This window comes from Sulfurimonas sp. NW9 (genome assembly GCF_051132275.1).
Lineage (GTDB): Bacteria > Campylobacterota > Campylobacteria > Campylobacterales > Sulfurimonadaceae > Sulfurimonas > Sulfurimonas hydrogeniphila.
In genome coordinates this window covers 57,125-168,690 of the sequence record NZ_CP093236.1, presented here as the reverse complement: position 1 = coordinate 168,690, position 111,566 = coordinate 57,125, and the positions used below count along the sequence as shown (strand labels likewise).

The 111,566-nt window shown below is 39.1% G+C and carries 130 protein-coding genes, 6 tRNA genes and 8 pseudogenes (2 of these 144 running past the window's edge); 67 read left to right on the top strand and 77 right to left on the bottom strand.

Features of this window, described 5'->3' with window-relative positions; all coding sequences use genetic code 11:
* Nucleotides 1-653, bottom strand: partial view of a pseudouridine synthase gene (locus tag MLC44_RS01030; protein ID WP_188109992.1) — the 5' portion only. It extends 145 nt beyond the left edge of the window; only the first 653 of its 798 coding nucleotides appear in the window; the start codon lies at nt 651-653; its stop codon lies beyond the left edge, outside the window.
* A gap of 2 nt (nt 654-655) precedes the next feature.
* Nucleotides 656-1,618, bottom strand: a complete 963-nt coding sequence (locus MLC44_RS01025; RefSeq protein ID WP_418640927.1) for a KpsF/GutQ family sugar-phosphate isomerase — start codon at nt 1,616-1,618, stop codon at nt 656-658.
* A 68-nt stretch (nt 1,619-1,686) separates the two neighbouring features.
* Between MLC44_RS01025 and MLC44_RS01020 the strand changes: the two genes are divergently transcribed.
* The 3 genes from MLC44_RS01020 (at nt 1,687) to MLC44_RS01010 (ending at nt 4,899) form a co-directional block, all read left to right on the top strand.
* Nucleotides 1,687-2,421: an ATP-binding protein gene (locus tag MLC44_RS01020; RefSeq protein ID WP_151901280.1), complete on the top strand. Its 735-nt coding sequence runs from the start codon at nt 1,687-1,689 to the stop codon at nt 2,419-2,421.
* 2 nt (nt 2,422-2,423) lie between these two features.
* Nucleotides 2,424-3,824 carry an NAD(P)H-hydrate dehydratase gene (locus tag MLC44_RS01015; RefSeq protein ID WP_434658074.1) on the top strand — a complete coding sequence of 467 codons (1,401 nt, stop codon included), beginning with the start codon at nt 2,424-2,426 and terminating at the stop codon, nt 3,822-3,824.
* Between the two features lie 295 nt (nt 3,825-4,119).
* Nucleotides 4,120-4,899: a thiazole synthase gene (locus tag MLC44_RS01010; protein WP_346389172.1), complete on the top strand. Its 780-nt coding sequence runs from the start codon at nt 4,120-4,122 to the stop codon at nt 4,897-4,899.
* Nucleotides 4,900-5,048: 149 nt separating this feature from the next.
* Here MLC44_RS01010 and MLC44_RS01005 read toward each other — a convergent pair whose 3' ends face one another.
* Nucleotides 5,049-5,330 (bottom strand): hypothetical protein, encoded by a 282-nt coding sequence (locus MLC44_RS01005; RefSeq protein WP_230973273.1) that lies wholly within the window; start codon nt 5,328-5,330, stop codon nt 5,049-5,051.
* On the bottom strand, nt 5,327-6,664 hold the full coding sequence (locus MLC44_RS01000) for a sodium-dependent transporter (RefSeq protein ID WP_151901283.1): 1,338 nt from the start codon (nt 6,662-6,664) through the stop codon (nt 5,327-5,329). Before MLC44_RS01000 ends, MLC44_RS01005 begins: the two co-directional genes overlap by 4 nt.
* A gap of 147 nt (nt 6,665-6,811) precedes the next feature.
* Here MLC44_RS01000 and MLC44_RS00995 point away from each other — a divergent pair.
* The 5 genes from MLC44_RS00995 (at nt 6,812) to MLC44_RS00975 (ending at nt 7,338) form a co-directional block, all read left to right on the top strand.
* A tRNA-Pro gene (locus tag MLC44_RS00995) sits at nt 6,812-6,889 on the top strand.
* A gap of 37 nt (nt 6,890-6,926) precedes the next feature.
* Nucleotides 6,927-7,003, top strand: a tRNA-His gene (locus MLC44_RS00990).
* A 41-nt stretch (nt 7,004-7,044) separates the two neighbouring features.
* Nucleotides 7,045-7,121, top strand: a tRNA-Arg gene (locus MLC44_RS00985).
* Between the two features lie 5 nt (nt 7,122-7,126).
* Nucleotides 7,127-7,203 (top strand) — tRNA-Arg (locus MLC44_RS00980).
* Between the two features lie 50 nt (nt 7,204-7,253).
* Nucleotides 7,254-7,338: transfer RNA gene (locus MLC44_RS00975), tRNA-Leu, on the top strand.
* Nucleotides 7,339-7,430: 92 nt separating this feature from the next.
* Here MLC44_RS00975 and MLC44_RS00970 read toward each other — a convergent pair.
* Both MLC44_RS00970 and MLC44_RS00965 read right to left on the bottom strand, forming a co-directional pair.
* Nucleotides 7,431-8,372 (bottom strand): nucleotidyl transferase AbiEii/AbiGii toxin family protein, encoded by a 942-nt coding sequence (locus MLC44_RS00970; protein WP_346389161.1) that lies wholly within the window; start codon nt 8,370-8,372, stop codon nt 7,431-7,433.
* On the bottom strand, nt 8,365-9,126 hold the full coding sequence (locus MLC44_RS00965; RefSeq protein WP_434658071.1) for a type IV toxin-antitoxin system AbiEi family antitoxin domain-containing protein: 762 nt from the start codon (nt 9,124-9,126) through the stop codon (nt 8,365-8,367). The genes MLC44_RS00970 and MLC44_RS00965 overlap by 8 nt, the downstream gene beginning before the upstream one ends.
* 594 nt (nt 9,127-9,720) lie before the next feature.
* On the opposite strand from MLC44_RS00965, the gene MLC44_RS00960 reads away from it, so the two are divergent.
* Nucleotides 9,721-9,930 (top strand): hypothetical protein, encoded by a 210-nt coding sequence (locus MLC44_RS00960; protein ID WP_151901299.1) that lies wholly within the window; start codon nt 9,721-9,723, stop codon nt 9,928-9,930.
* A 146-nt stretch (nt 9,931-10,076) separates the two neighbouring features.
* Here MLC44_RS00960 and MLC44_RS00955 read toward each other — a convergent pair whose 3' ends face one another.
* Entirely contained in the window at nt 10,077-10,490 is a 414-nt protein-coding gene (locus tag MLC44_RS00955) for an RrF2 family transcriptional regulator (protein WP_151901302.1), read from the bottom strand.
* Nucleotides 10,491-10,624: 134 nt separating this feature from the next.
* On the opposite strand from MLC44_RS00955, the gene MLC44_RS00950 reads away from it, so the two are divergent.
* Nucleotides 10,625-11,059: a globin domain-containing protein gene (locus tag MLC44_RS00950; RefSeq protein ID WP_151901303.1), complete on the top strand. Its 435-nt coding sequence runs from the start codon at nt 10,625-10,627 to the stop codon at nt 11,057-11,059.
* 19 nt (nt 11,060-11,078) lie between these two features.
* On the opposite strand, the gene MLC44_RS00945 is transcribed toward MLC44_RS00950, so the two are convergent.
* From MLC44_RS00945 to MLC44_RS00935, 3 genes are read right to left on the bottom strand one after another with little or no spacing between them, the layout of a single operon-like run.
* Nucleotides 11,079-11,780: an SIR2 family NAD-dependent protein deacylase gene (locus MLC44_RS00945; protein ID WP_434658069.1), complete on the bottom strand. Its 702-nt coding sequence runs from the start codon at nt 11,778-11,780 to the stop codon at nt 11,079-11,081.
* Nucleotides 11,768-13,015 carry a sugar MFS transporter gene (locus MLC44_RS00940; RefSeq protein WP_434658067.1) on the bottom strand — a complete coding sequence of 416 codons (1,248 nt, stop codon included), beginning with the start codon at nt 13,013-13,015 and terminating at the stop codon, nt 11,768-11,770. Before MLC44_RS00940 ends, MLC44_RS00945 begins: the two co-directional genes overlap by 13 nt.
* Nucleotides 13,008-13,835 (bottom strand): HAD-IIB family hydrolase, encoded by an 828-nt coding sequence (locus tag MLC44_RS00935; protein ID WP_434658065.1) that lies wholly within the window; start codon nt 13,833-13,835, stop codon nt 13,008-13,010. The genes MLC44_RS00940 and MLC44_RS00935 overlap by 8 nt, the downstream gene beginning before the upstream one ends.
* 69 nt (nt 13,836-13,904) lie before the next feature.
* Between MLC44_RS00935 and MLC44_RS00930 the strand changes: the two genes are divergently transcribed.
* Nucleotides 13,905-14,612 carry an SDR family oxidoreductase gene (locus tag MLC44_RS00930; protein WP_434658062.1) on the top strand — a complete coding sequence of 236 codons (708 nt, stop codon included), beginning with the start codon at nt 13,905-13,907 and terminating at the stop codon, nt 14,610-14,612.
* Here MLC44_RS00930 and MLC44_RS00925 read toward each other — a convergent pair.
* Both MLC44_RS00925 and fliS read right to left on the bottom strand, forming a co-directional pair.
* A complete protein-coding gene (locus tag MLC44_RS00925; RefSeq protein WP_434658060.1) occupies nt 14,602-14,793 on the bottom strand; it encodes a hypothetical protein in 192 nt (63 codons plus the stop codon). The genes MLC44_RS00930 and MLC44_RS00925 overlap by 11 nt on opposite strands.
* Nucleotides 14,794-14,842: 49 nt before the next feature.
* Nucleotides 14,843-15,217, bottom strand: a complete 375-nt coding sequence (gene fliS, locus MLC44_RS00920) for a flagellar export chaperone FliS (protein ID WP_434658058.1) — start codon at nt 15,215-15,217, stop codon at nt 14,843-14,845.
* A gap of 152 nt (nt 15,218-15,369) precedes the next feature.
* Here fliS and fliD point away from each other — a divergent pair, with 152 nt between their 5' ends.
* Nucleotides 15,370-16,764, top strand: a complete 1,395-nt coding sequence (fliD, locus tag MLC44_RS00915) for a flagellar filament capping protein FliD (RefSeq protein ID WP_434658055.1) — start codon at nt 15,370-15,372, stop codon at nt 16,762-16,764.
* Here the strand turns inward: fliD and MLC44_RS00910 are convergent.
* The 7 genes from MLC44_RS00910 to MLC44_RS00880 are packed head-to-tail and all read right to left on the bottom strand — an operon-like array spanning nt 16,761 to nt 23,543.
* On the bottom strand, nt 16,761-17,450 hold the full coding sequence (locus MLC44_RS00910) for a cytidylyltransferase domain-containing protein (RefSeq protein ID WP_434658052.1): 690 nt from the start codon (nt 17,448-17,450) through the stop codon (nt 16,761-16,763). The genes fliD and MLC44_RS00910 overlap by 4 nt on opposite strands.
* A complete protein-coding gene (locus MLC44_RS00905) occupies nt 17,450-18,496 on the bottom strand; it encodes a nucleotidyltransferase family protein (RefSeq protein WP_434658050.1) in 1,047 nt (348 codons plus the stop codon). Before MLC44_RS00905 ends, MLC44_RS00910 begins: the two co-directional genes overlap by 1 nt.
* Nucleotides 18,493-19,656 carry a UDP-N-acetylglucosamine 2-epimerase gene (neuC, locus tag MLC44_RS00900; RefSeq protein WP_434658047.1) on the bottom strand — a complete coding sequence of 388 codons (1,164 nt, stop codon included), beginning with the start codon at nt 19,654-19,656 and terminating at the stop codon, nt 18,493-18,495. Before neuC ends, MLC44_RS00905 begins: the two co-directional genes overlap by 4 nt.
* Nucleotides 19,653-20,651 carry an N-acetylneuraminate synthase gene (neuB, locus tag MLC44_RS00895; protein ID WP_151901326.1) on the bottom strand — a complete coding sequence of 333 codons (999 nt, stop codon included), beginning with the start codon at nt 20,649-20,651 and terminating at the stop codon, nt 19,653-19,655. The genes neuC and neuB overlap by 4 nt, the downstream gene beginning before the upstream one ends.
* A complete protein-coding gene (locus MLC44_RS00890; RefSeq protein WP_434658044.1) occupies nt 20,648-21,223 on the bottom strand; it encodes an acetyltransferase in 576 nt (191 codons plus the stop codon). The genes neuB and MLC44_RS00890 overlap by 4 nt, the downstream gene beginning before the upstream one ends.
* Entirely contained in the window at nt 21,220-22,356 is a 1,137-nt protein-coding gene (locus MLC44_RS00885; protein WP_434658042.1) for a LegC family aminotransferase, read from the bottom strand. The genes MLC44_RS00890 and MLC44_RS00885 overlap by 4 nt, the downstream gene beginning before the upstream one ends.
* Complete coding sequence (locus MLC44_RS00880; protein WP_151901329.1) at nt 22,356-23,543, bottom strand: UDP-N-acetylglucosamine 4,6-dehydratase; 1,188 nt, start codon at nt 23,541-23,543, stop codon at nt 22,356-22,358. Before MLC44_RS00880 ends, MLC44_RS00885 begins: the two co-directional genes overlap by 1 nt.
* 74 nt (nt 23,544-23,617) lie before the next feature.
* On the opposite strand from MLC44_RS00880, the gene MLC44_RS00875 reads away from it, so the two are divergent.
* Nucleotides 23,618-25,630, top strand: a complete 2,013-nt coding sequence (locus MLC44_RS00875; protein WP_434658039.1) for a 6-hydroxymethylpterin diphosphokinase MptE-like protein — start codon at nt 23,618-23,620, stop codon at nt 25,628-25,630.
* A 20-nt stretch (nt 25,631-25,650) separates the two neighbouring features.
* On the opposite strand, the gene MLC44_RS00870 is transcribed toward MLC44_RS00875, so the two are convergent.
* The gene (locus tag MLC44_RS00870; protein WP_434658036.1) at nt 25,651-26,868 is read right to left on the bottom strand and encodes a flagellin; all 1,218 of its coding nucleotides are present in this window, start codon (nt 26,866-26,868) and stop codon (nt 25,651-25,653) included.
* A gap of 218 nt (nt 26,869-27,086) precedes the next feature.
* Between MLC44_RS00870 and MLC44_RS00865 the strand changes: the two are divergent.
* The 7 genes and pseudogenes from MLC44_RS00865 to MLC44_RS00835 all read left to right on the top strand — a co-directional run.
* Nucleotides 27,087-29,069, top strand: a pseudogene (locus tag MLC44_RS00865) (DNA topoisomerase); the annotation flags it as partial.
* Nucleotides 29,070-29,104: 35 nt separating this feature from the next.
* Complete coding sequence (locus tag MLC44_RS00860; RefSeq protein WP_434658899.1) at nt 29,105-29,317, top strand: topoisomerase DNA-binding C4 zinc finger domain-containing protein; 213 nt, start codon at nt 29,105-29,107, stop codon at nt 29,315-29,317.
* A gap of 110 nt (nt 29,318-29,427) precedes the next feature.
* A complete protein-coding gene (locus tag MLC44_RS00855; RefSeq protein WP_434658033.1) occupies nt 29,428-29,955 on the top strand; it encodes a metallophosphoesterase family protein in 528 nt (175 codons plus the stop codon).
* A pseudogene (locus tag MLC44_RS00850) lies at nt 29,948-30,792 on the top strand (biotin synthase). Before MLC44_RS00855 ends, MLC44_RS00850 begins: the two are co-directional and overlap by 8 nt.
* Before the next feature lie 52 nt (nt 30,793-30,844).
* Complete coding sequence (locus tag MLC44_RS00845) at nt 30,845-31,204, top strand: cation:proton antiporter domain-containing protein (RefSeq protein ID WP_434658031.1); 360 nt, start codon at nt 30,845-30,847, stop codon at nt 31,202-31,204.
* Nucleotides 31,205-31,259: 55 nt separating this feature from the next.
* Nucleotides 31,260-31,841, top strand: coding sequence for a cation:proton antiporter domain-containing protein (locus tag MLC44_RS00840; protein ID WP_434658028.1), 582 nt, complete (start codon nt 31,260-31,262; stop codon nt 31,839-31,841).
* Nucleotides 31,832-31,999 (top strand): hypothetical protein, encoded by a 168-nt coding sequence (locus tag MLC44_RS00835; RefSeq protein ID WP_434658026.1) that lies wholly within the window; start codon nt 31,832-31,834, stop codon nt 31,997-31,999. The genes MLC44_RS00840 and MLC44_RS00835 overlap by 10 nt, the downstream gene beginning before the upstream one ends.
* Here MLC44_RS00835 and MLC44_RS00830 read toward each other — a convergent pair.
* The 6 genes from MLC44_RS00830 to MLC44_RS00805 are packed head-to-tail and all read right to left on the bottom strand — an operon-like array spanning nt 31,996 to nt 34,381.
* Nucleotides 31,996-32,394, bottom strand: coding sequence for an FAD-dependent oxidoreductase (locus MLC44_RS00830; protein ID WP_434658024.1), 399 nt, complete (start codon nt 32,392-32,394; stop codon nt 31,996-31,998). The two genes, MLC44_RS00835 and MLC44_RS00830, sit on opposite strands and share 4 nt — an antisense overlap.
* On the bottom strand, nt 32,301-32,507 hold the full coding sequence (locus MLC44_RS00825; protein ID WP_434658898.1) for a hypothetical protein: 207 nt from the start codon (nt 32,505-32,507) through the stop codon (nt 32,301-32,303). The genes MLC44_RS00830 and MLC44_RS00825 overlap by 94 nt, the downstream gene beginning before the upstream one ends.
* Nucleotides 32,435-32,950, bottom strand: coding sequence for an NAD(P)-binding domain-containing protein (locus MLC44_RS00820; RefSeq protein ID WP_434658022.1), 516 nt, complete (start codon nt 32,948-32,950; stop codon nt 32,435-32,437). The genes MLC44_RS00825 and MLC44_RS00820 overlap by 73 nt, the downstream gene beginning before the upstream one ends.
* A 41-nt stretch (nt 32,951-32,991) precedes the next feature.
* On the bottom strand, nt 32,992-33,519 hold the full coding sequence (msrA, locus tag MLC44_RS00815) for a peptide-methionine (S)-S-oxide reductase MsrA (protein WP_434658020.1): 528 nt from the start codon (nt 33,517-33,519) through the stop codon (nt 32,992-32,994).
* On the bottom strand, nt 33,516-33,851 hold the full coding sequence (locus MLC44_RS00810; RefSeq protein ID WP_434658017.1) for a ketopantoate reductase family protein: 336 nt from the start codon (nt 33,849-33,851) through the stop codon (nt 33,516-33,518). Before MLC44_RS00810 ends, msrA begins: the two co-directional genes overlap by 4 nt.
* Nucleotides 33,809-34,381 carry a ketopantoate reductase family protein gene (locus tag MLC44_RS00805; RefSeq protein WP_434658014.1) on the bottom strand — a complete coding sequence of 191 codons (573 nt, stop codon included), beginning with the start codon at nt 34,379-34,381 and terminating at the stop codon, nt 33,809-33,811. Before MLC44_RS00805 ends, MLC44_RS00810 begins: the two co-directional genes overlap by 43 nt.
* A 304-nt stretch (nt 34,382-34,685) precedes the next feature.
* On the opposite strand from MLC44_RS00805, the gene MLC44_RS00800 reads away from it, so the two are divergent.
* From MLC44_RS00800 to MLC44_RS00770, 7 genes are all read left to right on the top strand, one after another.
* Entirely contained in the window at nt 34,686-35,267 is a 582-nt protein-coding gene (locus MLC44_RS00800) for a class I SAM-dependent methyltransferase (protein WP_346389135.1), read from the top strand.
* Nucleotides 35,267-35,875: a hypothetical protein gene (locus tag MLC44_RS00795; RefSeq protein ID WP_434658012.1), complete on the top strand. Its 609-nt coding sequence runs from the start codon at nt 35,267-35,269 to the stop codon at nt 35,873-35,875. The genes MLC44_RS00800 and MLC44_RS00795 overlap by 1 nt, the downstream gene beginning before the upstream one ends.
* A 64-nt stretch (nt 35,876-35,939) precedes the next feature.
* Nucleotides 35,940-36,683, top strand: a complete 744-nt coding sequence (locus MLC44_RS00790) for an asparagine synthase C-terminal domain-containing protein (protein ID WP_434658010.1) — start codon at nt 35,940-35,942, stop codon at nt 36,681-36,683.
* Nucleotides 36,684-36,693: 10 nt separating this feature from the next.
* Entirely contained in the window at nt 36,694-37,059 is a 366-nt protein-coding gene (locus MLC44_RS00785; protein WP_434658007.1) for an asparagine synthase-related protein, read from the top strand.
* Between the two features lie 168 nt (nt 37,060-37,227).
* On the top strand, nt 37,228-38,439 hold the full coding sequence (locus MLC44_RS00780; RefSeq protein WP_434658004.1) for a dicarboxylate/amino acid:cation symporter: 1,212 nt from the start codon (nt 37,228-37,230) through the stop codon (nt 38,437-38,439).
* Nucleotides 38,417-39,289 (top strand): DMT family transporter, encoded by an 873-nt coding sequence (locus MLC44_RS00775; protein WP_151901346.1) that lies wholly within the window; start codon nt 38,417-38,419, stop codon nt 39,287-39,289. The genes MLC44_RS00780 and MLC44_RS00775 overlap by 23 nt, the downstream gene beginning before the upstream one ends.
* 90 nt (nt 39,290-39,379) lie before the next feature.
* On the top strand, nt 39,380-40,561 hold the full coding sequence (locus MLC44_RS00770; protein WP_418640907.1) for an NAD(P)/FAD-dependent oxidoreductase: 1,182 nt from the start codon (nt 39,380-39,382) through the stop codon (nt 40,559-40,561).
* Between the two features lie 32 nt (nt 40,562-40,593).
* Here the strand turns inward: MLC44_RS00770 and MLC44_RS00765 are convergent, their stop codons facing one another.
* The 10 genes from MLC44_RS00765 to MLC44_RS00720 all read right to left on the bottom strand — a co-directional run bounded on the left by MLC44_RS00765 (nt 40,594) and on the right by MLC44_RS00720 (nt 47,720).
* Nucleotides 40,594-41,241, bottom strand: coding sequence for a CBS domain-containing protein (locus MLC44_RS00765; RefSeq protein ID WP_434658000.1), 648 nt, complete (start codon nt 41,239-41,241; stop codon nt 40,594-40,596).
* A complete protein-coding gene (locus tag MLC44_RS00760; RefSeq protein ID WP_434657997.1) occupies nt 41,160-41,633 on the bottom strand; it encodes a CNNM domain-containing protein in 474 nt (157 codons plus the stop codon). Before MLC44_RS00760 ends, MLC44_RS00765 begins: the two co-directional genes overlap by 82 nt.
* A 14-nt stretch (nt 41,634-41,647) precedes the next feature.
* On the bottom strand, nt 41,648-42,976 hold the full coding sequence (mgtE, locus tag MLC44_RS00755) for a magnesium transporter (RefSeq protein WP_151901349.1): 1,329 nt from the start codon (nt 42,974-42,976) through the stop codon (nt 41,648-41,650).
* 19 nt (nt 42,977-42,995) lie between these two features.
* Nucleotides 42,996-43,739: a DUF481 domain-containing protein gene (locus MLC44_RS00750; protein WP_346389131.1), complete on the bottom strand. Its 744-nt coding sequence runs from the start codon at nt 43,737-43,739 to the stop codon at nt 42,996-42,998.
* 15 nt (nt 43,740-43,754) lie between these two features.
* Nucleotides 43,755-44,405, bottom strand: a complete 651-nt coding sequence (locus MLC44_RS00745) for an AMIN domain-containing protein (RefSeq protein WP_434657993.1) — start codon at nt 44,403-44,405, stop codon at nt 43,755-43,757.
* Nucleotides 44,406-44,451: 46 nt separating this feature from the next.
* Nucleotides 44,452-44,730, bottom strand: a complete 279-nt coding sequence (locus MLC44_RS00740; protein WP_151901352.1) for a hypothetical protein — start codon at nt 44,728-44,730, stop codon at nt 44,452-44,454.
* Nucleotides 44,731-44,737: 7 nt separating this feature from the next.
* Nucleotides 44,738-46,003, bottom strand: coding sequence for a phosphopyruvate hydratase (gene eno, locus MLC44_RS00735; RefSeq protein ID WP_434657990.1), 1,266 nt, complete (start codon nt 46,001-46,003; stop codon nt 44,738-44,740).
* 42 nt (nt 46,004-46,045) lie between these two features.
* Nucleotides 46,046-47,083 carry a recombinase RecA gene (recA, locus tag MLC44_RS00730; protein ID WP_151901354.1) on the bottom strand — a complete coding sequence of 346 codons (1,038 nt, stop codon included), beginning with the start codon at nt 47,081-47,083 and terminating at the stop codon, nt 46,046-46,048.
* Nucleotides 47,084-47,242: 159 nt separating this feature from the next.
* Entirely contained in the window at nt 47,243-47,581 is a 339-nt protein-coding gene (locus MLC44_RS00725; protein WP_434657987.1) for a hypothetical protein, read from the bottom strand.
* The gene (locus MLC44_RS00720) at nt 47,544-47,720 is read right to left on the bottom strand and encodes a hypothetical protein (protein WP_434657984.1); all 177 of its coding nucleotides are present in this window, start codon (nt 47,718-47,720) and stop codon (nt 47,544-47,546) included. The genes MLC44_RS00725 and MLC44_RS00720 overlap by 38 nt, the downstream gene beginning before the upstream one ends.
* Nucleotides 47,721-47,823: 103 nt before the next feature.
* Here MLC44_RS00720 and MLC44_RS00715 point away from each other — a divergent pair.
* From MLC44_RS00715 to MLC44_RS00705, 3 genes and pseudogenes are all read left to right on the top strand, one after another.
* Nucleotides 47,824-48,686: pseudogene (locus tag MLC44_RS00715) on the top strand (menaquinone biosynthesis family protein).
* Entirely contained in the window at nt 48,687-48,953 is a 267-nt protein-coding gene (gene fliQ, locus MLC44_RS00710) for a flagellar biosynthesis protein FliQ (RefSeq protein ID WP_151901357.1), read from the top strand. It abuts the pseudogene before it with no gap.
* Between the two features lie 43 nt (nt 48,954-48,996).
* On the top strand, nt 48,997-49,752 hold the full coding sequence (locus MLC44_RS00705; protein WP_434658897.1) for a UDP-N-acetylmuramate dehydrogenase: 756 nt from the start codon (nt 48,997-48,999) through the stop codon (nt 49,750-49,752).
* Nucleotides 49,753-49,996: 244 nt separating this feature from the next.
* Here MLC44_RS00705 and MLC44_RS00700 read toward each other — a convergent pair whose 3' ends face one another.
* From MLC44_RS00700 to MLC44_RS00665, 8 genes and pseudogenes are all read right to left on the bottom strand, one after another.
* Nucleotides 49,997-50,749, bottom strand: coding sequence for a TIGR04219 family outer membrane beta-barrel protein (locus MLC44_RS00700; protein WP_434657981.1), 753 nt, complete (start codon nt 50,747-50,749; stop codon nt 49,997-49,999).
* 183 nt (nt 50,750-50,932) lie between these two features.
* Nucleotides 50,933-51,439: a thiol peroxidase gene (gene tpx, locus MLC44_RS00695; protein WP_151901360.1), complete on the bottom strand. Its 507-nt coding sequence runs from the start codon at nt 51,437-51,439 to the stop codon at nt 50,933-50,935.
* Nucleotides 51,440-51,566: 127 nt separating this feature from the next.
* Nucleotides 51,567-52,544, bottom strand: a complete 978-nt coding sequence (tsaD, locus tag MLC44_RS00690) for a tRNA (adenosine(37)-N6)-threonylcarbamoyltransferase complex transferase subunit TsaD (RefSeq protein ID WP_434657978.1) — start codon at nt 52,542-52,544, stop codon at nt 51,567-51,569.
* Nucleotides 52,535-53,613 (bottom strand): annotated as a pseudogene (gene dxr, locus MLC44_RS00685) (1-deoxy-D-xylulose-5-phosphate reductoisomerase). Before dxr ends, tsaD begins: the two are co-directional and overlap by 10 nt.
* Nucleotides 53,614-54,370: pseudogene (locus MLC44_RS00680) on the bottom strand (phosphatidate cytidylyltransferase). It lies immediately after the preceding pseudogene.
* 42 nt (nt 54,371-54,412) lie between these two features.
* Complete coding sequence (locus MLC44_RS00675) at nt 54,413-54,733, bottom strand: hypothetical protein (protein WP_151901364.1); 321 nt, start codon at nt 54,731-54,733, stop codon at nt 54,413-54,415.
* A 223-nt stretch (nt 54,734-54,956) separates the two neighbouring features.
* A complete protein-coding gene (locus tag MLC44_RS00670; protein ID WP_434658896.1) occupies nt 54,957-56,006 on the bottom strand; it encodes an NFACT RNA binding domain-containing protein in 1,050 nt (349 codons plus the stop codon).
* Nucleotides 55,952-56,284: a hypothetical protein gene (locus MLC44_RS00665; RefSeq protein WP_434657976.1), complete on the bottom strand. Its 333-nt coding sequence runs from the start codon at nt 56,282-56,284 to the stop codon at nt 55,952-55,954. Before MLC44_RS00665 ends, MLC44_RS00670 begins: the two co-directional genes overlap by 55 nt.
* 79 nt (nt 56,285-56,363) lie before the next feature.
* Here MLC44_RS00665 and MLC44_RS00660 point away from each other — a divergent pair, with 79 nt between their 5' ends.
* Entirely contained in the window at nt 56,364-57,035 is a 672-nt protein-coding gene (locus MLC44_RS00660) for a precorrin-2 C(20)-methyltransferase (RefSeq protein ID WP_151901366.1), read from the top strand.
* Here the strand turns inward: MLC44_RS00660 and MLC44_RS00655 are convergent.
* From MLC44_RS00655 to MLC44_RS00625, 7 genes are read right to left on the bottom strand one after another with little or no spacing between them, the layout of a single operon-like run.
* Nucleotides 57,032-57,832: a precorrin-3B C(17)-methyltransferase gene (locus MLC44_RS00655; protein WP_151901367.1), complete on the bottom strand. Its 801-nt coding sequence runs from the start codon at nt 57,830-57,832 to the stop codon at nt 57,032-57,034. The two genes, MLC44_RS00660 and MLC44_RS00655, sit on opposite strands and share 4 nt — an antisense overlap.
* A 19-nt stretch (nt 57,833-57,851) precedes the next feature.
* The gene (locus MLC44_RS00650) at nt 57,852-58,901 is read right to left on the bottom strand and encodes a cobalt-precorrin 5A hydrolase (RefSeq protein WP_346389121.1); all 1,050 of its coding nucleotides are present in this window, start codon (nt 58,899-58,901) and stop codon (nt 57,852-57,854) included.
* Nucleotides 58,898-59,647 (bottom strand): cobalt-precorrin-4/precorrin-4 C(11)-methyltransferase, encoded by a 750-nt coding sequence (locus MLC44_RS00645; protein WP_434657973.1) that lies wholly within the window; start codon nt 59,645-59,647, stop codon nt 58,898-58,900. The genes MLC44_RS00650 and MLC44_RS00645 overlap by 4 nt, the downstream gene beginning before the upstream one ends.
* A complete protein-coding gene (gene cbiT / locus MLC44_RS00640; RefSeq protein ID WP_434657971.1) occupies nt 59,640-60,809 on the bottom strand; it encodes a precorrin-6Y C5,15-methyltransferase (decarboxylating) subunit CbiT in 1,170 nt (389 codons plus the stop codon). Before cbiT ends, MLC44_RS00645 begins: the two co-directional genes overlap by 8 nt.
* Nucleotides 60,803-61,894, bottom strand: coding sequence for a cobalt-precorrin-5B (C(1))-methyltransferase CbiD (gene cbiD, locus MLC44_RS00635; protein ID WP_151901371.1), 1,092 nt, complete (start codon nt 61,892-61,894; stop codon nt 60,803-60,805). The genes cbiT and cbiD overlap by 7 nt, the downstream gene beginning before the upstream one ends.
* A gap of 6 nt (nt 61,895-61,900) precedes the next feature.
* A complete protein-coding gene (locus MLC44_RS00630; protein ID WP_151901372.1) occupies nt 61,901-62,410 on the bottom strand; it encodes a (2Fe-2S) ferredoxin domain-containing protein in 510 nt (169 codons plus the stop codon).
* On the bottom strand, nt 62,400-63,113 hold the full coding sequence (locus MLC44_RS00625) for a precorrin-8X methylmutase (protein WP_151901373.1): 714 nt from the start codon (nt 63,111-63,113) through the stop codon (nt 62,400-62,402). The genes MLC44_RS00630 and MLC44_RS00625 overlap by 11 nt, the downstream gene beginning before the upstream one ends.
* 49 nt (nt 63,114-63,162) lie before the next feature.
* Here MLC44_RS00625 and bluB point away from each other — a divergent pair, with 49 nt between their 5' ends.
* The gene (gene bluB, locus MLC44_RS00620; protein ID WP_151901374.1) at nt 63,163-63,789 is read left to right on the top strand and encodes a 5,6-dimethylbenzimidazole synthase; all 627 of its coding nucleotides are present in this window, start codon (nt 63,163-63,165) and stop codon (nt 63,787-63,789) included.
* Here the strand turns inward: bluB and MLC44_RS00615 are convergent.
* Entirely contained in the window at nt 63,773-65,029 is a 1,257-nt protein-coding gene (locus tag MLC44_RS00615) for a cobyrinate a,c-diamide synthase (RefSeq protein ID WP_151901375.1), read from the bottom strand. The two genes, bluB and MLC44_RS00615, sit on opposite strands and share 17 nt — an antisense overlap.
* A 41-nt stretch (nt 65,030-65,070) precedes the next feature.
* On the opposite strand from MLC44_RS00615, the gene MLC44_RS00610 reads away from it, so the two are divergent.
* Nucleotides 65,071-65,907 carry a sirohydrochlorin cobaltochelatase gene (locus MLC44_RS00610; RefSeq protein ID WP_151901376.1) on the top strand — a complete coding sequence of 279 codons (837 nt, stop codon included), beginning with the start codon at nt 65,071-65,073 and terminating at the stop codon, nt 65,905-65,907.
* Nucleotides 65,908-65,921: 14 nt separating this feature from the next.
* Here MLC44_RS00610 and MLC44_RS00605 read toward each other — a convergent pair whose 3' ends face one another.
* A complete protein-coding gene (locus tag MLC44_RS00605; RefSeq protein WP_151901377.1) occupies nt 65,922-66,599 on the bottom strand; it encodes an energy-coupling factor ABC transporter permease in 678 nt (225 codons plus the stop codon).
* A gap of 62 nt (nt 66,600-66,661) precedes the next feature.
* Here MLC44_RS00605 and MLC44_RS00600 point away from each other — a divergent pair, with 62 nt between their 5' ends.
* The gene (locus MLC44_RS00600) at nt 66,662-67,087 is read left to right on the top strand and encodes a hypothetical protein (RefSeq protein WP_151901378.1); all 426 of its coding nucleotides are present in this window, start codon (nt 66,662-66,664) and stop codon (nt 67,085-67,087) included.
* Complete coding sequence (locus tag MLC44_RS00595) at nt 67,088-67,888, top strand: phosphotransferase (RefSeq protein ID WP_151901379.1); 801 nt, start codon at nt 67,088-67,090, stop codon at nt 67,886-67,888.
* Nucleotides 67,889-67,959: 71 nt separating this feature from the next.
* Here the strand turns inward: MLC44_RS00595 and MLC44_RS00590 are convergent, their stop codons facing one another.
* From MLC44_RS00590 to MLC44_RS00560, 7 genes and pseudogenes are all read right to left on the bottom strand, one after another.
* Complete coding sequence (locus MLC44_RS00590) at nt 67,960-68,202, bottom strand: DUF2442 domain-containing protein (protein ID WP_151901380.1); 243 nt, start codon at nt 68,200-68,202, stop codon at nt 67,960-67,962.
* Nucleotides 68,203-68,211: 9 nt separating this feature from the next.
* Nucleotides 68,212-68,463 (bottom strand): annotated as a pseudogene (locus tag MLC44_RS00585) (DUF4160 domain-containing protein).
* 77 nt (nt 68,464-68,540) lie between these two features.
* Complete coding sequence (locus tag MLC44_RS00580) at nt 68,541-68,867, bottom strand: Rap1a/Tai family immunity protein (RefSeq protein WP_151901381.1); 327 nt, start codon at nt 68,865-68,867, stop codon at nt 68,541-68,543.
* 84 nt (nt 68,868-68,951) lie between these two features.
* Complete coding sequence (locus tag MLC44_RS00575; protein ID WP_434657965.1) at nt 68,952-69,947, bottom strand: 5'-nucleotidase; 996 nt, start codon at nt 69,945-69,947, stop codon at nt 68,952-68,954.
* Nucleotides 69,948-70,199: 252 nt separating this feature from the next.
* Nucleotides 70,200-70,883, bottom strand: coding sequence for a hypothetical protein (locus tag MLC44_RS00570; RefSeq protein ID WP_151901383.1), 684 nt, complete (start codon nt 70,881-70,883; stop codon nt 70,200-70,202).
* A 12-nt stretch (nt 70,884-70,895) separates the two neighbouring features.
* Nucleotides 70,896-71,123, bottom strand: coding sequence for an HTH-like domain-containing protein (locus tag MLC44_RS00565; RefSeq protein WP_223176105.1), 228 nt, complete (start codon nt 71,121-71,123; stop codon nt 70,896-70,898).
* Nucleotides 71,124-71,205: 82 nt separating this feature from the next.
* A complete protein-coding gene (locus tag MLC44_RS00560; protein WP_151901384.1) occupies nt 71,206-72,201 on the bottom strand; it encodes a hypothetical protein in 996 nt (331 codons plus the stop codon).
* 339 nt (nt 72,202-72,540) lie between these two features.
* Here MLC44_RS00560 and MLC44_RS00555 point away from each other — a divergent pair, with 339 nt between their 5' ends.
* The 14 genes from MLC44_RS00555 (at nt 72,541) to MLC44_RS00490 (ending at nt 82,145) form a co-directional block, all read left to right on the top strand.
* Nucleotides 72,541-73,551, top strand: a complete 1,011-nt coding sequence (locus MLC44_RS00555) for an aminotransferase class I/II-fold pyridoxal phosphate-dependent enzyme (RefSeq protein WP_434657962.1) — start codon at nt 72,541-72,543, stop codon at nt 73,549-73,551.
* Nucleotides 73,548-73,979 (top strand): thioredoxin family protein, encoded by a 432-nt coding sequence (locus tag MLC44_RS00550; protein ID WP_188109997.1) that lies wholly within the window; start codon nt 73,548-73,550, stop codon nt 73,977-73,979. The genes MLC44_RS00555 and MLC44_RS00550 overlap by 4 nt, the downstream gene beginning before the upstream one ends.
* 3 nt (nt 73,980-73,982) lie before the next feature.
* Nucleotides 73,983-75,275, top strand: coding sequence for a cobyric acid synthase (locus tag MLC44_RS00545; RefSeq protein WP_434657959.1), 1,293 nt, complete (start codon nt 73,983-73,985; stop codon nt 75,273-75,275).
* Nucleotides 75,220-75,375, top strand: a complete 156-nt coding sequence (locus MLC44_RS00540; protein WP_434657956.1) for a hypothetical protein — start codon at nt 75,220-75,222, stop codon at nt 75,373-75,375. Before MLC44_RS00545 ends, MLC44_RS00540 begins: the two co-directional genes overlap by 56 nt.
* On the top strand, nt 75,365-76,210 hold the full coding sequence (gene cbiB, locus MLC44_RS00535; RefSeq protein WP_434657954.1) for an adenosylcobinamide-phosphate synthase CbiB: 846 nt from the start codon (nt 75,365-75,367) through the stop codon (nt 76,208-76,210). Before MLC44_RS00540 ends, cbiB begins: the two co-directional genes overlap by 11 nt.
* Before the next feature lie 39 nt (nt 76,211-76,249).
* On the top strand, nt 76,250-76,564 hold the full coding sequence (locus tag MLC44_RS00530) for a helix-turn-helix domain-containing protein (protein WP_434657951.1): 315 nt from the start codon (nt 76,250-76,252) through the stop codon (nt 76,562-76,564).
* Nucleotides 76,561-77,124, top strand: coding sequence for an AraC family transcriptional regulator (locus tag MLC44_RS00525; protein WP_434657949.1), 564 nt, complete (start codon nt 76,561-76,563; stop codon nt 77,122-77,124). Before MLC44_RS00530 ends, MLC44_RS00525 begins: the two co-directional genes overlap by 4 nt.
* Before the next feature lie 254 nt (nt 77,125-77,378).
* Complete coding sequence (locus tag MLC44_RS00520; protein WP_434637201.1) at nt 77,379-78,836, top strand: NADP-dependent isocitrate dehydrogenase; 1,458 nt, start codon at nt 77,379-77,381, stop codon at nt 78,834-78,836.
* A gap of 136 nt (nt 78,837-78,972) precedes the next feature.
* The gene (locus MLC44_RS00515; RefSeq protein ID WP_434657946.1) at nt 78,973-79,950 is read left to right on the top strand and encodes a sodium-dependent bicarbonate transport family permease; all 978 of its coding nucleotides are present in this window, start codon (nt 78,973-78,975) and stop codon (nt 79,948-79,950) included.
* 3 nt (nt 79,951-79,953) lie between these two features.
* Nucleotides 79,954-80,232, top strand: a complete 279-nt coding sequence (locus MLC44_RS00510) for a P-II family nitrogen regulator (RefSeq protein WP_151901391.1) — start codon at nt 79,954-79,956, stop codon at nt 80,230-80,232.
* A 29-nt stretch (nt 80,233-80,261) separates the two neighbouring features.
* Entirely contained in the window at nt 80,262-80,528 is a 267-nt protein-coding gene (locus tag MLC44_RS00505; protein ID WP_434657943.1) for a twin-arginine translocation signal domain-containing protein, read from the top strand.
* Complete coding sequence (locus MLC44_RS00500; RefSeq protein WP_434657940.1) at nt 80,525-81,103, top strand: metallophosphoesterase family protein; 579 nt, start codon at nt 80,525-80,527, stop codon at nt 81,101-81,103. Before MLC44_RS00505 ends, MLC44_RS00500 begins: the two co-directional genes overlap by 4 nt.
* A 60-nt stretch (nt 81,104-81,163) precedes the next feature.
* Nucleotides 81,164-81,877, top strand: a complete 714-nt coding sequence (locus tag MLC44_RS00495; RefSeq protein WP_418640878.1) for a carbonic anhydrase — start codon at nt 81,164-81,166, stop codon at nt 81,875-81,877.
* A 58-nt stretch (nt 81,878-81,935) separates the two neighbouring features.
* Nucleotides 81,936-82,145: a hypothetical protein gene (locus MLC44_RS00490; protein ID WP_151901394.1), complete on the top strand. Its 210-nt coding sequence runs from the start codon at nt 81,936-81,938 to the stop codon at nt 82,143-82,145.
* A 55-nt stretch (nt 82,146-82,200) separates the two neighbouring features.
* Here MLC44_RS00490 and MLC44_RS00485 read toward each other — a convergent pair whose 3' ends face one another.
* A complete protein-coding gene (locus MLC44_RS00485) occupies nt 82,201-82,947 on the bottom strand; it encodes a complement resistance protein TraT (protein WP_346389110.1) in 747 nt (248 codons plus the stop codon).
* A gap of 125 nt (nt 82,948-83,072) precedes the next feature.
* Here MLC44_RS00485 and MLC44_RS00480 point away from each other — a divergent pair, with 125 nt between their 5' ends.
* The 3 genes from MLC44_RS00480 to MLC44_RS00470 all read left to right on the top strand — a co-directional run bounded on the left by MLC44_RS00480 (nt 83,073) and on the right by MLC44_RS00470 (nt 85,776).
* Complete coding sequence (locus tag MLC44_RS00480) at nt 83,073-83,432, top strand: hypothetical protein (RefSeq protein WP_434657937.1); 360 nt, start codon at nt 83,073-83,075, stop codon at nt 83,430-83,432.
* A gap of 138 nt (nt 83,433-83,570) precedes the next feature.
* Nucleotides 83,571-84,128, top strand: a complete 558-nt coding sequence (locus tag MLC44_RS00475) for a hypothetical protein (protein WP_434657934.1) — start codon at nt 83,571-83,573, stop codon at nt 84,126-84,128.
* A 58-nt stretch (nt 84,129-84,186) separates the two neighbouring features.
* A complete protein-coding gene (locus MLC44_RS00470) occupies nt 84,187-85,776 on the top strand; it encodes a methyl-accepting chemotaxis protein (protein ID WP_434657931.1) in 1,590 nt (529 codons plus the stop codon).
* A 12-nt stretch (nt 85,777-85,788) separates the two neighbouring features.
* On the opposite strand, the gene MLC44_RS00465 is transcribed toward MLC44_RS00470, so the two are convergent.
* A complete protein-coding gene (locus tag MLC44_RS00465; RefSeq protein ID WP_434657928.1) occupies nt 85,789-88,584 on the bottom strand; it encodes an SUV3 C-terminal domain-containing protein in 2,796 nt (931 codons plus the stop codon).
* Between the two features lie 334 nt (nt 88,585-88,918).
* Between MLC44_RS00465 and MLC44_RS00460 the strand changes: the two genes are divergently transcribed.
* A complete protein-coding gene (locus MLC44_RS00460; protein ID WP_434657925.1) occupies nt 88,919-89,239 on the top strand; it encodes a hypothetical protein in 321 nt (106 codons plus the stop codon).
* Nucleotides 89,223-89,546 (top strand): DUF309 domain-containing protein, encoded by a 324-nt coding sequence (locus tag MLC44_RS00455; RefSeq protein WP_346389106.1) that lies wholly within the window; start codon nt 89,223-89,225, stop codon nt 89,544-89,546. Before MLC44_RS00460 ends, MLC44_RS00455 begins: the two co-directional genes overlap by 17 nt.
* Before the next feature lie 209 nt (nt 89,547-89,755).
* Here the strand turns inward: MLC44_RS00455 and MLC44_RS00450 are convergent, their stop codons facing one another.
* On the bottom strand, nt 89,756-90,820 hold the full coding sequence (locus MLC44_RS00450; RefSeq protein WP_434657922.1) for an MFS transporter: 1,065 nt from the start codon (nt 90,818-90,820) through the stop codon (nt 89,756-89,758).
* A 145-nt stretch (nt 90,821-90,965) separates the two neighbouring features.
* On the opposite strand from MLC44_RS00450, the gene MLC44_RS00445 reads away from it, so the two are divergent.
* From MLC44_RS00445 to MLC44_RS00425, 5 genes are all read left to right on the top strand, one after another.
* On the top strand, nt 90,966-91,451 hold the full coding sequence (locus MLC44_RS00445) for a PAS domain-containing protein (protein ID WP_418640872.1): 486 nt from the start codon (nt 90,966-90,968) through the stop codon (nt 91,449-91,451).
* Nucleotides 91,420-92,763, top strand: coding sequence for a methyl-accepting chemotaxis protein (locus tag MLC44_RS00440; protein ID WP_434657919.1), 1,344 nt, complete (start codon nt 91,420-91,422; stop codon nt 92,761-92,763). Before MLC44_RS00445 ends, MLC44_RS00440 begins: the two co-directional genes overlap by 32 nt.
* 268 nt (nt 92,764-93,031) lie before the next feature.
* Nucleotides 93,032-93,355: a nucleotidyltransferase domain-containing protein gene (locus MLC44_RS00435; RefSeq protein WP_434657916.1), complete on the top strand. Its 324-nt coding sequence runs from the start codon at nt 93,032-93,034 to the stop codon at nt 93,353-93,355.
* Nucleotides 93,345-93,731: a HEPN domain-containing protein gene (locus MLC44_RS00430; RefSeq protein ID WP_151901401.1), complete on the top strand. Its 387-nt coding sequence runs from the start codon at nt 93,345-93,347 to the stop codon at nt 93,729-93,731. The genes MLC44_RS00435 and MLC44_RS00430 overlap by 11 nt, the downstream gene beginning before the upstream one ends.
* Before the next feature lie 3 nt (nt 93,732-93,734).
* Entirely contained in the window at nt 93,735-95,246 is a 1,512-nt protein-coding gene (locus MLC44_RS00425; protein WP_434657913.1) for a DUF4080 domain-containing protein, read from the top strand.
* Between the two features lie 279 nt (nt 95,247-95,525).
* Here the strand turns inward: MLC44_RS00425 and MLC44_RS00420 are convergent, their stop codons facing one another.
* Nucleotides 95,526-97,022: an HD domain-containing phosphohydrolase gene (locus tag MLC44_RS00420; RefSeq protein ID WP_434657909.1), complete on the bottom strand. Its 1,497-nt coding sequence runs from the start codon at nt 97,020-97,022 to the stop codon at nt 95,526-95,528.
* 72 nt (nt 97,023-97,094) lie between these two features.
* On the opposite strand from MLC44_RS00420, the gene MLC44_RS00415 reads away from it, so the two are divergent.
* The 3 genes and pseudogenes from MLC44_RS00415 (at nt 97,095) to MLC44_RS00405 (ending at nt 102,549) form a co-directional block, all read left to right on the top strand.
* Nucleotides 97,095-101,420 (top strand): PAS domain S-box protein, encoded by a 4,326-nt coding sequence (locus MLC44_RS00415; RefSeq protein WP_434657906.1) that lies wholly within the window; start codon nt 97,095-97,097, stop codon nt 101,418-101,420.
* A 194-nt stretch (nt 101,421-101,614) separates the two neighbouring features.
* Nucleotides 101,615-102,186 (top strand): annotated as a pseudogene (locus MLC44_RS00410) (methyl-accepting chemotaxis protein); the annotation flags it as partial.
* Nucleotides 102,178-102,549 carry a CZB domain-containing protein gene (locus tag MLC44_RS00405; protein ID WP_434658895.1) on the top strand — a complete coding sequence of 124 codons (372 nt, stop codon included), beginning with the start codon at nt 102,178-102,180 and terminating at the stop codon, nt 102,547-102,549. The pseudogene MLC44_RS00410 and the gene MLC44_RS00405, both read left to right, overlap by 9 nt.
* Here the strand turns inward: MLC44_RS00405 and MLC44_RS00400 are convergent.
* The 7 genes and pseudogenes from MLC44_RS00400 to MLC44_RS00370 all read right to left on the bottom strand — a co-directional run bounded on the left by MLC44_RS00400 (nt 102,465) and on the right by MLC44_RS00370 (nt 106,817).
* Complete coding sequence (locus MLC44_RS00400) at nt 102,465-102,824, bottom strand: hypothetical protein (protein ID WP_434657903.1); 360 nt, start codon at nt 102,822-102,824, stop codon at nt 102,465-102,467. The genes MLC44_RS00405 and MLC44_RS00400 overlap by 85 nt on opposite strands.
* Before the next feature lie 19 nt (nt 102,825-102,843).
* A complete protein-coding gene (locus MLC44_RS00395; protein WP_434657901.1) occupies nt 102,844-102,993 on the bottom strand; it encodes a hypothetical protein in 150 nt (49 codons plus the stop codon).
* 14 nt (nt 102,994-103,007) lie between these two features.
* Nucleotides 103,008-103,439, bottom strand: coding sequence for a methyltransferase family protein (locus MLC44_RS00390; protein ID WP_434657899.1), 432 nt, complete (start codon nt 103,437-103,439; stop codon nt 103,008-103,010).
* Nucleotides 103,429-104,199, bottom strand: coding sequence for a metal ABC transporter permease (locus MLC44_RS00385; RefSeq protein ID WP_434657896.1), 771 nt, complete (start codon nt 104,197-104,199; stop codon nt 103,429-103,431). The genes MLC44_RS00390 and MLC44_RS00385 overlap by 11 nt, the downstream gene beginning before the upstream one ends.
* Nucleotides 104,190-105,073 (bottom strand): annotated as a pseudogene (locus MLC44_RS00380) (metal ABC transporter substrate-binding protein). Before MLC44_RS00380 ends, MLC44_RS00385 begins: the two are co-directional and overlap by 10 nt.
* Before the next feature lie 9 nt (nt 105,074-105,082).
* A complete protein-coding gene (locus MLC44_RS00375; RefSeq protein ID WP_346389095.1) occupies nt 105,083-106,327 on the bottom strand; it encodes a hypothetical protein in 1,245 nt (414 codons plus the stop codon).
* Nucleotides 106,328-106,541: 214 nt separating this feature from the next.
* Complete coding sequence (locus tag MLC44_RS00370; protein ID WP_151901411.1) at nt 106,542-106,817, bottom strand: hypothetical protein; 276 nt, start codon at nt 106,815-106,817, stop codon at nt 106,542-106,544.
* Between the two features lie 105 nt (nt 106,818-106,922).
* Between MLC44_RS00370 and MLC44_RS00365 the strand changes: the two genes are divergently transcribed.
* Together MLC44_RS00365 and MLC44_RS00360 are read left to right on the top strand one after the other, a co-directional pair.
* Nucleotides 106,923-107,045, top strand: a complete 123-nt coding sequence (locus MLC44_RS00365; protein ID WP_434657892.1) for a hypothetical protein — start codon at nt 106,923-106,925, stop codon at nt 107,043-107,045.
* Nucleotides 107,023-107,334: a winged helix-turn-helix domain-containing protein gene (locus MLC44_RS00360; protein ID WP_434658894.1), complete on the top strand. Its 312-nt coding sequence runs from the start codon at nt 107,023-107,025 to the stop codon at nt 107,332-107,334. The genes MLC44_RS00365 and MLC44_RS00360 overlap by 23 nt, the downstream gene beginning before the upstream one ends.
* Before the next feature lie 19 nt (nt 107,335-107,353).
* Here MLC44_RS00360 and MLC44_RS00355 read toward each other — a convergent pair.
* The 5 genes from MLC44_RS00355 to cobU all read right to left on the bottom strand — a co-directional run bounded on the left by MLC44_RS00355 (nt 107,354) and on the right by cobU (nt 109,246).
* Nucleotides 107,354-107,441: transfer RNA gene (locus MLC44_RS00355), tRNA-Ser, on the bottom strand.
* Nucleotides 107,442-107,470: 29 nt separating this feature from the next.
* A complete protein-coding gene (locus MLC44_RS00350; protein WP_434657889.1) occupies nt 107,471-108,034 on the bottom strand; it encodes a histidine phosphatase family protein in 564 nt (187 codons plus the stop codon).
* Nucleotides 108,031-108,555 carry an adenosylcobinamide-GDP ribazoletransferase gene (locus MLC44_RS00345; RefSeq protein ID WP_434658893.1) on the bottom strand — a complete coding sequence of 175 codons (525 nt, stop codon included), beginning with the start codon at nt 108,553-108,555 and terminating at the stop codon, nt 108,031-108,033. Before MLC44_RS00345 ends, MLC44_RS00350 begins: the two co-directional genes overlap by 4 nt.
* On the bottom strand, nt 108,531-108,755 hold the full coding sequence (locus MLC44_RS00340) for a hypothetical protein (RefSeq protein ID WP_434657887.1): 225 nt from the start codon (nt 108,753-108,755) through the stop codon (nt 108,531-108,533). Before MLC44_RS00340 ends, MLC44_RS00345 begins: the two co-directional genes overlap by 25 nt.
* Nucleotides 108,752-109,246, bottom strand: a complete 495-nt coding sequence (gene cobU, locus MLC44_RS00335; protein WP_346389093.1) for a bifunctional adenosylcobinamide kinase/adenosylcobinamide-phosphate guanylyltransferase — start codon at nt 109,244-109,246, stop codon at nt 108,752-108,754. The genes MLC44_RS00340 and cobU overlap by 4 nt, the downstream gene beginning before the upstream one ends.
* 150 nt (nt 109,247-109,396) lie before the next feature.
* Here cobU and MLC44_RS00330 point away from each other — a divergent pair, with 150 nt between their 5' ends.
* The 3 genes from MLC44_RS00330 to MLC44_RS00320 are packed head-to-tail and all read left to right on the top strand — an operon-like array spanning nt 109,397 to nt 111,320.
* Complete coding sequence (locus MLC44_RS00330; RefSeq protein ID WP_434657885.1) at nt 109,397-110,335, top strand: DUF1538 family protein; 939 nt, start codon at nt 109,397-109,399, stop codon at nt 110,333-110,335.
* An 11-nt stretch (nt 110,336-110,346) separates the two neighbouring features.
* Entirely contained in the window at nt 110,347-111,087 is a 741-nt protein-coding gene (locus tag MLC44_RS00325) for a DUF1538 domain-containing protein (protein WP_434657882.1), read from the top strand.
* A 5-nt stretch (nt 111,088-111,092) separates the two neighbouring features.
* Nucleotides 111,093-111,320: a hypothetical protein gene (locus MLC44_RS00320; protein WP_434657879.1), complete on the top strand. Its 228-nt coding sequence runs from the start codon at nt 111,093-111,095 to the stop codon at nt 111,318-111,320.
* Between the two features lie 135 nt (nt 111,321-111,455).
* On the opposite strand, the gene MLC44_RS00315 is transcribed toward MLC44_RS00320, so the two are convergent.
* On the bottom strand, nt 111,456-111,566 hold the end of the coding sequence (locus tag MLC44_RS00315; RefSeq protein WP_434580723.1) for a chloride channel protein. The gene runs 1,263 nt beyond the window's last position; the window shows 111 of its 1,374 coding nt (coding positions 1,264-1,374); its start codon lies beyond the right edge, outside the window — the gene reads right to left on this strand; the stop codon is at nt 111,456-111,458.

Below are 111,566 nucleotides of genomic sequence, written 5' to 3'. Positions count from 1 at the left end.
ACACGTTTGAGATCAGCCACTTCTGCGCCAAAGTGTGCAAAAAAGCGGCGAAGTTCACGGTTTTTCCCCTCTTTTAGCGCTACTTTGAGGATGGAGTAGTTGGGCTGATTCTTTTGAATCTTATAGCCTATAAAAGGTTTTATGTCCATTGAGATAATTTTGGAATGCGAATGCGCTCCGGCACTTGCATCATCCAGATAGATCCCGTTGAGCATGGCATCCTCCATATCCGGAGTCACCATCCCTTTGATTTTAATCTTGTAAATTCTCTCAAGATCTGACTCCATCAGCGCCGTCGCTACATGGGAGGCATCTGTCAGAAGCAGCAGTCCTTCACTTGCAAAGTCAAGCCGGCCGACAGGAATGAAATGTTTGAACTCTTTGCTTAAAGAGTCGTATATTGTCCGCCTGCCTTTTGGGTCATTTTTGGTTACAAGCTCGCCTTTTGGTTTGTTATACACAATCACCGTGTATTTTTCCTGAGGAGAAACCTGTTTTCCGCTGATATAGACAATATCCACACCCTCTTGTATCTGTGTTGCAGGATTCGTTTCTATCTCTCCGTTTACACGCACATAACCGTCCTGGACAGCTTTGTCAGCCTCTCGTCTTGAGTAGGTTGAATAGTGTGCAATATATTTGTTTAGTCTCATTATTATGAAATTCCTTTTTCTATGAGCGTATGAATATGAAGTACGCCCTGTATCTTTTTGTCCTTGTCTGTTACAACCAGAAGCTGGATTTTTTTCTCTTCTATTAAAACAAGTGCATCACTCGCAAGCATCTCTTCATCATCTATACTCATAGGATCAGATGTGGCATATTTAAGCACATCATCTTCAAGTGAAAAGTCATCTCTTAAAAGTGCCCGGCGGACATCGCCGTCACTCATAAGTGCTGCAAGCTTTCCTGCATTATCGGTTATCAAAACAGTTCCGAGCCTGCCTTCGCTTATTTTCAAAATAGCATCTTTTACTTTTGCATCTTTTGAAACTACAGGCAGATCATCACTTTTCATCAGATTTTTCACTTTAATAAAAAGTTTTTTTCCCAAAGCGCCGCCGGGATGAAAAGAAGCAAAATCACTCTTTTTAAAATCTCTGGCCTTCATCAGAGCCACAGCCAGGGCATCACCGAGTGCAAGCGTCAGTGTTGTCGAGCTTGTCGGTGCGATATTGAGAGGACAGGCCTCTTTTTCAACAACAACCTGAATGACTACATCACTGTACTGTCCAAGCGTTGAGTGTTTGTCCCGTGTCATGCCTATAAGCGGTATGCCAAAACGTTTGATATGCGGCAAAATAGAACTGAGTTCTTCGCTTTCGCCTGAATAACTGATAGCAATAACAACATCATTTTTGTCTATCATACCAAGATCGCCATGCAGTGCTTCTGTTGGATGCAGAAAAAAGCTCGGTGTTCCTGTCGAGGCAAAGGTAGCCGCCATTTTTGCACCGATAAGTCCGCTTTTTCCAACACCGCTCACAACAAGTTTGCCTTTGCATGCAAGTATGATTTCTACAGCTTTGTTAAAGGCATCATCAATGTTTTTTGCCGCATTGAGCAGGGTATTTGCTTCGATATTTAATGTTTCCTGTGCAATTGTTTTATAATTCATAGTCTAATTATACCTTTTTTATCATCAAGAAGATATAATACTAAAAATATGATTTTTAAGGACATGCTATGAGAAATGTTATTGGTAGATATTTGGATACTATTGATGCTTTAAGATTAGAAAACAGAATGCTCACACACAATACATTGATTTTGGGTGAAGAGGGTGCGGGCAAGACAAACCTGGCCTGCAAAATAAGGAATTTTGTCATTGACAATAATGTACCCACGCTCTATATGGACTTTGCAGATTCCCATGAGGATGATGTTGAGCTCAGATACAAAGATGAGCACTTTAACTATATTCGTTTTGAAGAGAGCGAAGCGTTTGATGAGGCTTTTGCTGCACTTGTAGCTGAAAAAAAGCATATCTATATGGCTGTCAATCCTAACTTTTTTGCCACAAAAAGAGAGAAGAAAAGCAAACTTTCAAAAGTAATTTCCCAGCAGGAACTTTTGGACAACTATTACTATTTTTTCCATGATATTGAAAACCTCAACGGATTTTATACAAAATTTGAAGATTTTTTACTCTATATGCTCAGTTTCACAAATCTTCAAAAACAGGGCTTTACATTTTTGGCACAGCCGCATCCGACTTTTGAGAACCCGCATCTCAAACTGTTGTTTTCCTTTCTTTATGTAGGAAAATGTTCCAATGCCAACTATTTCAATACAGCCATTTTAAAAACACTGAAAAAAAACCACTTTTACTACCAATACAGAACTGCCTACCCTACACTGCTCTTTAACGATATAAAAAGCAGTATGGTAAAAATAGACGAGTATGTTCCTGAAGTCTGATTATGCAAAAGATATTTGAAGAGGTTGCCCCGCTTGATCAAAGATGCTACCAAGAGTTCTTTTTAAGCGAAGATATTTTAATGGAACATGCCGCAAACGGCATGGCCTCCTATATAAGAGCCAACTTCTCAAACGAAGAGAAAATCCTCATAGTCACAGGAAGCGGCAACAACGGAGCAGACGGAATCGCTTTGGCACGGCTTTTGCATGGTGAGTATGATGTCTGCCTTTTGTATGCCAGAGACCCAAAGTCCCAAATGGCTTTGCTACAGGAAAAAAGAGCCAAGGCTTTACATGTAAAGCAGATAAAAGAATTTCAGGAGTGTGATATCCTTGTTGATGCCATTGTCGGCACAGGCTTCAGTGGAGAATTTTCTGCAGAAATTGCAAACCTTTTACATGTAATGAACACAGTCAAGGCTTTTAAAATTGCCTGTGATGTGCCAAGCGGGCTTACAAAAAGCGGTGCCTGTGCAAAAACAACCTTTTGTGCAGATGTGACGCTGACAATGGGGGCTTTAAAAAAAGCACTCTTTTTGGACGAAGCAAAAGAGCAGACAGGAAAGATTGAAGTTCTGGATTTGGGAGTTACAAGAAAACTCTATGAAACACAGACAAACTGGCAGCTTCTGGATCTGTGTGATTTACAACTTCCGACAAGAGAAGAAAAAAATACCCATAAAGGCAGTTTTGGCCATTTAAGCCTGCTTTGCGGTGAAAAACCGGGAGCTTCCATCATGAGTGCTCTGGGTGCTCTTAGATTTGGTGCAGGGCTTGTTACCCTTGTCGGATATGAAAATCATCAGATGTTGCATATTCCGCATTCCCTCATGTATGCCCATGCTCTGCCGGCTAATACAACTGCAATTGCCTGCGGTATGGGACTGGGAACAGAATTCAGTGATGCTGAACTTAAAGAGCTGCTAAATAACGATCTTCCTCTTCTGGTGGATGCGGACCTGTTTGCGATGCCTCTTGTTTTGGAAATTTTAGAGCGTAAAAATATTGTGCTCACACCGCATCCAAAAGAATTTGTATCACTTTTAAAACTCACAGAACTTGCCGACATCACTGTAGGGGAACTGCAAAAAAAACGATTTTTCTATGTGGAACTCTTTTGCAAAGCCTATCCGGATGCAACCCTTCTCTTAAAGGGGGCAAATGTTATTATCGGTGCAGGAGATGCGTTTTTCATAAACCCTCACGGCAGTGCCAAACTTGCCAAAGCAGGAAGCGGCGATGTACTCAGCGGACTCATAGGCTCTTTGCTGGCACAGGGAAAAACCCCACTCGATGCTGCAATACACGGATCTCTTGCACACACAAAACTGGCACAAAACTACTCCGGTGCTGATTTTTCTCTTACACCGGAGAATTTGATACAGGGAATTGGGAATTTATAAGATTGCTTATGTTATAAATCGTATAATTTCTCTTATAAGCTTTTTTCGGAACCCGGACTTCAGTCTCAATTCCATTAAGTTAAACAGTTTTTCGGAACCCATACTTTAATGCGGGCTTTATATCTTTAAAGACAAAGGCCCAGGTTCCAGAAAAACATCAGGTTTTTTCTTAACTTAATGGCACTCAGACTAAAGTCTAAGCTGAGTGTCTTTAAGAAACTTGCTTCCGAAAAATATCATACTCTTTACTCCACAGCATTGTGAAGGGAATACAACAAAAAAGGACAGATAAAAAATGGATAACAAATTAAAAATCGGAAAATATGAACTCGGTTCAAGACTTATTGTCGGAAGCGGGAAATATGACTCTTTTGAAACAACAAAAGAAGCAACACTTGCCAGCGGAAGCGAACTGATCACCGTTGCGGTCAGACGTCTTAATATTACAGATCCTGACAAGGAAAATCTGCGTGATACTTTTGCCGGAACAAATGTAAAGTTTCTGCCAAACTCCGCGGGATGTGTGACTGCCGAAGAAGCAATTACGACATTTCGTTTGACACGCGAGGCTACGGGTATTGATCTGATCAAACTTGAAGTCATCGGCGATACGCAAAAAACACTCTACCCTGATGTGCTTGAAACCATAAAAGCCTGTGAAGTTCTTGCAAAAGAAGGTTTTACAATCATGGCATACACTTCGGATGATCCGATTATGGCAAAGCGTCTTGAAGATGCCGGAGCAGATGCGGTTATGCCTCTTGCCGCCCCTATCGGAAGCGGCCTGGGTATTCAAAACCCATACAATATTGTATTTATCCGCGATGCGATAAAAGTACCGGTAATTGTGGATGCAGGCATCGGCTGTGCCAGTGATGCTGCCTATGCGATGGAACTTGGTGCTGACGGTGTTTTGACAAACACAGCCATAGCCCAGGCACAGAACCCTATGGTAATGGCAGAGGCTATGAAGCATGCCGTACAGGCGGGAAGAATGAGCTACCTTGCAGGAAGAATTCCAAAACGCCCTTATGCAACCGCATCATCTCCGGTAGACGGTATGATACAGTTTTAGTCCCGTAAAAGAACAAAGTTCTTTTACTTTGCTTTTAGCGGTGGAGCGGGTGTTTGTAATCTGACGGATTGGCTGCCTTGTACACCAGTCCGCCTACTGCCAAAAGCAAAACAACTGCGATAATAATATTTTTTACCATAAAAACCTCCTTATTTAATATCAAATTTTTCAGAAAGATGTGTCATCAAAAGAAGTTTTCCCATTCCCTCAAAAAATTTTTCAATTCCCATCTCTTTTGCAACTACCGCTTTTTTCAAAGCACTCAAAAATACCAGCCGTGACTCTTCTGATGCCTGCATATACGTTTCTATAATATAGATAAAACTCAAAGAGTGTACTTTGCCGTTCACATCAAAATCTATAGCAGAGACCGGATTTATTCCCTCCTTTTCCAAGATTTTTATACACTCGTCTTTAATTTTGTCCATCATATAATCCCCATTAGTGAAAGCATCACCACAAACATGGCGACAGGCGTAATATAGCGAAGAGAAAAGTACCATGGACCAAAGGCCCATTTTAACTGTGGTTTCATTGTTGCTTCCACTTCCGAACGCGGCATGACATAACCGACGAAAATCGCCATCAAAAGCCCGCCAAGAGGCAACATAATCGCAGCAGTCACATAGTCAACCCAGTCAAAAAAGTTTTTGCTGCCCCATGTCAGATACTCTTTTGCACCGTCTATGTTTGAGAGAATGGCAAAAATACCGAAAAACCAGAAAAATGTCCCCACAGAAAGAGTCGACTTGAGACGATTCCAGCCAAATCGGTCTATAAAATACTGTACCATAGGCTCAACAAGAGAAACAGAAGATGTCAATCCTGCAAAGGCCAAAGCAATAAAAAACAAAATGGCAAAAATATTTCCGATGATGCCCATCTCATAAAATGCAGCCGGCAAAGAGATAAAGACAAGCCCCGGACCTTTTGCAGGACCCGAACCGTACTGGTACAAAAAGGTAAAAAGCATCAGTCCCGCGACTATGGCTATTGTCGTATCCAAAAAGACAACCCAAAAAGCGCTCTTGACAATATTTGCATTTTTTTCAAGTGATGCCGCATAGGTCATAATGGCACCCATCCCAAGACTCAATGTAAAAAAAGCATGCCCGACAGCGACCACAAAGGCTTCCGAGGTAATCTTGGACCAGTCAGGAGAGAACATAAAGGTGACCGCTTTTGAAAAACCGTCCAGTGTAACTGCATACGCAAACATCGAAGCCAAAATAATCATCAGTGCCGGCATCAAAAACATATTGAGCTTTTCTATACCGCCTTTTAAACCCTTGTGCAGGACATAGGTAATCATAACAAAGGAAAGCGTATGGTAGAAAAACTGTGTCCAGAAATCAGCATGAAGCATCTTTGTAAAGGTTGTTTCTGCTTCGGCAACCGTCGAGGGAAGATAGGTCAGCGAGGTAACTATATAGTTGAATATCCATCCGATGACTACAGAATAGAATATCATGATAAAAAGACCTGCCAGCCCCTGAAAACCGGCAAATTTCCATAAGTTTTTATGTTTTGGTGCCAACACTTCAAAAGAGGTCACGGTATCACGTCTGCCAAGATACCCGATGAGCATTTCCGCTGTCATAATGGAAAAGCCGATAAGCAGTACCGTGATGAGATAAACAAGGACAAAAGCTCCGCCGCCATACTCTCCTGTAATATAAGGAAATTTCCAAATATTTCCAAGTCCTACAGCACTGCCTGCTGCTGCCATTATAAAACCAATCCGACTAAATCTAGCTATTTTCATGCGTAACTTTCTGTATTGAAGTAGTCTAATTATACTAAAAAAATCATTTTTTAAAAAGAATTCCAAAATACTATTGACATTTTGAATCAAATTAACTATAATTTCGCCTCATTAATCAGCATAACTGCTTGTTTAATGTGTGCAGGTCGGGGTGTAGCTCAGTATGGTTAGAGTACCTGGTTTGGGACCAGGGGGCCGAAGGTTCGAGTCCTTTCACCCCGACCACTTTAAATTTTTACTTTATATTTTATATAACAATATGGTGGGATTAGCTCAGCTGGTTAGAGCACTGGTTTGTGGTGCCGGGGGTCGCGGGTTCGAATCCCGTATCCCACCCCATGAAAAAATATAAAAAATTAAATAATATAACAAATGTAGTAGCGTCCGTGGCTCAACTGGATAGAGTTTCGGATTTCGGCTCCGAGGGTTATAGGTTCGAATCCTATCGGGCGTACCATTTTAGCCTCCTTAGCTCAGCTGGATAGAGCAACGCCCTTCTAAGGCGTAGGCCACACGTTCGAATCGTGTAGGGGGTACCACTAAATTTTTTATATTATTTTGTCAGAAGTGACGTTAAAAACTTATCCACGCGGATGTGGTGAAATTGGTAGACACGCCAGACTTAGGATCTGGTGCCGCAAGGTGTGAAGGTTCAAGTCCTTTCATCCGCACCATTTGAAGGCACAGCGTGCTCTCAGAGACTTTCTTTCTTAACAAAATCACTTAATTTTTTTACTAGGGTATCAATAAAGGGTATCACTCTACTTTATTCTATACTGTTTTTATTTTTTAGTACCAAACTACGTTCCAACTTTTCAAAAGCTTCTAAACGTTTCACTTTATCCATTTTCTCAAGATTAAGCATTTTCCACTTTACCGATGGAAGCTGGTCAATATTCTCGAACGGCAATAGATTCCAAGCAGGATCCCCTTTTTTGAACCCAAGCAAAAATGCTTTATGTCTCTCTGTTAATTTCTGGTGCAGGAGCTTGATCAGTTCTTCTCTTGTATCTGTCAAAATCTCTAACTCTATGGATTCTGTGGTCATACCCACAAATTGTTCTTCAAAAGTATGGCTAATGTCTATGAGGTTTGGCTGTAGCAGTTTGGATATGGGTTGACTGGAGCTGATAAGATAAACCATAAACACCTCCATAAGAGAATCACTGATGCCTTCATTGTCAAGCAATCCTCTTACATCAAAAAAGTCTCTTGGATGCTGACGGTCAAGTGCAGCACATATTTTACCGGCATAGAGATCATCATGATGTACTACCAATGTTTCTGCAAATCCAAATGCTTCTTCTACTTTTGGACTTACCATTTGAACAGTCGATTCTTTTACTGTTCCTCTCATGACAGGTGATGTCTCTATCTTAATACGCACACCATCTTTTTCAACTTGCAGCTTAGAGAGTGTTCCGTCTCCTCTTTGTTCTAGTCGGTATACTTTTGAACCTCTAAGACTCTTTTCAATGTCCTGTGCAATTCGTTCAAGTGACTCTGCAATATGCTTTAGACTGCTTGTTCTGTCTTCAATGGGCAGATACATCAAGTCAATGTCTACAGAGAGTCTGGGCATATCTCTGACGAACATATTGATAGCTGTCCCACCTTTAAGTGCAAAACATTCTTCATTGTTGATATATGGTAGTGCTTCTAAAAGTAGTTGCACCTGTTTATAGTAAATATTTGAACTGTCAAGCATTAAATTCCTTTGGTACTGTAATCATATAGGTTTTATTATAATTTCCATCTTTTACTATCTGTAATTTTCCTGCTCCTAGATCCAACGTTTTACTGATGTGTTTAGCCCAGGGAAAGCTATAGTAGTTTGCAAAGAAGAGGAACAGTCGTTTTACTTTTCTATTGCTACAGTTTTGCAGTAACTCATTGAGTAGCCGTGGACTCAATGTAGTTAAGGATTCAAATATCTCTGACACAAACTTAAAAGTGATGCCTTTGTCATCCACCTGATAGAGAAGCTCAAGTATGGCTCTTTCTGCTGAAGATATGGTTATCTGCCAGTTTCGTATAGAGGTACTTTGCTTCTTTAATCCCAGGTCTCCAAAGAGAGGCTTTTTATGAAAGGTGAATGAAGGAGATTCTATTTGTCTGATCCAGGCGGGAGGTGTCTTCTCTCCATATAGAGTGATGGTTTTCTCTCCCCCTATAGGTAAATAGTGTGCATATCCCAATATATTCAGTGAAGAAAGTCCACCCACATGAAAAGGCAGTTCTGCAAGTTTCTGGAGTCCCAGTACAGCTCCCTGCCATTCATGTATGGATGCAGGTCTTATATAGGCTCCATTCCCAAGTTTGGTCAGCCATCCATTTTTAACGTACTTGTAGACTAGCTGTGATGAATAGCCATTAGCCGTGAACCACGCACTTGGTGCTACAACACTTTCGGGTAACAATTGATATAGTTGTTTTAATTTTAACTCTTTTTCTAAACTCATAGTTTATATTCTAGCATATTTTAGAACCAACTAGTATAAAATAGTTCTAAATATTTAAAATAAATAAACTATAGGTATATATATTCATGTATTTTGGAACTAAAAGGAGTTTTTGAGGTATATATAAACGAGACAGATATAGCTTATACCTGTCATCATATCTCTCGTTGCCCACAACAACTTCAATCTATCTTTTGTCATTGTTGTGTGTAAATAAATTGGAGGCACAAATGCCATGGAAAGAATTAGCTTCAATCGCAGTCTCTATTCTCGTACTCGTTATAGAACAGAGTACAAAAAAGAAATAGTAGACTCCCCACACCCACAATGGTTAAAATGGTGGATCATCAAAACAGTGTCAACGGCGGAGTTAAATTCTGCAGTTGACATATGCCATTAAACGAGAGGTTGTCACTAATAGAAAAGTTCCTTATGACATTTTTGTTAAAAGTAATATAGACTCTTTTCACACAGTTATTAGTATAAAACAGCAATATAATGGTAAAATTACATTAAATTATTTAGACAAAAGAGATGATACCCTTTACAAAGATATTGACTCAGATACATTAATAGAAAAATTAGGAGGTTATTTTGATATTAAGTGAAGAACAAATAAAACAAGCTATTCATAGAATCAATGAGCTCCAAAGAGAAACTATTGAAAAAGCTGATAAAATTCAAGGTTCAAAAGAGTATGTTGAAGAACAAATGAAATTATTTAAAGAGGCAGAAGAGTATAGAAAAAAACTCAATGCAATCAAACAACAGCAAAGAATAATTTCTGAACAGTTTGCCAGTTAAAATCTGGTGCCAAATGAGTACCATTCCCTACCAAAAAATGGCACTCATTTTCAAAAACTAAAAAAAAATTCAAAGCCTGTATTTATGGTATTTGAAGGGGTTGTCCCCAGTTTCCTTTCATCCGCACCACTTAATTATTTATTCTTTTAAATTTTCGTTTCTTTGTCCTTTGCAAGAGAAGCTAAAGAAGTTGTCTGCAGCATATTTTCAATATTTGTCTTGGGTTCAACCCATTGCGAATGCAGGGCACAGGGATTTGACGCGTCACACATTTCAAAACCCAAAATACACCGGTCAAATTCCAACGGTTCACCTATTGCTTCAAGAATATCACATAAAAATATTTGCTCAGAATCCTTTGCCAGGTTAAAACCTCCGTTGCGTCCTTTTGAGGCATGTACCAAACCCTGTTTTTCAAGTTGGGTCATAAGTTTCGTAAGGTATTTATAAGGAAGCTCCAACTCTTTATGCAAAAAAGAGACTGAATGTGCCTTATTTGGGTAACGGTCCAGGTAGGACAAAGCGCGAATAGCATATTCAGTTGTTTTAGAAAAGTGCATAAAATACCTCGAAAAATTGAGTTTATTGATTGTAACTTATAAATCATAACAGATTGCTTTTTAGTTAAACAACAATATACCACTTTAAGGTAGCATATATATAATTCCGCATAAATTAAATTAAGGAATATCCTATGAGCTTATCTCAAGAGACAGTAACAGCTGTTAAAAAAACAATCCCGTCAGTCGGAAAAAATGCCGAAAAAATAACAACACGTATGTATGAAATACTTTTCAGCAAATACCCTGAAACAAAACCTTTGTTTGCAAATGCACAAGGTGATCAGCATAAAAAACTCGCAGGTGCTATTGCAGCTTTTGCCGCAAATATTGACAATCTTGGCGCTTTATCTGCAGCAGTTGAAAAAATGGCAAATACACATGTACTGACAAAAGTAAAGCCGGAACACTATCCTATGGTTGCCGATGCTTTAATCACCGCTATGGGCGATGTTTTAGGTGATGATTTCACTGATGAATACAAACAGGCATGGATCGAAGCATATACATTTTTGGCCAATATTTTAATGCAACGCGAAAAAGAGCTTTACAGCCAACAAAATAGTTAAATTAACCTTAGGTTCAAACCTAGGGTTTTAAAAACTCTTCTACATCATTTACAATTTCATCAATTGCCACAGTCGCTTTTTTATACAGCACTTTTGAATACAATTCATCATTTATTGCACTGCTTTTTTCTAAATTATTGAGTATGGAATATCTGATATTTCCCTGCAAAAAAGCATCTGTATTGATAACATTGCCGCTTGTTCCTATAACAACCAACATTTCACAGTCTTGCAGTTCATTGTACAGATCCTGGTATTTCGGAGCCTGTTCTGCAAAAAAGACAATATTCGGGCGTAGTTTATTTGAACATTGAGGACAGTTCTCATATGCTTCACGTAATTTCCTATAGCCTATATTATCTGTAAAACCGCAGCTTTCACACCTGACTTCCGGTAAAAACCCATGCAAATGTAAAACATCTCTGCAGCCTGCACGTTCAAACATATCATCAACATTTTGCGTGATCACGGCTATTTCATTTGGATATTTTTCCTTTATTTTACTTATTTCACTGTGTGCTTTGTTTGGTTTTTTATCTTTTATCTCTTCTCTTCGTTTGTCATAAAACCCTATCGTAGCCTCATAATTCCAGTCCAGGCAACCGGCATAACAGATCTCTTCAATTTTGTAATTTTCCCAAAGTCCGCCGCTGTCCCGAAATGTTGAAATTCCACTCTCCGCACTCACTCCTGCGCCGCTGAATATTATTACTTTTGCCATGATTTCCTCCAACCTGTCATTTTATGCCATTGTAATCCATACATCAGAATCACTGCATAACAAATAATGCCTATCAGATAAGACATCTGCATATCCTGGGTCAGTTGTGCCACTTTTCCAAAAACAAGCGGTACAACTGCTCCGCCTGCTATTGCCATAATGAGTAATGCACTTCCTTTGGCTGTGTGCTTGCCCAAATTTTTTAATGCCAAAGGCCAGATTGTCGGCCAGACAAGGGCATTTGCCAAACCTAGCATTGCCACAAAAGCCACGCTGTCAGGAAGGCCCGTTATAATGTGTGACTCAGTCGTAGAGCTAAAGGCCACTCCAAACAAAAAAACAATACCAAACAAGGCAGAAAGAACAAGTGCTTTTTCCTGCGATAAATATTTTGGTATAAAAAAGACACCTGCAAGATAGCCGACAACCATAAATCCCATAGTGTATGCAGTTAAGGCAGTTGCATTGGACATACCCAGACTTTGCCCGTACAGCCCAATCGTATCACCGGCTATAACTTCTATGCCGACATAAAAAAAGAGTGCCAAAGCCCCCAATACAACCCGGGGAAAAGCAAAAATACCTGCCTTATCATACGGATCATCTTCAAACTTCACATCAGGCAATGAGGAGAACCAGACAAAACAACTCAACAAAAAAAGTATCCCTGCCATTGCCATGTAGGGGCTAATGAGCTTATGTGCCAGTTCTTGTGTATTTATACTTTCCAGGTCTACGCCAAAACCGATGTCTGCCAATATAAATGCGGTAAAAAGAAGCGGAGCCAAAACACCTGCACTTTTGTTGATGAGTCCCATTATACTGATACGCATTGCCGCTGATTCTATCGGCCCTACCAAAACCATATAGGGATTTGATGCCGTTTGTAGTATTGTGAGTCCTGTTCCAAGTGTAAAAAGTGCTGCCAGAAAAACCAAAAATTCACCGCTCAGTGCTGCGGGAATAAAAAGCAAAGCACCAAGACTCATGACCAGAAGTCCCAGTGCCATCCCTTTTTTATAGCCTGTTTTTTCCAAAATCACAGCCATTGGCAACGCCATTACAGTGTAAGCAATATAAAAAGCAAAGGTCACAAAGAGCGCTTCAAACTCATTTAAATGACAGATAACTTTCAGATAGGGAATCAGAGAGCCGTTGAGCCAGGTTACAAAACCGAATATAAAAAACAAAACACCTATAATGCTCATTGCCAAAACACTTGACTGTTTATGCATTGCTGATTTCCTGCAGATACTTTGCCACACCGTCCTCATCATTTGTATGTTTTAACACTATGTCAGCACACTCTTTTACCTCTTTTTGAGCATTTGCAACCGCTACGGAAGTCTTTGCAAGCCTAAACATACCTATATCGTTAAAATTATCACCAAATACTGTTAATCTTTTCAAATCAAAACCGACCGCTTCACTGACACTCTGTATGCCATGGGATTTATCGGCATCTTTATGCAAAAGTGTCAAAAAATAGCATCCCATATAGGCTTCGGGTGCCAAAATATACTTCAGTTCCTCCCCAAAAACAGCTCTGAGATTTTTTTCCAACTCCCTTAAAAGTGCTTCATCTCCCATATAAACGATTTTAAAATTGTTCTGCATGGCTCGTAAATTTTCAAACACCTGTGTATGGTCATCATTCACATAGCGTTTTATTATTTCACTTTGATAGCTGTTGAGCGTTGTAGAATAAGAAAATGCTTCATTAAGTTCATCATCAACCAAAGAAAGTACAAAAGGATAAATGCCGAGTTTTGTACCCTCTTCTATGATAGTGTCGCCTGCTTCTTTGGTCACAAACTTTGTATCAATGATCTTTTTATCCATTGTCGCTATGAGTGCACCGTCAAGCAGTATCATCGGCGCATTCACATGCACACCTTGTAAAAAGTGTGCCGTTTTTTTATAGGTTCTTGCTGTTGCAACAGATAAAATCGATCTGTCTGCATACGAGTTCCATATATTTTTAGTATAATCACTCAAAGACAAATCACTCCGTAAAAATGTGTGATCCAGGTCCGTTATGTAAATATTTTTCATACATATAGTATATCAAAATTGTGAAAATAAATTTGACAAGAACTAAATTTCAATACAGGAAGGCACTAAATGTCGAGTCGTAAAAAAGCAGTAGTCACCGGAGCAAGCAGCGGAATAGGAAAAGCAATAACAAACAAACTGCTAACACTCGGGTTTGAAGTGTTAGGTGTTAGCAGAAGTATACAGGAGAAGGATTTCAGTCATGTAAACTTTCAGGCAGTTACATGTAACCTCGCAGAAGAAAAAGAGACAATAAAACTATGTGAAAAGCTTAAAAAAGAAAATCTCTTTTTACATGTAAACTGCGCAGGTTTCGGCCGTTTTGAACCGCATGAAGAGTTACATGTAAACACTATCACCGCCATGACATTTTTAAACCTTACCGCTCCGATGTTACTCACAAATGCCTCACTGCGTTCTCTCAAAGAAAATGAAGGCTACCTCATCAATATCAACTCCATTGAAGCCTTACGGGCAAGTAAATTCGCAGCCGTTTACTCAGCCACAAAAGCAGGTCTCAAAGCTTTTGGCGATGCCCTTTTCGAAGAAACCAGAAAAAGCAGACTCAGTATAACAAACATAAATCCGGATATGACACAAAGCAACTTTTATGATGAGCTGCGTTTTGATGTCAGTCCAAAAGAAGATGAGAGGCTGATTGCTGCGGATATTGCCGATGCTGTAGAGCATATACTCACCATGCGAAAAGGTGCCGTGGTCACTGAGTATACTCTCAGAAGTTTACATTTCGGAATTGCTAAAAAAGCTAAGAGGTGATGTCAAACTTATTATTTGTCATTGCAGCAGTTACACCTAAAAAATCTTGATGCTGGCGTAACTTTTTTAAAGTTTCTCCTGTTTCTTTTTTTAATTGATAAAGCAGTTTCAGTGCCTCTTTTATAAGTGAAGATGCACGCTTCATCTCTTCTACACTCTTAAACTGTGGCATGTCTGCCACTAGTCTGCTAATAAGTTCTGGATTCTTTTCGATTATAGCAATTTGAAGCTTATTCAACCACATTTGTTGTTTCTCTCCATGCCTCTAACAACCCCTTAAAAACATTACTCACCTCATCTACTTTTGTTACATCACTTTCCAGATTTGCATAACTCAGAAGTTGTACTTGATAGTTATACAAACCATCAAGATAAAGTGCAATGTCACCATGAGACTTATCAAGTATAGAGATTAGTTCTATAATAACAGAGATAGAACGATTGATCCAATAAACTTTTTTTGCATAATCATCTTCTTTCATAGCTTTTTTTGCCTGTGCATTAAAACGAAGTACCCCCTCGTACATCATCTCTATAAGCTTTTGTGGTGATTCAATGTTAACATTATTTTGGGTATAAATATTATAAGCGGCATTGCTATACATTTCAAGTTCCTTCTCTTTTTTTAATTTTTATGAAAGAAATATCGGCAATGTTTTCAATATCTTTACATAAATATTAAAAAAAATTTATATTTTTTATTAAAGTTTTGGAAAAAATGCCGATATACTTACACTATAGAATAAAAGGATTTGTTATGGCAGGAGATATTAGCTCACTGGGAATTGGTTCGGGCGTACTAACATCTGATGTAATTGACCAATTAAAAGCAGCAGATGAGGCTCGTATTATTGATCCTATCAACAGAAAAATAGAGACAAATGATCAGAAGCAGCAGTCATATGACCTTCTCTCATCATATATGAATACTTTTAAGGGAAGTACTTTTGCTTTGAGTAATGATACACTTTTTGACAATAAGACCGTTAATGTTAATGGTGCTGCAGAAGTAACTGTAGAGGCAGGTGCCAATGTTGATTCATTTACTTTAGAGACCGTAAGCTTAGCAAAAAAAGACATTACAAAATTTGGTGCACTAAGCAGTAAAACATCACCAATAGCTTCAGCTGCGGGTGTCTTAAACCTTGATATCAATGGGACAACCTATAATATTAATTATGATGAGACCACAACATTAGAAGATTTGGCACAATCTATTACTGATGTAGCTGGTACCTCTATAGATGCGTCTATATTAGAGACAAGTGCCGGACAATTTAGCCTTGTTCTATCTTCCAAAGAGACTGGTGCGGATCAAGCTATCACAATTACAGATACAGATGATGGAACAAACGGTACAGGCTCACTTGACGCTGCACTTTTTGATACAACGGTGACAGATGGGTATCAAAAAATTCAAGATAGTACTGATGCTGTATTTAAATATAATGGAATAACTACTACACGATCAACAAACGAAATAGATGATTTGATTTTAGGCGTAAATATTACTCTTAAAGAAGAAGGTGATTTCTCTACAGTGACAATTAATCAAGATACGCAAAGCATTGTTGATGAAGTACAGATGTTTGTTGACAACTACAATACAATGATGACAAACTTAAGAGATATGACAGCTTATGACAGCGAGACAGGTGCTCTTGGTATTTTCCAAGGTGATAGTTTTGTAAATGGGCTGAAAAAAGACATGAGTGATGCGGTAACTAGTCGCTTTGGTCCTTCTAACGGCTCTTTAATGGACTACGGCATAGAAGTTGACAGATATGGTGTAATGAGTTTTGATTCGAGTGTATTAGAGAGTAAGCTTCAATCTGATCCGGATAGTGTAAAAACATTCTTCACAGGTGGAGTGGATGCAAATGGCAATGATGTTACAGGCTACTTCACAAGCCTGGACGATAAAGTAAAGCAGTACACAGGATATGGTGGACTGCTCAGTAACTTTGATGACGGACTAACAAAAGATGCAAACAACCTTGCTGACTCTCTTGCAAGATCACAAGCGAGCATAGACACTAGATATGATATTATGACGCAACAGTTTATAGCTTATGATGCAATGATAAGTCAGCTTAATGCTTCATTTTCATCACTTCAGATGATGATAGATCAGTCAAATAGTAGTAACTAAATTTTAGAAATTATGGAACTCGCAATATCAAAATCAAGCTTTGTATCTATGTCAATGGAGTGACTCTGCTCCATCACATAGGCGTAGATCTTCTCTTGTAAAAAAAAGCCCTTGTTCTCTAAAAACTTCTTTGTTCTTGCTATGTAAATCGCTCCATTTAATCTATAGTAAGTTTCTATATCCTGGCTTCTTCTGTTAAGCAGTTCTTCTTTTAAAAAACCGCTCATATTTCTATCTTTTGGTAGCGTGTTACTCCATAATGGAGAGTGTTCAACTTCACATACAGATACTACTGCGTCTGCTTTTTTCTTAAACATGTATTCTATAGCAGAATCAATATCCTGTTCATCACGCAAAGGACTTGTCGGCTGAAGCAAAATGATGTAGTCATAATTTTCTTGTATACTGTCAATAGTATGTTTGATTGTATCAAATGTTGTAGCTGTATCACTTGCAAGCTCTTTTGGACGCTTAAGTACTTGCGCACTACACTCTTTGGCAATGTTTAGTATCTCTTCATCATCACTTGACACCACTACATCATCAATGTATTTACTCTTTTTAGCGGCCTCGATACTCCATGCTATGAGTGGCTTTCCCGCCAATGGTAAAATATTTTTATGCTCAAGCCGTTTTGAACCACCTCGTGCGGGAATAACAGCCAAAAATCTTTTGGATTGAAACATTAGAATATCTCACTGTACTCATTTTGAGCCTGTTCAAAATCACTCATACGCCCGATGTCAAGCCAATACTCATGAATTGGAAAAGAGATTGATTTTAGCTCATCTTTGATGATATCTTCAAAGAGTGTGGGCATATCATAAAACTCATTTTTTGGAATATATTCAAAGACCTGAGGAGAAAGAACATAAATACCGGCATTGACAAAAAACTTGTGCACAGGTTTCTCTTCTATAGAAACTATACGACTACCATCTGTCTGTATAACTCCGTAAGGAACCTGATAATCATACTCTCTTACACACATTGTTGCAACCGAGTGCTCCATCATGTGAAAATCAAGTAGATGCTCAAAATTAACATTGGTAAGTAGGTCTGCATTCATCACAAAAAACGGTTCTTGAGGACGATCTTTTATAAGGCTCAACGCTCCCGCCGTTCCCAGCCGTTTTGTCTCCTCGATGTAATCAATATTGATACCCAAAGCACTTCCATCTCCAAAATACTCTTTTATCATATCTGCTTTGTAGTTGACACTGATGGTAATATTTACAAAACCGTACTTTGCAAAGTTTTCAATGATGGTCTCTAAAATCGGTTTATTTCCAACTTTTAAAAGAGGTTTTGGCACATCTTGCGTGAGAGGACGAAGACGTGTACCCAATCCTCCTGCCATTAAAATAACTCTGTTCGTTTTTGCATTGGTCTTTAAGAGATTTGAGAGTTCTTCTATTTTTACTAGTTTTCCCTCATCATCAACAATAGGAATCTGATAAATCTGCTTACGAATCGCTTTTTGGATAATAAGTTCTTTGGAATCATTTATATTTGCAAGCGTTGGTTCCTTAAAGTAAAGATTTTCAATACTAGAGTCCAAAGAGAGTCCATTTAAAAGCCCACGGCGGATATCTCCATCAGTAAGCGTTCCTACAACTTTTTCATTTTCCCCAAGTACTATGGCAATACGCATAGCACCTTTGTCTATCACTTTGAGTGCTTCTTGGATAGTTGAATTTTTATGTAACAAAATCTCTTTATATGTACTCATAACATACCTCCTACATCATAAAATTTTTTCTCTAAAATATGTTCAAGTTCTACTGTTTTTAGGCACTCTTTTATCTTTTTACTCGGTTCTTTGCCCTCATAAGGGTTCTTAACTCTTTTGAGACTCTCTAAAAAAGAGGGATCATAAATCTTCTCAAGCCCTTGTCTAATGGCATTAGCCTCTATATCTACAGTTATAATACTCTTTGCCTGAATCCGCCCCTCTTGTCTCTCTCCAATATTGAGTGTTGGAATTTTAAAACTTGGAACCTCTAAAATTCCACTTGAACTATTGCCAACCACCCCATCAACAAACTCCAAGGCAGAAAAATAACGAAGCTGTCCAAGAGATGCAAAAACAATGCTGTTTTTATGACTCTTTACATACGCATCTATCATTGCATTAATGATCTGTCCGCCCTCATCAGCATTTGCTTTGGTAAAGATGATTTTTGTCTCTTTTAAACTCTCTAAAGCTTCTAAAAGTGTACTAAATTGCTCTTTTGGAATTTTCCCTGAGAGTGTTTGAGGATGATAGGTTACAAGTAGATTTTTTTTGCCAAGTTTGAAGCCAATACTTTTTTCAAACTCTTGTTTATTTAAAAGCTGCAAAGTCTTTATGCTTTGTACCCCTAAACTACCAACATTAAACACTCTTCTTGGCTCTTCTCCCATTTGTATAACTCTTTTGGCGTATACCTCTGTTGATGTAAAGTGTAGATGTGAGAGTTTGGTAATGGCATGGCGGATGGCATCATCAATTGCCCCTTGTGTAAGCTCTCCACCATGAATATGTGCTAGAGGAATATGCAACATTAAACAAGCAGTAGCAACACTCAGCATCTCATAACGATCTCCCAAAATAACCATTATATCAGGGCAAAGTTGTACCAAAACTTCTGTTATATCTTTTTGTAGTTGTGCCATTGCCAAAGATAGACACTCCCCGCTCTCACAAGATAAATCCATTGAAATCTTTGCATCAATATCAAATTCTTGCTCTATCTCTTTGTAGGTGTTACCAAAGTTTTCCTCTAAATGTGTACCAGTTACTATAAGCTGTAGTTGCAGAGTATCATCATTCTCGATCTCTTTAAGCAGTGGTTTCAAGAGTCCATATTCTGCACGAGTTGCAGTGACTACAGCTATTTTTCGTTTCATATCATCTCATCTTTTGCATAATCTTTTTGTGCAACAGTTCCAATGACTGTATCCCACTTCATAGGGCTTATTCCTTTGGCAGGGCGTTTTGTTGTGAGATTTCTTTCGCTGAATATCTCTCCTTTTTTAATATCTCTTGCTGCTACGATGGATTTTCTTGCAACCTCTATGTTTGGTGTTTCACTTTTGCTTGGTTTTTTTTCACTGCTTCCAAGTGCTGTTTCAATATTTCTTATAGCTGTGACCATGGCTTTGAGTTCATTTGGCTCCAACGAAGCTTTATGGTCAGGTCCCTCCATACTCTTATCAAGGGTAAAGTGCTTTTCTATTACACTCGCTCCCATTGCAACAGCGGCAATATCCACCTCAATTCCAAGTGTATGGTCACTATAGCCATATGCCACATCAAACCTTTTACCAATTATTGGCATTGCTCTTAAATTTACATCCTCCATTGGGGTTGGATACATTGTATTTGCATGTAGTACCGTAATCTTTTGCTTTGGTGTACCTGCTTTTGTTAAAACATTTAAAGCATCCTCTATTTCTCGCATACTTGCCATACCGCTAGAGAGAATTACCTCTTTTGAGAGTTTGCCAATCTGGCGTAAATATGGTAGATTTGTAATCTCTCCGCTTGGTATTTTAAATATTTTCAATCCCAAATCATTAAGCATCTCTATGCTTTCATTATCAAAAGGGGTGGAGAGAAACATAATATTTTTACTTTTTGCATAATTAATGAGTTGATGGTGTGCGTCTACATCGAGTTCAAGTTTTTTAAGCATATTGTACTGAGAGTCATCTGTCTCTTGCATATTTTCTTGTTGATACTGTGCTTTTTTTGCATCACGGCTGACAAGCTTTTCTGCCTTAAAAGTTTGAAATTTTATAGCATCAGCACCGGCACTGCTCGCTACATCGATGAGTTTTTTTGCCAACTCCAAAGAACCGTTGTGATTGACTCCCGCTTCTGCGATGATAAAAACATTCATTTCACAACACTCCCCATTTTGACAAATCCCTCTACTCTATAACCCTGTTTCACAACAGTGCCACTCCCTATAAAACTATGTTCTTTTACATGTACATCACCATTAAGAAGTGCATTTGTACTTACATGTACATGATTTTCTATGGTACAGTCATGCTCAAGAAGTGCTTTGGAATTGATGATGCAATTTTCACCCACACGCACCCCCGCGTTGATAAGTGTATGGTGCATCACAACAGTACCAGCTTCTATTTTTGCGTGTTTGGATACATAGGCAAAAGGGGAGATAATAATGGGAATGGTAAAGCCTAAATTTTTGAGTTTTTCAAAAAGTTTGATGCGTACGGTGTTTGACTTGATGTGTCCAACGGTGACAAAAGCGTATTCATATTGCTCGCGCAACTTCTCTAATTCGTCATCTGTACCGATAAGCTTATACCCTAAAACACTCTTGGACTCACCTACATACTTCTCAATAATACCTGCAATTTTAAAATGACCTTCAGCCTCAATAACATCGATAACAGACTTACAATGCCCACCACCACCGAGTAAAATTATCTCTTTTTTCATAGCACACTACTTGGTATATTGATAATGCGTTCACTCAAAAATTTTGAGTTTTGAAGTCCATCATTTTGACAATTTTGAAACATCTCTAATTCACTCATCAATCTCCAAATCGGCCGGCTCATCACACCATTTTCATTGAGATACTTAAGATATGTATCCCTTTGCTTTTTATCTTTTAATATTATGGCATTGAGCCAGTAGTTACTTTTTGCATCTTTTGGCTCTTTAATAAAATCTATATCGTCAAACTGCTTAAAAAACTGCATATATTCTTGACTTAAAAACCGTTTATTTTGTAAAAATGTTTCAAGTTGTTCCATCTGTGCAACTAAAAGGGCTGCATTAAGGTTTGGCAGACGGTAGTTATAGGCGATGGTGTTGTGTTCGTATTCATAAGGGTGAGGGAGTTTTGCTGTGGTTGTGAGATGTTTAGCTCTTTTTGCAAGTTCTTCATCATCGGTGATGATGACACCGCCTCCGCCACTTGTAATGATTTTGTTGCCATTGAAACTAAACACAGCACTTTTTCCAAAAGTTCCTGTGTGCCTACCTTTGTAAAAACTCCCCAAAGACTCCGCAGCATCTTCTATGAGTGTAAGGTGCCACGCCTTACAAATCTCTGCGATTGTATCAATTTTGCAAGGATGCCCAAAGGTGTGCATCGGTACGACAGCTTTGATAGTTTTGTTTGTAGCAGTATTGAGGCAGACACCATTTTGAACTTCGCAGTTCTTCTTTAAAAATGACTCCAAAGCATCAGGGCTCATCCCCAAGGTATCAAGCCCAACATCTACAAAAACAGGCTCTGCTTGGCAATATTTTATGGCATTACATGTAGCGACAAAAGTGAGGGGCTGGGTGATCACTTCATCTCCCGCTTTGACATCAGCAAGAAGGAGACTTACATGTAAAGCACTTGTGCCATTGACTGTAGCTATGGCGTATTTGCTTCCCACATAAGAGGCAAACTCCTCTTCAAATCTATTAACAAACTTTCCGACAGATGAGACAAAAGTAGAGTCGATACATTCATTTAGATATTTTTTTTCATTCCCTCGAAATCGTGGTTCATGCAGGGGGATGAAATCTGTTGTATTGTAGAGGTTCTGAATAAAGTTTACAATTTTTTGCATCACATTTTTCCGTCTAAATATTTCTGCTTATCTTCATACTCAAAGTTTGGGAGAAGTTTAAAAAACTCTGCAACTATCTCCTCTTTACTCCATTGCAGATTTTTTTTAAAATCTTCAATCTTTTGGCTGAATGCATTGAGTGCATTCTCATCAAAATCAAGCTTGTTTTTGATGATGCCAATATTTTCATACCTCTCTACATCCAACACTTCATTTTCAGTAAAAAACTCTTCAAAATCTTTCTCACCTGTGGTATCACTTTTTGTAAAAAGGCAAGGCCATTTTCCCTCTTCTGGAAGTATTTTTGCCAGAGTTCTTGCTTCCTCTTCACTTTTGCAGATGTAAGGCTCATATCCCTTTACATATAAGTATTTTACAGCAATATCTGCAAAAGAAACAAGGTGTAGCGATTCTGAGAGTTTTGGGAAGAAAATATCACGGTTCTCCCCAAAGACAGCACTCATCAGGCATAACTCACCACTCTCTTTCGGTGTGACAAAGTAGCGTTTTATATCATCCGGCGCTACAAGGGGTTGCTGTTTTTCAAGACGCATATTAAAAGAGTGCAAAAGAGAACCATCACTAAAAGCAACATTGGCAAAACGTGCCATAGAGACATTGATTTGTTGTGATTTTCTATGCACATACATCTCCATAATTCGCTTGCTCGCCCCCATCATATTGACAGGATTTGCAGCTTTATCAGTTGAAACACAGAAGTATTTTTTTACTCCGTGTTCAATAGAATGTTGTAAAGTTTTGTCAGTATTGAAAATATTGGTTTCAATCATCCGCATTAAAGTAAAGGAATCTTTTTCACTGCGTACATGTTTGAGTGCTGAAAGATTAAGTACATAGTCATATTTTCCATCCTGTGCAATAAAAGCATCGTACTCTATTGAACCGATATCGAGTGCGTAAGTCGCAAATTCTCCTTCTATATAACCAAATGAGCTTCTAATGTCACGAACCAATTCAGTCAAATTATTTTCCGAAATATCAACAACGTGCAGCTTTTTTGGATTACGAGAAAAAATTTCTTTTACAACAGCACTCCCAATACTTCCTGCTCCGCCAAGCACCAAAAATTTCGCATCACTTACAATTTTGTCTAAGTCATTTTTGTATGTTTGTATGTCATCATCAAATAATGCTTTTTCCCTGCCTATTAGTTTTAAAATATCCATACGTATCAATTAGCAACTTTCATACCATTAATTTTGGTATATTTTATGCTTACAATACGCATGAAAGGATATTTATGCAAAATATAGAAGAGCAGGCTATTAAAAATTATCAAAAAAATATTGAGTTTTTTAAAGAATATAATGAAAAAGTTTCTAATAAAATTCTAGCTTTAGAAAGTTTGCTCAATAACGGAAAACTCTCTGCCAAATATGATCTTGTATATGAAAATGGCTATTTTGATGTTGTAGAACTTTCAAGCGGTGCAAAACTATACAATACGAATTCTCAGGAGTTCTCACAAAAAATTGTAGACAATATCAACTTAAAAAAGAATGACCAAAGCTTTAGAAGTTTACGAAAAATAAACTTTGAAAAAGCTTCTTTTGAGACAATAAAAAATGCAAATGCCTATACGAACTTTGCAACTACAGCAGAAATATATGAACTTTATCATAAAAATATTAACGACTCCAGTCATATGAAAGAACTTGACAAGTTTATATTTTTAGGAGTGGGTCTTGGGTTACATATTCCAAAAGCTATCGAAAAATATGATTTTCAAGTAGTGCTTATAGTAGAAGACAATCTGGAACTTTTTCGCCTTTCTCTTTTTACAATTGATTATAAACAGGCACTTATGGATACAACAAGTTTTTTTTCAATTGCTGATAATGCAGGTAGATTTAGAGAATGTTTTAATGGTTTTTATACCAATGCTTTTTTCAAAAACCAATTCATAAAGTTTCATCTTTTTTCCTCTACATATGAAGCAAAGATTCGAGAGATTCAAGCTATTCTTATCTCCCGACCAGAAGCAACTTATTCTCATAATCGTCTTTTAGAAAAAAACAGAAAAGTTTTGGACAGAATCAATGCAGAATATAAATTTCTTGATTTGCGCAAAAGAGAAAGTGATACAATATTTCAAGAAAAGGCATGGCTTGTTTTAGGAGCAGGACCCTCTCTTTATAAAAATGCACAATGGGTAAAAGACAATCAAGACAGATTTATAATTGTCGCTGCTTTTACAGCACTCAATACACTTAAACGTGTCGGTGTCACTCCAGATATTGCTGTTCAAATTGATGAAAATGTATATACAACACATGAAATGCTTAAAAATTTGGGCGATTTAAGCTTTTTGGATGATACTCTCCTCTTTTTTAGCGCTTCTGTTTCTGGTGAACTGTTTGAGCACTTCAAAAAAGAAAACATTTATCTGCATGAGGATAGAACAAAATACAAACTCTCCCGTAGCACCTTAACAGTTTCTAGCGTGGGAGACTCTATCCATGCATTTGCACTTATCTTTAATGCACCGGAAATTTATCTTTTAGGGATAGACTTGGCACTTAGTGATGATGGGTTATCCCATACGCCTGATCATTTTAAGGCACGCTCCATCGAAAATAAGAAAATACAAACAAAAGAAAATCAAGATTTTCACCTTGGCGATGCTGTCCTGCAAATAACAGGCAACTTCAAAGAAAAGGTTAATTCTACTCCTTTGTTTATGCTTTCCATCCCTGTTATTAACTACTTTACACGAAAGTACAAAGCACCCATGCAAACTATCTACAATCTTTCAGATGGATGTAAACTTGATCAGACAATCCCAGCCCCTCTTAAAGATGTAACGTTACCACAAAAACAAAACAAAATACTTTTAAGAAAAGAAATGAAAAAATATTTTGACACTTTATCTACAATAGAACTTGATCAAAATGAAATAGATGGTATCTACTGCCGTATTGGACAGATTAAAGATTACTTGGCCCTTCTTGAAACATTTAAAAATGCTCCTCACAGTGACAGTTTAATGTTTAAACTCAATCTTATAGACATGGTAAGTGCGATGTGTAATCACGAGTGCATCTTTGAGCTCAGAGATTTAATGACCATATATTATATGAATACTACACCTTATGCAGATGATTTTTTTAATACAAAAGAGTTAAAAAACCCAAAAAAATTCACAAAAAAATTTCATGCTATTTTTGTAAAAAATGTTAAAAAGATTATAGAGACCTATGAAAAAGATTTACATGCACTCAAAGTGCTGGAAAAAGAAAATTCCCAAGCATAAAGCTTGAGAATTTATAAAAACTACTGAAGCAATCTTAAAACGTTTTGTTGAACAGCATTTGCCTGACTCATAGCATATGAACCAGATTGTGCCAAGATGTTGAGTTTAGAGAAGTTTGCACTCTCTGCAGCAAAGTCAACATCACGAATCTGAGATTCCGCAGCTGTCACGTTTACCTGTGTTACAGATATATTACGCACAGTTGACTCAAGTTGATTTTGAACCGAACCAATATCTGAACGAGTTTTATCTATATCTTTCAATGCATAACTAGCAATTGTAATCGCTTTTTCTGCATCTCTTCTTGTTGTAACATCAATAGTTGAGAGGTTATTGTCAAGACCAGCAGCTGCTGCTGTCGTAATTGCAGCACTATTTCCATCATTGACACCATCACCAAGTGTCATACCAGTTAAATCACCCGCAGAATCTATACGAATCCCGTATTCTGGTTTATCCACAGTTGAGCCTGTTGCTTCAACGATTGAAGCTCTTACATCAGCGCCTTCAATTTGTGCCTGTTGGTTAAATTTATCTACAACAGCCTGCGCTATCTCATAACCTGACAAATCTGCACCAGAAGCAAAAGAGATAGTAGATGTAGAAACTGTAGCAGTAGTACCATCAGCATTTACAACTGTAACAGAAAGTGAAGCAGATCCACCAGCACTGTTTGCAGCACCACTCAGTCTTGAAAAACCTACACTTGTCTCAGCAAGTGCAAACTCAGCAACCTGTGAAGTTTGTGTATCGGCAATTGAGAGTTTTACAGTCTCACCTGAGTACGCACCAATGTGGAAAGATTTGTTTTGGTATGCACCATTTAGAAGTGTTTGACCATTAAACGAAGTTGTCGAAGCAATGTTTTGTGCTTCTTCTAAAAGTCTGTCGATATCCGCTTGAATTTTTTTACGAGTATCAAGTGTTTGACCATCAGATGCAGCCTGAATAGATTTCGTTCTTACAGTATCAATAATTTTTGTGTACTCTTCAAGTGCACCATCAGCAGTTTGAGCAACACCGATACCATCATTTGCATTGTTGATAGCTTGACCAAGTCCTTGTGCTTGTTGACGAAGAGAGTTCGCAATCGCCATACCAGAAGCATCATCAGCCGCTTTGTTGATTCTTAGACCTGAAGAAAGCGCATTTAAGCTTTTGTCTAAACCTTTGTTTGTTTCTACCGAGTTACGGTGTGCATTCATTGCCGCAACGTTTGTGTTAATTCTAAAACCCATAATAAATCCTTTTCTATGGAAGAGCTTTCGCTCTTTGTATTTTTTGTTCTCTAAAAGGCATCCTTGCCTTGAGACTGTAACAATATCGTCAGTCAAAAAAATAACTTTAATTTTTTTTGCAAATTTTATAAATTTAAAAATATTTCCTTATTTTATTCTTTTTCGCTACACTTCCAAAACCAAAAACCAAATCACTATACTATATATAGGAAAACTATTTGAACTTAATAATCGTCGAATCACCCGCAAAAGCCCGTACTATCAAGAACTTTTTAGGCAAAAACTATGATGTCATTGCCTCAAAAGGACACATCCGGGATTTGCCAAAATCCCGTTTTGGAATTACAATTGATGAAGAAACTCATAAAATCATTCCCAAATACTCTGTCGCCAAAGAAAATGCGCCAACTGTCAAAGAGATAAAAGAAAAAGCCAAAAAAGCCGACACAATTTACATCGCGACCGATGAGGACCGCGAGGGAGAAGCAATTGGGTGGCATATTGCCCATGCTATCAAAAAAGACCCCGAAACACTCCCGCGTATTGTCTTTCATGAGATTACAAAAACAGCCATCAAGCATGCACTTGAGAATGCAAGAAAAATAGACATGGACATGGTCAATGCCCAACAGGCCCGTCGTCTTCTTGATCGTATTGTAGGCTACAAGCTCTCGCCTCTGCTTGCTTCTAAAATTCAAAAAGGCTTAAGTGGCGGGCGTGTGCAAAGCTCGACACTTAAACTCGTTGTTGACCGTGAACGCGAAATCAAAGCCTTTGTTCCTCAGGAATACTGGACTATTGACACTCTTTTCAAGCCAAATATCGAAGCCAATCTTATCAAACACAAAGAGCAAAAAATCTCCAAACTCTCCATAGAGAACAAAGAACAGGCAGAGGCAATTACCCAAAGTGTCAAAAATGATGACTTCAAAATTGCAAAAATTGAGACAAAACAGCGAAAAAGTGCCACGCCGCCGCCGTTTATGACCTCAACCCTGCAACAGGCTGCTTCAAGCAAACTCGGATTTACCCCGAAAAAAACCATGATGGTCGCCCAGACTCTGTATGAAGGTGTCAAAACACCAGACGGTACTTCAGGGGTCATTACCTATATGAGAACCGATTCCCTCAACCTTGCACAAGAAGCCGTGGGTGCAGTCGAGGCATCATTGAGAGCCGTTACGGCAAGAAATACCTGCCGAAAGAACCAAAGGTTTATACGAAAAAATCAAAAGGCGCACAGGAGGCACACGAGGCCATCCGCCCGACTATGCTGCAGTTTACACCCGAAGTGGCACAAAAGTTTTTAAAAGCCGACGAAATCAAACTCTACCGCCTCATATATGAGCGTTTTATGGCATGTCAGATGGAAGATGCGCTCTTTGAGCAGCAAAGCATTATCTTTAAAGGCAATGAAAATGAATTCCGTGCAAGCGGACGAAAGCTCATTTTTGACGGTTTTTATGCGGTCACAGGAGCAGAAGACAAAGACAAACTTTTACCTACTTTAAAAGAGGGTGACAAAGCTGAAATTCAGAGTGTAAAACCCGAGCAGCACTTCACAGAACCGCCATCACGTTACTCTGAAGCAAGTCTGATTAAAAAACTCGAATCAGAAGGCGTCGGGCGTCCATCGACCTATGCCCCGACAATTGCGACACTCTCCAACCGTACCTATGTGACCATAGAAAAAAAGCAGATTATCCCAACAGAAATCGCTTTTACCGTGACAGAGATTCTGGAGAAAAACTTTCCAAATATCGTTGATATCAACTTTACGGCTGAAATGGAAGAAGAACTCGATGAAATCGCCGAAGGCAAAGTGGACTGGCAGAAACTGCTCCTTGAGTTTTATGAAAAATTCATGAAGCAGATAGAAGCAGGAAAAGAGAACATTGTCTCGCTCAAACTTGCCAAACCGCTTGGGCGCACCTGCCCTAAATGCGGCGAACATGAACTGCTTCTGAGAAGCGGACGTTTTGGAAACTTCATCGCATGCTCCGGTTTTCCAAAATGCAAATATACAGAGCAGTGTGACGAAGAGGGCAATCCTGTTGAGAAAAAAGAGACAACTGCCGATGAAAAGTGTGACAAATGCGGTGCGGATATGATAGAAAAGAATGGCCGTAACGGAAAATTTCTTGCATGTTCAAACTACCCTGAATGCAAAAATACAAAAAGTATTAATGTCGAAGAGAAAGTGAGTGAAACTCCTTGTCCTGACTGCGGCGGAAAAATCAGCCTGAAAAACTCTCGCAGAGGCCCTTTTTGGGGCTGTGAAAACTATCCTGAGTGTAAATTTATCTCAAAGTTTGAGCCGACAACCATTAAATGTAAAGAAAAAGGATGCACAGGTGTACTTGCGCCTCGTACCTACAGAAATAAAGAGGTGTACGAATGTGTGAAGTGTAAAGCGCGTACACCAAGAGAAGAGATAGACAAGGCTTAAAATCCCTACTCAGTCGGCACTAAAGTACCGATTCCGCAATACCCTCGGAACCCGTACTTTGTAGTGCGGGCGAAAGTGGCAGAGAAGTTACAGAAGCAGAGGATAAAAAATTGAAAATAGGCATACTCTCCGATACGCATAAAAAGGTCAAAAAGGCAAAAGCCGCCCTTGATTTTTTGGTGCAAAACGGAGCCGAGTTTATTATACATGCCGGAGATATTGTCGAAAAAGAGGTACTGGAGCTGCTTGAAGCATGCGGGAAAAAATATATAGCCGTTTACGGAAACAATGATGCCCATTTAGTACAATATCATAACAGGTACCACCTGGTTCAGGAACCCTACTATTTTAAACTGGCAAATACAAAATTCAAGTTGATGCACCTGCCTTTTTATATGAGCAGAGATGCCGAGGTTGTCATCTTTGGACATACACATCAGTTTGAAGTAGAGTTTGCAGGGGGTACACTCTTTTTAAACCCCGGTGAAGTGTGCGCACGAAACAAACCGCTTTCTGAGTGTGCCATGCTTGAAGTTTTAGAAAAAAAATTTATAGTAAAATACTATACAAAAAAGAAAGAGCAGGAGCAGTATATGCTCACAAAAACTTTTTCTTATGAAAGGCAAAAAAGTGAGTGAAAAAATATTTTTATGTTCCATTTGTAATATCAACAGCGGTACATGTAAAGAAGACTGTAAGTTTTGTTCGCAAAGTGTGCGCTACAAAGCAGATATAGAGCGTTACAAACAAAAGCCTGTGGATGCCATCTGCCAAGAAGCCATTACGGCAAGAGACAACGGAGCCCTTGGATTTTGTCTTGTCACTGCAGATAAAGGTTTAACTGACAAAACACTCAAATTTGTTTGTGATGTTGCCAAAGAGTACAAAAAGTCGCCCCTGAATTACGTCTCATTGCCTGTAACGGCACAGCAAGTGTTGAGCAGCTCCTCACACTCAAAGAGGCAGGTATCAAAGCCTATAATCACAACCTTGAGACAAGTGAAGCCTTTTATCCGCAAATTTGCACAACCCATCCCTGGAGTGAACGATATGAAACCTGCCAAAATGTCAATAAAGCCGGCTTGGTACTCATAAGTGGTGGAATTTTCGGGCTTGGTGAATCACAAGAAGACAGAATTTCTATGCTCGAATCTCTCAAATCACTCAACCCTGCTTCGGTTCCTATTAACTTTTATCATCACAACCCTGCACTTGAACTTGAACCAAATCCTTTAACAGTGGATGAAGCCCTCGCACTCATCAGGTTGACACGCGAAACACTTTGTGATGCCGAGAGGATTATGGTTGCCGGCGGTCGCGAACTTATGTTTAAAGAACGTCAGGCAGAAATTTTTCAAAACGGAGCAAATTCCATCGTGATAGGAAACTACCTCACCACAAAAGGACGTGTTATGAGTCAGGATCTGGCAATGTTGCAGTCTCTTGGTCTTGATATTGCAAAAAGTGTGCAATAAAAGCCCTGCACACGGGTTATAACCCGGATTTTTAAAATAAAAGGAGAAAAGTATGACTGATAATATTATACTGATTGTTACCATATCGCTTATCATCATTTTTTCTCCGTTTTTTGCCAAAATTTTACGGCTTCCTACAACACCCATTGAAATTATTTTAGGTTCTCTTTTAGGATATGTAGGCTTCTTGCATGATGAACATCTTTTTGACTTAGTCGCTGAATTCGGGTTTTTATATCTGATGTTTATTGCAGGAACAGAGATCAATTTAAAAAATGTACTCAAAACACCTGTCTCTGTTATGAAAAAGGTTGTTGTCTATCTTGCAGTACTTTATGGATTCTCCATCGCCTTTTCCGTACAGTTTGATTTGGGAAAAATCTTTATCGTTTTGTTACCCTCATATCTGTAGGACTTGTCGCCACACTGGCCAAAGAGTATGGAAAAACACCCTGGATTGCCTTTCCATGACAGTCGGGGGCATAGGTGAAGTTGCAAGTATTGTGATACTTACTATAAGCTCTGCAGCACTGAAGTCTGGTTTTGGATTGGGACTTTTTCAAACAATCATGGCCCTTTTGGCATTTTTGCTTTTTATGTTTCTTCTTTTTCGCTCTATGCAGCTTCTGTTTTGGTGGTTTCCCAAAGTCGCTATTGCCCTTATGCCTCACAATGACAACAAAGAACAGGACATCCGTCTCTCTATGGGAATATTTTTTCTGCTTATAGGGGCTATGCTCTTTTTGCATCTTGAACTTGCTTTTGGGGCTTTTTTAGCCGGTATCTTCATTCCGACTTTCTTTGAGCACAAACATGAATTGCCTGAAAAGCTTGCTTCTTTCGGATTTGGATTTTTAATCCCTATATTTTTCATTCATATCGGGAGCTCTTTTGACCTCAACGCCCTCTGGATCAACGGACTCATACGGGAGGCTGTCATCATCACAGTGGTAATGATTCTTATGCGGCTTATTGCCTCTTTGGTGTTTATAAAAGAGCTCGGATTAATTGACACGGTTCTTTTGGACTTTCTCATTCTATGCCTTTGACCCTGCTTATTGCAATGGCCACTCTGGCATATACCGCCAACTCCATTGATCAGTTGCACTATTATGCTTTTATTTTGGCCGCACTGTTTCAGGTTATCAGTATCATGATTATTATCAAACTCATACATATTTATAAAATGCGAAAAGCAAAAGACTAGACTTCACTTTTTCCTTTAATATATCTGGCAATATCATAGCCGTGATTGAGTCCAAGCGCAATGCTGCCGCCGCTCTCCTGAGTAATATCTCCGGCAACAAAAAGTCCTTTGATATTTGTCTCATAATGTTCATCATGTACAGGTTTGCCGTCTTTTTCTTCTATGCCCGAACTTGCCAAAAATGTACTTGGTGTCGTTCCGCCTATGGCATAGATAACTCTGTCAAATGTTTCAGGTTCTCTTTCGCTGAAAAGCACTTTGACTCTGCCCTTGTCATCTTCGAGACCGTTGATATTTATACCTAAAATCGGTCGGACATCTCCCTGTGCAATCGCATCGGCAATATTTCTTTGATTCGTAGGATTTGCCCGGCGGAAACTCTCCGTCTGTAACAAATGGACACATCATTATGCTCACTTAAATCAACTGCATACTCTACAGCACTGTCACCGCCTCCGACAACAAGAATCTTTTCTCCCTGTGAGCATTCATCTGTTGTATAGTTAATTTTCTTTCGTATAGTTGGGGGGATTTTGTAGCTCGGTTTGTTTGGCTTCCCATCCGTCCGATGGTCACAACTACATTTTTTGCCTTAATGCTCCTACCTGCCATGTGGACTTCAAAGTAGTCTTCTTTTTTTTCTATAGACTGCACTTCCACCTCTGTTTGCAGTTCTACGAGATGTTCTTTTAAAATTTCATCAAAAAAATCGAGTGTCGTCTCTTTGGTACCGTCTATAAAATGGATACGGCCGTTGAGTTCGACTTTTTGTCCTTTCCATTCCAAATCCACACGCTTGTTTTCTTTGTAATATTTACGAATAGTCGAGTTGTGATTTGTGTCTTTTTCAAGCAGCACAATATCACGGACACCCTGAAGGTAACTTTCAACAGCAGTGGCAATCCCCGCAGGTCCGGCACCGACTATAGCCAATTCATATATTTTTTCCATAAAAACCGCCTCTATGATAATCTAATCATAGTTTATCACATTTAGGCTAATTTATCAGGAAACTTTGTCATAAATTTTTGCAGTTTTGGCGCGATAACCACCTGGCAGTAGCCTTGCGAAGCATTTAAATTATAATAGTTCTGATGATACGGCTCTGCCGGATAAACCTCGGGCAGAGGGCTTACCTCAGTTACTATCTTATCGGAAAAGTCCTGCTGATGTTTTGCAATAGAATCTTCAATCACTTTTTTTTGTGCTTCATCCGCATAGTAAATGACAGAACGGTACTGTGTTCCTTTGTCTGCACCTTGCTGATTCAGTGTTGTCGGGTCATGTATTTCAAAAAATATATCCAAAATCTCACTCAGACTGATAACATCTGCGTCATAGGCAATATCGACAATTTCGGCATGTCCGGTTGCACCTGAACAGACGTTTTCATAACTCGGGTTGGCTCGGGCACCTCCGGCATAGCCGCTCACCGCCGAGAGTACCCCCTTGACATTTCTGTACACCGCTTCTATACACCAAAAACACCCGCCGCCTAGTACAATTCGCTCTTTTTTCATTTGTTTTCTCTCTTTTTTAACTCATTATAGAGTTTTTGCATAAAAGGCTTTTGAACATATCCACTTAAATTCTCAAGCTCAGTTTTTTTGCCGTTTTTAAAATCAAGAGCCATGGACGTAGAAGCATCATAAGGCACTTTTTTTGCCGTTTCCAAAGACTTTTGCACCTCATCGAAAATATCTATGCCCTGTGTCTCTTTTGCAAATTCGGCAATTTCTGTTAAAAGTCTTTCTGCCTCCTCATAATGTTCTTCGTAAATCGTGCCGATACCTGTCTTGTAATATGAGGTCAATGTCGCAAAAGCGGCAATAAATATATATTTTCTATACAAGGCTTCTTTGATATTTTGTGGTGTTTTGTAACGCAGGCCGGCTTTTTGAAATATATCTGCCACAGTTTGGACAGCCGCTCATCTTCTCCTCCAAAGAGTGCCGCAAAGACTTTTCCTTTTTTGCGAATCACACCCGGGGATTCAATATGCGAAAGGATGTAGATGCAGCCGTCAAGCACTCTGGCATCACAGCATGCACACAATACATCACCGTTATTGACCCCGTTTGAAAAAGAGAGCAGAATCGAGTCTGCGTTGATGTGATTTTGCATGCGTTTGCAAGAAGTTCCCAAATCATAACTTTTGACACAAAACATCACAACATCATATATGCCCTCCGCTTCATCCGGATGCTTTACATGTAAAGGAACACGCCACTCTTTTTCATCTTCTGTGATCCTTACTCCCTCTTTTTGTATGGCTTTGAGATGTTCTCCCCGTGCAAAACCCGTCACATCCAAACCGCTTTTTGCAAAGGACGCCGCCAAATATCCGCCGACACCGCCTAAACCGACTATTGCAATTCTCATATATATTTCCTCTGTTTCAATTTTTAAGATACCCCGCCCGCACTGAAGTACGGGTTTCGAACAACACCTTCCGCTTTTCCGGAATCGGTACTTCAGTGCCGACTGTTGCAACTTTCAAGCCACTCTCAGCCCGCACTGAAGTACGGGTTCCAAACAATACACCTTCTGCTTTCCAGGAATCGGTACTTCAGTGCCGACTGTTGCAACTTTCAAGCCACTCTCAGCCCGCACTGAAGTACGGGTTCCGAAATGCCGGCTTTTTTACATAACTATTATATAATAGCAAAAGTAAAAAAGGAGCCTTATGCCGCGTATAGACAGTGAAAAATTTTACACAGCAGCACTTCAAAAGCACGGCATCTCCGCATGCGGTCTGCACTGGTCCTCTGATGCGCATCAAAGTATACGGTTTGACAAAATTTTAGAGATGCTCGGCGATGATCTTACACAGAGTACCATCGTCGATGCAGGCTGCGGTTTTGGAGATTTTTACAGATTTTTACAAAACAACGGTGTACATGTAAACAAGTATATCGGCATAGATTCGCTCCAGGAGATGTGCGACATTGCCCGCGAAAAAACAGCGTGTGAAATCATCCGTGCCGATATAACAAAAGCCAGACTTCCTGTGGCAGACTATTACATCTGCAGCGGTGCACTCAATATACTCACACCTTTTGAAACACAGCTTTTTGTACGCAACTGCTTTGCCTCTTCAAAAAAAGGTTTTATTTTCAATGCCCTCTACGGCGACAAAGAGAGTGATGTTTATAATTATATAAATATAGACACCATCCATACCCTTGCAAAAAGCTTACATGTAAAGCATACCCGTTTGACAGAGGGCTACATAGAACATGACATTACCGTAGGATTTTTCAAATAATGTGTGCAGTTTTTGGCATATCGGCGTATAATGAGAACAAGGCAAAAAGCGCCTTGTCTCTTCTTGCGCATCGTGGACCTGATTACTGTGGTATTGTGCAAAAGAAAAATCTCTTTTTTGCCCATCAGCGCCTCAGCATTGTTGATGGCCATCACAGAAGCCATCAACCACGCAAACACAACAATATTTTGCTCTCATTCAACGGAGAGATATATAACTTTAAAGAGTTAAAAAGAGAACTTGATTTTGACTTTCAGACACACAGCGACAGTGAAGTCATCATCGCCGCTTATCTGAAATGGGGCGTTGATTTTGTCCAGCATCTACGCGGTATGTTTGCCATTGCTTTAATGGATGATGACACGCTTTACCTTTTTCGTGACAGACTCGGGAAAAAACCGCTTTTTTATATGCAAGGGGAAAGTTTTGTTTTTGCCTCGGAAATCAAAGCGCTCAAGCCTTTTTTGTCTACATGTAAACTCAACAATGATGCTCTGCTCTCTTATCTCTCTTTTTTGGCGCCGACTCCGCCGCATACTTTTTACGAGGTATTCAAAAACTTTCAGCAGGCGAGTACCTTTCATGTAAAAGGGTCGTGTTACATGTAAACGCTACTTTGACCTGCTTGATGTCACTCCAAACATTATAACAAACAAACACGAAGCTTTGCGTGTGTTAGGAGAAGAGTTAGAACATTCCATTCATCTGCGCTTAGACTGTGATGTTCCTATGGCATCACTGCTTTCCGGTGGTATAGACTCTGCAACACTCAACTACTTTGCCAAACAAAACAACACACATTTACAAACATATACACTTGGTTATAAGGAATTTGCAAAATATGATGAGAGAAAAAATGCCAAAGCAAGTGCTGAGTTTTTAGGTTTGGACAACATCCAGGTGGAAATAGATGAAGATGATTTTATCCGTGCAAGCGACAAAGTGTTAGATACACTTGACGAACCGCTTAATGATCCTGCTGCCGTGCCTTTGTATCTGTTATTTGAGCGTATTCAAAAAGACGGATACAAAGTTGTACTCAGCGGAGAGGGTGCGGATGAGCTTTTTTTAGGCTACCGACAGTATTTTGAGTATCTAGACATTGAAAATGCCGCAGGTTTGGCACACAAAAACTGGCTCAAAAAATATTTCCGTGCCAATTTTTCAATGAACAGAGAGTGGGAGTGGTACAAGCGGATTTTTGACGACTCGCTTCTTTTTCGTACAAGCGGTGAAAAATTTACGGACCTGCAAAAAAACCAGCTTCTCAGGCGCAATGTCAAAGATAACGAAAGCCTCAAATACCTGCAAAGTTACAGAGAACGCTTTGAAGCCTCTGCCACAGTGATGAAAGCATTTGGTACAGCTATATTGACCTCAATATTTTTCAGGCGGAGCATTTTTAACCAAACTTGACCGTGTTTCCATGGCACACTCCATAGAATCCCGTACCCCGTTTTTGGACCATAAACTGGCATCTTTAATTTTTGGCATAGATCCAAAGCTGCGTTATGAAGACGGCATCACAAAATCACTCTTAAAACAAATCATGACAGACAAACTCCCTGATAAGATACTCACACGGAAGAAAAAAGGCTTTTCCAATCCTTATATGGAGTATCTCATCAGTTCCAAAAAAATTGATCTCATTCAAGAGGTCAATGTGCAAACAGGGATGTTTCACAAAAAAAAGTTAGACGAATATATAAACACCGCATCAAGGGGGAGTTTTAAGCAGCATGTATGGGGACTTTATGTACTATCGTATTGGATAAAGAAAAATCTGCTTTAGTCCGGGCTGAGAATAGCAGGAAGAAGCAACAGTCGGCACTGAAGTACCGATTCCGGGAAAGCGGAAGATGTTTGTTCGGAACCCGTACTTCAGTGCGGGCTGAAAGTGGCTGAAAGTACCGATTCCGAGAACTCAATAATATTTACAAAGAAACAGAGGAAATGCAGAATGATCAAAAAAATAAAAAAATATGCAACGACAAATACCCTTGTCATCTTCGGTATTGTTTTTGGTGTTTTGTTTGGCATCTTTTTTCCCGAACTCGCCCTCAAACAAAAGATGATAGGAACCGCCTTTGTCTATTTTTTGAAAATGCTTGTCGTGCCTCTTGTTTTTGCCAGTATATTTGTCGCTATTCTTGGGCTCGGTTCTATTGAACATTTAAAACGGATGGGCCTCAAAACCATAGGGCTGTATGTTTTGACAACCGCTCTTGCCGTTACTGCCGCCATTGCTGTCATGAATATTTTTCACATTGGCGAGCATGTCAGCAGCAGTGGTCTTGCCTATGAAAAAGCGGCAGCACTGGCTCCTTTTTCTTTTGAGAATATGATTTTAAGCTTCATTCCTACCAATATATTTCATGCTCTTTCTGAGGGCAAGATGATGCAGATTATTATATTTGCCATTCTTTTTGGTGTGGCATCTCTCTACCTTGTTCCAAAACAAAAAGAGGCGCTCAGCACCCTCTTTACAGCCATCAGTGAAGCTATGCTCAAAATGGCAGAGTGGGTGATACTCCTTACTCCCATCGGTGTTTTTTCACTCATCTCCTATGTTATTGCCGAGCAGGGAATTGATGTTGTCTTTGGGCTTTACAAATATGTTTTGGTCGTTATCGGTGTCATCATTTTTCATGCGCTTGTCACACTCCCTGCAGTTCTGCGTTTTTTTACAAAAGTAAATCCCTACAGCTATCTCTCAGATGTAAGAGAAGCCCCGATTATGGCATTTTCCACAGCATCTTCTGCGGCTACGCTTCCTGTGAGTATGCGTGTTACCGAAGAGATGGGTGGTATCGACAAAAAAACTGCCTCTTTTGTTCTGCCTTTGGGGGCTACCGTTTCCATGGACGGTACAGCGGCCTATTTGAGTGTAGCTGTTTTATACATTGCCAATTTGGCGGGAGTCGCTTTGAGTTTGGGAGATCAGATTCTTTTAGGGATTACCGTTGTCGCGCTCAGTGTCGGTGTTGCGGCCCTGCCGAGTGCCTCACTTGTTATGATGGTGATTATACTCAACCAGCTTGGACTGCCTGTTGAATACATGGCTTTGATTGTAGCCGTGGACAGAATTCTTGATATGTGTCGTACCTCACTCAATGTCACCTCTGATTTGATTGTTACAAAAATAGTTGATGAATTTGAAAAACGACGATAGACGTTATGCGTATCTGCTCATTTTTTCCATGCTGCTCTGGGGCGGCGGATGGACAGCTTTAAAAATTCTCACCACAGCAATGCCGATGGATGTCGTCATCTTTTGGCGGTTTTTTCTGATGAGCCTCGCATTTTTGCCCATTCTTTACTTTTTTAAAATTCCACTGACACTGACTCAGGGCTCATTCAAATATATCCTCGGCAGTTCTTTTTTAAATATAGCCTTTATGGTTTTTTCTTTTTTAGGCATAAAGTACGGTCTTGCGGGTGCGGGCAGTGTCATCATCACAACTTTCAGCCCTATTATGACCTTTTTGCTTGTTGCTGTGATTTTTAGGAGCAGACTCTCAACACGGCAGTATTTCGGGCTTTTGCTCGGGCTGGTCGGCGGCTATGTTTTACTCCAGCTTAACAATTTTTCTCTTTTTTTACACGGCTCAAATATCTACTTTTTACTCTGTGCCCTCATCTGGGCAGGAGTCACTCTGCTTTCGCAGCATTCGCAAAAACATATACATCCGGTCTATTACAGCTTTTTAATTTCTCTCATAGCTACTTTTTTCAGTTTTTTGTATGCCTTCAATGCAGACCTTGGTGCTGTTTTTACCCAGGGAGCAAAATTTTGGACTGCCCTGATTTATCTCGCCGTTTTGGGACAGACTGTCGCAACAACCATATTTTTTATTGCCAGCGGGAAACTCGGCAGTCAGAGGACAAGCTCTTTTATGTTTTTAGTGCCTTTTTTTGCTCTTTTTTCTGCCTGGTTTATATTGGACGAACCCTTACAGTTACATATAGTTATTGGTGGACTTATCAGTATGTTTGCGGTATACTTTATAAACAAAAAGTAAAACTGACGATAAAAATAGCCAGTTTAATCTAATTTTAACATCAAATCAGATAATATACCTTATAACTGTAACAAATAAAAGGGCCAAAAGATGAAAAAAGTACTTATATTGGGAGGCGGTTTTGCAGGTGTTGATGCTGCAATCCACTTAAGAAAACTGAATTATGATGTTACTTTAGTCAGTAACAGAGACTATTTTTACATATATCCTACTTCCATCTGGATACCGACACATGAAAGTGAATTCCAAAACGTCTGTGTTGATTTGCGAGAATTGCAAAATGCACACGGGTTTACCCTTGTTATTGACGACGTGACCGAAATATCAAAAAAAGAAAACAGTGTTACTTTGAAAAACTCAGGAACTCTTGATGATTATGACTATCTTGTCATTGCCATGGGTGCTGCAAAAATGAAAGCACCAGGCATAGAAAACACACTTTCTATCTGTGGCGCACCAGAACAGTCATTACAAATCAGAGATGCTCTGGACGTCCTTGTCAAAAAAGGAAGCGGCAAAATCTGTATGGGCTTTGGAGGCAATCCGAAAGACAGTTCGGCAGTGCGTGGCGGACCGGGATTTGAGCTCCTCTTTAATGTGCACAATATGCTCAAAGCAAAAGGCATCAGAGAGAATTTTGAGCTGACTTTTTTCGCTCCGATGGCTGAACCCGGCAAACGAATGGGTCCCCAAGCACTTAAGATGATGGATATGATGTTTAAAAAACTGAATATCAAACAGCATTTTGGCAAAAAAATTAAGCAGTTTGAAAAAGACGGTATAGTCTTTGAAGATGACACAAAGCTCGCCTCCGATTTTACCATGTTCATTCCTGCCGGAGACGGGCATGAAGTCATAAAGAATTCGGACTTGCCGACAAATGAAGCCGGATTTGTCAAAACAGACGACACCTCCTGCGTCTTAAACGAGGATGGCTCTTTAAGTAATATTTATGCCATTGGGGATGTTGCAGCACTCGAAGGATACGACTGGCGGGCAAAACAGGGTCATATTGCCGAGGTAATGGCAAAAAATACAGCACACAATATCGATCAGCGTGACAACGGCGGCAGTGATTTTAAAGGCTACCATGAGCATTTGAATATTTTATGCGTTATGGATACCGGAGACGGTGCAGCCTTTGTCTACAGAGACGAAAAGCGTGCATTTATGCTGCCAATGCCTGTCATTGGACACTGGCTGAAAAAAGCCTGGGGATTATACTGCCGCAATTCTAAACTCGGTAAAATTCCTAGAATTCCCGGGATGTAAAAGTAGCTGTCCTAAAGAGTGTTGCACTCTTTTCAGCGTTCTTTCAGCTTCCGTTTGAGTTTCATTTTTCTTTTTGCCAGCTCTCTCATATCTTCGGTTGTATCGCTCTCATCCATGATCTCCAAGCCCAGTATTGTTTCTATACAGTCTTCAAGAGTGATTATTCCCTCTGTCTGGTCATAATTGTCTGTCACTAAAAACATATGGTCTTTTTTCTTTATAAACATATCCAGTGCTTTGCTTACCGGTATGTTTTCATTGATGATAAATATCTCTTTTTTGATATAAGACAAAGGTACATTGTCATCTTGGAGTGCCTGTTTAAATATCTTTTTTGTCAGCACCAGCCCTGTTACATTTTCTATGGAACCTTTAAAAATCGGTATCCTGGAAAATTTAAAAATTGCCGGCTGGGTCTTGATAACATCTTTGATGAGCATATCTTCATCCAAAGCAAAAACAACACTTCGCGGCGTGAGAATTTCACTCACTTTGATATTGTCAAGATTCAGTATATTTTCAATGACATCTGACTCTTTTTCATCTATCACCCCTTCATCTTCACTCATCAACATACTCTCAAGAAGTTCCTGTTTTGTTAAAGAGTTGGAATCCTTTTTCCCTTTGGATATTTTATTTGTAACAGCCAGGTCGTCAGTATTATAGGGTATGTAATCCATATAAAAACCCGAATAAAATATGCTGCCACAGGCGCCAGCTGTTTCCAGTAAATTGCCCCAATTGTTTTTGGAATTATCTCAGATATAAACAAAATTGCAAAAGTTAATACAACTGATACATACACAACGGCATCATTCCCAAATATTTTTGAAGCCTGTGCACCTACTGCCGCAGCACCGAGAGTATTAGCAATGGTATTTAAAATAAGCACCGAAGCAATTGATTTGTGAATATCTTCTTTGTGATGACGAAGAAGCTTTCCTACAGCAGGTTTCTCTTTTTCTAACACTGCCACATAAGACATATTGATAGAGAGTAATACCGACTCTAATATTGAGCACAAAAACGAAATGCCGACAGAAAGAAGAAAAAATATGAGTAATAGTTCCAAGTTTTACAGTTCCTTTAAAGTAATATATATTTTGCCAATGCCAAAAAGCTGAAAAAGCCGACAACATCAGTCACTGTTGTTAAAATAACAGTACTCCCTATAGCAGGGTCTATGCCAAGTATTTTGAGCAACAAGGGAATCATTGCTCCAAAAAATCCGGCCATTAACAGATTAATTATCATACTTAATCCAATAACTACTCCAAGCATCGGTATATGAAACCACAACCATGCTATTATACCCATTACTACAGCAAAAAGCAGACCATTCATCAGGGAGATGACAACCTCTTTTTTTATGGTTCTAAAGGCATCTGTCTGCGATATTTCACCCAAAGCGAGTTGGCGTACAACAACTGTCAGACTCTGCGTTCCGGCATTGCCTCCCATGGAAGCGACTATGGGCATTAAAACAGCAAGCGCAACCATGGAGTTAATCGTATCTGAAAACAAACCGATAACCAAAGAAGCGGCAATGGCTGTTAGAAGATTGATGCCCAGCCATGTTGCACGCTTTTTCGTCGCCTTGAGAACATCTTCATCCTCTTCCGCTTCGTCATCAACACCGGCAAGATTATACATCTGCTCTGTTGCATGTTCATTAATGATGTCATAAATATCGTCAGAGGTGATACGACCGACCAGGATCCCTTCATCATTGACAACCGGCATAACTGAAAGGTCATACTCTTTAAAATAGTTGACAACCTCTTTGATATCTTCCGTATCTCGTGCACTTTTAGGCTCAAAAGACTCTTCACTCTGCTCAATATTTTCTTTGACAGTCTTTGAAAAATCAAATATGAGCAGGTCATCCAGACCTACAGTATACAAAAGTCTGTTGTTGCTGTCTACTATAAAGAGATTTTGAACATTTTCGAGTTCATTCTCTTTTCTTAAACGGGCAAACCGTTTAATGACATCCTGAACAATTTCATCCTCTTTTGCAGTAAACACCTCAAGCTGCATGTAAGCACCGGCTTGATTTTCATCATACTTTTTGAGTTTTGCAATTTCATGTTTGTCTTCGGCATCAAGTTTGTGAAATACTTCTGAAGCTTTATCTTCATCAACATCTTCCAACTCCTGCATAAACTCAAGCTGATCATCCGATTCAAGTTCACTTACAGCATGAGAAAGTTCCTCTGCATTAAAATTTTCGACCACATCATCAAAATATCTGTCAGGCAGAGCCAGTGCAACATCGCCTACAAGGTCTTTTGGAACCAGTTTTATAGCCTCACTGAAATCTTTGTCATTTAAGCCTTTTAAAATTTTTGCTATTTCAGCCGGGTGCATTTCACTGCTGCTGTGTGATTGTAAATACTTATTCAGTTCTTTCATCTGTTATCTTATGTTCTTTTTAAAAATCATACACAAAACTTGTCTTTTGGGAAAAATCATATTTTTTTACTCCAATAGCAGGCCTTGTGTCCTGATTGTATGTCAATTCAAAATTAATTGAAAGCTGTTTGTATATTGTAACTCTTAATTCTGCTGCGTTGGATGCTATGGTATCACTCACCACATCTGCTCTGGGCTGGTAGTAGCCAATGTATGAAAATCTCACATTCCTGCTAAATCTGTTTTTATATGCAATATACATATTTAATCTTACATTATGCTCACTCGGATCAACATTTGTCGTATAGCTGATATATTCGCTAAAACAGCCAAATCCCACATAAATATTTCCATACCCCTGCATTTGTGTATGGTATCTCAGGCCAAGACCGGCTAACAGCCTTTTTTCTATCTTTGTAAACTTGTTTGTCTGGGACTGCACAAAAGCTTCCCAGTTCAAATGTTTCTTATAGAGTGTATGAATATAGCGCAGATGCGCATACGTGTTTTGTCTGTTTAACACTCCTGATGCTTTCGCGTAATTAAATGCTATATCGCTCCATGTCACATAGGAGCTGTTATTGTCATATATCATACGCAATCCTGCACTGTACTCATCGGTATCGGTATTGCCACGTGTTGTGGAAAAAGAGCCTTTAATACCGCCACTCAGCCCTGGCTGCTTTCCTATATCCACTGGTGCTATGGTAATGACAGCCTCCAAATTAACCAAAAACAGTACCAATATAATCAAAAACTTCATCTACAACCTTGTATTTTATAAAAGTGTAATTATATATCCGCCACGGATATAATCCAGTTTATAGCTGTAATACCCGTCGAGTTCTATCACAACCCTGTAGTAGCCTTTATGTGTTCCCAGTCGTATTTTTGTAAAAAGCGACCCCTCTTTTAAACTTTTTATCAGGCTGCCTATATCGGTATCACGTTTAAAATCACAGACAATTCTATGTGGTTTTACCAACAAAAAATTTCTCAGCATTTTATCTTTTGTCAAAATCTTGAGTTTGTTCTTTTTGACATAAAATGCTATGAACTTTAATGATGCGACTTTTTTGTATTTTATTTTTACACTGCTTTTTTTTATCTGTTTTTCAATAAACTGTGTACTGTCGGATTCATTATAGTTTTGTGAAATAAAAACAGGCAAATGCCAGTCTATCGCATTTTGGATAGTGACTTTTTTATGTGCAATCGAACCGTCCAGGTTTTTATATGTCACGGTAACACTTTCAATCGTTCGTGCAGTGGAGGGTAATGTCACAGTGGCTCTTTTGAGCATCGGCAGTTTTGTTGTCTGATTGGATGTTAAAGGGATATCCTGTCCACTCTGTACCGGGAAAAAGGGATTTTCTCTTGCATGAAGCATCATAAAAAAGAGACTTAAAAACAACAAAACTCTTATCATAATAACAAACCCTATTTTTTTAATACATTATAGCAAATTTATATGATTATTGTGCAGAAATTTCTTTGAGTTCAAAATACTCGCGTTGAAGCTCAGCATTTTCTTTTTTCAAATGCACCACTTCATTTTGAAGATAGTTCTCATACTCCTGCAAACCAAAGAGAACTTCAAGGGAGTTTGTACCGTACAAAAGTACACCCAAATATATCCCCAGTCCTATCACCAGAGCAAACAGGAGAAAAAACTTTTTTAAAGAGAGTCCCAGATATTTTTGAGTAATTGTCTGGGATGTGTCAATCTCTTCAAAAAGTTCTTCTTTGTTCATCAGGTACCTAGCTAAACAGTGCCGAACCTAAATACTCACTGTAGACTGTTTCATTTTCAATTTCCAGCAAACGATTGTATTTTGCAGTTCTTTCACCTCTCGCAGTCGAACCTGTTTTAATCTGACCACAGTTAAGTGCCGTAGCAAAATCAGCGATAAACGCATCTTCACTCTCACCTGAACGATGGCTCATTACACAAGTGTAACCGTTTCTTTGGGCAAGACGAACTGTCAGCATAGTCTCACTTACCGAACCGATTTGGTTTGGCTTGATCAAAATAGAGTTTGCTATACCTTTTTGAATACCCTCATTCAATATAGCGGCATTGGTAACAAACAAATCATCACCGACAATCTGAATTTTATTGCCGAGTTTTTCAGTCATAAGCTTAAATCCGTCCCAGTCATCTTCGCTTAATCCGTCTTCAATTGAGACAATCGGATACTTTTGACACAGATTTTCATAGTAGGCTACCAGCTCTTCACTGCTGAGTGTGCGATCTTCTGACTCCAGTCTGTATCCACCCTCTGTAACAATCTCACTCGCTGCAACATCGAGTGCAATCCCAATCTCTTCACCTGGTTTGTACCCTGCTTTTTCAATCGCATCCATGATAACCTGAATAGGTTCCTCATTCGAACTCAGATCCGGTGCAAAACCACCCTCGTCGCCAAGTGCTGTACTGTGTCCTTTTGCAGCTAAAATAGATTTCAGGTTATGGTACACTTCAGCAGCGGCGCGTAAAGATGTTGCAAAATCTTCAAAGCCGACAGGCATAATCATATACTCTTGAAAGTCTACGTTATTGTCAGCATGGCTTCCGCCATTGATGATATTGAGCATCGGTGTCGGCATAACCATTGCATTGGCTCCGCCCAAATAGCGGTACAAAGGAATATCAAGACTCTGTGCAGCTGCACGTGCAACCGCCATAGAAACGCCAAGAACAGCATTTGCCCCGAGATTTCCATAGTTTTGTGTTCCGTCAAGCTCTTTCATTGTTGCATCAATGACAGCCTGGTTAAAAGGACTCATCCCGATAAGCACATCAGAAATCTGAGAATTCACATTTTCAACAGCCTTTAAAACACCTTTGCCCATGTAGCGATCACCGCCGTCACGCAACTCCAAAGCTTCACGTTTTCCGGTACTTGCCCCTGAGGGTACTATTGCGCTTGCGGTTGTTCCGTCACTCAGTCTTACTGTCGCTTTTACTGTCGGATTCCCGCGGGAGTCCATTACTTCAATTGCACTTACATCATCAATAAACATATATCATACCTTCTTAAAAAATTTTAAATATTCAAAGGCTTTTTATGCGTCGGCTTCTGCTATATCAGAAGTATCCATCGTCATAAGAGAGCTCATGCCCATCGCCTGTTTAACCTTCTCTTCAATCTCAGCTGCAAGTTCCGGCTCATCTTTAAATTTCGCCTTGACATTTTCACGGCCTTGACCAAGTTTGGTCTCTCCATAAGAAAACCAAGCCCCGCTTTTGTCTATTATGTCTAATTTTACACCATAGTCAACGAGCTCACCCTCTTTTGAGATTCCTTCTCCGAACATTATATCAAATTCTGCCTGACGAAAAGGAGGGGCCACTTTATTTTTAATTACTTTTGCTTTGACTCTGTTACCGATTTGACTCTCCCCCTGCTTCAGTGAAGCTATACGACGCACGTCTATACGGACAGAAGCATAAAATTTTAAAGCATTCCCGCCTGATGTTGTCTCAGGTGAGCCATACCCCATCATACCGATTTTCATACGAATCTGGTTGATAAATATAATCGTACAGTTCATTTTGCTCAGCACACCTGTGAGCTTTCGCAATGCCTTAGACATAAGACGGGCCTGAACACCGACCTGCTGATCATTCATCTCACCTTCAAGTTCAACTTTTGGTGTCAATGCGGCCACGGAATCTATAACAATCAGATCAATAGCACCGCTTCGCGCAATCGTCTCTACAATATCAAGTGCCTGTTCAGCATAATCAGGCTGAGAAACCAGAAGATTGTCAATATCTACGCCAAGATTCTTCGCATAGATGACATCAAGTGCATGTTCTGCATCTATAAAAGCGCATACCCCTCCGGCCTTTTGGCATTCAGACGTAATTTGGAGCGCCAAAGTTGTCTTACCGGAACTCTCCGGCCCGTATATCTCAACGACTCTTCCCTGCGGTACACCGCCTATTCCAAGTGCCAAATCAAGCCCCAAAGAACCTGTACTTATAGACCGGATCGGCACAATATCCTTATCACCAAGGCGCATTAAAGCACCTTTGCCAAAGGCTTTATCTATCTGCTTCATCGCCAAGTCTAATGATTTTTGTTTGTTTGCATCCATTTTGGACTCACTTATTATGAAATTTAGACTTATTTTATGTAAAAATTTGCAATATGCTTAAATTTATGTCATTTTGCCATATTTTTAATCATATTCTTTTTCCATAGAATTTGATGAAATTTTAGCTAAAAAACATAAAAAGAAGTAAATAAAAATAATTTACTTTTCACCTGCAGTTTTTTCTGCTATTTCTACGGCAGCTTCATCTCCATGCACAATAACCAGTATTTTGTTCTCCTGTATCATATCTCCGTATTTTTCCGCCAAAGATTTTTCTATGCCCAAATCAACAAGCCAGGCCGTCATCGCTCCGGTTGCGCCAAACATTACAGCCCCTGCTGCCATCCCTGCGATAGATGCAAGTATTCGCCCCGTTGCCACTATAGGTCCGACACCCGGAGCCCAGAAGAGAATACCGCCCATGAGAAGTCCCCAGAGTCCGCCCCAAAAAGCACCCTGTTCACCCCAAAATATTTTCACTGTGTTTTTTATACTCAAATTCGTTTTTTTCTTCCTGTTCTCCTTTGGCTATTACTGAAATATATTTTTTCAGTACACCGTTTGCCAGCAGTTTATTGACAAATTCTGCTGCCTCATCGTAGTTATCATAGACTTTTACCAATGCTTCTTTGCTCATAACTGTTCTCCTTATATTAAAAATAATGTTATTTAATTATACTCCCATTATTATTAATTTAATCAAAAAGTTCTTTTTATCTATTTTTCGATAAAATAAACCCATGAAAAAAACTCTTATTGCACATTCACCTGACGCAGACGATATTTTTATGTACTATGCCATTAAATTTGGCTGGGTAGATATGAAAGATACCTGCTTTGACAACATCGCCAAAGACATACAAACACTCAATGAGGATGCACTCAACGGTGTTTATGATATTGTAGCCATCAGTTTTGCTCTTTATCCTCATATAAGAGAAGAGTATGCTCCTCTTCGGACGGCTGTAAGTTTCGGTGAAGGTTATGGCCCTAAGCTTATCAAAAGAAAGGGTCAGCGACTCAGACGAAATTTTAAAGTGGCTCTCAGCGGAAAACATACAACCAATGCAATGCTTTTTCGCATCGCCTACCCTGAGGCACGCATAAGCTATATGAATTTTCTGGAAATAGAGAATGCCGTCAAAGAGGGAAAGTGGATGCCGGAGTACTGATACATGAAAGTATATTAACTTTTGCGGACGAACTTGAAGTAGAACGCGAAATGTGGGATATCTGGCAGGAACTTGCCGGCAAAGAGTTGCCGCTGCCTCTTGGAGGTATGGCAATCCGTCGCTCTTTGCCTCTCAATCGTGCAATAGATTATGAAAAAACACTGACAAAAGCAGTGCAGGTTGCCCGTGACCACAAAGAGAGACTCTCACACATGCTTATAGAGCGTGACCTGGTCCGCATAGATGCACAGACACTTGCAAAATATCTTGAACTCTATGCAAATGATGACTCCATCACCCTCAGCGATATTCAATACGAAGCCATCGACAAACTCTTTGAAATAGGCTATGAACACGGATTTTACGACAAACCTGTTGCGATCAGAGACTATCTGATCCCTACAGAGTATACGGCACTGAGAGAGTCATAAATGGAAGCAAAACTGGTAGCACTTGGCGTACAGACATTTCAGATTGCACTCTATCTTGCACTTCCCGGACTCCTTACAGGTATGTTTTTGGGACTTGCTGTCAGTATTTTCCAGGCTACAACACAAATCAATGAAATGACGCTCTCTTTCATTCCAAAAATAATCGGTGTGGTTATCGTCATCGTCCTTACAATGCCCTGGATGCTCAACGAGATGACAGACTTTTCTGTCGGTGTATTTAATATGATTCCCACCTTTGTCGAGTAATGCAGTTTAAAAGTATCGATTTTTCAAATATTCCTCTTTTAAAATAGGGAATGTTGTTGATGTTGCTCTTTTAGAAGAAGATTTTACAGATCTGGCAGACTACACTCTCATAGGGTCCTGCAACAATACTCTTATAGGACCCAATCCACCAAAACTGATGATGCTCGATAAAAAATACAACTATATAAGAATAAACAACGGTCTTTTAAAAATCGGCGGAGCAACACCCTCGGGTAAAATTGCCTCTTTTTGTAAAAAGCACAATATCGCAAACTTTGAATTTCTTTCCCATCTTCCGGGAAAACTCGGTGGCCTTGTTTATATGAATGCCGGACTCAAAGAGTTTGAAATTTTTAACAATCTTATCAGTATTACCACCCCCTCCGGGCTACATGTAAAAGAGGAGATACAATTTGGTTACAGAAAAACAAATATCAAAGAACCCATACTTGAAGCAGCTTTCTCTTTAACATATGGTTTTAGTCAGGAAAAAGTAACAATGTTTAAAAAAATGCGTGCCAACCAGCCTGCAACCCCGAGTGCAGGCAGCTGTTTCAAAAATCCTGAGGGTGATTATGCCGGCAGACTGATAGAGGCGGTAGGACTCAAAGGCAAAAGAGTCGGCAATATAGAGTTCAGCAGAGTCCATGCAAATTTTTTAGTCAATCACGGAAACGGCAGTTTTGAGGATGCTGTTTTTCTTATAACTGAAGCACAAAAAAAAGTTTTTAACAACTTTGGAATAAAACTAGAGTTAGAAATCGTACTTTTAGACACAAAAACACAAATACTCTTTTGACTTTCACGCAACCGCTGTTTTTTTTGCACTCTCAGCCCACCCTGAAGGATGGGTTCCAAATAATCCCAGAAACCCGTACTTTTCAGTGTGGGCTTTGTCTCTTTCAAAACTAAGGCCCAGATTCCGAAAGGATATCGAACTTTTTCTTCACTTAATGGCACTGGGACAGAAGTCTGAATTCCCAATGATTCCCGGAACCCGTACTTCAGTGCGGGCTAAAAGCTTGCAGGCCAAAAAACGCCTCTTAAAAACGCAGCATTAAACCTGCATAGAATCCTGAAAAATCCATATCTGTTTTCACATCTTCCCCGTCTTCGTCTATTTTTATTTTTTGTGTTCTGTAGCCTATTTCAAGAGCAGGCTGCACAATCGGTGAGATGTCAAAGGTATAGTCTATTTTTGCACGCACGTCATAAATAGTCGAAGAACCCGTAGTCACATACTTTGCATCACTCTCAAGAGCAATGTTTGTTGTCGGAATTTCCACTCTTACCCTTGCATACAGAAGCGGAATCGGTGCAGTATAGGAATCCTGATAACCCGGAAACACTCCGTTTTGTGCCACTGTGTAGTCCATGTTCATCACTTTTATATCCAGCCCCAGATCAACTGTTGTCCAAAAAGTGTTGTCCAGTATATTATAGTAAGGAATAATATCATACTCTTTGATATCTAAAACACTGTTTGATGACCCAGGTATAGTCACGCCACCCCATGAACCTGTTGCCGTACCCGTTGCATGGATACTGACATACTCAAGTCTGATATTCGGAACAACCGGAATAGGATGTTTTATAAGCATCCACATATAGGCGGATGTGTCTTTTTTTTCATCAAATGTATTTGTACCTGTGACACCGCCGCCAGCGTTATAATCAGCTGTACCGGATGGTGTCTGTGCCCATGCACCCGCACCGATTTCAACTCTTGCCATGTCGGCACAAAGCGAAGCGCTCAAAATTGTACTTACAGCAATAGCAGATAAGATTTTTTTCATGTTTAACCCCGTTAAAATAATTTACTTTATTATATCAGAGATTGCTGGAAGAATAATTAAAAATGTTTGATTAGATAGCGTTTGCATTTTGAATAAATCAAAATGCAAACAGAAGGAGAAACAAAATAAGACATACTCATTTTGCTTTTTTGCCACCAATGGCGGCAAGCTAAAAAGAAGTTACTATTTTTTAGCAGCTTCTATTGCAGCGTCATACTGAGGCTCTTCAGTGATTTCTGGAACGATTTCTTTATAAGTTACAATTCCGTTTTCATCAATTACGAAGATAGCACGAGCAGTTACACCTGCAAGTGGAGAACCGCCTAAAAGTACACCGTATGCGTTAGCAAAGTCTTTGTTTCTGAAATCTGAAGCAACAGTTAATTTATCGATTCCCTCAGCTGAACAGAAACGTCCTGCAGCAAATGGAAGGTCCATAGAAACAACAACAGTTTTAACACCGTCAAGTTCTGCAGCTTTTGCATTAAAGTTACGAGTTTCTGTAGCACATACACCTGTATCAAGTGAAGGAACTACGATGATAAGTTGTTTTGTACCTTGAGCACCACCAACTTTTACATCACCCAAACCATCTGAGTTTACTACATTAACTTCTGGTGCTTTATCACCTACATTTACTTCATTTCCTAATAACTCTACGTCTGTACCTTTGAATTTAGTTGTTGCCATATTCAATTTCCTTTATTTAACACTCATTTTGAATGTTTGATTTTTCTTGTTGGAATTGTACAATTAAAATACTAATATTTATCTTATTAAAGCTCAGAAAACCTTGCTTTAAGTTAAATTTAATTTATCACATCTTTACCCTTGCTGCTACACTCACTTCTTCCAAGGAAGTAAACATCCCCTGCTTGTACATATCCACTGCAACCCGCCCTATCATAGCCGCATTATCAGAACAGTACTCTAAATCGCTCAAAAGTAGTTGTGCATTATAAGGCTGCAGCAGCTTTTTTATTTCCCCTCGCAGATACAGGTTTGCACTTGCGCCTCCGACAATGGCAAAGTTTTTCGGAGGGTTTGTCTGAAAATATTTTTTAAGTTTGTGTACAAGATGTTTGCTTGCAGTATATTCAAAAGAAGCCGCTATATCTTTATAGTCTTGCGGTTCAGATTTTTCAACAGCAAGCCGAACCGCATTTTTCAGTCCCGAATAGCTAAAAGCAAATTTTGGTGTTCTAAGCAAAGGGACGGTAAAGTCATATCTTTTTCTGTCGCCCTCTTTTGCAAGTTTTTCTATAACCGGTCCGCCGGGATACCCCAACCCCATCATCTTCGCCACTTTGTCAAAACTCTCACCGAAGCTGTCATCCATACTTTTTGCAACCGTCGCAATATCGGTCAGACTCCTGACCTCCATCACTTGTGTATGCCCGCCTGATACCAGCAGAACCGTCAAAGGAAAAAGCGTCTCTTTTTCAATAAAAAGTGAATAAATATGCCCGGTAAGATGATTTACCGCAATAAGGGGAATATCAAGTGCAACACTCACTGCCTTTGCCAAGGTAACCCCCTCTATCAGCGTAACGGCAAGTCCCGGGCTCGTTGTCACTGCAACCGCTTTTATCTTTTTAAAATAGGGCTCGCACTGCTCCAAAATCTTTGGCAAAGCCTCTGCATGCAGTCGCGCTGCCAGTTCCGGAACAACACCGCCGTATACGCTGTGCTCAATCTCCTGTGAAATCTTTTTATGAAAAACAAGTTTGTTTGTTGCTATTTCTGTTACAGCAATTGCACTGTCATCACAGGAACTTTCTATACTTAAAACCATCTGTTCTTTCCTACATATTTTCGCACTTCTTGATCTATAAGGAATATATCGCTTACATGTAAAGGGAGTGCATCACTGAAATTTTCATACGCATTGATAATAATTTTACTGATATCCATAAAACCTATTTTTTTGGCGATAAACATCTCAATAGCCGCCTCATTTGCCGCATTGACAACAACGCCTCTTTGCGGATTTTTCAGCAGATCTTCTTTAATCTGCCAGACAGGATAGCGCTCCGGACTGATTTGGCGAAACTCCAGACGTCCCACCTGTACAAGATCAACATGCGGTAAAATCGCTTCATCCATTTTTTCATCCAGCGCATAAGCTATGGGCAACTGCATACTCGCATTGGCAAAATGTGCTGTGGTTGAGCCATCTTTGAAGTCTATCATCGCGTGAATCAAAGACTGCGTCTCAATAATGGCATCATATTCTCCCTCGCCAAAGAGCCAGCGTGCTTCGAGGAGCTCAAACATTTTATTGACCATGGTTGCCGAATCAATTGTGATTTTTTGCCCCATTGACCAGTTTGGATGCTTTTGTGTATCTGAGAGTGTTGCTGTATGCAGTCTTGTTATATCCCAGTCCCGAAAAGCTCCGCCGCTTGCTGTAATCGTCATTTTTTTTACCGGTCTCTCCTGCAACAGATACCACAACCCGAAATGCTCACTGTCAATGGGCTGAATTTTTGATGTATCAATGAAACTGCCGCAGGCTACAAGGGATTCTTTGTTTGCCAGGGCCACTTTTTTATCACACTCTATGGCTTTGAGTGTCGGGCGCAGGCCCAAAAAACCTACCAGTGCATTCACTACAAGTTTGGAGGTTGCTTCTTCTATTACATGTAATATAGCTTCTTCTCCACTATAAACACGAGAATGATTTACTTTTGCAACATCTGCTTTATTTGCTACAACGACAACTTTTGGCTTATGTTCTTTAATTGCTTATTTAAAAGTGTAATATTTTTACCACAAACCAACACCTCAACTTTTATACCAAAACGTCTGGCAACCAGCAAAGCATTGACACCGATGGAACCTGTCGAGCCTAAAAGTATCAACTAGACCAGTCCGCGAAGCAGTACAAGCATAACAATCGCTCCAAAAAGATAGCCGTCAATTCTGTCAAGTATGCCGCCATGCCCCGGAAGCAGATCACCACTGTCTTTTACCCCGGCACTGCGTTTGAGCGACGACTCAAACAAATCGCCGAATATTGAGCTCAGCGCAACCATAAAAGAGATGACAAGAGCAATCCAGAAATCAACAGCAAAAACACCCAAAAATGCGCCGACAAATGTTGCAAGGGCTACACCGCCTATGACACCTTCAAGGGTTTTATTCGGACTTGTCTCACAAAATTTTGTTTTTCCTATGCTTTTGCCTACAAAATAGGCGCCGATATCAGTCAGGGCAACAACACCCAGCAGCCAGACTAGTGACAGTACGCCATACTCTTCATACATTGTTAAAATAAAAAGCAGCCCTGCCGTCGGATAGATAAACGGTAAAAAGTCAACCCATTTCAGGTTTTTATCATACGCCACGGCAGATGCATAGCCGACGCCTGCAAGCACAAACAAATCATCCCCGTAAGGGATAAAAAGCGGCTATAAGCCATAAGGCTGCTGCATATGGCAGAAGATTATCTTTTTCTACACCAAAAAGCACCACAGCCTCTTTAAAAGCCAAAATATATACAGTCCCAAGAAAAAGCCACATAACAAAAAAATTGTCTATCAATCCGACAGTCAGCACAACGGCCAAAAGTGCCAATCCTGTGACTATCCGCTCTCTACTATCTCGTAATATGCTCATAAAAGATCCCTACAAATTTTTCAGATAAAATATTATATCTAATCAGACTTTAATATCTAATAGATGCAGTGGTTCGTCCGGTTCGTCCTCACTCTTTTCTTCAACAATTTCATGCCCCTGGTTTTTTGGCAGATTGTTTGTTTCCTGATCCGCTTCTTCTCTTTGGTGTTCACGGTCTGGGTCTATTGCATGACTCTCTTCGGTAGGACGGACCTCTTCTATCTCTTTTTCTTTCTCCTGCACAGCAGCCTGCGCGGCAAGGTTTTGCAAATCAAAGCGGACATATTGATTGCCCTGCAAAGGTGTGACGGCAGGTGTCATCTGGTTTACCAAGACTACATTTCCGATAGCTCCGACACTCATAGGCTCCTCCTTCCTTTTGGTTCACAAAGCCGGTACTGTAGTGCCGGCTGTTGTTACTTCTTCACCATTCTCAGCCCACCCTAAAGGATGGGTTCCAAAACTTTCCGGAATCGGTACTGTAATGCCGGCTATTGCTACCTTTTCGCCATTCTCAGCCCACCCTAAAGGATGGGTTCCGAACTGTAGTGACTTCTCGGAATCGGTACTTCAGTGCCGACTGTTGCTAGGCTCTTGTATCTACCTCTATTGTCTTATACTTATTATACAACACATTTGCCCCGTTTTGTATCGTGACTTCCCGTCTTGGAGTATAATCGACTAAAAAGCGGTCTTTTGAAGCGGTACTGAATTCTACACAGAGTCTTGCCGCTGCCAAAATGATGTTTTGCGGCAGATTCTGCTTGTCAGTGGTGATGATGACATGGGAGGAAGGACGGTCTTTCATATGCAGCCATATATCTTTTGCCCGTGCGTTTTTTAAAAGTTCAATATTGCCTTTTTCATTTTTTCCAAGCTGTACCTTGTACCCTTCTATCCAAAACACTTCTATGGAGTCATTATGCCTGACTTTTTTGTTTTGTACTTTTTTGGGCAAAAGCATCTCTATCTTTGCCACATCTTTTGCCTCTTTGATTACATGTATAAAGCGCTTGAGATGTTCTATTTTTGAGCGTAGAGACTCCTCTTCTATATGCAGATGCTTGGCACGTTGTTTTGCTTTTTTACTTTTGGAAAAGAACATTTCACTTATCATAAAAGGAGTGGGATAGCGTTTTTGCAATGCTATGTGCACTTTTGAACCGTCATAATCTTCCAGTTCTATTTCTCTTGCATAGGGCTTGATGTTTTGCACATTTGAGAGCACCAAATTACCCAAATGCCCATTTTCCTGTGCCTCTTTTTCCAGGCTCTCCTGTGAATCAAGTTTTGCATAAAGTTTTTGCAGTTTTTGCAGTTTTTTCTCAAGCTGTGAAATTTTTTGCTTTTTCAATCCTTCAAGTTTTGCATTTTGCTCTTTTTCATACACTTCGTATAAAAATGCTTCCACATCCTCAAGCGGATACTCTTTTGCCACAAAAGGCGCAGGCGGAACATCCAGCAGTTTTTGCCCAACCCGAACTTCCCGAAAAGAGGAAAACAGATCAACATGACGCAGTGCTTCAAGCACAATATTCTCTTCATCCAGAATAATGACATTGGTATATTTTCCCGTAAATTCTATCTGCAGGTAGGTTGTTTCTTCTTTATAAGCAGAAGCCAGAGAGGTTTTAATGCGTATAATTTTATCATCATTGAGCAGTTCTGCATGTAAGACGTTTGCACGGTTGAATCGTTTGCCAAAATGACATCAAAAGGGGCATTGTAAACCTTGGAACGCGGGTACTCTTCACATTTGAATATGCTTGAATTCGAGCGTTGCATGTTAAAATAGAGCGCATCATTTTTGTCAAAAACAATTTTGATGATGCTGTCGCTTACCCGAAATGCAGCAGATATTTTTTTAAAATTTTGTAAATAATCAGTAATTTGTTCTAAATGTGAAAGTTTCATAACTTAATTCTAACATACAAATCATTCACAAAAAGCACACTTTATAAGAAGTTAGTTATAATTTCACAAAAAGAAAATAATGAATCAAAAACTTACTATGGTCTCTTTAGGTCCAGGAGATGTTGAACTCTTGACACTTAAAGCACTCAATGCTTTTAGGGAATGTGATGCCATCTGTGTACCTACAAAAAGCGAAGACAATACTTTTACAAAATCTATCAGCTATAAAATCGTCTCGGATGCGCTTTCACTCTTACATGTAACCAAGACTATTGTACCGGTTTATTCACCTATGCATTTTAACTATGAAGACTGGGTGCACGAGGCCGATATAATTTTAGAGACACTGCAAAAATACAATAAGGTCTGCTTTGTCACACTTGGAGATGCTGCTATTTACTCAAGTATCTACTATCTGCTTGACATTATCAAAGAAAAAAATGAAAAAATCTATAAAAGCTGTAAAGTTATAGCAGGTGTCACTTCATTTAGCGCCGCTTCCGCCGAAGTGCAAAAAGCACTTTGTTTAGGTGATGAAAAACTCATCATTAAGCCTATAAATCCACGATCTGAAGTCAAAACTACAGAAATTTTAATGCGCCCAAAAATCGGAATGAATACAGAGGTTTTAGGAGAAGGTAATTTTTATACTTTTGAAAATATGTATCTTGAAGATGCTAAAATCACATCTTCAAAGATTAGTAAAGTCAAAAAGTATATGACCCTTTTTATCAATTTTGCAAGGCGCTAGTTAATCTTTTCCCATTCACCCTTTTGCATACCACTTAAGTCATATTTATTTAAATAGCCTCTTGGTGTTAAAACTCTGCCATCCCTTGTAAGTTTTGTTGTAGAGTTTCCTATAAGCAGTGTCGTAGACATATTTACATCTTCATTTTCTACGCCTGCATCTATCAACTCTTTTGCTGTAATTATTTTTATCATCTGATTTTCACGCCCTAAATCTCTTGCAACTACTACAGGGCGATTTGCATCAATATTTTTCAACTGTTCTAGCATTCCTTCATACGGCTCAAGTCTACTTCTACTTTTTGGGTTATAAATTGAGATAATGAAATCTCCCTCCAAAGCCAAACGTAATCGTTTTTGAATCAACCCAGCATCTGTTAGCCTATCAGAAAGTGATATAAGACAAAAATCTTGACTAATAGGCGCACCGACTTCACTCGCAAGTGCTAAAACAGAACTAATCCCAGGTAAAGCCGAATATTCTATACTTTCCCACAAGTCAAGCGTATCTATAAGTTCAACAACCAAAGAACCCATAGCATAAACATTTGCATCACCATTTGAAAGCAATGCAACAGTCCTGCCTTTTTTAGCTTCATCTATGGCATGCTGAACACGTTCTATCTCTTTTGTCATTGGCGTCGTAAAAACCTCTTTATCTGCTACCAATTCTGGTAAATCCTTGGCATATTTGGTATAAGCTACAACTAAATCCGCTTCACGTATTGCGTTTATTGCCTCTTGTGTCAAATATCTGTCACCACCTGCGCCGGTTGAGACTAATGTTAATTTTCCCATCTTGTTTTTGCTCCTTATATTAAAATGAAGCGGCAATCGTTACCGCGCCGTAAATTCTTTTACTTAAAAAAAGTGTTCTGTTTTTACTTGCCAATAAAGAAGCCGGTTCAGCCACTCCTTTAATATTAAAAAACTTTGTCGCCTGCGAAGGGCTAAACTTCTCAGGGAGTGCATTAATGGCATCCTCGCTGAAAAATTCTAACTCTTTGTTTATGTTTGAAACATATTGAAGTAAACCTTTTTCATCCGCTTTAGCACTAAAACTTGCAAGTTTTGTAATTTGTTCTTTTTTTATACCGTGTTCAAAACAAAATCTTGTAACTGCCTTGTCTATTTCATCAGCACTTGTGCCTCTGTTCATCCCAAGCCCTAAAACTATCTCTTGCGGATGAATTTGTAGTGCACTATTTGGTAGCTTTTGCGGAGTAATATAGACAGTCGGTATATTTTTATCCCACTTTCCTAAATCATCTGGCATAAAAAAAGAAAAATTTTCCTCTTTGTAACCTTCAAACTCTTTTACTGCCTCAATCATACAGGGATAACTTATTACCTGTACTTTTTTCTTGTTGATGATGGCATTGGAAACCTCTGCTAAAGATTTTAAGTTGCTGATAGTAAAACCGTACTTTTTTGCAAACATATCAAAAGCAAGAACTTTTATCTGATCACTTGCCGTAGTTACAAAATTCACACAGCCTTCTATCTTTGCGCACAATTCATTGGCAAGTTCATTTGCACCTCCCAAATGCCCTGAAAGTAAAGGAATTACCCTTTTTAAATCAAGCGTCATTATGAGCACAGCAGGGTCTGTTGCTTTATCTTTTAAGTGTGGTGCAATTTTTCTAATGACTGCACCCGTTGCCATTAAAAAGATGATGGCGTCAAACTCAGCCCATGCCGTAGGCATGATATCATCGACTTTGGCAAAAATGTGAAAAGCCGCCTCTTTTGTTGTACCATCTTCACTTTTGTTAAAAATATGACATTCATGTCCTTGCAGATAAGGTAAAAGTTTTTTTGCTGCTTCTAATGAAGGATTATTTATAGTTGCTATTGCTATTTTCATAATGATTTTGATTTCCTTTGACTCTCTTGTTTGTATTTGTCTGCGTACAGATGAGATTCTGCCGTTGAGTTTTGGTGTAAAAATTTGCCAAACATGATGAGTGCAACACCCTTTACATGTAAAACCTGCTCTTGTATAGTAGAAATAGTGGCTTTATAAATTTTTTCATCAGACCATGTCGCTTTTTCAACAACCCAGCAAGGTGTATCTTTCCTATAGCCTAATTTATAAGCTGTCTCTTTGAGTTTTTGTATAAGTGAGATAGAGAGATAAAACGCAAAAGAAGAGTGCTTGTTTGACAAAAGTTGTTCCAGACTTTCTGGATTTGGAGTACGCCCCTCAATACGGGAGATAATAAGCGTCTGTGATACTCCGGGAATAGTATATTCAATACCCGCCGATGCTGCCGCACCAAATGCTGCAGTAACTCCCGGAATAATCTCAAAATCTATATTTTCACTTCTTAAAAATTTTATCTGTTTGGCTATGGTAGAGTAAATAGAGCTGTCCCCCGTATGCAAACGCACAAATTTATTCTGGGCATATTTTTTTATAAAGCTAAAAATATCCTCATAACTCATATCTGCCGAGTTTTCTATAATCGTTCCCTCTTGACACCACTTAAGTAGCTCTTTTGGAACAAGGGAACCTGTGTATAAAACTACTTCAGCGTCCTGTAAGGCTTTCATCCCTTTTACAGTTATAAGTTCAGGATCCCCTGGACCCGCTCCTACAAATTTAATCATTTATTTCCTTCTTTAGTATAATCTGATGCATAATGCGTTCAGGTTCTGGCATAAGCAGGCTCATTTTATAAGTTGTCAGACTAATGCTTTTAACGTCAAAAGAAATTTTTGCTTTTCTTAAAACAGTGATAGCTTGTGTTAGGTTTGTAAGTGTTACAAAGTTAGCTACCAGAATACCGCCTTTGGCTAAGCGTCCATAGAGGTACTCAAGTTCAGCTATCACTTTTTGTCCGCCACCACCGATGAAAATTCTCTCAGGCGTGCTTAATTCTTTCTTGTATGCTTCACTTGCTTCGCCTTCATAAAGTTTTGTATCGAGTACTTTATGCTTTTTTAATGAATTTTTTATCATAGCCGAACGTTTGGGATTTTTTTCAAAAAGAATAGTTTTTACTTTATAACGTTTGTAGCCGTCTATACTAACAGAGCCAGAACCAGCTCCTATATCCCACAAAAGCATATTTGACTGCAGTTCAAGGTTTTGTAAAGAAATATGTCGCTTATAGCTTTTGGTAATCATCCCGTTTTCATGTTCAATACTTTCTTCGCTTGAGATATTAGGTAGTGGCTTATACTTTCGTTTAACAAGAAGAGAATAAGGCATACGAGGTGATTTTTCTAGCATTTTTTGTAATGTTGTCGTAGAAAAAGTCTCATCTTCATAACCAAACTTTTCACCAAGTGTAATACTTATGTCATCTTCATCTAAAAAACTTATAGCTTGCGACAAAACACGAGGTGTATCATTATCACAAACAATAAAAGTGTACTCTTTTGTCAAAAAGTTTTGTAAATCCACAAAGTTTTTTCCATGTAAAGTTATAATGCCTGTTTTAACAAGACTTACACCCTCATGAGCTAACATATAACTAAGGCTTGAAGTGTTATCAATAATTTTGAAAGCAATCTTTTGTTTTTTAAGTGCATTTATAATTAAAATTGCCCCAGAAAAAAAAGTAGGTGAACCACTGACTACATAGAGTAACTCTTTGTCAAGATTATTTAATATTGCTTCTTTGATAACTTTAAAATTTCCCTTTGTCACATTTGGCAAAGGGGTTTCATAGTTTTGATCGCAAAAAATCATATCAAATTTTGAGAAATCAACATCTATATTCTTAAAATTATATTCACCCATCCCTGAGCCTGCTATTGTTACCATTTTAGCCTTTCCTTTATCTCATTTGGCAAAGTAATTGTTTCAACCTCGTGTACATGTAAACCAAGCTCTAAAAACCACTCTTTCAATCTCAAAGCAGATTTATACCCTAAAAGTTTTATAAATGGCTCTTTATACTCATCCGGCAGAGTTTGTAAAACTCCTTTTAAGGTTACAAATTCTTCATTGCCCAGTTTAAAATTCAGTTCTGAATTTAACCAAATTTTCACCTCATCAAAATCAATACTGCCATATTTGTTATGTGTATTTTTAAAACCCTGTGCTACTTTACACATTTTTGCAACACTTGTTATAAATATCAATTTTTTTATTCTGTGTTTTTTCAGCCGAGAAGATGCATCATACACAAAATTACCAATCTCTATAATAGAACTTTCATTATAATATTTTTTCGCAAAATCATGCGCAGAATTACCAAGAGTAAAAATAATTTCCTCCTGTGACTCTGCCGCTGCGACATCTATTTCAGCTGTAACAGAATCAATATACGCAGAAGAAGAAACCGGCTTAACAATGCCTCGGGTACCTAAAATAGAAATGCCGCCAACTACGCCAACCTTTGCATTTGCCGTATCTTTTGCTATGTGCTCTCCATCTTTAACACTAAACACGGCATATAAAACTTCTTTCGATTCTTTTACAATACTTTGTGCATTTTCCAGCATCATGGCAAGAGGTACAGGATTTATTGCAGGATGCGGAGGACTGATTTTCAGCCCTTTTTTTGTGACGATTCCTATCCCTTCTCCGGCATAAACATAGACTTTTGTATTCTTAATTTTTAGGAGTGAGGGCATTTGTTCTTTAATCTTTTGCGGTTTTTGTTTTAAAAGTTTACAGCTAATTTCACATCCTTTTGTTACATCAATATCGTCATTATCACCTTTAACACTAACATAACAAAGCCTCTCCTTTTGCCCAACATCTATAAGTGCTTCTGCACCCTGTGGCAACACTACTGACAACTTTTGCATAGGAAGCTTACCAAAATATTCATACAAAGTCGCTAAAAACACTGCTGTTGCATGTGTTCCTGTTGTGTACCCCGACTTTAGTTTTTCACTCATGCGAATTTAGTTATAAACCTTCATAGGAATAAAATACTTCTCATCCAACATCTCTAAAAGAATTTTATCTTCACTTAAAAGCTTAAAAAGTTCTCGCCACTGCTTGTCTGTAAAATTATGTGTGTGCCGTAACCAAAGTGCGTTGTTTTTTGCATTACCATTTGCCTGCGTATTTTCTGTTACTTGACAAACTTGGCGAAATCTACATGCTCCATAACAGCCTGTACGGCTTATCTTTATACGATTTTCTCCCTTATTAAGCCCCATCTCCTTTAGAATCTCACGCAAATGTGTTGCCCTGTCATCTTTGCCCGCTTTACCACATCGCTCGTCATCGCACAAAAGGAGCAGTGTTTTATAGTGCATAATTGGGCGATTTTTATCATAGTTTTTTGGTTTACATGTATAGCCTTCAACCACTTCACTGCCCATTTCATTCAGACGCACTTCACCTTTTTTTACTGGGTTACTACCGTATTTTGAACTTGAATGTGAATTTATCAGACTACTTGCCATTATATTTTCCTTGCCCTGTGTCAAAGTCTTTTATAAGCTTATAGGCTGCATGCAGTGATGCGACAACCATCGTTGATGCACCGTATCTGCCTTGTAGAATAATGCCCTCAGCACCAAAATGCTCTATAAATTTTTTTCCATACTCTTTAGATTCGACCACATTGACAAAACCAACAGGAAAAAGTAAAAACATGACATTTTCAAGATTTACTTTATTTTTTATCAATGTATTTACCGCTGCATAAATAAACGTCGGAGCATTTCCACAGGCTAAAACCATAGGCTCGTTTTGAAACTTTTGTATTGCAAGTTCTACTGCTGCATAAGAACGGGTTGTAGCATTTTTTTCTGCCATTTCAAAAGCTTCGGGTTCATTGACATAACAGATAACTTCGTTCTCATACTTATTTAAATAAAACTGGCTCAATCCTGATCGAATCATATTGGTATCAACAATGAGTTTTGCTTTGTTTTGCAACAGATCTTTGAGTTTAAGCATCGCGTTTTTGCTAAAGTAAATATTGTCTATAACCTCATTAAAACAGGTTGTTGTATGAATCAGTCTTGCAACAAGTGCTTTTTCATTTTCATCAAATTCATGGTATTTCGGATAAGAAACAATTTCATCTTCTATCATTTCAAAAGATTTTTCGCTAATATCTGCACCGATATTTATAGGGGGTTCTTCCAGAATAAAGTCCATACATTCTCTTCTTTTTTTTAATAAGGATTATAACACAGTATAATTACGTATGAACTTTACAAAAGACGATGCTGACAAACTCTTAAATATTATAAAAGCTAGACGAGATGTCCGAGGAAACAGATTTATAAACAAAGCAGTAGAAAAAGAAAAGCTCAATATGATCTTAGAAGCAGCTATTTCGGCACCTTCTGTGGGTTACTCGCAGCCTTGGAAATTTATAGTCATCAGCGACAAAAACATAAAACAAAGACTTATAGAAAATTTTGACCATGAAAACACAAAGGCGAAAAAAATCTTCAAAGACAACCCTCTTTATAAAAAATTAAAATTAGAGGGCATAAAAGAAGCCCCTCTGAACATTGCTGTACTCTATGAACCAAAACAAGGTAATATTTTGGGAATGACCAGCATGGAAAAAATGGGTGAATATAGTGTTGTCTGTGCCGTTCAAAATATGTGGCTTATGGCAAGAGCCTTAAACATTGGCATAGGTTGGGTGAGCATACTCGATGAGAAAAAAGTGCTCAATACTTTACATGTAAAACAAGGCTCACGCCTTATAGCCTACCTTTGTGTAGGCTATGTAGATGAATTTTATCAAGAGAGTGAGCTTAAAACTTTAGGCTGGGAACGTGAAAAACTTTTAGATAAATGCGTCACATACAAAAATTAATACGCCACATTGTATGTAAATAGGTAGCAAAAATATTGTCTTGTCTATAGCCTCCCTCTTTTGCACTTTTTTTTGAAACTTTATAGAGCTTTATATCTGTTTTTGGTGCATCAATAATTTTAGAATAGTGAAAAGCATGTCCTTTGATGACCTCTCCATCAAACTCACATTTGTAGTAACCCAAACGCTCACGTTTCTTTGTGAGTGTAAAGGTTATAGGTAATATTTTACTCATCTTTTTTTCATCACAAGTCTCACCAAGATAAATAAACCCGGCACATTCTGCATAAACTTTTTTAGTTTTGACGTGCTCTTTCAAAGAGTTTTTAAAATTATGTGAATCTTTTATTTTTGCATAATGGCTATCTGTCTCCACATAGCCACCCGGTAATATCACAAGATCTGCATCATCTGGAATTGCTTCATCTTTTGTACTGCTTATAAATTGCACTTCTTTGTAAAGTTCTTTTAAAAACTCTATATTGTCATGATACACAAAAGAAAAGTTTTCATCTTTCACAAGTACACATTTTTCATCTCTTTTTATTACTTTCTCAAAGGGGTATACACTAACATTTTCTAAAACAGTTTTCATAACAGATTCTAACTGCTCTATATCAATATGTTCCAATACCTCTTTTGAAATTTTTTCTACCATATAAGAATCTAGTTCTTTTAAATCAAGCCCCAAGTGCGTTGCATTTAAAGTTTGTAATCCCTTTTGTATCCAACCACAGACTACAATCCCTTCACACTCTGCTTCTATATGCTTTTTTACGAGTTCATAGTGCATGGCAGAAGAAATTTTGTTGAGCACTACTGCTTTTATCGTATTGTCTTTTCTAAAGAAGAGCAAACCTTTTAAAACTGCAGCAACAGTTATGTAACTGCCGCCTGCATCCAGAATTAAAAGAGAAGGAATATTGAGAGTTTTTGCCACATCATAAGCACTTGCACCCTTGTCCATTCCGTCATAGTAACCCATAACACCTTCCAAAATGGCAACATCTTTGTCAAAATACTTTGTTAACATCCATTGCAGCTGCACTTGATTCATCATGTATCCATCAAGGTTAACAGATGGAATACCGGCTATACGTTCGTGAAACTGCGGATCAATAAAATCCGGCCCACACTTAAAAGGGCGTACATTCTTCTTATAATGATACAAGAGAGCCATGGTAAGAAGTGTTTTTCCTTGATTGGATGCGATTGCAGAGATTAATAATGCTTTTTTCAACTTTTTATCCTATAATTTGCAAAAAATTAGATTGGTGTATTATGAAACGATATAGACATTATAACAAAGGCACGGCAATAATTCTCTCCTGTTTTGGTTCGGTGATAGAGCAGGAAAAATATTTGGAGTTTGAAAAATTTATACAAGACTCCTTTACAGAGATTCCTGTTTTTACTGCATTTTCTTCAAAAATGGTCATTAAAGAGTTGGCAAAAAAAGGCGAAGTATATAAAAATCTTCCTCAGGTGATGGCAGATGTTGATATGGAGGGTTATAAGCGTTATATCATAGTAAGTGTAAATATTTTCCCGACAGATGAACATGAAGTCCTTATGAGAATGGTTAAAGGATTTCGGGAGTTTTCTTTAGCAAATATTAGATATACGAACCCTCTATTGCAAAAAACAAAAGAGACATCACTTTATCTTAAAGCACTTGATGAACGTATACGACAGAAAAAAGAAGACATTATTAACCTTTATATCATCCATGGTGTTCCTGTTTTAAATATCGGTGGACTTGAAGCTGTCAGTTACGCAGCAAACTTTTTAAGAATGCTCAATGAAAGAAATCTCACCTGTTCCTTAGAGGGAGAGTTTCCATTTTATGCTGTAAAAGATGCCATCAAACGCGACATACTCAAACTCACGCAAGGTGATAAAGAGCGAAAAGTTCAAATTGTTCCTATGCTTCTGGTCAGTGGGAATCACTACGACAAAGATATGAAAGAGATATGTGAAGAAGTGAGCGAGTATGCAGATGCAAGTATTGTTCAGCCAATCACACAAGATGAAAAGTTCAACCTCATAGAGCAAGAAGAAGTTCGAGAAATATTTAGAAAAAATATTGAGATAGAGCTCAAGAAATTAGGATTATAAAATCCTGATTTCTTTTACGCATGACAAAGTTTTTTGTCAAATAAAAATGCACATTCATTTGTTTTGTCGTAAGCTTTTACGGCAGTTAAAACTGCAATGTCTACCAAAGGTTCTATAATAATCACAGACATGTACGCCGCACCGAAAGTAGCAATGTTTTGTAAATTTTCAACTTCAAATCCTTGCCCATAAAGTGCCCAAAAAGCAACCCATGAAACAATACTCCCCTCCCAGACAACAGAAAGTTTTAAGAGTTGTGTATAGCTTATATCTTTATATGCCACACCTTCCGGTATCACTTTTTTTGCTGCTATATTTAAAACAAACATACTTGCAAGAAGCGTTGTTACATTGATGCCATACTGAGGCAAATCAAACTGAGCAAAGAAAAGTCCCTGAATTAAAAGTCCCAAAGCCAAACCAATTGCGGCAGGAGCAATGCCAAATACTAAAAATATGGTTGTTCCTAAAATAAGATGCACTTCACTTACACCTATTGGGTAGTGTGGTAAAACTTCAAAACAACAAAATACTATAATCGTTGCTATTATACTTTTAAATACTAAAGACAAAGCACCATTTTCCTTGATATTGTCATACGCTGTTTTTGCTGTAGCTCCAAGCACTGCTGTTGCAGTTCCATAGCTCAAAAACATTTTAGCGCCTTCAACTACGCCTGCTTCTATATGCATTTTTGCATCCTTTAATTTGTTTATTCCAAATTATACTATAATTTCAAAAAAAGGAACTTTAGTTGGCTTACATTGACTGGGTACAAAACCATGCAAAAAAACATAAAAAGATTGTAGATAAACTTTTAGCACAAAACTTCAAAAAACAGCAGATCATCGACTACTTTGATTTTGAAAACATGAAAGAAAAAGAGAGTGACTTTTGTCCGCTTTATGCCAAAAATAAAAAATGCCATGATATGGAGAATCTCAACTGCTATCTTTGTTCCTGTCCGAATTTTCGTTTTAATGACGAAGGCATTCAAAAAGTAAAAGAAAAAACACAGTACAGTTTTTGTGATATTGATTCAAAAGACGGCAGACAGGGTGTCTACGGAGATAAAATACATCAAGACTGTTCCGGATGCAGTGTACCGCATCACAGAGCCTATGTCGAGAAACATTTTGACCTGGACTGGGCAAAGATTATGAAAGTCTGCCAGGTTTAAATGGGTGTCAAAACAGAATTAACGCTTGAACAACTATGTCGGATTTTTCCCGACTATGGTTTTAAGCAAATTATCCCCACAACAAACGGCATAATGGATACAACCTACATTGTAAAAAACAGCAAAAACAGCTATATTTTAAAAAAATATGAAAGAGAGACGGGCAAAAAGGTGCAAACAGAACAGGCACTTTTAAAGCATCTCTTTACATGTAAACTCAATACACCGCAGTTTTTGGAAGAAAAAAATGGCTGGTATCTCTACTCAAAACTCCAGGGCAGTATGCCAAAAAACATACAACTCTTCCATATTCGCGCACTCGCAAGATTTTTGGCACAATTTCATACTGTGAGTAAAGATTTTACGGATGCTTCTCCTTTTTTAAACGCATACAATATCAACAGTATGCTGGATTTTGTAAAGAAAAATCATTTTTATTATTATAAAAAGCTCTGCTCACTGCAAAATTTACGCCAAAAGAACGAAGGTTTCATCCATGGAGACATTTTCAAAGACAATACCCTTTTTCACAAAAACAACATAGCCGTATTTGATTTTATAGACGGCGGTTTGGGAGAGTTTGCCTTTGACGCGAGCGTAGCCCTGCTCTCTTTCAATCCAAAAAACAGGCAACTCTACACAAAAATGTTCTTGGCGACATACAACCAAAAAAGAAATAAAAAAATCACCACAGCAAAGCTACAAAAACAGCGCAACATAGCAGCAAACTTCTATGCCCTTCTGCGAATAAACCATGACAAAAAAACAAAACGTGCCAAAGAAATGTATAGTGCCTTCTAAAAGCTAAGACAACAAGTCAATCAGTAGTAAAGTATGAAAGATATTCAAACATAGGGGGTGTAATTTATTGGCTACTCTGTTTTGTTGTATGACTTTTCATATAAAAGTTCTGGGTCTAAATCTAACTGGTTATCCCACTCAATACTATCAAAGCATACTTTTACACTTTTAAACAAATTTTCATCTTTTAGTTCTTGGAACTTCCCTGTGTTAAGATAGGGTTTTACATCAAATATTTTCTCTTCTTGATTTTCAAATTTTAACAATAAAAGATAATTATTTAAAGGTTTTACCTCTTTGACTGATAAATACATGCTATCCTCCTATTTTAAAGGGTCAATTTTAAATGGCAGTTCACCATTTTGAGCTAAAGTCCAATCTGCCATTAACTCTTCTTTTCGGATTTCAACCCATGCCAAAACAATTTTCAACTTGTTTTTTGGTAGTTTTCCTTACGTAACTTCACACTTTTGAATATCTATAACAGCTTTATCATCTTGATAATATACATGAATATGTGGAGGGTTATGCTCTCTTGGAGCACAATACATTCTAATAATGATTCCATAAAACATTGATATTGTTGGTATAAAACACCCTTTATACTTGTTTTTATTGTATATTATCTAATCTCTCTTTAATATTTACTAATTCATTTTTTCTTTTTGCATGGAAAGGCTTGTCCTAAAGAAGAGAAAATCATCCAATTGCCATTATTCCATTCTTCCGGATTGTTTTTTATATATTTTCTTACAATTGCACATAGCTGATTATTGCTAATATCTTTCGGAATACAAAATTGCTTACCATCTAAAGATGCTGAAACACCACTTATAGTTCCCATGTAAAATCCAAGAGCTAAACTATTGTAATTTTTATTACCATTTTCAATTTGTTCCCATGCTTTTGATCCATCAACAAGTAAATTTCCTGCTTGTAAATGACCAGCAACAAGTATAACTAAAATTATATTTTTCATATTTTTATCCTCACACAACGGTCGAATATAGCCGATAAATTTCCGTTAGGTAATTTATTGGCTACTATGTTTTGTTGTACATGTTTATGTAGTCTGTTTGAATACAATGTTTTTAGAAATTTTTGTTTTACTATTTAATACAGAATCACTAGTATAAGGGACTTTTCCTGATGGAATATAATGTGAAGTTTCATCTAAATGTGTATCTTGATCATCAAAAAATATATGAGCTTTAAACGCTCTTAATATTTTCGATTTGTCAAGTCCTCCAAGAAAAAATATTTCATCAACATAAACACCCCATGCACGAAGTGTTTTAATTACTCTCATTTCAGCAGGAGCATTACGAGCTGTAACAATCGCAATACGAACAGGAGAATATTCGACACTAAATGGTAATCTATCTTGTAATCTTGCAAGTTTTCTTAGTAAACTAGCATAAGGACCTTCTATCATTGGTTCATTCTGTTTTGAATCTTCATTTTTATAAAATTCTTCAATACCTTTAGCTTTAAAAACTATTTCACTACTTTCATCAAAGATTACAGCATCACCATCAAATGCTATTCTAACTTGTCCTTCAGGTATTTTTTCTATATCTGTAGGTGGTTCTTTTACTAATGCAACAGCACAAGTATTTGAATCTCGTACTCTTTGAGCATCTTTAATATCTGTTGTTAAAAATAAATCTACATCAAAAGCTTCAAGATAATCTGTTACAGATTCTCCACCTGTAAAAGCATGTCGTGTAATGCCTAGTTTTTTACTTCTTATATTGTTAAAAACTTGAATACCAGTTTCTGGACTATTTCGAGACATAACTACAACTTCAATAAGTAAATTTTTATCAGTATTTTTTTTATATTTATTTAGTTGAAGAAGTGCTTTAATTAGTGGCATACCTGTTCCATCTTGTAAATCTTGGTCTTCTCTTGTAAGCATAAATTGACGGTATTCAGATATTGCAGTATCTTTATCTTCTTTATACTTTTTTCTAAAAACAGCATCAGCTTCACTTAAATCAAAAAGAGCAGTAGCAGTAACTCCAATAACTAAAGTATCTGATAAATTTAATCCCATATTTTTTCCTTTTCTCTTTGTACAACGGGGGCGCGGGTGAATGACGGCGACATCTGAAAATTTATTTTCTGATGTTGTTGCTCATTCCTCCCGCTTGTTATCTGGCGCTGTGCGACAGATGACTAGCGGGTGTTCAACCCGCGCCCCCGTTATCCGGTCACACAGTGAGCGGATAACGGTTGAAGATAGCCGATAAATTTCCGCTAGGTAATTTATTGGATACTCTGTTTTGTTATCTTTTTAAACCATTCTTTATTCTATGGGTTTTAACTCGTTTTTAGCATCAATTTTAAACTTGTTGAAGGTTGTTTTATCAATATCTAAACTATTTTCCATTATGTCAAATGCTTTTTCTAATTTATCTTCAGAAAAATATTTTAATGCTAAACTATTGTATTCATCTATAAATTCAGAGTACAGTTCTTTTGATTTTTTTATAAATGCAATTTTATACTCTTCAGTATTTTCACCTTTTGATTCATGTCCTGTGAAGGGGTCTAAAATTTTTGATTTCCATACTATATTCCAAGGTGCTGTAAATAAAAAAGGATTTTTAGTTTTTCCAAATATATGTGTAACTTGATAATTACTGATTTTTTTCTTTTTTTCATTATCTTTTTTTATTGTTTTAGAAAATCCAGTTATCTTTTGTAATAATTGTGTAGGTTTAGTATTATTAGTTGAATCTTTTTTAATATTGTTATTATTTAATATAATTTTGAATAATTCTTGATATAAATATGTCCCTTTTGCATCTCTTCCATATCCTCTAATAAATACTTCATTATTGTTTTGAATAGAGTTAATTAAGCTTTTCCATTCTACTTTAATTTCATCTGGTTTTGGATAAATTGTATCTAGTTCAACGCCAAATTCTATAATATCTTGAAAATCTATTTTAAAATGTTGAAAAAATGTTTGATATGCTTCTCTCATTAATACCCTTGACTATTTGATTTGAACATATTTAGCTAGTTTAATACCTTTGCTAATCTCTGCTTGATATGAAGGGCCTTTATCAATGCCCGATATTTCAATAATTTCTTTATTTGAAGCATTACAGTTTTTTAACTCTTCTGAATATTGAATTCCAAAAAGTCTTATCATTGTTGGCCCATCATCTAAATTATTTTCATACATTCTTTTTAATGCTGATGCTAAATCTTGTTTTGTCATTTTGAGGTTCCTTGTGTAAGATAACGTTTGTCGTGAGCGATAATTTTCCCGTTAGGGTAAATTATTGCGTTCCTCGTACTTGTTAACTTTCGTCAATCTGATATCCTAGCTTTCGCATGTCGTTAACAAAGTCTTCTATGTTTCCAACTCCCCATTGATTTGAAATAGCATATTCTTCATTTCCAATTGTTACAGGCTCTCCATCTTTCAAGAAGTGTCTTGGTTGTCCATGTTTATTCGCTTTCTCAATTGCATCTTGTAGAGGTGCAAATAGTCTTTGGTTTGAAAAGTTTTTTCTAAAGTCTTCAATATCATTTGGCGTATTGTCTTCAAAATATTTTTTCATTACAGCAAGGACTAACTTTCTTTTATTGTAAATTTCACCTTGAAATTTATAGTTTGTATAGTCCTTATCTGTCTGTCTTGCTTCTCGTCTTTGTGAAACTTGTTGCTTAATTTGAATTTGATAGTTTTCAGCTTCAGGCAAAGGGATTATCTGTTGTACATCAATTAAAACTTTTTCATTAAGTTTATAGGGAACAAGCCTTATACATTTGATATCAATATTTCTTTCATTTAACCACATCACAGATGTTGTAATTTCTTTTGAAAAATTTGAAGAAACTAAAATTATTTTTACATCTAATGCAAAATCATCAGCTTGGTTTTCATCCCATTCTAAAAATTTTAAAAGATTGTTTTCTGCATCTTCTGATATGTTTGATTTATCTAAATATTTTTGATAAATTTTTACAGTTCTTGAAAATGTCAATGTTGAAACCATTGAAGCATATCTAATTGCTTGAAGTTCCATATGTTCACCAGTTTCATCTCTTTTTAATTCAATAACAACTAAATTAGCTTCTTTATCAATAGCTAATAAATCTATTCTCCTTTTGCTTCCATCCCATTCGGAAAATTCTTCTGAAATAACAAGACAATCAGGAGCAATAATATCAATTTGTTTTTTCAATGCATCTTGAAGATTCGTTCTTTCAAGTATATTTTCAACTTGAAAGCTCGTTCTATCAATTTTTTCTAAATTATTATTTATAGTATCGAAATCGAATATTGCCATGTAAGTTCCTTTTAGTAAGTTAACGGGGGCGCGGGTGAATGACGGCGACATCTGAAAATTTATTTTCTGATGTTGTTGCTCATTCCTCCCGCTTGTTATCTGGCGCTGTGCGACAGATGACTAGCGGGTGTTCAACCCGCGCCCCCGTTATCCGGTCACGCAGTGAGCGGATAACTATTTATTAACGCACATTATAGGTAGAACAACCTTAAATCACACAATTAACTGTCAATATAAATGTGTGTTATTTGTTAATTTTCGTACATAACACACAAAATGTCGCTTAAAGTTTTTCTTTCAAACCAAGTAAAGTTAGTAAACTTTTGGTAAAATCCGCGTATGAAACACGGTGCCAATATATATAAATATGCAAAAAAACTCGGATGCAGGAGTGATGAGATTATAGACTTTTCATCAAACATCAATCTTTATCAACCCCAGAGTGCTTTACATGTAACCAATAGTACCATTACAAAATATGCCCAAAGCAATTACACAACACTCAAAACGGCCATTGCACACAATTATGGTCTGAAAAAATCACAAATTTCTTTGTATAACGGGGCGACTGCCGCTGTTTATGCTTTGTTTGAGGCATTAAAACAAAAAAAGGTCACTTTGTATGCGCCTCTGTACGGCGAATATGAAAAAGCAGCCCTCCAAAGCAAAAAAAATGTTTACAAAATCAACCGAATTGAGAATATCGACGCAACCGTTGCAAAAAAGTCCATTGTTGTTTTTGTCAACCCCTCTACGCCTGAAGGGAGTTTTTACGAACTTGCAACACTTTTTGCTTACTGGAAAAAGCAAAAATGTACCGTTATTTTGGACGAAAGCTTTTTGGAGTTTGAGAGTCATCCCTCTTTGCGGCAGATGATTCAAAACTATAAAAAACTCTATATCGTTCAGTCATTTTCCAAGTTTTACAGCTGTGCAGGGGTGCGGATCGGTGCTGTTTTTTCAAACAAAAAAAATATCACAAAATTACATCCGCCGCTTTGGAATATCTCTTCACTCGATGCGGCATTTTTGCAAAAACGTCTTGGCGATAAAACTTTTAAAGAAAAAAGCCGCCAACTGCATACGATACAAAAACAGGAACTGCTTGATATTCTAAAAAAATGCGGACTTTTTGAACAGATTGTCCAAAGTGATGCAAACTTCATTCTGACACAATCATCACAGGCGGAAGAAATTTTTTCTCATCTGCTCAGACAGAAGATACTCGTCAGAACCTGCGGCAGTTTTGATTATCTTACAGACAGATGGCTTCGCTTTGCCGTAAAAGACAAACAATCACATACAGCGCTGCAAAATGCACTTACAACTTACCCAGGAGAAAACCAATGAAAATTATACTTAGCCTGCTACTCGTAGCCTTTAGCCTTTTCGCTCGCGCTGATTTGGACGAATACGCCCAGAAAATGGGCTTTCAACGCGATTATTACGCAGCCCTTGCCAAAGCAAAAAAAGAGCAGCGTCCCCTGATGCTTGTCGTGACCAAAGCAGAATGTCCCTGGTGCGACCGTCTCGAAGACCGCACTTTTACCAATCCGACAGTGCATAAACGCTTAAACAAAGAAGTGGTTGTTGTGCTTGTATATAAGAATTTTGATGAGGGAGAATACCCTGCCGAAAAATTTCCAGCACCCTTTAGCCCCCGTATCTTTTTCGTTGACCCTGCTACGCAAAAAACACTGCTTATTGTTAACGGCTATGTCAAAGCAGACAGCTTTCTTCAAGAACTCGATACACTGCAAATGCTGTGGCGCAAATAAGCTATGCACTCTCTGAGCATATTCGGCACCAGCAGTGATGCGGGCAAATCAACACTTGCCTTTGCCCTGACCTATCTTTTACATCACAGAGGTTTACATGTAGCCCCTTTCAAAGCACAGAATGTCTCGAACAATTCGCTTGTTACCGACATTGACAACGGTGAAATAGCCATTCCTCAGGCCTTTGCTGCCGAATCTATCGGGCTCAAAACTACCCCTCTTTTTAATCCCATACTCTTAAAATCAGGCGGAGCGAGCAGAGCCCACATGATTATCAACGGTAAAAGTGTCGGCGATACGGATGTCTGGAGCTATTACAAAGACATAAACCGGCTCAAACCCATCGTCAAAAAAGCATTTGCTTCTTTGCAAAAAGAGTATGACTGTATCATTGCCGAGGGGGCGGGCAGTCCGGTTGAGCTCAATCTGATGAGCAAAGACCTCTCAAACATCTATGTAGCCCAGGAATTTCAAACAAAGATAGTACTTGTCGCAGACATTCAAAGAGGCGGTGTTTTTGCCTCCATTTACGGAGTTTACAATCTTTTGCCGAAAAAACTGCGTAAAAATGTCATCGGTGTAATTGTCAATAAATTTCAGGGTGACATGTCTTTGTTTGATGAGGGGGTCCAAATCATTGAGAAAGATTTTGGCATCAAAGTTTTAGGTGTCGTTCCTTTTAAACCCTTTAATCTCGGCTTTGAAGACTCTGCTTCACTGATGGGCTACACACAGGACACTTCCAAATCCATCATAAAAGTCGGTGTTGTCAAACTTCCGCACATCAGTAACTTTACCGATTTTGAGCCTCTTGTTGCGGATGCGGAAATTGAGCTGAACTTTATTGAGAGTGTGAATGAAGCAAAACATTATGATCTGCTCATCATTCCCGGAAGCAAGCGGGTTGTCGATGATTTGCTTTGGCTGAAAAAACGCGGTTTTGAAACTCTCTTAGGCGATAAACACAGACACGTCATAGCGATCTGCGGAGGTTATGAGATGCTGTTTGAGCAAATTCTTGACCCCGAGCATATAGAATCAGAAAAAGAAGTGACACAGGGATTTGGACGTTTTAAAGGAGATGTTGTTTTTCAAAAAGAAAAAATTGTACAAAAAGGCTGTTATAACCTCCAAGGCGTTATGGTAAAAGGATATGAGATTCACAACGCTGTCGCCAAAAAACGTGCCAAAAAAAAGAAAAACCTCTACGGCACCTTTGTTCACGGGCTTTTTGAAAGCGATGCCTTTCGCTATAAAGATTTTTCACAGACTCAACAAAAAGTACAAAGGTTATAATTTTAAAGCATTTAAAAAAGAGACCATTGCCGACTTTGCCGAGCATATCGCTTTACATGTAAACATAGACGCTATCCACAAGGCACTGGATGATACATAATATTTTCATCGCACTCTTTGCCTACCTCATCGACAGAAAATTCGGGGAGTTCTCCTTCATAAAACATCCTGTAATCGTTATAGGCGAGATTATCACTTTTTTTGAGGAAAAATTTTACAAGGACTCTGTAACACGCGGCTGTTTGTTAGTTCTGTTTGTGCTGGGAACTGTGAGTTTTTTCACTCTTTCACTCTACCTCTATCTGCAGCTTTTCAACACCTTTGTAAACATTCTCATCAGCTCCTTTATTGCCTCCATGTTTATCGCCCATAAGATGCTGCGAGACTCTGTACGGAATGTCTTACATGTAAAGAACAAAAAAGAAGCTATTGCCATGCTGGTATCACGCGACACGCAGGAGATGAGTGAAAGTGATGTCTATAAGGCAGCGATTGAGACCTATGCCGAAAATCTGAGTGACGGCGTTGTCGCCCCGCTCTTTTATCTGCTGCTGTTTAATCTGCCGGGCATTGTCATTTACAAAGCCGTTAACACCATGGACTCTATGGTCGGCTACAGAAATGAAAAGTATGAAAAATTCGGAAAATGTGCGGCAAAACTTGACGATATCGCAAACTTCATTCCCTCAAGGCTGACAGCACTGCTCATTATGTTCCTTGCAAAACAGAAAAACATTTTTGCCTTTTATGCAGACGGAAAAAAGCACGAGAGCCCCAATGCAGGACATCCCATCACTGCCATGGCACTGGCTTTACATGTAAAGCTTGGCGGAGACACATATTATTTTGGCAAACTCAAGAAAAAAGCACATTTTGGCGAAGGCAAAACAAAAATAGAAAAAACAGATGTGCAAAATGCATTGAAACTTCTCTAAAGCAAATCATTCACAGTAATTTTTGCTATAATTTACATCATGAAGCGAGAAACACTCAATAAAAAAACACAGATATCAAATGATATACTCTTCTATATATATACACATATTGATACCGACATCAATATGGATGAGCTGGCCCAGCAGTTTAACATCAGCAAAGTCTATATGCACAAGATCTACAAAGAGGTTTTCGGAAGAAATATTTATGAAAGCATCAAATCTATCAGGTTGCAAAAAGCCTCTTCTTTGCTGCTGACAAACAAATATTCCACTATCACCCAGATAGCCGCTTTGTGCGGATACAGCTCACAGACCTCTTTCATCGTGTTTTTAAAGAGAGATTTTCCATGACTCCTACGGCATGGAAAAAAGGCGGACACAAAGAGTACTCCCAAACTATTCTTGCAGAATCAAAAAAAGCAATCGCCTCCAATGCAAACTATAATAACATTGAAGCAACTATAGTCAATATGCCACAAATCGAAGTTTACTATATGCGACACAACGGCTACAATGACCAAATCAAACAAACCTGGCAGAAAGTGCAGACATGGACCTACAGCAACAATATCAAAGACTACGAGCATATTGCCCTTTTTCATGACAACCCTACGGTCACACACCTTGAAGAGTGCCAGTATGTCGCCTGCATAAAAGTCAATGATAAAAGCAAAATTGATTATGAAAGACTACCAAAACTCAACATTGCAAAAGGTGTCTATGCCAAATTTGACATTACCGGTGCCGATGGAGATTTTTTACACTTTTTATACTGGGTTTACACAGAATGGCTTCCAAACAGCGAATACGAAACAACGACCCAACCACCCTACGCAATCTACAAAAAGAACAAATATCTCTCTGATGACAATCATTTCGATTTAAGCTTTTACCTCTCAATCAAGTTTTAACACAAACCCTTTAAAACAGGTACATTCAGAATACTTTGTTTTTCAAAAGCAAAATTCTGAATAAAAATTGAAGATATTTAAATAATATTCGTGTATAAATAGATTAAAAATAGATAATTTTAACAATAAAACCTGTAAAGACTTAATCTTTTATTTTTATTAAAATACCGGCATGTTTTCAAATGTAGGTGGAAATCATTATCAAAATGATGATTTCTCAAATATTATGAAGGATTTTATTAAGGAGAATTAAAATGGCAAAAAGAACTATTACAGTGGCACGCGGGGACGGAATCGGTCCTGAGATTATGGATGCAAGCATCAGAGTACTTGATGCTGCCGGCGCAGATGTAGAGTGGGAACACATTGATGTTGGAGAGAAAGTATACCTTGCAGGAAATACTTCAGGAATTACTGATGAAGCATGGGAGTCTATCAAAAAGAACAAAGTGCTTTTCAAGGCACCTATTACAACACCTCAGGGAGGCGGATACAAAAGTTTAAATGTAACTATCCGCAAAACACTTGGTTTGTATGCGAATGTTCGTCCGGCTATCTCTTATGATCCGTTTATACCTTCAAGATACCCGGGTATGAATGTTGTCACTATTCGTGAGAATGAAGAAGATTTATATGCAGGGATAGAGCACCAGCAAACACCGGAAGTAACACAGTGTCTTAAAATCATTACAAGACCGGGTTGTGAAAAAATATGCCAGTACGCATTTGAATATGCCAAAGCATACGGCAGAAAAAGAATTACATGTATGATCAAAGACAACATCATGAAAATAACAGATGGTCTTTTTGTAAAAGTATTTTACGAAACTGCCAAAAAATACCCTGAAATTCAGGCGGATGACTGGATTATAGACATCGGTATGGCAAAACTTGTTGATGCGCCTGAAGATTTCGACATGGTGTTAATGCCTAACCTTTACGGAGATGTTGCAACAGATATACTTGGACTTATGACTGGTTCTGTCGGGATTGCACCGGGTGCGAATGTTGGTGCCGATATAGCAATGTATGAAGCAATTCACGGTTCTGCACCGCGTCATGCCGGAAAGAACAAAGCAAATCCGTCAGGTCTTTTACTCTCTGGTGTGATGATGATGGTACAGGTAGGACAGCCTGAAGTAGCTCAAAAAGTACACAATGCCTGGTTGAAAACCATTGAAGACGGTATTGTGACATACGATCTTGCCAGAAAACTCAAAGCACAGGGCAAAGAACATACTGAAGTCGGAACAAAAGAGTTCGCTGATGCTGTCATTGAAAGACTGGGACAGGAGCCATCAACACTTGCTCCTGTAAGATATGACAAAGCGATTCAAATCAAAAAACCTGTTCTGTCAAATGTAAGAACTGAAAAAATGGATCTTATCGGTGTGGATATCTTTACAAGAGATGACTGTGATGCAAATACTATCGGTGACAAACTGGTTGAACTGGCAAAAGATACAGGTATGGCACTCAAAATGATCTCTAACCGTGGTCAGAAGGTCTACCCGAACGGTCACCCGGAAACTTTCCTGACAGACCACTGGAGATGCAGATACTATGCTAAAAACCAAGGGGATATCATAAGTAACAGTGATATTACAGATATGATGAACAGAATTGATGCAGCAGGCATAGAGGTTATCAAAACTGAAAACCTTTATATGCTTAACGGTGAACGCGCATACTCTTTAGGACAAGGCGAATAAAAACCATACCTTTATCCCTCCTTTTTTAGGGGAAAAGGAGGGAAATACCACATAAAGATAAAGGTTTGTTTCGCTACACTACAGATAAAAATCTGAATCGAATTAATACCGCCTTTATGCAATAGGAGTTTAAAAAATGAATATCGATATAATTTTACAAAACATGTTAAATCCGCCTGTTTTATTCTTTTTTTTAGGAATGCTGGCCATTTTCTTAAAATCTGATTTAACTATTCCGCAGCCATTACCTAAACTGTTTTCTCTTTATTTGCTTATAGCAATTGGTTTGCACGGCGGACATGAACTTTCCCAAAGCGGACTCAGCACATACATCTTTAAAGCACTGCTTATTGCAGTAGTTATGTCCATGCTTATTCCTGTATACAGCTTTTTTATCTTAAGAATGAAAATAGATGTTTACAATGCCATTGCCATTGCGGCAACTTTTGGGTCTATCAGTGCTGTTACTTTTATTACGGGGATTACCTATCTTGACACCATAGGTGTTGCACATGGCGGATTTATGGTTGCTTCTATGGCGCTTATGGAGTCTCCGGCTATTGTTATAGGTCTGGTCTTTGCAGCACTCTTTGCCAAAAGTCCTGACGCAGAAGATGAAAATACAAGTATAAAAGAAATTTTGCGGGAAGCTTTTTTAAACCCTTCTGTATTTTTGCTTATAGGCGCGCTTGCCATCGGGATATTGACAGGAGACAAAGGATGGCACTCTATGGAGCCGCTTTTTGGAACGCTCTTTAAAGGGATGCTTGCATTTTTCCTTCTTGACATGGGTCTTGTTGCAGCAAGAAAAATTCATGAACTGAAAAAAGTGGGTCTGTTTTTGATAGGATTTGCACTCATCATGCCGATGGTCAACGCCTCTGTAGCTGTAGCGGTAGCCTATTTCTTCGGAATTGAAAAAGGGGATGCTTTTCTTTTGGCACTGCTCAGTGCGAGTGCCTCTTACATCGCTGTTCCGGCAGCAATGAGACTCTCTGTACCTGAAGCAAATCCGGGAATATATCTTCCGCTCAGTCTGGCAGTTACCTTCCCATTCAATATTTCATTAGGTATACCGTTGTATTATTATATGATAACAACATTTTGGGGGTAAAAGATGAAAAAAATCGAAGTCATCATTGAGTCTGTTTACATAAAGAGACTCTTGAAAGTTTTTAAAAAGCACAAAGTAGACGGATATACTGTCATCAAAGATGTAGAAGGCTACGGGGGTCACGGTTTTCAGACAGCAGATGATGTCTCGGATGTACTGAGCAATATCCTGGTCTTCAGCGTGTGTAAAAAAGAACTGCTGGAGAACATGCAAAAAGATCTTAAAAAGTTTTTGGAGACATACGGGGGAAAATGTATTGTCAGTGATGCTACATTACTGTAGAGAGTATTTAAACAAAGAAGGGAAAAACAATGTCACAAATATCACGAAGAAACTTTTTAAAGAGTGCAGTAGTCGCCGGTGCCATGCCTTTAATGGCCGGCACCCAGACAGATTCGAAAAAAACACTGAAGTTTATACATGTAACCGATTCGCATATGGATTTGAGCGACAGTGACAGTGTCGAAGCGATGCAGCTGATGGCTGACTTTATCAACACAAACTACAAAGATTTGGATTTTGTTCTCTTTGGCGGTGACAACTTCAACAACAATGCGCCCAAGACAGTGATGCTTTGAAGTTCAAAGAGATTGCCGATACGCTTCACTGCCCATACTACACGGTAAGAGGAAACAAAGAATCTTTTCCGAGCGGCGACAAACAGATTAATCTTGAAGCATTTAAAAACATGTTCTGCAGTGCGAAAGAGTTACATGTAGAGGGGAAAGACTGGCTGCTGCAAACAAAAGGCTACAATATTTTAGGGCTTGACAGCTGTATAGAAAACCACAACAACGGAGCCTATACAGAAGAGACAATCGCTTTTGCCCAAAAAATTCTCGACCAAAACAAACCGACGGTAATACTCAACCACCATCCCTATACAAACTACTGGGGCGGCACAGAAGAAAAAGATATTCATAAATATGTCCTGAACAACACGCAAGAGGTACAAAAAAAACTTTTTAAATATCCAAACCTGATTTTGACGCTTTCAGGACACAAACATATAGACTCTGTCAAAGAGATTCAGGGGACAAGGGTTATTGTCACACGCGGATTTGTCCGTCCGCTTGACTTGGATATGTACCCGATGCGTTATGTTGAACTGAGCGGAAACACAATCAATGAAAAACTTATATATACAGCCTGATTTAGTCTCTATTAAGTAAGCTACCCTTATAATTAATATATAAATTAAAAAAGGCAGCTTATGACAAAATTCTCTACAATCGCTTTGACACTCATGGCGAGTTCAACAATTGCATTTGCAGGTGTTGAAGCACATTGGGACTACGCAAAACATGGTCCGCAAGACTGGGGACACTTCAGCGAAACTTGCAAAAAAGGCAAAGAACAGTCCCCTATAAATATAGAAACAGAAAATACACAGCAGTTAGACGAGAGTTACACGATTGAACTTTCCGAAGATTACAAAGGTATTTCCACTGTTGTTGATAACGGGCACTCTCTAAAGGTTACCCCGGTAGATGCAGGCTATATCTCACTGCACGGCAAAGACTACAAACTAAAACAGTTTCATTTTCATGGCATGAGCGAGCATACAATTGACGGCAGAAGATACAATGCAGTCGCGCACTTTGTTCATATGGCAAAAGACGGTTCAGTGGCAGTTGTGGCAGTAATGTTTGAAGTCGGAGAAGAAAATCCTGCTTTAGAAAAGATTTTACATGCAAAACACAAAATAGCCATAAATCCTAATGATTTGCTGCCTGAAGATACGGATCACTACTATCACTACAAAGGTTCATTTACCACACCACCCTGTACAGAGGGCGTAGAGTGGTATATTTTCAAAGATACTGTCAATATTTCAAAATCACAACTGGATGCTTTAAGAAAATACTACAGAAACAACGAAAGACCGACACAGCCTCTTAACAAAAGAGTTGTCCAAACAAAATAAAACCTGCAGACATTTAGCCGAAATTAGCAAATTTTGCTAAATTTGGCTAAAATATTTTATGCAGATAACTATTAACGACTACAACTTACAAAACCTGGAAACATTTACACAGATCCTTAAAAAAGATGAAAGCACACTTATCAATGAAGCCTTGGAACTCTACTTTGAAGAACAGCAAAAAAAACTATTGGAGAAGAACCTTGCAGATGAAAATGCACTGACTAATCTTGATTATGACGAGTTCTGGGAGGGTGTGGATATTGACTAGAGAGTTTATAAACGGAGCAGAAAGAACAGTTTTTAAACTGCCCTTTCTAATTTTGTTAAAATACACCTGCGATTGAACGAGCAAGCGCTTTTTCAAGAACCGGACGTGCTTCGTCAAATTTTAAATTCATTTTGTTTGCAGTAGAGATGATACGTGTACGGTAAGTTTTCCATTTTACTTTTCCGCCTTTGATATCCTGTTGTACTTTTGTAGAACTTCCCTGTGCCAAAGATGCCTGTTGTGTCTGTGTGACAACTTCTCCGTCAAGCGGTCTCTCACGAATTTGTAAATCAGTGACCATAACATACACAGTATCTTCAACTAGAGCATCCCCAAGAAAACCAAGAGCAGCACCTGCCAAACCTACAGCAGCACTTGTACGTCCGCCGCCACCTAATGAGTATGATGTTGCAGCACCTAAAGCACCGCCGGTCAATGCAGCACCAAAACTAGAACCCATCATAGCTTTTGCTTCTCTCAAGTCACTTTTACCGACTTTTAAAATGTTTCCCTGAAGCATATATGTTGCTTTTTTAGGATCATTTGTTATTTTATAGCCTTTGGCTCTAAACTCGTTAGCGATTACATTCTTAACATCGACCTGTTTGTCAGAAGTATTTCTCATATCAAAATAAATAACCTTTTCTTCCGGGCTCACAGGCTCCAAAAACACAGTTTCAGACATTTTTGTTTGTACATCAAGATTTCTCTTCTTCACGGCAGTTTTCATCGCACTACAACCACTAAACCCAACTAAAACCAACGCCATCAACGACGCTATGATAACACTTTTTTTCAACATATAACTATGCTCCTGTCATTAAAATAAGTTTTATTCTAACACTAAAAACTTAAACTATCCAAATTATATTGAAACAAAAGAAAATATTTGTAATTTTTGTTACAATTAGAAAAAAGATTCTTATAATGCAAACATATAACATACTGACAAACACCATTGATACATTTCCTGAAGGAAAAGCCGATTTTTTACTTGCCGCAAGTGTCACAAAGACATGCGAGATAGACAACATTACCCAGGCCGGGATTCCGGGGATGATTCCGCTTACCCCTACACTTGACGCCGAATATATAAGTCATGAAAAAGTTTTCTCTTTGGGCGAACTTGCCGAAACACCGACAGGTGTCCCTACCCCTGCACTTATTACCCGTGCAGTTCACAATCTGACACCTTTTAGCACTATAGAGATTTTGGATCTGGGTCTTGTTTCCCAGCCTAAAAACTGTATCAACACCATTTTGACATCCACCCCTCCGAGGCAATAGACAAAGGTGCCGGTATCAATGCAAAAGAGATATTCGCAAAAGGGATGCAGTTTGGAAAGTCCTATGAGCTTAAAGGAAATTATCTTATTTTAGGAGAGAGTACACCCGCGGGACAACAACACAGCGACTGCTTCGGCTTTGGCACTTGGCTTTGACTGCGCCGATGACTTTTCCTCAAGTTTCCTACATGTACCCGATGATATTAAAACACAAACGATAAACAAAGCCCTCTCTTTGCTTGACAATGATATGAACAATTTTGAAAAACTGGGTATCGTAAGTGACAATATGCTGCTTTTTTGTGCCGGATTTTTGCTTGAAGCCTCAAAAAGATTTCAAATCGTTTTAGCCGGCGGAACACAGATGGCAGCCTGTCTGTTAATCGCCGACAAACTCAAGGAAGATGTTTTGATGCGTGTAAAGCATGACAACATTACCCTTGCAACCACGCAGTGGGTCGCACAAGACAAAAATTCCGATATTGCCCATATTTTAGAGCAGTTAAGCTATGCACCACATGCCGTTTACACTACATTCAGTTTTGCAAATACCCAGATACCCATACTCAAAAAGTATGACGAGGGCGAAGCGAAAGAGGGCGTAGGTGCCGGGGCTTCTCTTGCGTACGCCGTGCAAAGCAACATACAAAATCAGGAACTTTTGGAGCAGATTGAGTATTTAATCTATAGTATGTAATTCTGCAAAGGTTTTATTACGTTATAATACTTAAATTTTTTACTCTTAGGATTTTTTCATGTTTGCATCAGTAAGGTCAAAAGTCATTGTCTCCATTGTTGCCTTAAGTGTTCTCGGGCTTATCGGAATGTCTTATTATCTCTCCTTTACACTGCACAGCCTTTCAGATACTACCGCAAAAAAATCTTTGAAAATGCTCAGTCAGTCCATCTTTCAGACGATGACAACAAGCATGATGATGGGAGACCCGGAAGTGGTTCAGACTGCTTTTGAGAGTGCAAAAGGCATTGACGGCATAGAGGACTTGAAAATTGCAAAGTCAAAAGCTGTTATGGAAGTTTATGCACCAGATGAAACATATACGGCCGACCCTCTTGTGCAAGATGTATTGCAAAACAAAGAGACAAAAATTATCGAAAAGAATGAAAACGGGCACCATATTATCCGCATGATTAAACCTATGATAGCCGAAAAAAGATGCCTGCAGTGCCACTATAATGCAGAAGTCGGTTATGCACTCGGTGCCATGGATTTGACGATATCACTGGATAAAAATGATGAAGATATTGCACAGACGAACACAACACTTGTCATCTCTTTGATTCTGGGCAGTATTGCATTTAGTATGGTTGCCCTGCTCTTTTTCAGCCGTGAAATTTTTACACCGCTGAACAACCTCAAAGAGAGAATTGCAGATCTTGTGCGCGGGAACAAAGATTTAACAAAACGTCTTGCCTACAAAAAAGGCAATGAATTCGGAGAGACAGCCAATGAAGTAAATCATTTTATAGAAATGATTCAATCTACAGTAAATGAGGTGAAATCACTCGGCGAACAAAACAATGAAATAGCCTCTGAAATTGAGATCTCCTCCCACGTCATACGAAAAGGCGTACAGCAGGAGAGAGAGATTGTTTCCAAAACAAGCAAAAAAACAGAAGATATCCAAACTATTTTAGATGAGACCATAGAGGCAGCCACTGTTACCCAGGAAACCATCCTCAATGCCGAAAAAGAACTCGAAGAGGCACACAGCTCTTTGGCAAAACTCAACAGTGAAGTAGAACATTTTGTAGAGAGTGAAAACGAACTCTCAAGCGAACTTTTAGTCCTTAAAAATGATGCCGACCAGGTCAAGGACGTCCTCAATGTCATCAAAGAGATAGCCGAGCAGACAAACCTTTTAGCTCTCAACGCTGCCATAGAAGCGGCACGCGCAGGAGAACACGGGCGAGGATTTGCCGTGGTTGCCGATGAAGTCAGAAAACTCGCAGAACGAACACAAAAGAGTCTCTCAGAGGTAGACATCAGCGTCAGTACCATTGTACAGGCTATCAATGACGTCAGTGACAAGATGACAATCAATGCACAAAACATAGAAGCCCTTGTCAATATATCTGATGATGTGGAACAAAAAATCACAACAACGTCGCAAGCGATGCAAATCTCCACACAGATGGCAAACAAATCAAAAGAAGACAGTGAAAAAATGTCGCAGAATATTCAGGAGATCATCACCTACATAGAAAAAATCGAAACACTCTCAACAGCCAACGGCACCAGTGTTGTAAGCATTGAAAATGATTTGCAAAAACTCGTGCAGGTTGCCTCTTCTTTACAAAAAACTATCGACGAATTTAAAAGCTAAGGACAGAACTCTCTAACGCGGCAAACGCCGGTGCCCTCTTTTGTGCACATAGTTCTTTTTAAAACACGACTGGCAGATACTGTACTTGGAATTTACCGGCAAAACCGTGCCACAGAGCTTGCAGCTTTGACTCAGCTGTGTCTGCCTGAGTGTCTCTTCTATATATTTGTTCAAAACACCCCTGTAGGCTCTTGCCTTGTTTTCATCTACAAAGTAGTCATTAAAACGGTAACTCAGCCACAGATACAGCGAAATCTCTTTGACCATATCTTCAGCGCGCAACAGCTCTTCGGAGGTTTGTGCATACGAACCTGTCAGTTTTGGCGCATGATAATAAACCGGCTCTTTTTTCTCCAAAGCATTGATGTAGCGCTCATAGGCACTGATGATATAGGCTGATTTTAGCGTCAGCGGCGCGCAGGCAAGATGGTACTTGGTGGCAATATCCAGATCATAACTGTCAACAATGCGGGAAGCCTCCAGCATATCATCAAGCGAAGCCGCATAAAAAGGTCCGTCAAAGACCATATTTTTGATAAAAAAGCGCAAAATTTCTTCCAAAGAGTTTTCTTCCAAAATCGTACTGACAAGTTTTATATGTTCCAAATTTGCCATTACTTTAAAGGGCACTTTTATCTCTTTTGCCGGCTTGGTGAAATTTTTCTTGACTACATGTAAAGCATCCCCGTGCAGAGCCCCGACATAGCCCTTTTCATGCAAACCGTAACGCCCTGCCCTTCCTGCAATCTGCTGTACCTCCGAAGGAAAGAGACTGCGTTGGATTATCCCGTCAAATTTTTCGGCTTTTGAAAAAAGCACCGTTTTTATGGGCAGATTCATCCCCATCGCTATGGCATCGGTGGCAACAAGTACCTGCGTTTCGCCTTCTCGAAAACGCCTTGCCTCTTCCCGTCTGACCTCAGGCGAGAGATTGCCGTAGACAACACTCACTTCAAAATCTTTGGAAAAATTCTGCTTCAGCCGCAGAACATCTTTACGACTAAAAGCGATAATCGCCGTGCCTGCCTCCACATCTTTTGGATGTGTCGGTTTTTCCAAAAGCTCCAAAGGATTTTTCCTCTCAAACTCCCGTATTTCCAGCTCTTCACCCAGATACTCTGCCAAAGCGACAATCGCTTCTTTGACATTTGGCGAACCTGTCATAATGACCTCTTTTGCAGGCGCACCTATAATGGCATTTGCCCATGCCCAGCCGCGGTCACGGTCATCTATCATCTGTACTTCATCTATGACACAGACATCCACATCCACATCATAATTCATCATCTCAATTGTAGAACTGATATGCGTCGCTTCATCATCAAGGATTTGCTCCTCACCGGTAATTAGGGAGCTTTCAATGCCCTGTGCTTTGAGCGTTTCATAACCTTCGAGTGCCAGAAGCCGCAAAGGCGCCAGATAGTAGCCTGTATCTGCCTTTTTGAGATGCTCCATCGCCTCGTAGGTTTTGCCGCTGTTTGTAGGACCGATGTGCAGTATAAGTTTTCTCTGCATACTGCGCGCAATGGGAAAGAGATTTTTAAAATCACGAATAGTCCGCGCAAGCAGTGCTTCACGCTGTTTTTTAATCAGTTCGTCATGGATAGAGTGTAAAAAACGCCGTGTTATTTTTCTGTGAATTTTGGGCGTTATATTCAAGGTCTGAGGAAGCAGTTCAAAAAGATACTCATAGACTCTCGCATGCAGCTCTTCTTGGCTAAAATGCAAAAGCTGGGCATACTCTTCACACTCTTTTACCAAAGCATCGAGGGTGAGTAAAAATTCATCTTCGTGCTCTTTTTTGACCTCTGCCAAAATAGCATCAAAATTAAACCTTTTCGCGTTCCATATCTCTTCTAAAAGTCCTTCAAGCTCTACATGTAACTCCAGTTTATAAGAGATTTTCTGCTCACTGTAGGGGAGGCAAAGCTGCTCATTGACACGAATCAGCACCTCTTCTTCATGCAGTTCCACTCCCTCGGCCTCTATTTTAGACTTGACAATTTTTTTTAAAAGTTTCTGTGATATCAGCGGATAGCTCACTTTTGATTTTGGAGGCGAAGCCCGCAGTGCATCTAAAATTTCCTTGGTACTCAAATAGGCATGCGGATATTTCAAATTGCTTAAAAAATTATTAATATTCTCCTGCTTTTGTTCCACAACCGTAACTTTGTCCTGACCTATCTTTTGCACAATCGCATCAAAATCCGTTGTTTCAAGGTATTCATACGCATAGGGTTTTGTTTTGAGTGTCAAAATCTTGTGAAAATGCTGTTCGTAGAGTTCGTACTTCAGCGAGGCATTAAATTCAAAGCAGTCATCCAGATCAAAAAGTCCCTCAAGTTCACGTTCTAATCTCTCTTTTTTCATCTCAAAACGGATATGACGCAAAGATGATTCCATTTTTTCTATGGTTATTTTTTTGCTTCTTACATGTAAATAGGCTTCTCGCAGACGCACGGCCTCTTCCTGGCTTACATCAAGTTCTTCCAAAAGTGCGTTAATTTTGTCTTCTCTGTCAAAAACAACTTCTTTTTTTGGCTTCTCAGACTTGTACACCCGTCCGTCACTCTCAAAAAAGTTCAATATATCATGGCGCATACCGCTGTCTGCCTCGCTCCAAATCATTCGGAGTGTTTTTACCATCAGCGTTTTGTTATGCTCTATATCATATATGCCCAGTGTTGCAAAAAGCTCACTGAGGGTTTTACCTTCCACCCGTTCAATCCCCACATCAAAGGGGTCATCATCAAAATATTTTCTAATTCTCTGGTTAATTTTACTGTTTTTTTTATTTTTTCTTGCCATAAAAGAGATTATAACACAAGTTTAGCAGCTTTATGGCTCAAAAGCCTGACAGCCCGCACTGCTTCCTGAATTTTCGGAACCCGTACTTCAGTGCGGGCTGAGAGTGGCAGGAGTGTTGCAACAGTCGGCACTGAAGTACCGATTCCGAGAAAGCATTAATTTTTTTAATAGGTTTTAACGCTAAAGTGTACCTTAGGAAAACACAAAGCCCGCACTGCAGAAAAAAATTTAGTTTTTTTCTAAGTCATGCTTTAGCATAGAAAGTACGGGTTCCGAAAAAAGCCTAATCTTACTGCTTCAATAAAATATAAAAAATCTGTTATATAATGACCGCATGAATTATCCTGACGAATGGACGCAAAAAGAGTTTTTGCAAAATAAGAAAAAACTGGAACAAGAAGGTGTGGATGTCGTGCTTGTTGACACTATTTTAGCACCCATAGAAAAAGCAGACACAGTAACCTACAATCCTTATGAACTTAAACAATACCCCAAAGGGAGTGTCTTTGTTTTTTACTGCGATTCCGGCAAGGCGACACTTGATCGGCTCAAAGAGTACAAAGAAAAATTTCCGAATCACCACTGTATTTCCCTTAAAGGCGGTCGAGGATACTGGAGAAAAAATATGATGCTACTGGATGAAAACGATGCATAAACATATCAACGAATTTATAAAATGCCTCGAAGAAGAGCGTTATTATGATGCTCATGAAGCATTGGAAGCAGCCTGGTTTCCCCGACGTTTCGAAAAAGACAAAGAGGTCAAACTGCTCAAAGGCTTCATCAATGCCGCTGTCAGTTTTGAGCTGGTAAAGCGAGGCAGGGAAAAACAGAGCAAAAAGGTCTGGGCAAATTACCTCAAATACAGACCTTTTCTTTTTGAAATAAACTCACAATATCAAAACAGTTATTATCAGCTTTCACGGCTTGTGGAAACTATAAAGCCTAAGAGTCGGCACTGAAGTACCGATTCCGGTATCTTCCAGAGATTAGCCTGTGCAGCTTTTCGGAACCCGTACTTTCTATGCGAAAGCATGACTTGTGAGAAAAACTAAATTTTTTTCTGCGGTGCGGGCTGAGGGTGGCAGGAAAGTTGCAACAGTCGGTACTAAAGTACCGATTCCGGTATCTTCCAAAGATGAGCCTGTGCAGCTTTTTCGGAACCCGTACTTCAGTGCGGGCGAGCGTGGCGGGACAGCTGCTCCCCTTTGTGCTGCCTTACAGCCATAAACAGCAAAAATGCTCCAAATGCCATCAGACTTGAGGTTAAAAAGAGATATTTCGGATAATACTCATACACATATCCGGCAATAAGCGCTCCGCTGAGTCCTCCAAAACCGTAAGTTATTCCGGAAAAAAACTGCTGAGAGAGACTTTTGTGTCTGTAGCGCTGAAACAGATAGCTGATCGCGGCTGTATGAAAGAGTGCAAAACTCAGAGCATGCAGGGCCTGGGAGAAAAACAGTATCGCCAAATTCTCAGGAAATGCAAAAACTAAAAACCAACGCAGTACCGTTGCCAGTGCCGTAAAGCGTAACAGGTTGAGTAAATTTCCCTGCAACAGTCCCCCTTGAAAGAAAAACATCCCCACTTCAATAAGTACGCCAAAACTCCACAAATAGATTGTCATATCCAAACTGATACCGTGATCCGTTTCATAAATGGTAAAAAAGTTATAAAAGGAGCCAAAGCTCATCTGCACCAGAACAAGTCCGCCCCAGAGTTGCCAGTCTTTGAAGATATCTATATCATTAGAGATACTTCTCTCTTTTACATAGCTGGTGTCAGGCGCGCGGCAAAGCACCAAATAGGCTACAAAAGCAGTCAAAAGGCTCAAAACAAACAAAAAGTCCAAGGCAACATAGGCCGAACTTAAAAACCTGACCAGAACAAGCGCAACAACGATAAAGCCCACAGAACCAAAAAGCCGTACTTTTCCGTAACGCTCTTTGCCGATGGTATGCAAAGAGATAACCTCCACAAAAGGCAGCATCAGGCTCATACCCAATCCAAGAAATATGTTTGAAAGCAGCAAGGCATAAAAGTGTTCCAAGGAGAGATAAAAAGAGAGCGTACTTGCAATAACTGTCAATAATGAAAATTTAAAAACAGCAGCATTGAGCGTCAGTCCACGCAAAAACAAAAAAGGCAGAATAAAACGCACCAAAGGAGATGCCGCAAAAATAATCCCTATCTCGCTTGCATCATAGCCGACACCGCTGAGAATTTTTGGCAAAAATATAATATATTCCCACTATGGAAAAATAAAAATAGTAAAAAAGAGATAACAGAGCAAACATAAACTTCCTTATCACAAATTATAGCAATAATCCAATAAAGATATGCTACAATATTTTCAACAAATAAAGGAGAGAGCTAAAATGGAACGAACATTAGGCGAAAACGATTTTATTGTCTCTAAAACAGATACAAAAGGTCGACTGACCTATGTCAATAAGATCTTTATTGACTTAGCGGAATATACAGAAGAAGAACTTCTCGGAAAACCTCATAACATTGTCCGTCATCCGGATATGCCAAAGGCAATTTTTAAACTTTTATGGGATAGAGTTCAGGCAAAAGAAGAGATTTTTGCCTATGTCATCAACAGTACAAAAAACAATAACTCCTACTGGGTCTACGCCAATGTCACACCCTCTTTGGATGAACGCGGCAATACCGTAGGATACTACTCTGTAAGAAGAAAGCCAAACCCTGAAGCACTTGAGATTATCAAACCGCTCTATGCACAGATGCTTCAGGCAGAAAGAAGCGGCGGTATGGACGCAAGTATGAAAATTTTAACAGATTTATTAAACCAGGAAGGAGTCAGCTATGATGAGTATATCATCTCTCTTCAAAAATAACCAGGCTTTATTGCTTTTTGTAACACTTTTAGGCGTTGGTATCTACAGCCTGCTGAGTGCAAGTTACATTGTAGGCGGGCTTGTTTTGTTTATAGCAATTGTGGCGCTCTTTATTCCGGGAGAAACAGCTTCAAAAAGTTCAACCGTTATGGACAAACTCGAAGAGATTTTAGTACAGGCTGCGCAGGGAAAACTCGAAGGACGCATCACACACATTCCAAATGACAACTCTCATGATGCTAAAATCGCCTGGGCGCTCAACGATATGCTTGACCAGGTAGAAGCGTTTATGCGTGATATCGCAACAACGATAGAGTGCGCATCAGCCGGAAAAACCTACAGACACACCTATCCGCAAGGACTGCAGGGGCTGTTTCATACTACCGCCGCTCAAGTCAATACAGCCATAGAGGCAATCGCAAGCGGATACAGAAGAAAACTGCAGGCCGAACTCTCTTCTAAGTTTTCAACACTTGGCGGAGGTATAGGACAGGGACTTTCTATCATCCAGACAGATTTGACTGTTTCATCCGGTGAAGCAGAAGACATTGTTCATGTTTCTGAACAAACGGCAGAAAAAGCTTCGGGAAGTCTTAACAGTGTTCTTGAAATAGGACAAAGACTGGGCTCTCTTGTGGAACTCATTTCTTCTTCGCATGAAGGCATTGTTAATCTTGAAGGGCGCTCACGGGATATTTCAGAGGTTGTAGGTCTCATCAAAGATATTGCAGACCAGACTAACCTGCTTGCACTCAACGCAGCCATAGAAGCAGCCCGTGCGGGTGAGCACGGACGCGGTTTTGCCGTAGTTGCCGATGAGGTCAGAAAACTTGCCGAACGCACCCAAAAAGCAACCACAGAGATAGAAATCAACATTTCCACTCTTCAGCAAGAGGCAAATGATATGCGAACAAACTCTGATGAGATTACAAACATAGCACAGGAGTCAAGCGAAGTAATTCATGAGTTTGAAAATACCTTTAGTGAACTCAACGAGCTTGCCAATGCAGCGCACACGACAGCTATCGGTATTCAAAACCGTCTCTTTACCACACTTGTCAAGGTTGACCATATTTTATTTAAATCAAATGCGTACTCAGCTGTACTCAACGAAGATGCAAATAAAGAGTTTCCGGATCACAAACACTGTAGAATGGGGCAATGGTATTTCAGTACAGGCAAAGAGCGCTTTGGCAACACTTCTGCCTTTAAGAAAATGGATGCACCGCATGCGACTGTGCATGATGCAGTGGCTAAAAACATGGTTTTGTCAAAGAACACAGTGTTCTCAAAGCAGATCATCCTAAGATAATAGTGGAAAATTTCAAAAAAATGGAAGACGCTTCACTGGAGCTTTTCAAAGACTTGGATCGCATGATAAAAGAATACGATGAAACAAGGTAATTTATCGCTATTTACCTAACATTTACTTATAATAAATATAATTCTATATCTCAATTATGTTTTTCCCCTTTCATAAGAGAGATATTTACTCCTATAAATTTTTAAAACAGCTGAGTTTTCCCCCTTTTTTACTCTCGGCTGTTTTTCCTCCCTTTAAGCCCATTCAAAAAAGAAATATGATATTATTCCTCATTATGTATTTAACGAAAAATAAAAAAGTAACTTTTATTCACACTATTACAAAGAAACTCTCCCAATTTTCAGAGATAAACAGTGTTGTGCTCTTTGGCTCTTTTTTATCTTCCAAAAATCCAAATGATATTGATATTGCGGTCATACAAAACTCAGATGACAACTTTTTAACGCTTTCTCTAAAATACAGAAAGGTATTGCGTGAAATTTCCAAAATCATTCCTATAGATATAATTCCCATTAAAGAGGATGCAAAAGGTGTCTTCTTGGATGAAATTTATAAAGGAAAAGTTGTTTATGAAAGATGAGACAAAGAAATGGCTTGTTTTTGCAGATGAAAATTTTCAATCAGCTAAGATTTTATTAAAAAGTCATCTCTATAATCCATCCCTGCAAAACACACAGCAAGCAATAGAAAAATATATAAAAGCATATTTAATTGAATATGGAATAAAGTTACAAAAAACACATAGTATATTATCTCTCAATGAAAAACTTAAAAAAGAGAATGTATTATTAACTATTACAGAAGATGAGATTGACCTGATAGACACTATTTATCTTTCATCCAAATATCCTTTTGGTTCAGTACTGCCTGATTTTGAACCAAATGAAAAAATTACCCTACAGTGTATCCAAATAGCGCAACAGGTTCAAGTTGATATTAAGAAATATCTCTCTTAGTAAATGAAAATTATACTGACAACTTTAAATTCACGCTTTACACACAGTGCCATAGGGCTTCGCTATTTGTATGCAAATATGCAGGAACTCCAACAGGACACGACTATACTCGAATTCAGCATCAATGATGCCATCCAAACCATTGCAGAGAAACTCCTTCTCTCGCAGCCTGACATTATAGGTATAGGCGTGTATATCTGGAATGCCAAAGAGGTGCACGAACTTATTCACATCCTGAAAAAAGTTTCACCCCAGACACTTGTAATTCTCGGAGGTCCCGAAGTGAGCTACCTGCCTTTTCGTGTCAACTTTGATGATGCCGACTACATCATACAGGGTGAAGGCGATCTGGCTTTTTACCGGCTGTGCAAAAATATTCAGGAAGAGCGTCCTGCCGAGAAAATTATAAAAATGACGCTTCCAGACCTTAAAAAAATACAGCTTCCTTACATGTACTACACAGACGAGGACATAAAGAACCGTTATATTTATGTGGAAATATCAAGAGGCTGTCCTTTTGAATGTGAATTTTGCCTCTCTTCCATGGATGAAAAAGTACGTGCCTTTGATCTTGATGCAGTCTTGACAGAATTTGAGAAGCTCTGGGAACGGGGAGCGAGAAATTTTAAATTTGTTGACAGAACCTTTAATCTCAACATGAAAGCGGCAAACAAAATCTTGGACTTTTTTTTAGAAAAAGAGCCGCCCTATTTTGCCCATTTTGAAGTTATTCCCGACCATTTTCCCCTCTCTTTGCGGGAAAAAATAAAACGTTTTCCTCACGGTGCGCTGCAGCTTGAAATCGGCATACAGACACTCAATCCAAAAATTGCAAACAATATCTCCAGACAACTCAAACTCGACAAAATAAAAGACAACATCGGCTTTTTGCAAAATGAGACAACGGCGCATATTCATCTTGACCTGATCGTGGGGCTTCCTGGGGAGAGTTTGCAGAGTTTTGGACACAACCTTGATGAGCTGATGCGCATCAGCAGCTGTGAAATCCAGATAGGCATCCTGAAAAAACTCTCCGGCACGCACATCAGCCGTCACGACAGGGAGGAGGGCATGGTTTACAGCGACATTCCGCCCTATGATATTTTAAAAAACAACAAACTCAGCTTCAATGATATACAGATTATGAAACGCTTTGCACGATTTTGGGATTTGTACTACAACAGCGGAAATTTCAAAACAACGCTCCCGCTGTTATGGCAAAATGAAAGTGTGTATGAAAACTTTTATACTTTTGGACTCTGGATTTACGAACAGACAGATTCGACATGGAAAATCTCTCTGCAAAGACAGGGCGAACTGCTTTTTTCCTATTTACATGTAAAGAAAAAGATAACCGAAGAGGAAATCGCAAAGTATATGCTTCAGGATATGATGAAGTTAAAAGGCAGAGCAATCCCCGCATACCTCAAGCCCTATGCAAAAGAGTTTCACCCAGAGGCAAAACTCGGAACATCCGGATTTAACAAAAGGCAGGTTCAGGCTTTTGCACCCTGACAGTCGGCACTAAAGTACCGATTCCAAAGAGCTGAGCAGAGTTTTGGAACCCATCCTTTAGGGTGGGCGGAGATGTTGCAGCAGTCGGCACTAAAGTACCGATTCCAAAGAGCTGAACAGAGTTACGGAGCCCATCCTTTAGGGTTGGATGAGAATGGCAGAGATGTTTCAACAGTCGGCACTGCAGAAAAAAATTTAGTTTTTTTCCAAGTCACGCTTTAGCGTTAGAAAGTACCGATTCCGAGAAAGCATTAATTTTCTTCACTTACCTGGAAGATATCAAAGTTTTTCCAAATCATCTACACTTATACTCTTTTGGGTGTCAAGAGTGAGATTCAGTATGTCTGATTCTATAATAGTGTTGTCTAAAATGGCATTGATTTTCTGCTCTATTTTTTTCATATTGCACTCTCCGTTATCAAGGAGGGCAAAATCATCGCCGAAAATTCTAAAAACCATAGAGAGGTCAAAACAGTTTTGTAAAGATTTGGCAATTTTCACCAAAACAGTGTCTCCCTCTTTCCATCCGGATTCTTTGTTGTAACGCGAAAAATTTTTCAATCGCAACAGATGCAGCTGTGTGTATTTTTTTTCATAAGAGTTTTGCAGCAACATTACATCGAGATAGCTCTGATTGTACAGATCGGTCAGGTTGTCCTTGTAAAAATAGGCAAATCGTTCCTTTTCTATATCTGTATGGGGCAACTGATTGATATTTTTGTCTACAACCACATCTTTAAGCGCCTCAAGTGTTGCTTTGACTGCATCCCTGTCGTACTGCACACCGCTGAGACGTTCTATCTCATCGAGTGCTTCTTTGGGTGTTTTTCTGCCTTTGTATATTCTGTTGGTTGTCATGGCATCAAAACAATCGGCAATCATCATCACTTTTGCAAGAGTGTCAATTTCATTGGCGGCAATGCCTCTTGGGTATCCGCTGCCGTCACATCGCTCATGATGATCACGGACTATATCTGCCAGCTCCTCGTACATAGGAATATTTGCCAAAAGTCTGTAGCCGACCTGAGGATGCTCCTGAATCAGTTTATACTCCAGATCATTGAGTTTTTTTGGCTTTAAAAGGACAACATCCGGTGTGACAATCTTGCCGATATCATGTAAAATTCCCGCCTGATAGACTTTTTCGCACTCTTTTTTGGAGAGTCCCATCTTTTGGGCTATCATTTTAGAGTATTTGGCAACTCTTTGGGAATGCCCCGCCGTATAGGTATCTCTCTCTTCTATAAGTTTGACCATTGCCAAAAGAGTTTTTTCATAATTGTCATGCTGAAACTGCATCATAGCACTCAGTTCGGCTGTTTTTTGCTCCACCATACGCTGCAGGGACTTTTTGTACGCTTCATTCTCCTGCATGACTTTGAGTTTTTCACTTACTTTGTAGAGTTCGTAATTCAGCTGTTCATAATCAAAAGGTTTGATTATATAGCCGTCAACCCCTATTTTAATAGCCTGAGACATATAGTCTGAACCGCTGTGTGCGGTTGTTATCAGTATAGCCTGATTCGGATTTATCTCTCTTATTTTTTTGAGCATCTCTATACCGTCCATTTTAGGCATGGACAGATCTGTAATCACGATGTCAAACTGCCCCTTCTTATAGAGCTGTAAACCCTCCAGCCCGTCTTTTGCAGTCGTCACATGTGTAAAAAAATTCTTCAGATACCCCGTGAGTGCAGTTTGCACAGCTATATCATCTTCTACATATAAAACTTTAAATTTTCTTGCCAATGATTGTAATGCTTTTAAATTTATCATACGCTAATCTTATCAAAATTATGCTAATATTAAGAAATAAAAGCTTTCGTTTCAGCTACAAGGCAGAGAAATATGAAAAATTCTGTATTTATCGGGATAGGTGCGAGTGCCGGAGGGTTGCAGGCGTTAAAAGAGCTGTTTCCTCTGCTGCCCACAGACCAGGAGTATGTCTATATAATTGCCCAGCATCTTGACCCGCATAAAAAAAGCGCCCTGGCCGAAATATTAACCGCATATACGGTTATGCCGGTCTCTCTCATCACAAAAGACCAGCAGTTTTTGCCAAACAATGTCTATGTTGTTCCTCCGGGATACAACCTCATCTACACACGCCACCGACTGCTCCTTGAAAAAGCACCCGATACTCCCCATATTCCGACGCCTTCTATCGATGTATTTTTCAAAGCGCTCAGCAGTTACAAAAAAGAAAACTGCCTCGGCATCGTCATCAGCGGGACAGGACATGACGGAACTGCAGGTGTGAGAACCATCAAAGAAAACGGCGGGATCACCGTCGCCCAGTCTCCCAAAGAAGCCCAGTACCCGGAGATGCCGCAATATGCGATTGCAAGCGGTTTCATTGACTATATATTTGAGGTAGAAGAGATCGCCCAAAATCTTGTAAACATCGTGCATACCGCACCCGGACCTTTCATGAAGATTGTAAAGCTTCTCAAAGAAAAAGAGTCCCTTGACATAGAAAAGTATAAAAAAGAGACTATTATGAGACGGCTGAGCAAACGCATGCTTCTGAATAAATGCGCAACGCTTGAAGAGTATATTGACTATATCAATGCCTATCCGGATGAGTTGCATCTGCTGTATCAAAACATCCTTATCGGGGTTACAGAGTTTTTCAGAGACGAAAAATCATTTGAGGCACTCAAGCAGCATCTTGAAGAGTACCTCTCTGACAAGCCAGACAGCTATGATCTGAGAGTCTGGTCTGTTGCCTGCTCTACAGGAGAAGAGGCCTACTCTCTGGCTGTCACCATTGACCAAATCAAAAAAAAGCTCAAAAAAAATTTCGATGTTCATATTTTTGCCACAGACATTGACGAAAAAGCACTTGACATTGCAAAAAAGGGGATCTACTCCAAAAAAGCACTCCAAAAGACTCCAAAGAAAATACGCAAAGAGTATTTTGTTCCCTTGGACGGAGCCTACAAAGTCAAAGAGTCTATTCGTTCTCAGATTATTTTTACAAAACACAATGTTTTATGCGATCCGCCTTTTATCAATCAGGATATTATCAGCTGCAGAAATTTTCTTATCTATATTTTGCCTGAGGTCCAGGAGGATCTTTTTGTCCTCTTTCATTATGCGCTCAAAGAAAAAGGTCTCTTGTTTTTAGGCTCCTCGGAATCAACACTTATGAGCGTTGCCTATTTTAAAACGCTCAACCAGGAGCATAAGATTTACATCAAAGAGCAGCTTGAGAATCCTCCAAGAATCTCTTCGCACTACTTTTCAACACATACACATGCCAAACAGAACCTCTCGGAAGTAAAAACATTTACCCTCAAAGATATCAACATACAAGAAGAGATAACAAATACCATATTTGAACTTTTCTCTTCGGAGTGCATTATCGTCGATACAAATTTCACCATTGTCTACAAACAGGGAAACAACCCTTTTTTAGAGCTTAATGACGGTTTTGTGACTTTGAATATTGTCGAAAACCTGAAAAAAGAGCTGCAGTACAGCGTCAAAAAGATTCTTGATCAGACTGCAAAAAGCGCAAAAGTGCAGAGTACAAAATTTATCGAAGTCAAACTCGGCGAGGACAGGCAGAACTTTGTCAAAGTGATTGCCACTCCTTTTGCGAACAAACATGACGCTGTTTTTATTTTACTCTACTTTCAGGAACTCAATGCCAACAATCTGGAGTTCAACACCAGAGAAATAGTCCTGCCAAACGAATCGTATGTGATAGAAAACCTTACAAACCGGGTGCAGGAACTCCAGGAGGACAATCACGCTCTTTTGGATGAGCTGATGCTTTCCAAAGAGAATATGCAACTGCTCAATGAAGAGCTCCAAAGTGCCAACGAAGAGTTGCAAAGTGCCAACGAAGAGCTCGAAACTTCCAACGAAGAGCTGCAAAGCTCCAATGAAGAGCTGCAGGTATCCATCACAAATGAACAAAAAATGCAAAGGCAGCTCTCTTTGATTTTGAATTCCACGCATGACGGTATCATCGGGCTTGATCTGCAGGGGTGCCATACTTTTGTCAATGAAGCTGCCCTTACAATGCTGGGCTACACAGAGGACGAGCTGCTTGGAAAAAACGCCCACAGAATCTGGCACCATACAAAACCCGACGGCAGCCACTACCCTCTTGATGAGTGTACCCTGCATCTGCATCTCATCAAAGGTATTTCTATCCGTAAAGAGGAACTTTTTTTCAAAAAAGACGGCACTCCTTTTGATGTTGAAGTGCTGCAGAATCCTATTATAGAAGAGGGAAAAGTCAACGGGGCTGTGCTCTCTTTTCATGACATCACACAAAAGAAAAAACTGCTCCAAGAGGCTGAGTATGAGCACAAAATGAACGATTTGTATCTCAACTCAACAGAAACAATAGTGCTGATTTTGGATCTTCACGGAAGCGTGCAGATGATAAACAACAGTGGTGCAAAACTGCTCAGGCTGCCAAAAAAGAAGATACTCGGCAAAAACTTCATTCAGCATTTTGTACCAAAATCAATACAGCCGAAGATGCAGAATATTTTTGATGCCATTGTCTCTCAAAAAGCAAAAGCTGCCAAAGAGTACAAAAGCCAACTGGTAGATGCAGAGGGCAACGAGCACACTGTATCATGGCGAAATACCTGCATCAAAGACAAAGACGGCAATATCATCAACATAATAAGTTCCGGTGTAGACATAACCGACCAGGAAACGCTCACAGAAAAGCTTTACGAACAGGAGCATCTTTACAAACTGACTTTTGAAGAGGCAGACATAGGCATAGCGCATGTCTCCCTTGAGGGAAAATGGATAGATACCAATGAATACCTCACAAAACTCCTGGGATACACAAAGCAGGAGTTCAAAAACATGCATGTCTCCGACATCACTTTTGCCCAGGACAGAGATACAGACAGATACATGCTTGAACAACTGCAAAACAATGAAAAAAAATCATACCATATTGAGAAGCGTTATATCCATAAAAACGGCACTGTCATCTGGGTAAGTCTGGCAGTGGTGCTTTTAGTCGACGAACAGAAAAAACCGCTTTATCTGCTCAAAATAATTCGGGACATATCACAACTCAAGCTTTTAATGTACCAGCTGGAAGTCGAAAAGAACAGATTTGAAAAAATGATAGAGTTTACGCCCATTCCTTTGATGCTCTACAATGCAAACGGGGAAATTTTAATGCTCAACAGAATTTTTCAAGAAACCACAGGCTATACCCTCAGCGAAATTCCGACAATCGAAAAAATGCTGAAAAAACTCTTTGTTCACGAAGAGGAAGAAAGTATAAAAAGCATTAGGCAATACTACAAAAACCCTCTAAAAGAGCCCAAACAACAACAGAGTATTACCACAAAATCAAAAGAGCAGAGAGTCGGAGTTTTGCATGCCGTCAAACTTGACGACCAGTACAACGGCAATGAAACCCTGTACCTCATAGCCATTGTTGATATCACCGATATACAGAGAAAAGACGAACTGATGATTTCACAGTCCCGTCAGGCAGCCATGGGCGACATGCTCTCCATGATAGCCCATCAGTGGAGACAGCCTTTGAGTGTGATCTCCATGGTCGCAAACAATATTCAGGTACAGCTTGATCTGCAGGGAAATGTTGATGCAAAATCTCTGCAGGAACTCATTCATACACTCAACGGACAGACGCAATACCTTTCGCACACCATTGATGACTTTAGAAACTTTTTCCAGCCTGACAAAAAGAAAGAGCTTGTCACGGCAGATACTGTTTTGAAAAAACTCACACATCTTGTTGAAAAATCTTTAGAGAACAATGCCATCACACTCTCCCTTCCGCAAAACAGCGATATTGAATTCTGTACCTATCAAAATCAGCTGCTGCAGGTCCTTATAAATATACTCAACAATGCCAAAGATGCCATTAAAGAGAACAGAAGGGAGGGAGGCCGCATCAGTATAGATGTGACAACATCAGAGCAGGAGATTCTCTTTGATATCTGTGACAACGGCGGAGGCATAAAACCGGAAATACTCAAAAAACTCGGAGAGCCCTATGTCACATCAAAATCCAAAAACGGCACAGGACTTGGCATATATATGTCCAAAATTATTGTAGAAAAATATCTTGGGGGAAAACTTTCATGGAAAAGTGATACCGAGGGGAGCTGTTTTTCAATTTTGCTGCCACTGGATACAGTGTGTGAGTCTTAATTTAACCCGGATTATGTTAAAATAACAGGAAATAAGCAAAAGGAATCAAATATGTTTGGATGCAGTGCAAAACTTGAAAAACTTGAAAATGAATATAAAGCAAAGATAGCAGAGATGGAGGCTGAAAACAACAGGCTTTATGATGAATTCAACAACTGAAAAATCAGCAAAACACCCAAGAGAGCACTTCCGGGATGAAAGATGATGCTTTTGTCAAACTCATCATAGAGAGCTACAGCAACGGTACACACTTTTTGCAGGGAACCATCGAAGACAATCTCGTTCAACTTGAAGAGATTAACGAGCTCAATGATAAAACAAACAACAGAATGCACAATGTTGAAGAACAGACTGCTGAAATCATCTCTACAACAGAAACAATTCAAGAACATGCCAATACTTTGGGAGAAGACTCAAATGCGCTCAATGACAGTGTTATGTCTATCTCAGAAATCATCAATCTCATTAAAGATATTTCGGATCAGACCAACCTGCTCGCACTCAACGCAGCCATAGAAGCTGCCCGTGCGGTGAGCACGGACGCGGTTTTGCCGTTGTTGCCGATGAGGTAAGAAAACTGGCAGAACGTACACAAAAAGCAACCCAGGAAGTAGAAATCAACATCAACGGACTCAAACAAAACTCCAACTCTATTATAGAAATCGGCAACACTTTTATGAATGAAACATCCAAAGTGATGGAAATAGTCGATGTTTTTCATGAAAATATCCAAAAAGTTGTCGAAAACTCCAATGAGATTAAAAACAGAACACAACGCCTGACAAATGAATTCAATGTCAGTAACGGAAAAATTGACCATATTGCACTCAAAATCAAGGGATACAAAGCAATCCTTGATAAAACAACAACTGATATTCCGGATGAAAACAGCTGTCGGTTTGGCAAGTGGTTTTCAGAAGTGAGCCACACTCTGCTTAAAGGAAACACTCATCTTTCAAGTATTACACAACATCACAAAACAGTGCACCAGGGACTTAAACAAGCGATACAGGAAAATATGCAGGGGAATTTTGATACAGCACTTCAGGTATTGCAAGAGGTCGAGCATGCAAGTGAAGTCGGCTTTGAAGAGCTTCTCTCTGCCGTAAAAGAGTCAACAGGCAGATAAAGTCTAAAAGCCTCTTGTATCCAAACCTTTGTCAAAGAGTCATCCAGTTCAAGGGCATATTCAGGGTTGCGTCTGTGCAGCTCTTTGTCAAGTTTTATGATGATGTCTTTGTTCACATTGGGATGATGACAGATTCTTAAAATCAGTTCCGAATATATTTCAAATTTCGGATGAGCACGCATACCCAGTTTCTGAGGAATTTTTCCGTAATACTTCAGTATCAGTTCAACTGCTTCTTTGAGCTCCTCTGTTGTTGATTTTTTATCTTTTATCACGTTCAAAAGCATCTCGAAGTCAGGCTTGACTTCCCTTATATGCATTGGCTTTTTGGCAGTGTTTCTCTTGTGCGGTTTTTTTGCATGTAAAAAATAAAAATAAAAAGACCAAGATGCCAAGCGCTCCGCTCAAGGCAGCCAGAGATTTTATAAGAAGTGTTATATCCATTGCAGCAGCCTTTTTTAAAAGACAAAAGGTATTAAGCGTTTTGTCTTTTTCATATATGCAATATATGCCGGATTATGGCATTGCCACAAACTCTCTTCATAAAACAGTTTTGCCAAAAGCGTCAGCAGCAAAAAAAGGAAAAGCACAAACTCGTAATAGGTAAAATAGATCACGGCGACACCAAACATACTCACCAAGACCGAAAGATACATAGGATGCCTCACGTATCCATATATACCGCCTGTGACCAGTTCACAATTTTCTTTTATATCGGGGCGAATATTAAAGTTTCCTCTTTTATGTTCTCTTATCGCCAAAAGTCCGATGCCTATTCCAAGACCAAGAATCACCAAACCGCTATATAAATGCTGGGTTTTTGAGCCCAAAGGCAAAATCATCAAAAATATAATAAAAAACTGCAAACCGACCAATATCTTACTTTTCATTTACTCTCTTTTTAGAACTCATTATACTGGAAAGAACAACAAAAACAAGTGAAAACAAAACTGTTACAAATATAATAGCATATCCCGTCGGCAAATCTAAATAGTATGAACCAAAAAGTGCTAACACAATACTCACAGAACCAAACAGACAGGCAAAAACAAAGGGCTTTGTTTTTCTTTGGCTCAACCCTGCAAATGAAGGAGCGATAAGCAGAGCAAACACAACCAGCACACCGGCAGACTGCACAGAAGATGTCACGGTTAACGCAAGCATTGCAAAAAATAAAAACTCTTTTTTTGCACCGCTCATTCTTGGATAAAGCACAAACATAACAAAGGCAATGCCGCTGTATAACAGCAGACTTTTATACAGATCTTCACTTGAAGTAAAAAGAATATCTGCCGCACTGAGTTTGGAAAAAAGTTCGGTCCCCTCTGCACTTTGCGCAAGTATGAGCATTATAGAAGATATGCCCAAAGCATATAACAATCCTATAAACGCTTCAATCTTTTGTACTTTTTTTGTAGCCCAGGTAATAATTACGGCAGCCAAAAGTGCAAAAAGCAGGGTCATGGCACTTTGATACTGCGAATCCATAAATGCAACACTCAGCGCCATGCCGACAGCGGCAATCTGCCCTATCGCCAGGTCGGTAAAAACAACACCTCTTTTAATAATCTCCAAACCAAATACAGAGTGGATAAACACTAAGGCAACAGCCAGCACAAAAGCCGGCCACAGTAACTCGACTACTGACATATTCTCTTAGCGATTCTGTTATAAAACTCTTGCAGTGTTTTACTGCCGTCAGCCCCTAAGTCATGGGGAATAATCAGAACTTTTGCTCCTGTCTTTCCTGCAATGAATTTTGCTGTTTTTTTCTCATGGTAAACATCCTGCAAAATCTTTTGCACACCCTTGTCTCTCATTATATTGATCAATTCCAAAGTGTGTTTTGAACTCGGAGCAATCCCCGGAAGCGGTTCAATCGTTCCATATATTTTATAGTTGTATCGCTGTAAAAAATAGTTAAAAAGCGGATGATACTGTACGACCTTTTTATCTTTACATGTAAGCATTTTTGCATCAAACTTTTGTAAATAGTTTTGCCAATCATTTGTGAACTTTTTCAAATTTTTTTCATACTCCCTGCATGCTGCGGGTCAATTTGCGAAAGTTTTTGTGCTATGGCTTTTGCCATCGGCAGGACAGCATAAGGATCTGTTGTATAGTGAGGATTACCCTGTGCATGCACATCACCAAAAGCACGTGAAACGGTTGTCGGTACATTTATCAAATGCACATAGTGAGACAGATCCAAAAAGCCTTTGGCTCCGTTTTGAATCTTGGCATTGTTTGCAGCACGTAAAAGCGGAGGCAGCCAGCCAAGCTCCAAACCTGCTCCGTTAATGATGAGCAAATCTGCACGACGGAGTTTTGCGATAAGCGAAGGCTTGGGTACAATAAAATGCGGGTCATACTTCGAACTTCCAAGAACCGTTACATGTACTAAATCTCCTCCTATTTTTTGCGCAATGGCACCGGCTGTTGTATATGTTGTATCTATTTTGACTGTAGCAAACAAAAAGTTTGTGAGTAAAACTGTTAGTAGTATAGTTTTAATGTTTATCATATGTTTCTCCTAATACGAGTGCGCGCCATGTGCACCTGCTGCAATGTTGAGTGAGAGCATTACTTCACTGATGTTTTTTCTCTCACCGGCTATGATTTTTGTTCTGTCGTAAGTATAAGAGAGACGCAGACGTGACATCGGAAATGGTTTATACTCCAGTTCGGCTGTGTACCTGTCCAAATTACCCGTGTCAATGCCCGCATAAGAAGACAGGTCTGTCTCATTTTTTGTAATTGCCCCATAACGCAAACCTGCTGAGTAGTTGTTGTTATACTGATAAATCAGTTCACTGTAAAGTCCTGCCTGTTTATCTGTTCCTGTGCCGACATCTTTGTTTCTGTAAAGATATTCGCTCTGCCAGACAACTGCGCTGTAGCTTCCTAACTGCTCACGCAGTGTCAAATCAAGGCCATAAACATTGGTAGTATTTGCTGTTGTATTTTTCCCGTGGGCAATACTCACACCGCCAAGAACTGACAAATCATCGCCAACATCGACACTTGATTTTATATAGCCGACATAGAGATTATTTGACTCGGTATCGCCAAAACTTTTGTCATTTGTTCCCTGCATCGCTTCTGCACCCGCCATAATATATGTATCTGTCGGGACAACCCATTGGAATTGCACACCAGGATCACTGATGCCATCGGGACCAAAAAGTGTTTCATAAATAACAGGCTGTGCATCAAAATGCCAGGAGTGCTGGTGTTTTGCATTTATGCGTCCAAAATCACTTTTGAATTTTCCGGCTTTGACTCTTAGCCCATAAGGCAGAGATGTAGTCAGAATGTATGCCTCACCTATTTCAAACTCGTTTGGCTGCAGATGAAAATATGCATAGGCCTGAAAATAGGGATCAACTACAGAGTGCATGGCTATTTCTGCATAATTAAGATTAAAGCCTCTGTTTTTGTTAAAGGGCAAAGGCGCCGGTGATATACCATCATCATTTATAAGACCCGGTATCTGAAAATTTTCATAATCACTGTTTTTCACATTCCGACTCACTGCCGACATATTTAAAATCAAAGCGATATCCGGCAAATAGGCATTTTGAGAAAAAGAGGCAGAGGTATTGACACTTTGTGTCACCTGCATCTGCGATTGTTTTGTACTCAAAGCCTCAAATTTCGCTTCTAGTTTTTGCATACTGATTTTTTGTTGTTCCAACTGCTGTTTGAGTGCATCCATATCTGCATCCGCAAATAAAGAGGAGCATACAAGCACAGAGAGACAGAGTCTTTTTTTCATTGTTTATTCTCCAATATTTTAGTAGTAATTTTTATGTTTTTTTTTGAAATCCAAGCTGCACTATTTTGAATCGGTACTTTCTCACGCTAAAGTGTGACTTGTGAAAAAAACTAAATTTTTTTCCGTAGTGCCGACTGCTGTTTCTTTCATGCCACTCTCAGCCCGCACTGAAGTACGGGTTCCGAAAAAGTTGCTTGGATTAAACGGTATTGAATTAGGAGATTTTTGGAGGGGCCCGTGCGTAAAGAGTGTTGTGAACCTGCTTTACATGTAACGAGACTAGAGGCGCAACAACAGATTCTTTCAGTATTTCCAGTGCTGTCAGATAATTTATGGCAACAGGGGTATCGGCATGTGACAGGCTTGACTGCACTGTACAGATTTTACAGTCGTTATGCTGTTTCAAATCATTATGATGATGAAAAACACCCATAAAAGTTGCAATAATAAAGATAATACTGAGATATTTTTTGAAAAACTGAGTTATCATAATGAAATTTTATCATAATTATCAGTTGATTAAAAGAAATATTTTACACAGCTTTTACACTTCATTGTTATACTATTGCTATTTTTAATATTAACGGGGGAGCTTATGAGTAAAAATGTTGTACTGGTATTTGAAGCAAATGATACAGATATAGTAGATATAGAAAACTATATAGCTTCCCGTGGCTATGAAATAAAAAAAATAGATAAAAAACAAAAAAACAGATAAAAATATTATTGAATTTGCAACAGGCTACCATTTCAATCTCAAAACAAAAGAAACTTTTTATCAAAACCAAAAGCTCAAACTGACTAAAAAAGAGAGCCTTTTTTTGAAACTTCTTCTCCTGAACATGGGGCAGGTAGTCACCTTTGAACAGGCCACAAACTATATATGGAACAAAGAAGAGCTGATAACCGAAAACAATTTGCGAACCTTGGTATGGCGGCTCAGAAACAAACTAAAAACTGACATTATCAAAAATAATCAGGGGATTGGTTATTTTATAGAAGCTTAATGATTTTACTATAAACAGATGGTGGACAGCTAGGGATTCGAACCCTAGGTAGATTGCTCTACACCCGCGTTCCAGGCGAGCGCCTTCGACCACTCGGCCAGCTGTCCTTTGTTGTAAGAGCGGTATTATAGCAGAGCTAAGTTTTAATAGTGCTAAAAGTTTGTAATTTTGTATCATAAACAGTATATGACGCATAAGGAAGCGCAATGCCAAAAGCATCTTCGAGTGACAGATTTTGCACAACTGCCATAAAAGTTCTAATGACCCCCGCATGCGTGACCACTAAAACATTCTCACCCTTTTGCGCAGGCAACTCTTCGAAAAAGAACGTTTTGACTCTTTGCATGTATTTTTCATAAGACTCACCGTCAAGGGCTTTTATCCACTGTGCAAAGTTTTCATATTTTATACCCTGCGCCCTAATCTCTTCATATCCGAGTCCTTCATGTCTTCCCCATGATTTTTCCCGCAATTTTGATGTATATACTGCTTTTTTTGCCTGAGAGAAGGGTTGTATTGTCTCTTTTGCCCGTCTGAGATCTGAACAGTAGACCAAATCAAATGCTTTACATGTAAAAGCTTTTGCCAGCTTTTTGGCATCCTCATGCCCTTTTTTTGAAAGGCCTATGTCATTATGTCCGTTATATTTGCCGATATATGCCTTTTGCACTTCACTATGGCGGATAAGTGTTATTTTCATACCAAACCGACTATAAGAACATTTAACAGTACAAGTTCTGTCACTTCTATGCAAAAACCGTAAATATCACCCGTAAACCCGCCGTATCGCTTCATAAAAAAATGTTTGCATACAAACAGCACCAACAAAGCAACAAACAGCAAAACAAAACTTTGAAAGAGTATGCTGATTACTGTAACATATACCACACTTATCAAAAACTGTTTTTGCGAAAACTCTTTTTTTGCCAAGGCACCCATTCCGTTTGCAGAGAGATAGGGATAGAGACAGATTGCAGCAACTGCCGTAAAACGTGAAAGCATAAGCACGACAGGTAAAAGATACATCGCATCCAAAGCCGCTACAGAAGATGCCTTGAGCAATAAAAACACTACCGTAAAAATCATACCCATCCCGCCGTTATAGGGGTCTTTCATTACATGTAAAGCCTTTTCTTTGGGAACAAACAAGCCGTCTACAGTGTCTGCGAAACCATCAAGATGCAAGGCACCTGTCACTAAAACCCACAAGGAAAAGACAATGAGGCTACCATGTAAAGGCGGAAAAAAAGAGTAAGCAACAAAAAAGTACCATACAAAAGCAAACCGAGCAAAAAACCGACAAACGGATAAAACATCACCGCATAGCCGTTTATGCCTTTATAAAAATCATGCACTTTAAAAAAAGGAAGAATGCTGAGCATTGAAACAGCCAGAGTAAAACCTTTGAAGAGTTTGCTCATTTTATCTGTGTACTGATTCCGGCCACAACATGATAGACCTCATCACATTTTTGTGCAAGCATTTGGGAGAGCTTTCCGCTGATATCCACAAACTGACGGGCAAGTTTATTCTCAGGGATAATGCCACAACTCACATCATTCATAACAAACACAATGTCTTGTTTTAATGCTATAACATTCGCCAATTCCGCTTCCATTTCCGTATAACTTTTTTCACGATAGAGCATATTATTGATCCACATACTTACACATTCAACAAGTACCGCACCCTCCTGTAAAGCTATTTTTTCTCTGAGATTTATCGCCTCTTCGACTGTGATGAAATCACTCTTGCGTTGCTGCTGGTGCTGTGCTATACGTTCTTGCATTTCATCATCTATAAATTCTGTTGTTGCAAGATAGACAGGTTTTTTGTCTGAGAGTTGTTTAATGTAATTTTCGGCACTACGGGATTTTCCACTCTTAATGCCGCCTATAAATAATGTTTTCATTTTAAAATTATAGCAGTTTTATAATATTTTTCGATATTATTGCATAAAATAATTTCCGGAAGCGATGCTTTAGCTTCGTCTTTTAGTCTTCAAAACACAAAGCCCGTACTAAAGTACGGGTTCCGAAAAATTAATGAGGGGAGATATAACGTGCTGAGCATTTCAACTTTTTTGCAACTTCTAAAAGAGTCATTCCGTGACCTTTTGCCAATCATACTTGTGATTATGTTTTTCCAGCTTGCCATCATCCAGAGTGTCCCGCCAAACTGGCTGAGTACGGCCATAGGTTTAGGCATCGTCGGTGTGGGGCTTGCCGTATTTTTACTTGGTCTTGAAGTCGGGATTTTTCCTGTAGGAGAAGGGCTTGCGAGTGAATTTGCCCACAAAGGCTCAACCTTTTGGATTTTGATTTTCGGCTTCATGATAGGTTTTGGAACCACCATTGCCGAACCTGCGCTCATCGTCATTGCAGACAAGGCTGCAAGTATCAGTGCAGGACGGATTGACGCTACAGTGCTAAGAACTGTTGTTGCCTTTTCTGTCGGTTTTGCCATTGTTTTAGGGGTATGGCGCATCATTAAAGGGCATCCTATCCACTACTACATCATTGCAGGGTATATCCTGGTTGTCAGCGCAACGGCTTTTGCTCCCCAGGAGATAGTGGGCCTTGCCTATGATTTGGGCGGAGTTACCACATCCACTGTCACCGTTCCGCTTGTTGCCGCCCTTGGTATAGGACTGGCTTCTACCATCAAAGGGCGTAATCCTGTACTTGACGGCTTTGGTCTCATCGCCTTTGCTTCGCTCACACCTATGATATTTGTACAGTTTTACGGTATCGTTGTGTACCAGTTCATAGATGCTTCTGCAACTGTTGTTCCTGCTGTTATCAAAGAGATTGAGACAGTCAACCTGGACTTTAGCGCCATGACAATCTTAAAAGGACTGCTGGGTGTCATCACAGATGTCCTGCCTATTTTGGCGATTATTCTCTTTTTTCAGTACATCATTCTAAAAAAACCCATAGACAATCTCAAGAATGTGATGATAGGTTTCGGGCTGGTTATCCTGGGGCTTGATGCTTTATAGTCGGTTTGGAGATGGGACTTTTTTCTGTCGGTGAGACTATGGCATTTGAGCTTACCCGTTATGACAACAACCTTATCATCTACTCTTTTGGTTTTTTTATCGGTTTTTCAACCACCATGGCAGAACCGGCGCTTACAGCAATCGCAAGAAAAGCAAAAGAGGTCAGTGACGGTAAAATCAATGACTTTGTTCTTCGTCTTTTTGTAGCGCTGGGCGTTGCTATAGGAATTGCACTCGGAGCCTACAGAATCGTTACCGGCGGTGAAATAGTCTACTACATCATAAGCGGATATATTTTTGTCATCATCCTCACCTTTTTGGCACCAAAATACATTATTCCCATAGCCTATGACAGCGGCGGAGTCACAACCTCAACCGTTACCGTTCCTCTTGTTGCTGCTCTTGGACTTGGACTGGCAACAAACATAGACGGCAGAGACCCGTTGATAGACGGTTTCGGGCTCATTGCCTTTGCTTCTTTGTTTCCAATGCTTACCGTTATGCTCTATGGTATTATTACTGAAAAAATGGGCGTTAAAGGAGAGCGGGAAAAAGAAGAAATCCATATGGAAGAGTTGCGACATGCACTCGAAGATGTACAGAATATGGAACTCTCAACTATAAGAGTGGACGGTGAAGACGCACTACACCACTCTCCGCATATGAGCTTTTCTGCAGTACATGTAATCGTTCCAAAAGACAAACAGGAAGAGGCAATTATTGCAGCAAAGATGCGGGTGCAAGAGGAGTAACTATCATGAGTGCACACGGCATGGGGCTTGAACATATGGAAAATTTTTATGACAGACTCCATGCGGGCGCGACTGATGCAAACCTGATGTTTATCACCCAGACAAAAAATGTTGACAAAATTATAAGAGAAATAATAACAAAACTCGACATCACAGGAAACGGCAGAGGGCTTACATTCGCCTACCCTGTTTCTCACATCAAAGGCCTGCGTCTGAAACTCACTGATTTATAATGCTTTCTCGGAACCGGTACTTTCTATGCTGAAGCATGACTTGTGAAAAAAACTAAGTTTTTTTCTGCAGTGCCGGCTGTTGCAATAGTTTTGCCGCTCTCAGCCCGGACTGAAGTCCGCGTTCCAAAGAAATGCTTACTTCTTTCTGTTTTTTTTATGAAGTCTTCTTCGAAATTTTTCTATTTTATCTATCTCGTGTTTTTCCAGCGAAATACTTATATTTTCTACCTCTTCACCTATTTTTAC

Coding starts and splice junctions, on each gene's coding strand:
- MLC44_RS00465 (WP_434657928.1), bottom strand. CDS start 88,584: ATGGCAAGAAAAAATAAAAAAAACAGTAAAATTAACCAGAGAATTAGA.
- MLC44_RS00950 (WP_151901303.1), top strand. CDS start 10,625: ATGAGCTTATCTCAAGAGACAGTAACAGCTGTTAAAAAAACAATCCCG.
- MLC44_RS00875 (WP_434658039.1), top strand. CDS start 23,618: ATGCAAAATATAGAAGAGCAGGCTATTAAAAATTATCAAAAAAATATT.
- MLC44_RS00965 (WP_434658071.1), bottom strand. CDS start 9,126: ATGAGTTTAGAAAAAGAGTTAAAATTAAAACAACTATATCAATTGTTA.
- MLC44_RS01005 (WP_230973273.1), bottom strand. CDS start 5,330: ATGATGGACAAAATTAAAGACGAGTGTATAAAAATCTTGGAAAAGGAG.
- MLC44_RS00750 (WP_346389131.1), bottom strand. CDS start 43,739: ATGAAGTTTTTGATTATATTGGTACTGTTTTTGGTTAATTTGGAGGCT.
- MLC44_RS00480 (WP_434657937.1), top strand. CDS start 83,073: ATGCAAACATATAACATACTGACAAACACCATTGATACATTTCCTGAA.
- MLC44_RS00490 (WP_151901394.1), top strand. CDS start 81,936: ATGCAGATAACTATTAACGACTACAACTTACAAAACCTGGAAACATTT.
- MLC44_RS00445 (WP_418640872.1), top strand. CDS start 90,966: ATGGAACGAACATTAGGCGAAAACGATTTTATTGTCTCTAAAACAGAT.
- MLC44_RS00350 (WP_434657889.1), bottom strand. CDS start 108,034: ATGAAAATAACACTTATCCGCCATAGTGAAGTGCAAAAGGCATATATC.
- MLC44_RS00575 (WP_434657965.1), bottom strand. CDS start 69,947: ATGGGATTAAATTTATCAGATACTTTAGTTATTGGAGTTACTGCTACT.
- MLC44_RS00425 (WP_434657913.1), top strand. CDS start 93,735: ATGAAAATTATACTGACAACTTTAAATTCACGCTTTACACACAGTGCC.
- MLC44_RS00885 (WP_434658042.1), bottom strand. CDS start 22,356: ATGCAAAAAATTGTAAACTTTATTCAGAACCTCTACAATACAACAGAT.
- MLC44_RS00785 (WP_434658007.1), top strand. CDS start 36,694: ATGGCACACTCCATAGAATCCCGTACCCCGTTTTTGGACCATAAACTG.
- MLC44_RS01000 (WP_151901283.1), bottom strand. CDS start 6,664: ATGAAAATAGCTAGATTTAGTCGGATTGGTTTTATAATGGCAGCAGCA.
- MLC44_RS00415 (WP_434657906.1), top strand. CDS start 97,095: ATGAAAAATTCTGTATTTATCGGGATAGGTGCGAGTGCCGGAGGGTTG.
- MLC44_RS00555 (WP_434657962.1), top strand. CDS start 72,541: ATGAAACACGGTGCCAATATATATAAATATGCAAAAAAACTCGGATGC.
- MLC44_RS00935 (WP_434658065.1), bottom strand. CDS start 13,835: ATGAAAAATATTTACATAACGGACCTGGATCACACATTTTTACGGAGT.
- MLC44_RS00370 (WP_151901411.1), bottom strand. CDS start 106,817: ATGATAACTCAGTTTTTCAAAAAATATCTCAGTATTATCTTTATTATT.
- MLC44_RS00495 (WP_418640878.1), top strand. CDS start 81,164: ATGACAAAATTCTCTACAATCGCTTTGACACTCATGGCGAGTTCAACA.
- MLC44_RS01010 (WP_346389172.1), top strand. CDS start 4,120: ATGGATAACAAATTAAAAATCGGAAAATATGAACTCGGTTCAAGACTT.
- MLC44_RS01025 (WP_418640927.1), bottom strand. CDS start 1,618: ATGAATTATAAAACAATTGCACAGGAAACATTAAATATCGAAGCAAAT.
- MLC44_RS00610 (WP_151901376.1), top strand. CDS start 65,071: ATGAAACGATATAGACATTATAACAAAGGCACGGCAATAATTCTCTCC.
- cbiB (WP_434657954.1), top strand. CDS start 75,365: ATGATACATAATATTTTCATCGCACTCTTTGCCTACCTCATCGACAGA.
- MLC44_RS00660 (WP_151901366.1), top strand. CDS start 56,364: ATGAATCAAAAACTTACTATGGTCTCTTTAGGTCCAGGAGATGTTGAA.
- MLC44_RS00820 (WP_434658022.1), bottom strand. CDS start 32,950: ATGGAAAAAATATATGAATTGGCTATAGTCGGTGCCGGACCTGCGGGG.
- MLC44_RS00675 (WP_151901364.1), bottom strand. CDS start 54,733: ATGAGTGTCGGAGCTATCGGAAATGTAGTCTTGGTAAACCAGATGACA.
- MLC44_RS00505 (WP_434657943.1), top strand. CDS start 80,262: ATGTCACAAATATCACGAAGAAACTTTTTAAAGAGTGCAGTAGTCGCC.
- MLC44_RS00930 (WP_434658062.1), top strand. CDS start 13,905: ATGTCGAGTCGTAAAAAAGCAGTAGTCACCGGAGCAAGCAGCGGAATA.
- MLC44_RS00470 (WP_434657931.1), top strand. CDS start 84,187: ATGTTTGCATCAGTAAGGTCAAAAGTCATTGTCTCCATTGTTGCCTTA.
- MLC44_RS00890 (WP_434658044.1), bottom strand. CDS start 21,223: ATGAAAAAAGAGATAATTTTACTCGGTGGTGGTGGGCATTGTAAGTCT.
- MLC44_RS00385 (WP_434657896.1), bottom strand. CDS start 104,199: ATGTCAGTAGTCGAGTTACTGTGGCCGGCTTTTGTGCTGGCTGTTGCC.
- MLC44_RS01020 (WP_151901280.1), top strand. CDS start 1,687: ATGAGAAATGTTATTGGTAGATATTTGGATACTATTGATGCTTTAAGA.
- MLC44_RS00540 (WP_434657956.1), top strand. CDS start 75,220: ATGCCTTTCGCTATAAAGATTTTTCACAGACTCAACAAAAAGTACAAA.
- MLC44_RS00420 (WP_434657909.1), bottom strand. CDS start 97,022: ATGATAAATTTAAAAGCATTACAATCATTGGCAAGAAAATTTAAAGTT.
- MLC44_RS00840 (WP_434658028.1), top strand. CDS start 31,260: ATGACAGTCGGGGGCATAGGTGAAGTTGCAAGTATTGTGATACTTACT.
- MLC44_RS00485 (WP_346389110.1), bottom strand. CDS start 82,947: ATGTTGAAAAAAAGTGTTATCATAGCGTCGTTGATGGCGTTGGTTTTA.
- MLC44_RS00780 (WP_434658004.1), top strand. CDS start 37,228: ATGATCAAAAAAATAAAAAAATATGCAACGACAAATACCCTTGTCATC.
- MLC44_RS00580 (WP_151901381.1), bottom strand. CDS start 68,867: ATGAAAAATATAATTTTAGTTATACTTGTTGCTGGTCATTTACAAGCA.
- MLC44_RS00565 (WP_223176105.1), bottom strand. CDS start 71,123: ATGACAAAACAAGATTTAGCATCAGCATTAAAAAGAATGTATGAAAAT.
- MLC44_RS00530 (WP_434657951.1), top strand. CDS start 76,250: ATGAAGCGAGAAACACTCAATAAAAAAACACAGATATCAAATGATATA.
- MLC44_RS00515 (WP_434657946.1), top strand. CDS start 78,973: ATGAATATCGATATAATTTTACAAAACATGTTAAATCCGCCTGTTTTA.
- MLC44_RS00375 (WP_346389095.1), bottom strand. CDS start 106,327: ATGAAAAAAAGACTCTGTCTCTCTGTGCTTGTATGCTCCTCTTTATTT.
- neuB (WP_151901326.1), bottom strand. CDS start 20,651: ATGAATGTTTTTATCATCGCAGAAGCGGGAGTCAATCACAACGGTTCT.
- cobU (WP_346389093.1), bottom strand. CDS start 109,246: ATGAAAACATTATTTATAGGCGGCATTAAGAGTGGAAAATCCCGTAGT.
- MLC44_RS00525 (WP_434657949.1), top strand. CDS start 76,561: ATGACTCCTACGGCATGGAAAAAAGGCGGACACAAAGAGTACTCCCAA.
- fliS (WP_434658058.1), bottom strand. CDS start 15,217: ATGTATAGCAATGCCGCTTATAATATTTATACCCAAAATAATGTTAAC.
- MLC44_RS00770 (WP_418640907.1), top strand. CDS start 39,380: ATGAAAAAAGTACTTATATTGGGAGGCGGTTTTGCAGGTGTTGATGCT.
- MLC44_RS01015 (WP_434658074.1), top strand. CDS start 2,424: ATGCAAAAGATATTTGAAGAGGTTGCCCCGCTTGATCAAAGATGCTAC.
- MLC44_RS00590 (WP_151901380.1), bottom strand. CDS start 68,202: ATGTATTTATCAGTCAAAGAGGTAAAACCTTTAAATAATTATCTTTTA.
- MLC44_RS00645 (WP_434657973.1), bottom strand. CDS start 59,647: ATGATTAAATTTGTAGGAGCGGGTCCAGGGGATCCTGAACTTATAACT.
- MLC44_RS00560 (WP_151901384.1), bottom strand. CDS start 72,201: ATGGCAATATTCGATTTCGATACTATAAATAATAATTTAGAAAAAATT.
- cbiD (WP_151901371.1), bottom strand. CDS start 61,894: ATGAGTGAAAAACTAAAGTCGGGGTACACAACAGGAACACATGCAACA.
- recA (WP_151901354.1), bottom strand. CDS start 47,083: ATGGATGCAAACAAACAAAAATCATTAGACTTGGCGATGAAGCAGATA.
- MLC44_RS00800 (WP_346389135.1), top strand. CDS start 34,686: ATGCCGCGTATAGACAGTGAAAAATTTTACACAGCAGCACTTCAAAAG.
- MLC44_RS00905 (WP_434658050.1), bottom strand. CDS start 18,496: ATGAGTACATATAAAGAGATTTTGTTACATAAAAATTCAACTATCCAA.
- MLC44_RS00520 (WP_434637201.1), top strand. CDS start 77,379: ATGGCAAAAAGAACTATTACAGTGGCACGCGGGGACGGAATCGGTCCT.
- MLC44_RS00740 (WP_151901352.1), bottom strand. CDS start 44,730: ATGAACAAAGAAGAACTTTTTGAAGAGATTGACACATCCCAGACAATT.
- MLC44_RS00775 (WP_151901346.1), top strand. CDS start 38,417: ATGAATTTGAAAAACGACGATAGACGTTATGCGTATCTGCTCATTTTT.
- MLC44_RS00910 (WP_434658052.1), bottom strand. CDS start 17,450: ATGTTTCAATCCAAAAGATTTTTGGCTGTTATTCCCGCACGAGGTGGT.
- MLC44_RS00365 (WP_434657892.1), top strand. CDS start 106,923: ATGAGTAAAAATGTTGTACTGGTATTTGAAGCAAATGATACAGATATA.
- MLC44_RS00395 (WP_434657901.1), bottom strand. CDS start 102,993: ATGGATATAACACTTCTTATAAAATCTCTGGCTGCCTTGAGCGGAGCG.
- msrA (WP_434658020.1), bottom strand. CDS start 33,519: ATGAAAAAAGAGCGAATTGTACTAGGCGGCGGGTGTTTTTGGTGTATA.
- MLC44_RS00870 (WP_434658036.1), bottom strand. CDS start 26,868: ATGGGTTTTAGAATTAACACAAACGTTGCGGCAATGAATGCACACCGT.
- neuC (WP_434658047.1), bottom strand. CDS start 19,656: ATGAAACGAAAAATAGCTGTAGTCACTGCAACTCGTGCAGAATATGGA.
- tsaD (WP_434657978.1), bottom strand. CDS start 52,544: ATGGTTTTAAGTATAGAAAGTTCCTGTGATGACAGTGCAATTGCTGTA.
- MLC44_RS00945 (WP_434658069.1), bottom strand. CDS start 11,780: ATGGCAAAAGTAATAATATTCAGCGGCGCAGGAGTGAGTGCGGAGAGT.
- MLC44_RS00655 (WP_151901367.1), bottom strand. CDS start 57,832: ATGGGAAAATTAACATTAGTCTCAACCGGCGCAGGTGGTGACAGATAT.
- MLC44_RS00745 (WP_434657993.1), bottom strand. CDS start 44,405: ATGATAAGAGTTTTGTTGTTTTTAAGTCTCTTTTTTATGATGCTTCAT.
- MLC44_RS00805 (WP_434658014.1), bottom strand. CDS start 34,381: ATGAGAATTGCAATAGTCGGTTTAGGCGGTGTCGGCGGATATTTGGCG.
- MLC44_RS00970 (WP_346389161.1), bottom strand. CDS start 8,372: ATGCTTGACAGTTCAAATATTTACTATAAACAGGTGCAACTACTTTTA.
- fliD (WP_434658055.1), top strand. CDS start 15,370: ATGGCAGGAGATATTAGCTCACTGGGAATTGGTTCGGGCGTACTAACA.
- fliQ (WP_151901357.1), top strand. CDS start 48,687: ATGGAAGCAAAACTGGTAGCACTTGGCGTACAGACATTTCAGATTGCA.
- MLC44_RS00390 (WP_434657899.1), bottom strand. CDS start 103,439: ATGAAAAGTAAGATATTGGTCGGTTTGCAGTTTTTTATTATATTTTTG.
- MLC44_RS00455 (WP_346389106.1), top strand. CDS start 89,223: ATGAAAACGATGCATAAACATATCAACGAATTTATAAAATGCCTCGAA.
- MLC44_RS00340 (WP_434657887.1), bottom strand. CDS start 108,755: ATGAGCAAACTCTTCAAAGGTTTTACTCTGGCTGTTTCAATGCTCAGC.
- bluB (WP_151901374.1), top strand. CDS start 63,163: ATGAACTTTACAAAAGACGATGCTGACAAACTCTTAAATATTATAAAA.
- MLC44_RS00630 (WP_151901372.1), bottom strand. CDS start 62,410: ATGGCAAGTAGTCTGATAAATTCACATTCAAGTTCAAAATACGGTAGT.
- MLC44_RS00595 (WP_151901379.1), top strand. CDS start 67,088: ATGGGTGTCAAAACAGAATTAACGCTTGAACAACTATGTCGGATTTTT.
- MLC44_RS00435 (WP_434657916.1), top strand. CDS start 93,032: ATGATATTATTCCTCATTATGTATTTAACGAAAAATAAAAAAGTAACT.
- MLC44_RS00955 (WP_151901302.1), bottom strand. CDS start 10,490: ATGCACTTTTCTAAAACAACTGAATATGCTATTCGCGCTTTGTCCTAC.
- MLC44_RS00460 (WP_434657925.1), top strand. CDS start 88,919: ATGAATTATCCTGACGAATGGACGCAAAAAGAGTTTTTGCAAAATAAG.
- MLC44_RS00510 (WP_151901391.1), top strand. CDS start 79,954: ATGAAAAAAATCGAAGTCATCATTGAGTCTGTTTACATAAAGAGACTC.
- MLC44_RS00665 (WP_434657976.1), bottom strand. CDS start 56,284: ATGAAACTTTCACATTTAGAACAAATTACTGATTATTTACAAAATTTT.
- MLC44_RS00795 (WP_434658012.1), top strand. CDS start 35,267: ATGTGTGCAGTTTTTGGCATATCGGCGTATAATGAGAACAAGGCAAAA.
- MLC44_RS00430 (WP_151901401.1), top strand. CDS start 93,345: ATGAAAGATGAGACAAAGAAATGGCTTGTTTTTGCAGATGAAAATTTT.
- MLC44_RS00880 (WP_151901329.1), bottom strand. CDS start 23,543: ATGGATATTTTAAAACTAATAGGCAGGGAAAAAGCATTATTTGATGAT.
- cbiT (WP_434657971.1), bottom strand. CDS start 60,809: ATGGTAACAATAGCAGGCTCAGGGATGGGTGAATATAATTTTAAGAAT.
- MLC44_RS00835 (WP_434658026.1), top strand. CDS start 31,832: ATGCCTTTGACCCTGCTTATTGCAATGGCCACTCTGGCATATACCGCC.
- MLC44_RS00550 (WP_188109997.1), top strand. CDS start 73,548: ATGAAAATTATACTTAGCCTGCTACTCGTAGCCTTTAGCCTTTTCGCT.
- MLC44_RS00325 (WP_434657882.1), top strand. CDS start 110,347: ATGGGACTTTTTTCTGTCGGTGAGACTATGGCATTTGAGCTTACCCGT.
- MLC44_RS00570 (WP_151901383.1), bottom strand. CDS start 70,883: ATGAGAGAAGCATATCAAACATTTTTTCAACATTTTAAAATAGATTTT.
- MLC44_RS00605 (WP_151901377.1), bottom strand. CDS start 66,599: ATGCATATAGAAGCAGGCGTAGTTGAAGGCGCTAAAATGTTTTTGAGC.
- tpx (WP_151901360.1), bottom strand. CDS start 51,439: ATGGCAACAACTAAATTCAAAGGTACAGACGTAGAGTTATTAGGAAAT.
- MLC44_RS00720 (WP_434657984.1), bottom strand. CDS start 47,720: ATGAGCAAAGAAGCATTGGTAAAAGTCTATGATAACTACGATGAGGCA.
- MLC44_RS00545 (WP_434657959.1), top strand. CDS start 73,983: ATGCACTCTCTGAGCATATTCGGCACCAGCAGTGATGCGGGCAAATCA.
- MLC44_RS00940 (WP_434658067.1), bottom strand. CDS start 13,015: ATGCATAAACAGTCAAGTGTTTTGGCAATGAGCATTATAGGTGTTTTG.
- MLC44_RS00320 (WP_434657879.1), top strand. CDS start 111,093: ATGAGTGCACACGGCATGGGGCTTGAACATATGGAAAATTTTTATGAC.
- MLC44_RS00845 (WP_434658031.1), top strand. CDS start 30,845: ATGACTGATAATATTATACTGATTGTTACCATATCGCTTATCATCATT.
- eno (WP_434657990.1), bottom strand. CDS start 46,003: ATGTTTATTGATGATGTAAGTGCAATTGAAGTAATGGACTCCCGCGGG.
- MLC44_RS00765 (WP_434658000.1), bottom strand. CDS start 41,241: ATGGATTACATACCCTATAATACTGACGACCTGGCTGTTACAAATAAA.
- MLC44_RS00700 (WP_434657981.1), bottom strand. CDS start 50,749: ATGAAAAAAATCTTATCTGCTATTGCTGTAAGTACAATTTTGAGCGCT.
- MLC44_RS00625 (WP_151901373.1), bottom strand. CDS start 63,113: ATGGACTTTATTCTGGAAGAACCCCCTATAAATATCGGTGCAGATATT.
- MLC44_RS00650 (WP_346389121.1), bottom strand. CDS start 58,901: ATGAAAATAGCAATAGCAACTATAAATAATCCTTCATTAGAAGCAGCA.
- MLC44_RS00440 (WP_434657919.1), top strand. CDS start 91,420: ATGATGAGTATATCATCTCTCTTCAAAAATAACCAGGCTTTATTGCTT.
- mgtE (WP_151901349.1), bottom strand. CDS start 42,976: ATGAAAGAACTGAATAAGTATTTACAATCACACAGCAGCAGTGAAATG.